Origin of the sequence: Mesorhizobium sp. B4-1-4 (assembly GCF_006439395.2) — a bacterium.
Taxonomy (GTDB): domain Bacteria; phylum Pseudomonadota; class Alphaproteobacteria; order Rhizobiales; family Rhizobiaceae; genus Mesorhizobium.
Genome location: NZ_CP083950.1, coordinates 3,284,703 through 3,400,045, shown reverse-complemented (window position 1 = coordinate 3,400,045; position 115,343 = coordinate 3,284,703). Strand labels below are relative to the sequence as shown.

Here is a 115,343-nt window from a genome sequence, read left to right as displayed (position 1 = left end):
AAGTCCTCTTGATCCCCGGCATCGGTCTCGGATGGCTCGGCCGGTTCTGTATCGGGGGTCGACGCAACCTCGCCTGCCGCCATGGCCGGCGCTTCGGCCTCCGGCTTCGGGACCTCAGCTATTTCGGCCGGGGATTCAGCGGGCGCCTTGGCCGCCGCTTCATCCGTGCCGGGCTTTTCCGCTTGCGGAGGCTCGGCCGGCGAACTGTCCTTCCTCAGCCGTTCGCCGATCTCGCGGAAGGCGCTTCGCTCCAGCGTCGACAATCCCTTGTCGTTGGCTGGCTGCCGGTGTTCGGCCAGCCGGATGACCTTGTCGGCGAAGCGCCGCTCCGGTTTTGGCACGATGGTCAGCGCCGGCACCTCGCCCTTGAACGGATCCGCCGCGTTGGGCTCCTTGGCCTTCGGTTCCTCGGCGACAGGTTCGGCGGCTGGCGGTTCTGGCGCAGCCTGCGTCTCGCCATTGGGCACCAGCGCCATGCCGATCGCTTCCGGATCGACGACCGCGTCGCCGCTACGGGCAACGCCGAAGCCGCGGAAGCCTTCGAAGGCGCGGCTGCGGCCATAGACCGGCAAAGCCGCCAGGTCGACGGGGATCTTCATGTCGGTGCCGACGACCGGCCACAGCACGGAACGGCCCGACCACGTATCGCGCCGCTCCAGGAGGCCGGCGATCTCGCCCGACGCATCGAGGCCGAAAGCCGCCGCGACATCCCTGAAGCGCCGGCCGATCACATCGGCGGCGGGCTTGCCGACAATGTCTGCGAATTCCGGCGACAGCGCGCTGAACCTGCCCTCGGCGTCGGTGCGCCAGACGAAGCGCATCGGCGCCGCCGAACGGCCTATCGTGCGGGCGGCCGGGGTTGCGGTCGAGGCGGAAGGGAAGGTGGCCAGGACGCCGTCCGGCCCGTTCCTTTCCCCGGAAGCTCCGGCGACGGCCTGTCTGGTCTCGGTCTCCGGGGCCGGCGTGGCGTACTCGGGCCGATGATCGTCCTCGCCCGCATGGAAGTACCAATGATCGTGCTGTGGAGACGTGCCGCCGGTCGCCGGCTGATCGCCGTTTGCCGCCACCGGTCCGGCTGGGCCCGCAACGTCGGTCGGCTTCGGGGCGCTCTCGGTGACGGCTTCAGAAGAGGTGGGTTCCTGCCTGGCCGTTTCTGCCTGTGGATCCGCCGCGGGCTCCTTGTCCGGATCTGGCCGGGATTGCACGGCGGGGGCACCCGCCGCGTCGGAAGGCTCGTGCGCCGGCGTTCCGTCTGCGACGTCGGCGTCCTCGAGCCGATCCTCGTCGATCACTACCAGCAGATGCCGCTCCGGCGTCAGCCGGGCGAGGCCGGCCGGGTAGGAGGTCCTGCTGCCCGGAACCAGGCGCTTGACGATGCGGTCGCCCTCGGCAGCCACATCGGCCACCAGGGCCGCCAGCGTCGCGGGCTGGATGCCCAGCGCTGAAAATCCTTCCGAGGCCGCCTCGACATTGCCCTTGGCATCGACGAAGGCGATGAAATGGCCGTCTTCGGTGAAGCCACTGATCGCCCGGCTGGCGATCTCGGCAACACTTCGCGAGCCTGTCTGTCCCGCCGGCACCACCAGCATGATCGCCTTTTCGTCATCGGGCAGCGTCACGGCACTTGCAAGAAAGCCGACAGCGCGGCTGGTCACACCGGTTGCCAGCCGCACCATGATGGCGCGATCGCTGCCGATCTCAGGAAAGCCGCTGGTCGCCATCACCTGGCGGCGGGCGATCAGCGGCAGCCGCGCCGAGGCGCCGATGATCGCCTCGATTTCGGGGTAGCCGAACACGGCTGCGCCCGGGCCATTGGCCCAGATCACCTGCTCCAGGTCGACCGACAGAATAGTGATCGCATCGCCGGCGGCAAACCGCTCGCGGACCGCGTCGAGCACGGCGACGTCGAGGAAGGAGTATTCGGACGGCATGCGCTTGGCGGACCCTCACGGAGCGGCGAATTTGCAGTTAACGCTTTGTTAATAAAAGCCGGTGGCGCGAAGGTCCACAAGCCAGAACGTGCAAAGGCTGGAATTTGGGCTTTTGGTTAACGGCCAAAAGAATCTTTTTGTGCACTGCAACAAAGATATTGCAATGCACAAAAAATGCCTTTATATTGCCATCATAGATGAAGGAGACGGCTTTCTGTCAAAGCCGCTGCCGCTGAAAAAGGATGGAAAATGTCCAGGACCAAGACCGCCGAGACGATCGAAAACGTTGAATTCCCGAGCTTCGACGCTTCCAAGGCCACCGACCAGATGCGCGCTTTCGCCGAAAAGGGCGTTGAGCAGTCGAAAGAGGCCTATGCCAAGCTCAAGACCGGCGCCGAGGAGACCCAGAAGGCCCTGGAGTCGACCTACGAGACCGCCAAGACCGTTTCGAGCGACCTGTCGCTCAAGACCATCGCCGCCCTGCGCGCCAACGCCGAAGCCGGCTTTTCGCACCTCGAAGCCCTAATTGGCGCCAAGTCGCTGTCGGAAGTCGTCGAGCTGCAGACCGCCTTCCTGCGCAAGCGCGTCGAGATGACCGTCGAGCAGACCAAGGACTTCCAGGCCGTCGCCTCCAAGGCGGCCGAGGACGTCTCCAAGCCGATCAAGACCGCCTTCGAGAAGGCCGTGAAGGACATTAAGGCTGCCTGATAGTTGCGCGTGATCGGAAAATGCAACGAAAGGACGCATTTCCCCGGATATGATCAAGCGTATGATGGCAGCCATCAACGAATACCCGGCGGGTGGAACCTCCTCCCTCCACCTCCGGGTGACCAGCCAGCACCTCCTCCCGCTGGCTCGTAACAGGAAAAGGCCGGCACCTCCTCCCGCCGGCCTTTTTCTTTGCCTTGTGCACGTAGTGCCGCTGTGGGGAAGTGGTCTTTGCTTTGCAAAAGCCTTGAATTAAAATCCATAAGCCCGTAAGGACGCATCGCCGAACGACAGAGCGGATCAAGTGGGACGGGATTCCTGCAGGGATTTGCTCAGGCAAGTGTGCCGTTGTAGCTCAGCTGGTTAGAGCGCCGGATTGTGGATCCGGAGGTCGCTGGTTCGATCCCAGCCAACGGTACCATCGGCGCATCTAAGTAACTGATTTCGTTGGATAAATCCTCCGATTTTGACGAGGGCATTGCCCCATTTTGAACTTTTGCGCTACCTATTGTGCTACAAATGGTACGTTCAAGACATGGGAAGACGCCGCGAAGAGCAAGACCCTGACCGCTCTCGGCCTCCATTTCCAACCGACTGGATTCGCGACAAGATATTTGCACCTGGCGCGCTGGCGACGCTCAATGATGAGGCACGCGGTATCGTGCTTGCCTTTGCGGAAACGGGTGCCAGGCCAAGCGAACTCGCCAACCTCCACTTAGGCGTCATCCATCTCGATCATGAAGTGCCGCACATTTCGATCGAGCCACGCGACGACCCTAATGATCCGCGCGAGATCAAGACCGCTTCATCGTGCGCAAGGTGCCCCTGGTGCGGCCAAGTCAGCAAAGCCGGGCCAGCATCAAATTCACCCCACGCGCCCTGCGATCGTATGATGACCTGGGCCACGGTTCAGAGATGCTCGCCTGATCGGCACAGGTTTGATAAGCAATGGCGGCCTTCGGCGGGAATAGGGGGCTTCGGCTAGTGGTGACATTGCTGGTCGCAGTGTCGGCTACCGCCGCCTACGCTTCCTTCAAACGAAAGGTATTGTGGGAGACAGTGCAGACCTGCGCCCTCACAACTGTACGTCTCGGGGCAGCCTTTCCCTGCGAGGAGGTGACCCTGCCCAAGGATGGGACGTTTGGATCGGCCCTCATCAAATCACCGCTGCACCGAACCGAGTTTGTGCTGACCCCAATTTCGGCGGTTGCGGGCTTGGAGAGCCCACTTGCCCAATCCATTGCCGGCGCCCAGCTTTGGAGCGCGGCATGGGAGGCGCGACGGAAAGTTGAAGCGCAACTTGGACGTCGCCTGCCACGATCGGCCATAGGCCTGGCAGTCAATTCTCGGAACGAGCGGTCTCAGGACCAGTTGCACATCCACGTCGATTGCTTGTCGAAATCGGTAGAAACGACGCTCGCTCTGAACGGTCCGAAGACAGGCGCGCCTTGGCAACCGTTTCCTGTGATATTGAAGCGGCGTCCCTATTGGATAATGGCGCTCGACGAGCCTGATCTGCGAACTGCCAACGTAATCGGCCTTGTTGTTGCTGGATTGCCTCACGGGCAACGCGCCATGTCTCACTTAAATGTCATCGTCGCCGGTGCAACGCTCGCTGATGCGAGGCCGGGCTTCTACATTTTGGCGAATTGGGAAAAGGCGGGCGAGCGCCTCCTCGATCACAGATGCACGTCGCGCTAAAATCTGACATCGGCGACGGGAACGGTTGCGCGCTCCTGTTCTCACCCGCGTTTGCTCCGCCACGGCGATCGGCGTACTGGCGATCGAGCATGATAAGAAGTGCATTCGTTTCTGCTCAACAGGCGAATTGGTCCATCCGCGCACGTGCGCGGCTCGAAGCGTTGCGGCGCGCCAGCATTGTCGAGCGCCTCGATGCCGACCATTGGAAGATCCCGAATGACATCGCCGATCGCGGTGCTACCTACGACACCCGCAGCCACGGCAAGGACTTCATTGTCCGTACGCTTTCCTTCCTCGACCTCGACAGCCAGGTGACAAGCGACGGCGCGACTTGGCTTGACCCGGAACTGGCCTCGCCAAACCGGACCTCGCTGGCACAGGCAGGCTTCGGCCGGGAGGTGGCCGCATGCCTCGACGGACGCCGGCAAAGCCTCATCGATATAGGCTACGTCACCCGATCGGCCGAGGGCGGCGTCCGCGCCCCGCGCGACCTGCTTCAACGCCTTGAACAGGCCGAGATCGCCCGCGTCGGCCGTAGGATGGCGGCCGAGCGCGGGCTGAGCTTCATTCAAGCCAAGCCCCGGGGAATATGTCAGCGGCCGGCTTGCCGGCGCCGACCCCGCCTCCGGCCGCTTTGCCATGATCGACGGCGGAGTGGTCTTCCAGCTAGTGCCTTGGCAGCCGACCCTCGACAGGCGCATTGGACAGCACTTAACCGGTATCGCTCGTGATGGAGCGGGGATTGGGATTGTGAGAGCGCACGACAAGACTTGGCGCAGCACACTTTACTTCTGGCGGAAGGAGGAATGAACCGACGCAAGAAGCGGGCTCAGGATATAGTCGAGAGCGGTGCGCTCCTCGGTAACTATCATCACCGAGGCCGGCATCCCCGGATAGAGCGCGATCTGCGGGGCTGCGGCCAGTTCGGCCGGATCGACCACAACATCGGCAACGTAGTAGGGGAATCCGGTTTTGCTGTCGGTGACGCGATCCGCCGAAATACGGGTGACGCGTCCGTGGATGACCGGTATGGAACGCTGCTTGTAAGATGTAAATCGCACTTCCGCCATCATGTCGGATCGCAGGCTTGATATGTCCTCGACGCGAACCTGCGCCTGGACGACCAGCGAGTTCCGCGTCGGCACGATATCGAGGATCGTCTGCCCGGGGGCAACGACTGCGCCGGTTGAAAAGACGCTGAGGTTCATCACCTGGCCGTCATAGGGCGCGCGGACCACGGCGCGATCCACGGCGGCATGACTCGCAAACATTTTGGGCACAAGATCTGTCAATTGCGATTGCGTGTCGATCAGCATTGCCGAGAGCTTGGCGCGCCGTTCGTTGGTAAGCTGTGCGATCTGGCTCTCGAGCTCGGCCTTGTTCTGGCGATTCCCCGCGATCTCGCCGAGAGCCTGGTCGATCAGGCCCTGCAGTTCGGACGCGGAGCGGTCGAGCTCAAGGATGCGCGTGCGCGTCGTCAGCCCGGCCTTCAGCAGCTTATTGAGGTCCACCTTCTCGTCGGCGGTTGATTTGAGCTGCGCGCGATAGGATTCGACGCGCCCCTGCTTGCCGTCGATCTGCTCATCGAGTTCTGCGATCCGCTTCTGCAGAATCTGTCGGGCGCCTGCCATCGAGGCGCGCTGGTTTTCGAGATCGGCGATCTGGCTGGCCATCGCGTCCTGCAGAAACACCTGATGCTCGACCGTGACGTCCTTCGGGAAAGCGACCGCCTCCTTGCCGTCCAGCTCCGCGCGGATGCGGGCATCCGTCGCGCGCAACAAAGCATATTGCTGGGAATAGAGGTTGAACTCGGACCGGTTCTTCGTGTCGTCCAGCACCAGCAATATGTCGCCGGTCTTGACGATGTCGCCGTCCTTGACGTGTATCTCCTTCACCGTGCCGCCATCGAAGTGCTGGACGCTCTTGCGGTTCCCCTCCACCTTGACGACCGCGTCCGCGAGCACCGCGCCGTTCAGCGGCGCAATGGCGGCCCAGCCGCCGAAAATGCCGAAAAAGGCAACTATGATCAAAACGCCTACGAGAGTCGGCGCCTTAATCGAATCCGAGGCGGTGGGGCCGGTTTCGCCAGGCAGGCTGCGATATATGAAGGCGCCATCGCTCAACGATCTCTCCTGACCCGGCTCATTGCGTTGCCACTCCGATCGGAGCCGCGCGCTGGTTGAGCAGCGCCACGATCTCGTTCCGCATGCCGAAGGCTTCGACGGCGCCGTCACGTAACAGAAGGATTTTGTCGACATTCGCGATCGTCGAGGGCCGGTGCGACACGATGATCACTGTGCTGCCGCGGCGCTTGAGCTCAATCGCGCATTCGCTCAGCGCGCGGTCGCCGTCCGCGTCGAGATTGGAGCTCGGCTCGTCGAGAATGATCAGGTTCGGCGTTCCAAACACCGCCCGCGCAAGCGCGATGCGCTGCCGGTAGCCGCCCGACAGAACGGCGCCGCCCTCGCCGATCTGCGTCTCGTAACCCTGTGGGAGGCGGATGATCATGTCATGCACGCCGGCCAAGCGGGCGGCCTCGATCACCTCCTGGTCGACATTGGTCTTGAAGCGCCCGATGTTGGCGGCGACCGTGTCGGAGAAGAGCTCGATGTCCTGCGGCAGGTAGCCGATATGGTCGCCGAGCGCGTCGCGACCCCAGTGCGTCATGTCGGCGCCGTCCAGTCTGACGGTTCCACGACTGGGCTGCATGACGCCAGCCAGGTGTCGTGCGAGGGTGGATTTGCCCGCGCCCGAGGGGCCGATGATTCCGAGCGCCTCGCCGGCCTCGAGCCGGAACGAGATGTCCCGCAGCAGAATCTTCTGCAGGCTAGGCAGCGCGTAGCTCACCTGCTCAACCGAGATCTTGCCTGTTGGCTTCGGCAGATTGAACGAACGGTCGTTGCGCGTATCGCTATCGACCAGCTTGCGAACCCTCGCCAGCGCACCGCGCGCCAGGACAAGGCTGCGCCACACGCCGACGATCTGCTCGACGGGCTGGAGACCCCGGCCCAGAAGAAGGCTTGCCGCGAAAATGGAACCGGCGCTGGTTTGCCGTTCGATGACCAGATAGGCGCCAAGGCCGAGGATGAGCGACTGCATGGTCAGCCGAAGAAACCGGATCAGTCCGGACATCAAGGCGGCGCGGTCGCTGGCGTCCGCCTGACGCCGAAGCGCCAGGTGTCGATCGCGTTCCCAGCGGCGGATGAGGCCGTCGAGCATGCCCATGGCGCGGACGACTTCCGCGTTCCTGAGGCTCATTTCGGTGAAGGCGTAGTTGGCGGTTGCCAGATCGTTGGCCTGCTTCAGCGGCCCGCGCACCAGATATTCGTTGCTCACCGCCATTGCAACAAGCAGCAGCGATGAGCCGAGCGCGAAGAATCCCAGCCAGGGGTGCAGCAAGAAGATGATGGCGATGTAGATGGGCGACCAGGGCAGGTCGAGCAGCGCATGGACACCGCTGCCGGTAATGACCTGCCGGAACGTATCGAAGTCGCGGATCGGCTGGCTCTGCGATGAGCCCGGCGAGGAGGCTTCGAGCGAGTTGGCGACGACCTTCGCAGAAAGCAACCGGTCGAGGCGTACGCTGGCGCGGGTCAGGATCCTGGCGCGGACCAGATCGAGGCCGGCTAGCGCAAGGAAGGCCGCCAGCAGCACGATCGTAAGCATCAGCAGCGTCGTTTCGCTGCCGCTGGTGACCACCCGATCATAGACCTGCAGCATATAGAGCGGCGAGGCCAGGTAGAGCAGGTTGATCGCTAAGCTGAACCCTGCCGCGACCAGGAAATAGTGGCGGCACGCCAGCAGCGCGTCCTTTACGATCTTGCTTTTGCTGTTCAGACTCAATGACCCAGCGGAGAACCGCCCCCTGTCCAATTGCACGCGCAGAACCGATGCTACTCCAGATCCTTCAAACGGCCACCCAGTCGGTTCTTTTTCCTGCCGTAAACCTTAATTCGTAAGCTGAATCTGCGACCGTCCGACCGGAGGTGAGCCGCGTGTGTTTGCGGCTCACCTTCAGGTTCACGCTACGACACCGCTCGCCGTCAGGCCATACTGAACCACCGTCCTGCCGGCCCCGTCGTCGACAAGCGTGAAGTTATGCGCATCGAAGATGCCGAGGAGGTGAAGCGTGGCATTGTGAGCGCCGTCCGTCACGGTCAACGTCCCTCCACTGCCGTTCGAGTCCGCCTGATAGGCCGCGGACGTTCCAGCGCCGAACAGGATGTCGCCGAGGTCGATCTTATCGTCGTTGGTGATGCCGCCAACCCTGCCGCTGAAGTCGAAGGAATCATCGAGTTGCAGCGTGCCAGCGGCATTCTGCGCGAAGGTCACATCCGTCGATGAGGCTGCGCCGAATTCCAGCTTCGACAGGTTGCCAATCGTGGCTTCGCCTGTGCCCGTGACCTGGCCCTCGATCGTGATGTTGCCGCCATTGGCCCAGAGCAGCCCGGAATTGGCGAGCGTGCCGGTGATCATCAGGCCGCCGGAACCCGTCGCTTCCAGCGTTCCCGAGTTGACGGTGGTGTTGGCGCCCGTGTCGATGACCAGCGCGTGGGTGCCGGTGGCGATGATCGTCCCCTGGTTGTTCAGGGACAACAGGCCGCCGCCCAGTTGGCCCGCGCCGGAGATGGTATTGTCGACATTGGTCAGGGTGACGTCCGCGCCAGTGCCGGAGATAATGTTCGAGTCGCTGTCGGACAGGACGATCTGCCCGCCGCCCTGCAGGGTGATGCCGTGCTGAATGAGCTGCAGCAGCGTGTCGCTGCCTGCAGAGTCGAGCGAGATGAGCCCGCTGTTGTTGATCGTGCCGCTCAGCGGCAGCATGGCGCCGTCGCCGATCGTCATGGTGCCGGCGTTATTGACCACCGGCGTCTGGTCGAAGACGAAATTGCCGTCCGTGAGCGCGCTTGAGTGGACGCCGTCCAGCGTGATCGACTGTCCGTCGCCGAGCGTGATCACCGCATTGCCGTTGCCGTCGTCGGCCATGTGGGCCTGGACGTCGGCGAAGCTCTGGAAGCCGGAATAGCCGATCAGGTCGATCTTGTCCGCGGCCGTGTCGAAGCTATGCACCATGTCGTTGCCGATCGGCTGCGAGAAGACGAAAAGATCGTTGCCGTGAGAGCCGGTCAGCACGTCATCACCCGACCAGGCGAAGATGGGGCTTCCAGGAGCATAGGCCTCGACGTTATCCGCCACGATGGCCGTACCTGTTGTACCGTCCGTGTTGGTCCACGTCTCCGTCACATTGAGTACTGCAGCTCCGACGTAGTCGGCGGGCGTGGTGACGCTTAGAGATCCGACATCGATAGTGGCGATTGACCAGGAGCCATCCGCGTTATGAACAGCTCCGTTGAGAGTCCAACCGGCTGGCACCCCCGAAACGGTTACCTCGATTGATCCATAATTTTCTATTGCGTTCGTCAATCCCAAATGGATAGGGTTTCCAGATGTGCCGGCGGGAGCCTGCGGTGTAATGGTGGTTCTATTCCCCGCAGCATCGGTTGCTACGATCGTCAAGTGGTCATTATTCACCAAATTCGAGTTAGTGTAGCTCCAGTTTCCAGCGTTCAGTGTTGCCGTACCATTGGCCGCAGGATGCTCGGTGTCTGAAATAGTAATCGAAGTTACACCGGACCCAGCGTCACTGTAAGTTCCTCCCAAGGTCTTGGTACTGGGGCTATAGCTCGTCTTTGCGACGCTTGGCGCAGTTGTATCCACCTTGTAGCTGGCGTTGTCGGTCACCGAGGTGGCCGTCAAGGTCGCGCTGTTGCCGGCCGCATCCTTGATCGTGCCGCTGTTCAGGCTGAGCGCGTTGGCGTCGACGCTGATGCCGTTGGTATCGGCCTGACCCGACTGGATGGTGTAGGTGAACACCAGCGAGCTGCTGCCGCTGCCCGACGAGTAGTTGGCCTGCACCGTGGTACCACCGATGTTGAGCGCCAGCTGCGGCGTGCCCGTGACCGTCACGCTCTCGCTGAACGCCACCGTCACGCTCACCACGTCGCCGGCGTTCAGATAGCTGTTCTGGACCCCTGTCGCGCTAGCGATCGCTTCGCTGCTGACAGTCGGAGCCAAGGTGTCGATTTTCAAGACGCCGGCCGGATTTGTGACTACTCCTGCAAGATTGGCAGCATTCCCAGCTGTATCGTTTATTGAAGCACCGTTCAGGTTCATCCCCGTGATGCTTAGATCAGACGTGTTCTGACCTGTGGCCACGGTGTAATTGAAGGTCAATGTGTTGGTACCAGACCCGCTTGCATAAGTCGCTGTTCCCCCGTCGTTGAGCGTCAGCATGGGGGCCCCCCCCGAAACCGTAACTACCTCGCTCATGTTGAGAGTCAGCGTGACCACCGTGAACTGAATATCGCCCCCATGATCAAACGAAGTGCCAGCGCCGATGCTTCCGACCACTGAGCTCGTGCCAGTAGCCAGATTTATTTTTTCGTAGCTCGATGGACTTGTGTACGACGTCGCTATCAAGTTACCAGCATTGTCTGCAGCGAGGCCCATGAGGTTGCTGAGCGCAGTTGTGAAGGCAAGAGTGGAAATTCCGGTAGAAAGGTCTATCGAATAGACTTTGTTGTCACTAGGGCCCACAGCGTAGAGATGCCCGGACTGATCGAAAGCGATGTCCATAACATCGTTAGCAGGACCTGAAATCGTGCTTACAAACGTGAATGCGCCAGTCGTCGTATTGACCGAGAAGATTTGGTTTGTATTGACATTTACGGCGTACAGGGTCCCGTCCTTCGCGAAATCTAACGCGTATCCGAAGAACCCTCCGGGGCCGCCAATCGTCGTTGATGATCCGTTGGCGAGATTTACTTTAGCTAGAGTCGCATTGGAGCCGAGCAGCGTGTAAACGGATCCGTCGGGCGCGAATGCAAGGCCGAACGTTCCTGAAGTCGCGAAGTTGCCGACGACTGTGGTCGCTCCGCTATTGATGTCGAATTTGATGAGCTGAGCTCCGTTGTTGCCAGTCGACCAGTATGTTGTAGAGGCACTCAAATTACCGTTGCCCCCGCCGTCAATTCCCAGACCGGAGGCTGTGACCGAGGAAACGGTCGGGACTATAGTATCCGTGGTCGCCGTCACGGCGGCCGTTATAGTGCTGTTGCCTGCGTTATCGGTAGCCTTGGCAGTGAAGCTGTGGCTGCCATCCGCCAGCGCTGCGCTGGTGAAACTCCAGTTGCCATTGCTCACCGTTGCAGCGCCCAGATCGGTCGCTCCATCGAAGATGTGAACTGATCCAATCCCATTGGTGTCGCTCACCGTGCCCGACAGCGCCAGCGTGTTGTCCTTGGTCAGGCCGCCGCTGCTGATCGTCGTCGTCGAGCCAGTATCGGTTCCGATGGTCGAGCTCATGGCCACGATCGGCACTGTAGTGTCGACCTTCACCTCGATGGCGTTGCTGGTCGAGCTGTTGCCCGCCGGGTCGGTCACAACCGCGTGGAACAGATAATCGCCGTCCGCAAGTCCGCTCTGGCTTGCTGTTGTGCTCGTCCAGGTCGTGCCGCCGTTAGTCGACTTCTCATACGCTATCGTGGTGCCGTTGGTGTCGGCATTTCCCGTCAGCGTCAGGTCGAACTTGTTGTCCGTGGTCACCGGCGGTGTGTTCGCTGTGCCGGTGTCGGTCAGGTTGGCAAAGGCCAGCGTGCCGGCGCTCGGCGCCGTGTTGTCGACGGTGACCGTGATCGGGTCGCTGGTCGAGCTGTTGCCCGCCGCGTCGGTGACGATGGCGTGGAAGCTGTAGGTGCCGTCGGCCAGATCGGCCTGGTTCGCCGAGGTCGTGCTCCAGCTGGCGCCGCCGTCGGTGGAAACCGCATAGGCCACGCTGACGGGGTTGGCGTCGCTGGCGCCGCTCAGGCTGAGCTCGAAGGTGCCGTCCTTGGTGATCGGCGTGTTGTCGGTGCTGCCGGTGTCGGTCAGGTTGGCAAAGGCCAGCGTGCCGGCGCTCGGCGCCGTGTTGTCGACGGTGACCGTGATCGGGTCGCTGGTCGAGCTGTTGCCCGCCGCGTCGGTGACGATGGCGTGGAAGCTGTAGGTGCCGTCGGCCAGACCGGCCTGGTTCGCCGAGGTCGTGCTCCAGCTGGCGCCGCCGTCGGTGGAAACCGCATAGGCCACGCTGACGGGGTTGGCGTCGCTGGCGCCGCTCAGGCTGAGCTCGAAGGTGCCGTCCTTGGTGATCGGCGTGCTGTCGGTGCTGCCGGTGTCGGTCAGGTTGGCAAAGGCCAGCGTGCCGGCGCTCGGCGCCGTGTTGTCGACGGTGACCGTGATCGGGTCGCTGGTCGAGCTGTTGCCCGCCGCGTCGGTGACGATGGCGTGGAAGCTGTAGGTGCCGTCGGCCAGACCGGCCTGGTTCGCCGAGGTCGTGCTCCAGCTGGCGCCGCCGTCGGTGGAAACCGCATAGGCCACGCTGACGGGGTTGGCGTCGCTGGCGCCGCTCAGGCTGAGCTCGAAGGTGCCGTCCTTGGTGATCGGCGTGTTGTCGGTGCTGCCGGTGTCGGTCAGGTTGGCAAAGGCCAGCGTGCCGGCGCTCGGCGCCGTGTTGTCGACGGTGACCGTGATCGGGTCGCTGGTCGAGCTGTTGCCCGCCGCGTCGGTGACGATGGCGTGGAAGCTGTAGGTGCCGTCGGCCAGATCGGCCTGGTTCGCCGAGGTCGTGCTCCAGCTGGCGCCGCCGTCGGTGGAAACCGCATAGGCCACGCTGACGGGGTTGGCGTCGCTGGCGCCGCTCAGGCTGAGCTCGAAGGTGCCGTCCTTGGTGATCGGCGTGCTGTCGGTGCTGCCGGTGTCGGTCAGGTTGGCAAAGGCCAGCGTGCCGGCGCTCGGCGCCGTGTTGTCGACGGTGACCGTGATCGGGTCGCTGGTCGAGCTGTTGCCCGCCGCGTCGGTGACGATGGCGTGGAAGCTGTAGGTGCCGTCGGCCAGACCGGCCTGGTTCGCCGAGGTCGTGCTCCAGCTGGCGCCGCCGTCGGTGGAAACCGCATAGGCCACGCTGACGGGGTTGGCGTCGCTGGCGCCGCTCAGGCTGAGCTCGAAGGTGCCGTCCTTGGTGATCGGCGTGTTGTCGGTGCTGCCGGTGTCGGTCAGGTTGGCAAAGGCCAGCGTGCCGGCGCTCGGCGCCGTGTTGTCGACGGTGACCGTGATCGGGTCGCTGGTCGAGCTGTTGCCCGCCGCGTCGGTGACGATGGCGTGGAAGCTGTAGGTGCCGTCGGCCAGATCGGCCTGGTTCGCCGAGGTCGTGCTCCAGCTGGCGCCGCCGTCGGTGGAAACCGCATAGGCCACGCTGACGGGGTTGGCGTCGCTGGCGCCGCTCAGGCTGAGCTCGAAGGTGCCGTCCTTGGTGATCGGCGTGCTGTCGGTGCTGCCGGTGTCGGTCAGGTTGGCAAAGGCCAGCGTGCCGGCGCTCGGCGCCGTGTTGTCGACGGTGACCGTGATCGGGTCGCTGGTCGAGCTGTTGCCCGCCGCGTCGGTGACGATGGCGTGGAAGCTGTAGGTGCCGTCGGCCAGACCGGCCTGGTTCGCCGAGGTCGTGCTCCAGCTGGCGCCGCCGTCGGTGGAAACCGCATAGGCCACGCTGACGGGGTTGGCGTCGCTGGCGCCGCTCAGGCTGAGCTCGAAGGTGCCGTCCTTGGTGATCGGCGTGCTGTCGGTGCTGCCGGTGTCGGTCAGGTTGGCAAAGGCCAGCGTGCCGGCGCTCGGCGCCGTGTTGTCGACGGTGACCGTGATCGGGTCGCTGGTCGAGCTGTTGCCCGCCGCGTCGGTGACGATGGCGTGGAAGCTGTAGGTGCCGTCGGCCAGATCGGCCTGGTTCGCCGAGGTCGTGCTCCAGCTGGCGCCGCCGTCGGTGGAAACCGCATAGGCCACGCTGACGGGGTTGGCGTCGCTGGCGCCGCTCAGGCTGAGCTCGAAGGTGCCGTCCTTGGTGATCGGCGTGCTGTCGGTGCTGCCGGTGTCGGTCAGGTTGGCAAAGGCCAGCGTGCCGGCGCTCGGCGCCGTGTTGTCGACGGTGACCGTGATCGGGTCGCTGGTCGAGCTGTTGCCCGCCGCGTCGGTGACGATGGCGTGGAAGCTGTAGGTGCCGTCGGCCAGATCGGCCTGGTTCGCCGAGGTCGTGCTCCAGCTGGCGCCGCCGTCGGTGGAAACCGCATAGGCCACGCTGACGGGGTTGGCGTCGCTGGCGCCGCTCAGGCTGAGCTCGAAGGTGCCGTCCTTGGTGATCGGCGTGTTGTCGGTGCTGCCGGTGTCGGTCAGGTTGGCAAAGGCCAGCGTGCCGGCGCTCGGCGCCGTGTTGTCGACGGTGACCGTGATCGGGTCGCTGGTCGAGCTGTTGCCCGCCGCGTCGGTGACGATGGCGTGGAAGCTGTAGGTGCCGTCGGCCAGACCGGCCTGGTTCGCCGAGGTCGTGCTCCAGCTGGCGCCGCCGTCGGTGGAAACCGCATAGGCCACGCTGACGGGGTTGGCGTCGCTGGCGCCGCTCAGGCTGAGCTCGAAGGTGCCGTCCTTGGTGATCGGCGTGCTGTCGGTGCTGCCGGTGTCGGTCAGGTTGGCAAAGGCCAGCGTGCCGGCGCTCGGCGCCGTGTTGTCGACGGTGACCGTGATCGGGTCGCTGGTCGAGCTGTTGCCCGCCGCGTCGGTGACGATGGCGTGGAAGCTGTAGGTGCCGTCGGCCAGACCGGCCTGGTTCGCCGAGGTCGTGCTCCAGCTGGCGCCGCCGTCGGTGGAAACCGCATAGGCCACGCTGACGGGGTTGGCGTCGCTGGCGCCGCTCAGGCTGAGCTCGAAGGTGCCGTCCTTGGTGATCGGCGTGCTGTCGGTGCTGCCGGTGTCGGTCAGGTTGGCAAAGGCCAGCGTGCCGGCGCTCGGCGCCGTGTTGTCGACGGTGACCGTGATCGGGTCGCTGGTCGAGCTGTTGCCCGCCGCGTCGGTGACGATGGCGTGGAAGCTGTAGGTGCCGTCGGCCAGATCGGCCTGGTTCGCCGAGGTCGTGCTCCAGCTGGCGCCGCCGTCGGTGGAAACCGCATAGGCCACGCTGACGGGGTTGGCGTCGCTGGCGCCGCTCAGGCTGAGCTCGAAGGTGCCGTCCTTGGTGATCGGCGTGTTGTCGGTGCTGCCGGTGTCGGTCAGGTTGGCAAAGGCCAGCGTGCCGGCGCTCGGCGCCGTGTTGTCGACGGTGACCGTGATCGCGTTGCTGGTCGAGCTGTTGCCCGCCGCGTCGGTGACGATGGCGTGGAAGCTGTAGGTGCCGTCGGCCAGATCGGCCTGGTTCGCCGAGGTCGTGCTCCAGCTGGCGCCGCCGTCGGTGGAAACCGCATAGGCCACGCTGACGGGGTTGGCGTCGCTGGCGCCGCTCAGGCTGAGCTCGAAGGTGCCGTCCTTGGTGATCGGCGTGCTGTCGGTGCTGCCGGTGTCGGTCAGGTTGGCAAAGGCCAGCGTGCCGGCGCTCGGCGCCGTGTTGTCGACGGTGACCGTGATCGGGTCGCTGGTCGAGCTGTTGCCCGCCGCGTCGGTGACGATGGCGTGGAAGCTGTAGGTGCCGTCGGCCAGACCGGCCTGGTTCGCCGAGGTCGTGCTCCAGCTGGCGCCGCCGTCGGTGGAAACCGCATAGGCCACGCTGACGGGGTTGGCGTCGCTGGCGCCGCTCAGGCTGAGCTCGAAGGTGCCGTCCTTGGTGATCGGCGTGCTGTCGGTGCTGCCGGTGTCGGTCAGGTTGGCAAAGGCCAGCGTGCCGGCGCTCGGCGCCGTGTTGTCGACGGTGACCGTGATCGGGTCGCTGGTCGAGCTGTTGCCCGCCGCGTCGGTGACGATGGCGTGGAAGCTGTAGGTGCCGTCGGCCAGACCGGCCTGGTTCGCCGAGGTCGTGCTCCAGCTGGCGCCGCCGTCGGTGGAAACCGCATAGGCCACGCTGACGGGGTTGGCGTCGCTGGCGCCGCTCAGGCTGAGCTCGAAGGTGCCGTCCTTGGTGATCGGCGTGTTGTCGGTGCTGCCGGTGTCGGTCAGGTTGGCAAAGGCCAGCGTGCCGGCGCTCGGCGCCGTGTTGTCGACGGTGACCGTGATCGGGTCGCTGGTCGAGCTGTTGCCCGCCGCGTCGGTGACGATGGCGTGGAAGCTGTAGGTGCCGTCGGCCAGATCGGCCTGGTTCGCCGAGGTCGTGCTCCAGCTGGCGCCGCCGTCGGTGGAAACCGCATAGGCCACGCTGACGGGGTTGGCGTCGCTGGCGCCGCTCAGGCTGAGCTCGAAGGTGCCGTCCTTGGTGATCGGCGTGCTGTCGGTGCTGCCGGTGTCGGTCAGGTTGGCAAAGGCCAGCGTGCCGGCGCTCGGCGCCGTGTTGTCGACGGTGACCGTGATCGGGTCGCTGGTCGAGCTGTTGCCCGCCGCGTCGGTGACGATGGCGTGGAAGCTGTAGGTGCCGTCGGCCAGACCGGCCTGGTTCGCCGAGGTCGTGCTCCAGCTGGCGCCGCCGTCGGTGGAAACCGCATAGGCCACGCTGACGGGGTTGGCGTCGCTGGCGCCGCTCAGGCTGAGCTCGAAGGTGCCGTCCTTGGTGATCGGCGTGCTGTCGGTGCTGCCGGTGTCGGTCAGGTTGGCAAAGGCCAGCGTGCCGGCGCTCGGCGCCGTGTTGTCGACGGTGACCGTGATCGGGTCGCTGGTCGAGCTGTTGCCCGCCGCGTCGGTGACGATGGCGTGGAAGCTGTAGGTGCCGTCGGCCAGATCGGCCTGGTTCGCCGAGGTCGTGCTCCAGCTGGCGCCGCCGTCGGTGGAAACCGCATAGGCCACGCTGACGGGGTTGGCGTCGCTGGCGCCGCTCAGGCTGAGCTCGAAGGTGCCGTCCTTGGTGATCGGCGTGCTGTCGGTGCTGCCGGTGTCGGTCAGGTTGGCAAAGGCCAGCGTGCCGGCGCTCGGCGCCGTGTTGTCGACGGTGACCGTGATCGGGTCGCTGGTCGAGCTGTTGCCCGCCGCGTCGGTGACGATGGCGTGGAAGCTGTAGGTGCCGTCGGCCAGACCGGCCTGGTTCGCCGAGGTCGTGCTCCAGCTGGCGCCGCCGTCGGTGGAAACCGCATAGGCCACGCTGACGGGGTTGGCGTCGCTGGCGCCGCTCAGGCTGAGCTCGAAGGTGCCGTCCTTGGTGATCGGCGTGCTGTCGGTGCTGCCGGTGTCGGTCAGGTTGGCAAAGGCCAGCGTGCCGGCGCTCGGCGCCGTGTTGTCGACGGTGACCGTGATCGGGTCGCTGGTCGAGCTGTTGCCCGCCGCGTCGGTGACGATGGCGTGGAAGCTGTAGGTGCCGTCGGCCAGACCGGCCTGGTTCGCCGAGGTCGTGCTCCAGCTGGCGCCGCCGTCGGTGGAAACCGCATAGGCCACGCTGACGGGGTTGGCGTCGCTGGCGCCGCTCAGGCTGAGCTCGAAGGTGCCGTCCTTGGTGATCGGCGTGCTGTCGGTGCTGCCGGTGTCGGTCAGGTTGGCAAAGGCCAGCGTGCCGGCGCTCGGCGCCGTGTTGTCGACGGTGACCGTGATCGGGTCGCTGGTCGAGCTGTTGCCCGCCGCGTCGGTGACGATGGCGTGGAAGCTGTAGGTGCCGTCGGCCAGACCGGCCTGGTTCGCCGAGGTCGTGCTCCAGCTGGCGCCGCCGTCGGTGGAAACCGCATAGGCCACGCTGACGGGGTTGGCGTCGCTGGCGCCGCTCAGGCTGAGCTCGAAGGTGCCGTCCTTGGTGATCGGCGTGTTGTCGGTGCTGCCGGTGTCGGTCAGGTTGGCAAAGGCCAGCGTGCCGGCGCTCGGCGCCGTGTTGTCGATCGTCGCGCTGATTGCCGCCGTCGTCGTGCTGTTGCCGGCGTTGTCCACCGCCTTGGCCGTGAAGCTGTGCGCTCCTTCCGACAGCGCGGCGGTCGTGAGCGTCCAGCTGTTGCCGGTGATCGTGGCAGCACCCAGGTCCGTGCTACCGTCAAACACGTGCACCGAGGCCACATTGGTGTCGCTCACCGTGCCGGACAGCGCCAGCGTGTTGTCCTTGGTCAGGCCGCCGCTGCTGATCGTCGTGGTCAGCCCGGTATTGGTCCCGATTGTCGAGCTGATGGTCTCGCTCGGCGCCGTGGTGTCGACCGTCGCGCTGATTGCCGCCGTCGTCGTGCTGTTGCCGGCGTTGTCCACCGCCTTGGCCGTGAAGCTGTGCCCGCCGTCCAGCAACGCGGTGGTCGTGAACGTCCAGGTATTGCCGTTCACCGTGGCCGCACCCAGGTCCGTATTGCCGTCAAACACGTGCACCGAGGCCACACCATTGGTGTCGCTCACCGTGCCGGACAGCGCCAGCGTGTTGTCCTTGGTCAGGCCGCCGCTGCTGATCGTCGTGGTCAGCCCGGTGTTGGTCCCGATCGTCGAGCTGATCGTCTCGCTCGGAGGAGTCTCATCGACGGTTACCGAATGGGAATCTGAAGCCGCTGTTGAGCTGCCAACCTTAACTGCAGCGGCAAGAGTATACGTGCCGTCCGGCAGTGAGGCGTGCGCCAGATCGCTTGCCGGAATGACGGCGGACCATGTACCGTTCGAGGCAACCGTGGCCGTATAGTTATGGCCATTTAGGCTGACGATGAGATGTGCGCTCAGCGTAAAGTTCGTGACCGTACCGGTTATCGTGACCCCGGCAGCTGCATCGGCGGAGTTGAGCAGCCAGGGGTTTGACTGGCTAGGCTCGATCGGGTTGATTTTGACCGTGAATGCGGCTGGTGGATCGACTCCGAGAAAATCGTTTGGCGTGATCGTTGAAACGCCAGTGACATTTACTTTCAGATCGGCGATGCCATCCCCGTTGGTATCTGTGTAAACGAACGATCCACCACTACCGTCTGTGGTATACCAGACGGCAAAAGCGCCAGCGGCCCCGAGGTTGGTCGTGTTGGCGGATTGCTGGCCCTTCCAGAAGAATTCCCCCAGCCCCGCACTGGAGGCGGTCTGTCCGCCCTGCGAGCCGACGATCATATTGTCGTTGAGGAGCTTCCTGAAATCGAGCTTGTCGACGCCTTCATTGAAATTGTTGATCACATCCCACTGCGACCCGGTGCCATTGAGGGAATCAGTCGCGCTGGCGTAACTGAAGACGTTGGCGATCTGACCGTTGAGTGTCCCTTGAAAGACGTTCTTGCCAATACTGCTGTTGATGTCGAGAGAAGCGAGTAGAGAGGTGCCGGACAGGCCCGAGCCAGCTAGGCTTGGGTTGCTGGAAAAAGCACTCAGAAAAGCGGATGCGCTGTTGGCGCTGAAGGTGACAGCAGGGGAGCCGGCAAGCAGGTTTCCATAGTGGTCGCTCTGTGCGAACGAAAAGTTGTCGAGCGATGTCGCCCACAGTGTGTAGTATTGGCCGGTGCCCGCAGCTTGAAACGTAAGCGTCAGATTGTCTGTCCAGAACGCGTTATCGATCGTCTGAAGTTGCGTCGCATTCGTAGTGGCGAACAGTGCGTATGCGATATCTTGCAGTTCGATAATCTGGGTTCCGCCGATGTTATCGCTTGCGAGGGTGTCGAGCACATTAAGGTTGTCGACCGTCGCGCCATTGCTTGTTGTCGAGGCCATGACTTGCTTCCTTTTCAGCGGCGGCAGGACCCTGATGCCTGTCGACTGCACATTGAGTTCACTCGATCGCCAGCGACCGACCTTCTGGCCGCGCGCGACATGGAATTGATGAAAGCGCGGCCATTGGCGCCGGTGCCGGCCTCGCAGTTCCACAGCCGGAGTTCGCCGCCTTCGCCGACTGCGGCTGTCTCGCGCGCCTCATCGGCGCGCCAGACAGGCGACCAGGCATCGGATAAGAAGCCGATGCGCCAAGCGCAGTCAGGCGAACGGCGGAGACATTGTCGCGCCCCTTTATTGTCGCGGTCATCTGGGGCGCGTCCGGCCGCTTCGCGCTGGGCACGATCGCGCCCGTCTCGGGCCGCAATTTTTTCAACGACGTTGGAAGATCAGAAACGACGGGGGCGATGAACAGCAGTTCTTCTGGGTCGCGCACGCATTGTGAAGTCGCCTGCGCGGGGGCGCGACCATTCAAACGGACAAAGCCTGCGGCATTCCTGCACTGGCCTCGCGGTGGCGACTCTCTCCGACCTACTCGCACTTACCCCTGCCCCTTCGCCGACACCTCGGCGACCACTCGGTAAGAAAGTTCGGAAAGCGAAAGACAAATGCAGGACACCCCGGAATTACAACATAGGTAAACCCTTGGCACGCCAAGCCGGTCGCACCTTAGGTACATCCTGACAATTCGTCTTACGAACCCCAAACCCCCAACTACTCGCGCGACCGCCCCTGTTTCAGTCGCACGTCTCTTTACATGTCATATTACTAAAGTCGAAAATTAGGATTTTGTAAAGCATGCGGATTGCACCCACTTTGTTTTTGGTTAAAGGGGGAAGGAAACCGCAAACGACCGGCAGGTCGCAAGTACTGTTAGTCGGCGAGCATCTGTGCCTGGCGCTCTCGGCCTTGCTGCCTAGCCGGACATTGCCGCCATTTGCACACGTCCGGGAAGGTCGATCAGGGACATGGCGTCGCGATCGATACGAACTCCTCCATCCGCGGCCCGATGTAGTCAAAGGAGGGACAATGGCTTCTGCACGAAACCTAAAATTCTCCGGTTGTCCTCGTTCGTGGCAGGTGCGTGGGTTGGCGTGCTTGCACATGCAGGTCTCAACCAGAGGCGAACTCCGCAAGTTCGTCGGCCGCCTCACTGATACCGTGTGCGGCCGCGCGCTCGAGCCAAAGGCGAGCGGCAACCGCGTCGCGCTCTCCGGCGAGACCTTGGAGGAGATAACGGCCGAGCATGAGTTGGGCTTGGCCATGTCCACGTCCGGCAGCGGCGGCGTACCATTTCTGCGCTGTCATCTGGTCGACCGGCAAGCCCAGGCCAGCGCTATGCAGCGCTCCAAGCGCAAACATCGCCCCGGCATGACCCTCGTCGGCGGCCTGCTCGAAAAGCTGCATTGCAACTTTAGGCTCACGCCGGCCCCCGCGTCCGTTGAGCAGCATCTCGGCAAGTGCCACTTGCGCGTCGAGCATACCGGCATTGGCTGCGCGGGCAAACCAGACGCGGGCCTGCGATGGATCGGCCGCAACGCCGCGCCCATCCTGGAGGAGGCGGGCATACATGTATTGCCCGTCGGGAACACCTTCGGCCGCGCGCCTTAGCCATTGCGCCGCTTGCCCCTCGTCCTGGCGAACACCGAGTCCGTTGGCGAAGCAGAGCCCAAGATTGAATGCGGCGATCAGATCGCCCGATGAAGCGGCCGCTTCGAACCATCCGGCAACGCTAGCACTGTCATCCGGCTCTCCGGCTCCTGCGAGGACAAGATTGGCAAGATCGATCTGTGCCTCCTGATTGCCGCCATTTGCCGAAGCGCGCAGCCAGCGTGCTCCCTCTTCGACGTCCTGGGCTACGCCGTTTCCCGTCAAATAGAGCGAGGCCAAAGCGCGGGCGGCGGCCTGGTGGCCCGCCTCGGCCGCTCGCCGATACCAGTTTGCGGCTTCTGCAAAATCCGGCCGCTGCGTTTTCGCATAGTGATTGCCCAGGAGATGGGCTGCCTCGATATTGCCGGCCAAGGCGGCACGTCGCATCCACGCCTCTCCGGCAGCGACATCCTGGTCGACGAGTGCACCGTCAATCAGCGCCAATCCCAGCCGGAACTGGGCGGAGGGCAGGCCCTTCTCTGCAGCAGCCTGATAGAGTTGAGCGGCTGCAGCCATGTCGCGTGTCACGCCGAGCCCGTGCTCGGTAAGAACCGCAAGAAGATAGGTTGCGGTCGGCAGCCCAGCGTCGGCTGCGCGCCTTACCTCTTCGGCTATCCTGACCCGGTTTTCGCGTTTGCCGCGGCGCGCCAGCGACAGGGCGAAGCCAAGGCACCCTTCGGCGCAACCCGCAGAAGCCGACTTCTCGTACCAGCGGTGCGCCGCATCGGCATCGCGCATCGATTTGGGGCCGCTGGTAAGGATAAATCCAAGGATCGCCTGTGCCGTAGACGAGCCTGCCTCGGCCCCCTTGGAGGCAAAGTCGAAAGCGGCGGCGAAGTTTGGTTTGCTTGGGCAATCCGGTTTGAACAATTGCTCGGATCCGGCGCTCTGGCCGTCAGCGTCCTCGGCCACCAGTCCGGTCAGATAAAGAGCGGCGAGGAGCGCTTGCGCATCGGCGTTCCCGTGGCTGGCTGCCCGCAGTAGCCACCGCGCGCCTTCTGTACGGCTCGGAGGGACACCCGAGCCTTCGAGATAGCAACGCGCGACCCGGTACTCGGCGTCGACGATCCCCGCCCGCGCCGCGGTCGCCATCAGCGGAAAGGCTTCTGCGGGCTTGCCTCTTTCAGAGAGCTGGATCGCCCGGCGCAAAGCTGCCGCCGGAGAGGCCAGAACAGCCAGACGATTCAGGATTGTCATCGACCGAGCCTCTGTTTCGTCGTGCTCTATGGTTCCCGCATCGCTTCCTGCCCGAGCGGGAGCATCACGCCGAGAATGTATTTAAGCACTGTGCGGCGGCCGACCTTCACGTCGGCGGTCACCGGCATGCCGGGGCTCACGGAGAAACCGGCGGGCACGCCGTGAAGGGCGACCTGGTCGATGGAAATGCGCGTGCGATAGAAGGGCTCGGCGTCCGAAGGCAGCATGGCCAGCGAGCTGTTTGGATCGCGTGCTTGCTCCTGCGCGGAGAAGGAATCGGGGCTAAGCGCCCGCACGGTGCCATGAGCTAGGCCGTATTGCGAATAGGGGAAGGTGTCGAACTTGATGATCACTGGGTCGCCGACATGCACAAAGCCGCTGCTGCGGCCGACGATGTTTGTCTCGATCTCAAGTGGCGCATTGGCTGGCACCAGTGTGATCAAGCGCTCCCCGGACTGTAGCACCGAACCGACGGAAACCTTTGCCACCGACTGAACGATCGCGTCTGCTTCGCTTTTCAACTCGACCAACTGCTTGCGCAGCCTTGCCTTATTGAGAAGCTCGCGGGCGTCGGATATGCGCGAACTCGCCTCGGACAGGCTCTGCGAAACATCTGCTCGCCAACTCTGAATGTAGCCGTCGCGCTCGGCGGCCACAGCCGCCTGCTGGAGCTTTGCGGCTTCCGCAGTCTGCTCGGCATTGCCAAGCGCCCGGGACATCTCAGCCCGATTGTCCTCGGCAAGCAGCGTATTGAGGCGGCTGCCCACCTGCCTTGCTTCAAGCTGCTTGCGCATCTCTTCAATCGAGCCCGCGACAGCGAGCCGCTGGCGGTAGCCATCTGCATCCGATAGCGAACGCGAGATCACGGAATTGAGTTCGTCGCGCTGGCGGTCGAAGTTCTCAACCTTGGCGTCATAGACCGCCTTGCGGCGCTCAAAGATTGATGCCTGCAGGGTCCAGCTTGGGTCGAGACCGTCGTAATTGAAGGCCCGGCCATCTGCTTCCGCCTTCAACCGTGCCACTTCAGCTTCAAGCGTCGAAACCTGCATCGCGAGCGCCGCCAGGTCCGCAGAAGCAAAGGTCGCATCGAGACGAGCAAGCACTTGCCCGGCCTGCACGTGCTGTCCTTCACGAACGTCGATCGAGCGCACGATCGCGGTGTCCAGCGGCTGCACGACGATGTTGGGTGATTTTGACACCACCAGCCCTCTGGCCGTGACAACCTGATCGACCGGTATCAGTCCCGCCAGCGCGATCAGTGCGATGACCAGACTCGCGATGATCCAGACGATGCCGCGCGCGGCCTGCGGAATAGGCGCATTCGCGACAGCGGTCGACGGCCACTGGAACTCGAGTATGGCTGGCATTGTCGGGTCCCGCGTCTCTATCCGCTGGCGCCGAGAGGGGAGGGTGATGAGAGAGGTGCTACTCATGCGTTAACGGACCTGAGGCGCATACGGATCGTGGCATCGTCAAACCAAGCGCGGCGGAATGGCGACCGGGCGACCATGACGCCCATCGAGGTGCCGGTTCTGCTGCGACCACAGCTGGCGATAGAGCGCGCATCGCTCAAGCAGTGTCGCGTGCGGCGCGACATCAAGGACCTTACCCTGATCCATGACCAGGATGTTGTCGCATTCCGTCAGCGAAGACAGACGGTGCGAAACGATAATCATCGTGCGCCCGCTGGCGATGCGCATGAGATTGGCGCTGACCACCGCCTCGCTCTCCGGGTCGAGAGCGCTGGTCGCTTCGTCGAGGATGAGAATGGTCGGATCGTGGATGAGGGCGCGTGCGATCGCCAGCCGCTGCTTTTGACCCCCTGACAAGTTGGGCGAACCTTCCTCGATGTAGGTGTCATAGCCATTGGGCATGCGCTCGATGAATTCCTGAGCGCCAGCCAGGTGCGCGGCACGCATGGCATCGGAAAGGGTCAGGCCTGGGCGCCCGGCGATGATGTTATCGCGGATCGACCCGCGGAACAGAAAGTTGTCTTGGAGGACTACGCCGAGCCCTTGGCGAAGATGGCGAAGGTTGATCTCCTTGAGGTCGACGCCATCGAGCTTAAGGAAACCACTATAGTCGCGATTGATCCCCTGCAGGAGGCGCGCGATTGTTGATTTTCCTGACCCGCTGCGCCCAACAATGCCAAACATGCCGCCTGCAGGAATGTGGAAGCTGACCCGGTCAAGCGCTGGTGTCTTTGTAGCGATGTAGCTGAAGGTCAGGTCGCTGAATGCGACCTCGCCCATGAGCCTGGGTCTCAGGCCAGTGGAATTCGAACTGCTCTCCAGCGGCCGGTTGAGGACCGACGCCGCCTCTCCGAGCGCCGCGCCGACCTCCTCATAGTCCTCAACCAGTCGCGCCAGGCCGACTAGGGGCTGCGCAACGCGCTGGGATATCATCATGAAGGCGAACAAGCTGCCAACCATATAACCCGATCGGTCGTTCATCGCGAGATAGGCGCCGATCAGCATGGTGCCCAGCACCATCACACGTTCGATCGGCGTGACCAGGGTCTGCGGCCAGTTGGCGAACTGGCCGAAGGCGAGACGTGCCTTTCCCGCTTCGGCCACCCGCTCATCCCAGAGCGCCTTGCGCTGCGGCTCTAGGCCGAGCGCCTTCACCGTTTTAATGCCGACAACAGTCTCGCCGAGTGCCGCCGATTTCCAGGTCTCGGCGTCGACCACCCTCTGGTATCTCCGGCGCAGCGGTTTGAGAAAGGCTAGGATGATAAGCAGAATCACGACCGCGCAGGCCACAACGATCCAGGCGAGCGCGGCGTTGATGTAAAACATGACTGGTACCAGCACGCAGAGCGTGATCAGATCCAGGAATGTGCTGAGGAGTTTTCCGGTCAGGAACTCACGGATACGATAGACTTGGGCCAGACGATACATCGTCTCGCCTGCCGGATGCCGCTCGAAATAATCGAGCGGCAGGCGTAGGAGCCGGCTGAAAACATGCAACTGCAGCTTGGTGTCCAGACGGGCGCCAACGACATTAATGATCAGACGCCGCGCATGGCCAAGCAGCGTCTCGTAGACGAAGACCACGGCAATCACCGCCGACAAGAGCAGCAACGTCGAGAGGCTGTTGAACTGCAGAACCTTGTTGACCAACGTCATGACGATGAGCGGTGGCAGGATCGTAAGGACACTCAGCGTGAACGAGGCAATGGCGATGTCGCGCAGGGGCCGGCCTTCCAGCCGCACCAGTTGGGCGAGCCAGTGAAGTGTGAAGGGCGCGTCCGCCGCCACATGGGAGCGTGCCGCGCGCAGGAGCACCGCTTCGCCCGTCCACACCTGCGACAGCCGCAGCTCGTCGATGGCGGTGGCCTCTCCGTCGTCTGGTGCGTCGGCACTTTTGAGGAAAACGACGTTGCGCTCGGCATTTGCCCCGGTGAGGAGGGCCGCGCCGCCATCGTTGAACAACAGCACGACCGGTCCGGTGTCCTGGAAGCGCAAAAGGTGGGACCAGCGGATGCGGATGGCACGTACCCACATGCCGGCATTCTGCGCCCACTGCGAGAGATCGGCAGCGGTCGGAACCGCGTTCGCTGTCCTAAATTCGTTCGGGTCGAGTTCGACGCCGTGGTAGCGGGCGGCCTGCAGTACTGCCTTGAGGCGTAGCCCGATCTGATCGTGCGTGGCGGGACCGCCGGGAGCCCGCGCGGCAGCGTTCTGCGAGCCCGCCTGGGATGCTGCGGCGTCGGCGTCAGAGCCGGCGCGGATCGAGACCGGCCGGTTTTCGGGGTTTGCGGGCACGTTTGCCATGGACTTCTTATCCGGTACGCAGGGCGACCATTCAAAAATGCCCGGGCCGAGGCGTTTCTGCCGGGGTCTCCGGCAATGCACCATTGTACTCCGAACGGATTGGTCGCGCGACTCTCATGCAGATCCCTGTTTGAAAGTGATGAACGCGCGAATTCCGCTCTCCCGCGAGATCCGCGCGTCCGTCTTCCCATCGTGGCCTTCTATACTCACTCGTGTGGCTTCAAGAGATCCTTCAGGGACGTCTTGACGGTGTGGTCGTTGCTGGCGTAGCCGGCGCCAGGCTTGGTCTGGTCCGAGGTGAGATCAGTGCTCGCCCCGAGCGGCTTGTTCTGGTTGTTGCCAGATCCGCTGATCGTCTTAAGGACGTTCAGCAGGTCTGTCGTCATCGAGGTCGCAGCGAGGCCGATCAATTGGCCGAACGACGCCTTATCGGCGGAACCACTACCACCGGCAGTCGAGGGGGACTGCAGGAACTGCGTCGTGTCCTTAAGGCCGAGCGTGCTGGCCGTCACGTTGGCATTCCCGCCGTTTCCGTTGCCTTGGCCACCGGCGGAGTTGCCCTGTCCCTGGTGTCCGCTGTTGTCGGCATTGTTATGGTTTCCGGAATTGCCGGGCGCGGGCTGTTCTCCGTTGCCGTGGCCGTTGTTGCTATGACTACCCGTGTCACCACCAACCGAACCGGTTCCTCCGGTCGGGCCTGTCGGACCTTGGGAGCCTGTCGCACCAGTTGCCCCAGTCGAGCCGGTTGCACCAGTCGAACCGGTGGCACCGGTCGAGCCTGTTGCGCCTGTCGAACCTGTGGCACCAGTCGAGCCAGTCGCTCCGGTCGAACCCGTTGCTCCGGTTGCACCGGTCGAGCCCGTTGCACCGGTCGAGCCTGTTGCGCCAGTCGAGCCAGTCGCTCCGGTTGAGCCGGTAGCTCCGGTTGAGCCTGTTGCGCCAGTCGCTCCGGTCGAGCCTGTTGCGCCGGTCGCGCCAGTCGCTCCGGTCGAGCCTGTTGCACCTGTCGAGCCAGTCGCTCCGGTCGAGCCGGTAGCTCCGGTCGAACCAGTGGCACCGGTCGAGCCAGTCGCTCCGGTTGAGCCTGTTGCGCCGGTCGCGCCAGTCGCTCCGGTCGAGCCGGTAGCTCCGGTCGAACCAGTGGCACCGGTCGCGCCAGTCGCTCCGGTCGAGCCTGTTGCGCCGGTCGCGCCAGTCGCTCCGGTCGAGCCTGTTGCGCCAGTCGCTCCGGTCGAGCCTGTTGCACCTGTCGAGCCAGTCGCTCCGGTCGAGCCGGTAGCTCCGGTCGAACCAGTGGCACCGGTTGAGCCTGTTGCTCCGGTCGAGCCTGTTGCACCTGTCGAGCCGGTAGCACCGGTCGAGCCAGTTGCACCGGTCGAGCCTGTTGCACCTGTCGAGCCAGTCGCTCCGGTCGAGCCGGTAGCTCCAGTTGCGCCGGTCGTTCCGGTAGAGCCCGTTGCGCCGGTCGAGCCCGTTGCACCAGTCGCTCCGGTTGCACCGGTCGAGCCCGTTGCACCAGTCGCTCCGGTTGCACCGGTCGAGCCGGTAGCTCCAGTTGCGCCGGTCGCTCCGGTAGAGCCCGTTGCGCCGGTCGAACCGGTAGCTCCGGTCGAGCCAGTGGCACCGGTCGAGCCAGTCGCTCCGGTCGAGCCGGTAGCTCCAGTTGCGCCGGTCGCTCCGGTAGAGCCCGTTGCGCCGGTCGAGCCCGTAGCACCTGTCGCTCCGGTTGCTCCGGTCGAGCCTGTTGCACCGGTCGAGCCTGTTGCACCGGTCGAGCCAGTCGCTCCGGTCGCTCCGGTAGAGCCCGTTGCGCCGGTCGAGCCCGTAGCACCTGTCGCTCCGGTTGCTCCGGTCGAGCCTGTTGCACCGGTCGAGCCTGTTGCACCGGTCGAGCCTGTTGCACCGGTCGAGCCAGTCGCTCCGGTCGAGCCAGTCGCTCCGGTCGAGCCGGTAGCTCCAGTTGCGCCGGTCGCTCCGGTAGAGCCCGTTGCGCCGGTCGAGCCAGTGGCACCGGTCGAGCCTGTTGCACCAGTTGAGCCTGTTGCGCCGGTCGAGCCAGTCGCTCCGGTTGAGCCTGTTGCACCTGTCGAGCCCGTCGCTCCGGTCGAGCCAGTGGCACCGGTCGAGCCAGTCGCTCCGGTTGAGCCTGTTGCACCTGTCGAGCCCGTCGCTCCGGTCGAGCCAGTCGCTCCGGTCGAGCCGGTAGCTCCAGTTGCGCCGGTCGCTCCGGTAGAGCCCGTTGCGCCGGTCGAGCCAGTGGCACCGGTCGAGCCTGTTGCACCAGTTGAGCCTGTTGCGCCGGTCGAGCCAGTCGCTCCGGTTGAGCCTGTTGCACCTGTCGAGCCTGTCGCTCCGGTCGAGCCAGTGGCACCGGTCGAGCCCGTCGCTCCGGTCGAGCCTGTTGCACCAGTTGAGCCTGTTGCGCCGGTCGAGCCAGTCGCTCCGGTTGAGCCTGTTGCACCTGTCGAGCCAGTCGCTCCGGTCGAACCAGTGGCACCGGTCGAGCCCGTCGCTCCGGTCGAACCTGTTGCACCAGTTGAGCCCGTCGCTCCGGTCGAACCTGTTGCGCCGGTCGAGCCTGTTGCGCCGGTCGAGCCTGTTGCACCAGTTGAGCCTGTTGCGCCGGTCGAGCCTGTTGCACCAGTCGAGCCTGTTGCGCCGGTCGAGCCTGTTGCGCCGGTCGAGCCAGTCGCTCCGGTTGAGCCTGTTGCGCCGGTCGAGCCGGTTGCCCCGGTCGAACCGGTGGCGCCAGTCGAGCCGGTCGCTCCGGTATCACCCGTCGCTCCGGTCGAGCCTATTGCGCCGGTCGCGCCAGTCGCGCCGGTTGAGCCTGTTGCACCTGTCGAGCCAGTCGGTCCGGTCGAGCCGGTCGCTCCGGTATCACCCGTCGCGCCCGTCGAGCCCGTTGCGCCTGTGGCTCCGGTTGCTCCGGTCGAGCCCGTGGCGCCGGTTTCACCCGTTGCCCCAGTCGAGCCTGTGGCTCCGGTCGAGCCTGTTGCTCCAGTCGACCCTATCGAGCCAGTATCGCCGGTCGCGCCTGTAGAACCCGTGGCGCCGGTGGAACCCGTAGCGCCAGTGGAACCCGCGGCGCCGGTAGCCCCCGTGGCACCGATTGCGCCAGTCGGTCCCGTCGAACCGCTCGCACCCGTAGAGCCCGTGGCACCGGTCGAGCCGGTTGCACCAGTCGCGCCTGTTGCGCCAGTCGGACCTGAGGAGCCACTCGCGCCAGTAGAGCCCGTGGCTCCCGTCGCACCCGTTGCGCCGGTCGAGCCTGTTGCGCCGGTAGCACCCGTGGCTCCGGTCGGGCCTGCGGGGCCTGTTGCACCCACGGTGCCAGCACTCGCGACAGTTAGGGTGCCAGCAGCAAAGTGATTGCCATCATTGCCCGGCCCGAATTCGTTGATAGGCGTGGTGACGAAAGAATAACTCGGCGGGTTGGTCAGTTGGAGGCCATTGGCCGGATTTAAGTCGGCGTCGACAGGAGTAAGTGTACCGTACAGGGCAAAGCCACTATCGTAAATTAAATAAGTATGAGTAACGTCTGGAATTGTAATAGTTGCGGAAAAAGTTGGGACTCTTCCGTTGCTTCCAGATGGAAGATTAAAGCTACCGACGACTGTGTCGTCGGTATTAAGGGTCGTACCATTTGTATCGACAAGGTAGTACGTGTTAATATTGTTTCCGTTACCAGTAGCTATAAGTCCAGCAAGTGTCAGATCGCCCGATGTTGCAAGCACGCCGGTGTAACCTGCCACGCCAGCCGGCGTCAGCGGCGGCGTGGGCGTGGATGTGCGTGAGGATAACTCCCAGGCGCCGCCCAGGGCGGCTGCGCCAACCAGCGACTTGGATGCACGAACGCCCGCGCCCACTGCCTTTTCCAGCGCCTGTATAAGGGCTTCGCCCGCATCCCCTGATGCTGTCTCGCAGCTCCACAGCCTCAGCTCGCCGTCCGCGGCAAGTACCCTGCCGATTGCGGCAAGGTCCTCAGCGGTTTCCCTCAATGTCGCAGCCGACCATTCTCCTGCCGTGAAGCTGATCCGGCCAGGCGCGCCATGCGCCATGATGTGCACGGCGTCGAGCCCGTCGTGTTCTGCCAGCGCCGCAGCGATCTGCTGCGCCGCAGGTCGGCGGCCATCGAGCACAATCGCCTGAACCTCCGGACGCATGTTGCCAAGAACTGTCTGGAGGTCGGAGACTGAAGGATCGACAAAGAGAATTTCAGAGGCACGGGCCATGACTGGCTCCTGTTGGCTTCGAATTCAGTTCAAGCGGAAAGCGCCCACCGGCCGGTGGGCGCTGGGGAAAGGCTTGAGAGGCTTCATCTTCCGGCCGGCCCGACAGCACCGTCGGGACGTCCTACGGCCGGGCTCTCTACGCGCAGGAAGCTGGCGACCTGAAAATTCCCACCATCATCAAACGTCCCAATCGCAAGCGAACCAGCGGTGCTCGGGACCTTGACGGTGAGAGCGACAGCAAGGCTTTGCTTCACGGCCTTCGGAAGAATGACCTGGCCGACGACCGCGCTCTCGGCCGTGTTCAGAATAAAATAGACCACGTTTTCGGTCGTGTCGCCGATGGGCAAAACGCCCCTGACGGTGACTTCCATAGCCGAGAATCCTGCTGTGTAGCTCATCTTATCTTATCCTCCTTGGTCAGCGGCGACTGAGCCGGCAATTTCCATTTGCTGCCGCATGCCCGCGGTCCGAAGAGGTCGGCGGCGCCGGCCGGTCGAACTGTGTGCGACACCACATCGATGAAATTCGTTCCGGCGCGCCGGCTCCCGCCGAGCGGCGCCGGGGCATGATCGCCTCGACCTCCGGCCTCAGGTTCCGCAAGATCGTGCCGAGATCGGAAATCGAGGGATAGATGAAAGAGAGTTAGGAAGCGCGGGGCCGGATGCGCGCCGGTCAGATCATTCGGCCGATCGGTTCTGACGACGCCTAGCCGCAACATTCCATGGAGGCCACCCCGAGCGCGGCCTGCACAATCCTTGCGATAAGCAAGCGATACTACTCGATTCACAACCCCACTCCGTTACCGTGACGCCGGCGTCTCGGCGACAACTCTCGGGGGAATGGGAGACCGTCCGGCTCCAAAGGGGAGGGCACAGACACAACATATCGTTGGCGCGCCCCGCGGACGCACTTACAATCTGCGAAACGGCCCTGATATCCCAGACCTCTCTAACTGAACTCCCCGAGCGAGATCTTCGCAGAAATTCGGGCATGCCGCCGTCCAATCCACGGGCGCCTCTCAACACCGTATTTTAGTAAAGTATAAAATTAGCAAGTTGTAAACTACTAATTAAGTAATTTGTAATCGCCATGCGGCAGGGCGGCCACCTGCGAGCTAATGGACGTGGACCATTCGGCGAGAACAATAGAGAAATCACCAACTTAACTAGATCGGATCGTTGTGACCGCGTTCCTCGTCCATGCTGCCTCGCGGCGTCGGCGATACGCTGAGAATACAAGTCAGCCGGGACGCCACGTGCTTTCGTGAGCTGGCAATGTGTTCGCAGATGTGTCTGTCCCAATCTTGACGGCAGTCAACAAATGGCGGCGAAGTATATGGCGTCGACCGTTGAGCTGGACGAAGCATGGCAGCCGGCAGTTGCAGTTCGGACACGTCCGCTGACGATATTGGTTGCGCGGGTACTGCCGGGCGGCTGCCAACCACATGGGTGAGGTTAGCGCGGTTTCCTAGACCTGTAGGATCCGTGAGAAAGAATGATCGAACTTAGGAAGGGAAGCTGTTCCACGGAGCTGGACCAGCAAAAAGGGTAAAGGCAGCGTGGGGAAATGCATGAACGATCGAAGCCTGGCAAATCTGCATCGAAGCGGATCCCGCAAGGCGAGGCGGTGCGCAAATCGTCCCCATAACCAAGGTCGTATCGAGAGCCGGTAGATCACCAATGACAAACGCCAAACGGCTTTGCCTGAACATGATCGTCAAAAACGAGATGGCGAACCTCCAACGCTGTCTCGGGGCGGTTGTCGACCATATCGACTGCTGGGTCATCGGCGATACTGGCTCGACCGATGGGACCCAGGATTTCATCAAAGCGTTCTTCGCTGCCCGCAACCTGCCGGGCGAGCTGCACGAATTTCCCTTCCACAATTTCGAGCAGGCGCGCAACGCAGCACTCGATCACGCCTACGCCTCGCCACTCGGTTATGACTATCTGCTCTTCGACGATGCCGACATGGAACTGGTAGTCGAGGATGCGGGCTTCCGGGAGCAGCTCAACGGCTCGGGCTACCGGCTGCTGCAGCGGTCGGATTCCGGCCTGGCCTACTGGAACACGCGCCTGGTCAGGCGCGACGCCGGCGCGCGCTACCACGGCGTGACCCACGAATATCTCGATGTGCCTGGGGACGTGCACGAACTGCGCAGCGCTTGGTACAAGGATCACGCCAGCGGATCGAACCGCATCGACAAATTCGAACGTGATGCGAAGCTCCTATTGGACGCCCTCGATAAGGATCCGGAAAATCAGCGCTATTGGTTTTATCTGGCGCAATCCTATCGCGACGCCGGGCGGACAGAGGAGGCCGCGGTGGCCTATGCCAAACGCGCCGCCATGGGCGGATGGGACGAGGAGGCGTGGAACGCCCGCCTGCAGGAGGCGCGCTGCCTGCGCCAGCTCGGCGACGAGGCAGGCTTCATCAGCGAGGCGCTTGTAGCCTTCAATCAAAGGCCGCAACGAGCCGAGCCGCTCTATGACCTGGCCCGATTCTACCGCGACAAGGGGATGAATGACGCCAGCGTGCTGTTTTCGGAAGCAGGGCTGGCGATCAAGCGGCCGGAGCAGGACATCCTGTTTATCGAGGACTACGTCTACACCACAGGCCTCATGGAGGAGTTTGCGATCGCGGCAAACTACGCGCGCGATCCGGTGCGCAAGGACCGCGGTTTCGCGGCGTGCAATTGGTTAGCGCTGAACCGGACCATCAGCGACGGCCCGAGGGAGTTGGCGTGGTCTAACCTGTTTTTTTATGTGCGGCCCGCCAAGACACTGATGCCGTCTTTCAGCGCGCGACCGATCGGGTTCGAGGCGCCCGATGGCTATCGGTCGTCAAACCCATCAGTGGCTCGGTTGGGCGACCAGATCGTGCTCTTGCAGCGGACGATTAACTACACCCTGGCCGAAGACAATCTCCAATACGACACGCCGGGCGGAGCTCCAGTTCAGACGCGCAATTTCCTGCTCCGATTGAGTGATGAGCTCGCCATCCAGTCCGCAAGCGAGATTTTGCCGCCGGTTGACATGCCGGGGCCCGCCAACAGCCGGGTGCTCGGTTTCGAGGACATGCGCCTGTTCGCTTGGTCCGATGCGCTTTGGGGCGTCTCGTGCGTGCGCGAGCTGACAGAGGAGGGCTGGTGCGAGCAGGTCGTCGCGCGCATAGAGGAAAGCGACTCTTGCCGCCTGGTTGACTGGCGCGTGCTCCGTCCGGCAGGACACCGGGTACACGAGAAGAATTGGATGCCGCAAGTCAAGCCCGGCACGACTGGGGGACATGGTGAGGCGCTGCAGTTCATCTATCTCTGCGACCCCACCCGAATCGTGGACGAGCAGGGCTCGACGCTTAGCGAGACTTCTCCCGCGATTGCCGCCCAACGGTTCAGGGGCGGAACGCAGCTGATCGCATTCGCCGGCGGGTGGCTCGCCTTGATTCATGAAGTCCAGTGGCGAACCGCGGAGAAGCGGCGTTACTACCTGCACCGGTTCGTCTGGTTCGACGAAGCCAACACCTTGCGAAGAGTAAGCCGTCCGTTCTTCTTCGATAAAAAGGGCGTTGAATTCGCCGCCGGGCTGGCGTGGCACCCGGACGAAAGGCGTTTGCTGATTTCCTACAGCGTCACCGACAGCGAGTCCTGGATCGCGACCGTCGACGAGGCGGAGGTGGGTTCGTTGCTGCAGGGTGTGGATAGTCTTCCATCGGGTGTGGCAGATAAGACGTCCAGCTTGATGCTAGGCTCCGGGCATGGCGCTCCGCCAACGAAAGCAGGGATCAAACCCGACCGTGCTGACGGCGGAGCCATGGGCGACGCGAGCCATGCACCGTCGGAAGGCAAGGACCTCGGCTCCAGCGGCATGAAGTCGACAGACGAAATTTTTCACGAGCTCGCGCCGTTTCTGCGCAACGTCGATTCTCCGCTGGAACGGCGGGAACGATCGCGCCAGTTCGACGCGCGGATTTCCCCCTTCCTTGGCAGCGATGACACCGCACTTCCGAAGATCAACTGCTTTTACCAGGTGATGTCCGACAAGGCCGAGCATCGTACCCTGATTGCGGCCACGACGTCGATGCGGGCAGCGGGCCATCCGGTGCGGGTGTGGAGCTACGCACCTGAGAAGCTTGCGTTCCTCGTCCCGCATAGGATCGAAGTCTGCAATGCCGACGACATCATGCCGCAGGCTCTGTTCGAGCGGATCGTCGCCGGCTCCGAGATCAGGTATTTCAGCGATATCTTCCGCTACGTCCTGCTGTACGAGCATGGCGGGCTATGGATGGATACCGACGTCATCCTGCTGCGGCCCTTCCCCTTCCGGGGCGATCACTTCTTCAACCTGCAATGGCGCGGATCGCACAAGGGCCATTTCATCTGCGGCAACGTCATGCATGCCAAGCCTTACAGCCGACACATGCGAGCCCTCTACGAAATGTCGATCGAGCGTTTCCATTCCGGCCATGGCAAGGATTTCGGCGATGTCGGCCCCAAGCTTCTGTCCGACTACATCGCATCGGACGCCGGCGCCGAATTGCGCGATCAGGTCTTCGGCCCGATGTTCTTCAACGCGATCGACTGGATGGAAATCGACAGGTTTGAAAAGCCGATAACGGAATTGGCCGACTACCTGAATGACGAGCGTGTATTCGGCATTCATCTGTGGACGGCGCGTAATGCAGCCAGCCCCGACGAAAAAGGCGCCCCTTTCATTTCGCAGCTGATCAGCCCACTGGAGGGCTTTCCCACCTTCACGAGCCTTGCCGACCGGTTCAACACCGACAAGAACCGGCATACCGGCAACCGCCATTGCTATGCGAGGATCTATGATCGGCTGCTGTCGGCGCGGCGGCTGTCGATGCGGCGCTTGATGGAGATCGGCCTGTGCCGCAGATTGGAAGGCAAGCAGACCGAGACGCCTTCCGTCTCGCTGTGGCAGAGCTATTTCCCGTTCTGTCAGGTGATCGGCGTCGACCTGACGGATTTTTCGCAGCTCAACAACGACCGCTTCAAATCCTTCGTCTGCGACCAGTCCAAGCTGGAGGATCTCCGCCGGGTCGCGGCGACGATCGAACCGGGCTCGCTCGATGTCATCATCGACGACGGCAGCCACGCATCCTTCGATGAACAACTCACATTGCGGGAGTTCTTTCCGCTGCTGGCCGAGGGCGGCTGGTATTTCATCGAAGATCTCGACTGGCAGCCGCCCGGCGAAGACGGCGCCAAGATCACTCTGACCAAGACATTGCTGCGCCAGATCAAGGACCACGGGGCGGCGCGCTCCGTCGACCCGCTCGGTGTCGGCGAGCTTGCGGGGCAATTCGCCGAAATCCTGTTCTTCGACAGTCACTATGAGCTCAACCGGGCAAAGTTGCTCGGTGGATTGGTGGCCATTCGCAAGCGCGGCAGGAACTGCACCGGCTCGGCAGTAGTCGCAGAGAGAGCCGGCGGCGCGGGATCGGACTAAATGAAATGTTTGAAAACTCGAACAATATTCAGCTGCTGTCAGTTCCACGCCAGCCGAGGCGATATCTCATCCTCATACGCGCCGGATCGAAACCGCGACCGTCGTTTTTCTCCGAGATTCCCGATGAGAGGCGCGAATACGATCTTGCGGTGAATTACTACGCCACACCTCATCCAGATGATATCCTTAGGAACACTGCAGAAATTGTTTTCGCAGGTGGTTTATCAAAGATGCATGGAGCCAAACAGCTATTCGAAACCACTGAGCTTCATAACATCTATGAAGGAGTTTTTTTTCTTGATGACGACATAGAAATTTCTTTCGACCCTGATAAATTCTTTGAATTCTGCAATGAGTATTCACTTGATCTCGCACAGCCCGCCCTTACTCCAGATTGTATTGATGCGATTGGGCTAACCCGCCAGCATCCGGGCCTAAAGCTCCGGACGACGAACTGGGTCGAGGTTATGGCACCCTTCTTCAGGCGCAATTTCTTGAAAGAGATGCTCCATTCATTCGACCTTTCAATCTCGGGATGGGGGCTCGATCTCTATTGGGGGCATCACCTCACGAATCGCTGGACTGCTGGAATTGTCGATGAATTTCTAATGCGGCATACGCAGGTAAGTAATCACGATACCGGCGCTTTCTACTCATATCTTCGATCTATAGGCGTTAACCCCTACGAAGAAATGCGGTCTATTCTGAACATGCTTGGCACAAATCGATACACCGCTAAGCCAATACGCTTTGTCTATCATACCTACTCCTTTGGGGCATAAACCCATAGAAGGTTTTGGGATGAAAATAGCCGTCTACACCATCGCATTGAACGAAGCCGCCAACGCGGAGCGCTGGGCCAGTTCCGCCGCCGATGCCGACTACCGCATCGTGGCTGATACCGGCAGCACGGATGACACGGTGGAACTGCTGACCGCTTCTGGTGTAACCGTGCACCGAATAGCGGTCCGCCCATGGCGTTTCGACGATGCCCGCAACGCTGCCATGGCACTGATCCCGCCCGACGCCGATGTGTGCTGCACAATGGACATGGATCGGTTCCTCGAGCCCGGCTGGCGGCAGAAGCTCGAGGCGGCCTGGACGCCCGAGACGACAGCCCTTTATTGCCAGACCGTCTATAGATCGACTGTTGATGATCCGACGCCGCTACGAAGCTGGCCAGCGAAAAACTTTCATCATCGCTGGGGATATCGCTTCAGGCGCCCAGTCCACGAAGCTCTGGTCTTCACTGCAGAAACGGAAGTCACCGCGAGCAGCAGCGACATCGTCATGTTCGAGGTGCAAGACCTTACCAAGCCAACAAGGAGCAGCTACCTGCCGCTGATGGAGGTGGCACACAAGGAAGATCCCGACGACGCTCAAATCTGCTTTTGGCTCGGGCGGGACTTGATGTGGGCCAACCAACAAGAGCGGGCCGTTCCGTTGCTCCAGCGCTACCTTGAATTGCCGACAAGCAAGTGGGCGGAAGAGCGCTCCGAGGCGATGCGCTACATCGCGCGTATGCTACCGGAGCAGAGATTGTCCTGGCTGGACAAAGCCAGGATGGAAGCGCCTCATCGTCGTGAAATCTGGCTCGACCTGGCCGAGGAGTTCCATGGCAAGGCCGACTGGCTGAATCTCTTCTGGGCCTGCACCAATGGGATCGAGAAGACGCACCGCACCGGCAGCTATCTGGACGACGCGAACTGCTGGGGTTTTCGGCTGTATGATCTCGGTGCGATTGCATCGTGGCGCCTCAATGCCATGGACCGGGCGGTCGAATGGGGGCGAAGTGCGCTGGAATTGGATATGGGCAATCGGCGCCTCAAGGACAATCTTGATTTCTTCATCCGGCGGCGGGACGAGGAGCGGGCATAAAAATGATCGAACTGTCAACATTGCCTCGCGCACGACTGTTCACGGCGTTCGGCACGGTCATGTATGTCGAGCCCTTCACGGGTGAGTTGCGGCATGGTCCCGTCGAGAGTAGCCCGGCGAACGCATTTTTTGAGCTGGGCAATAATTCCGGGGGCACAAATCGGCTGGGTCGTCTGATCTATGCTGTCGGCGGTTCGGCCGAACCGATCGACTGCTATCCTGACACCTGTTTTTCCGTCTCACAGTCGCGACGTGACAATCGGTCAATCGATCCCACGACATTCGAATTGATTCCGCTGGAGCGTGGTTTGCTGACGCTGAAATCGCGGGGGCTTTTTTTGTCGGCAATTCCCGACGGCCACGTGAGGCTCGCGGCGTCTGTATGCAGCACATGGGAATTGGTCATTGCTTCAGAGAACTGGTGCACCGAAACCACCTCCGAAGATAGCGAGGTGTGGCGTGTCACAGCCCCCGGATTCGATACTAAAAAGATAGAAAAATATATAGTTCATCCGACAATTAGAGCGAAGTCTGGTAGAAAACCTGTAGGTCTAAAGGTTTTAATATATGGATATACGAAATGGTCACACGGCCGTGTTTACTATGATCTATCGCGCCGCCTGCACGATAGGGGTTTTATCGTTGACATACTCGATTGGCAAATAAACAATTTCGAATACAAAGAGGAGTTGTCAAAATACTATGACATTTATTTGACGTCTCTTGACGGTGTTTCTACGCTTGTGGATACGTATGGCGTCCCTTACGGCAAGATAGTCGCCATATCACATTCAGAATTCGATATTCGCATGCTAATTGACAAGAAAGGTTTGGAAGTATTCAACAAATTCGCTAGTTATGGCGTGGTTAGTGAGTGCGTTTATTCCGCCTCGGTAACCCGCGGTGTACCGAGAATGCCGAAAGTGGTACCGCTGGGAATTGACTATCAAAGTTTCTTTTCCGGGCTGCCTGAACGTTTAGTAACAGTCGGCTACGCCACGTCAATGTCCCTAAAGATCTATGATGTGGAGTTGAAGCGGGGAGAACTCGCCGAAGCGGCGACGCGGGAAGCTGGCTTGGCATTCAAGGTGGCCGGCTCGACCGCAGACCAGCTTTCATTCCATGATATGCCGAAATTTTATCAGAGCGTCGACGCGATTTTGACAAGCTCGGTCAGCGAGTCTGGTCCGCTATCGGTCATGGAAGGCGCGGCCGCAGGGAGGCTCGTAATCGGCACGCCTGTAGGCCACTTTCCTCAAAAGGCATATCAAGGCGGGGGCATCATCGCGCCCATCGAGCCGGACAAATTCAAGGCTTTCACCGCCGCCACCCTGCGCTATTATAAGGAAAATCCCACTGCCTTTGTCGAGAAGTGTCATGTGACGAGAGAAGCTGCAAGAATGTTCGACTGGCAATACTCGATTGATGAGTGGGTCGATCTGATCGAACGACCAGGGTCGGCAGCCAAATCTTCTCGCTCAGCTGCTCGGACTTATGTCGACCAAGGGTCAACGAGCCTTGCGCCTGTCTGCTCACGATCAGATGGTGAAGCTGGATCCCCTTTGATTCATTTGATAAATCTGGACCGTAGCATTGTTCGGCTCTCAGCTTATAAAGATAACAACCCGCATCTTGTCAGAAATACGGTGAGGATGCCTGGAATTGACGGTGCACTAGTCGACAGAAGTAAAATAATAAATGAAGGGATTATTTCTGAAGACTGTTCTTATCTGCCGGGCTCTTTGGGATGCGCTCTGTCTCACGTCAGTCTATGGAAGTTGGCGGTTTCTGAAAATAAGGTGATTACCATTTTTGAAGATGACGTTCGTTCATCATTTGATTTTCTTACTGAGTCATCCCGAATCATCTCGAGCGCACCGGCAGGCTGGGACATGATAAAGTGGGGGTTCCTCTTTGATCCATTATTCTTGTGGTTAGATTTCAATTTCTCGAAAGCTAAGCTTGAATTTTATGATCATCGATACAGCAAGAAAGGACTTTTGTTCCAATCCGACAAATCTTCTAGATCTCTTGTTAGGATAGCACATTCTTTTGGTTTGCAAGCGTACTCACTTACACCAAGGGGCGCGCAGAAGCTTCTTGGTAAATGCCTGCCTTTGAAAAAAAGAACTATTCCATTTCCAGGAACTGGAGTAGTCCTTGACGATACAGGTATCGACTGCGCGATGTGTGCGGCGTATAGCTCGATGAAGGCGTTCGTCTGCATGCCGCCGCTTGTCATCCCAGACGACGAACTGCCTTCGGATCGGGTGTCAGCAGACCAGAAAATGGGTTCAATCTGACTCCTGAGCCGACTTTGGCAATTTGCAGTGATTTGAACGCTTGACCAGCCAAGCCCCATCGCCTAGTTCAACTTCCTATTTTTCTGGGTACCAGAAAATAATTATTATCAAATGGCAAACTATCACTGACAACATAGCGAAATTCTGTGCACCATTCTTCTAGTCTCTGCTGACCCTGCGGCCATACTTCAATCAATATTTCGGGGCGCCAGAGTTCTATCGTCTTCGATAGGCCTTGCAATATTTCAAATTCCGCGCCTTCTACATCGATTTTGATGAAACCGATAGGCTGCTGCTGGACAAGATCGTCGCCGCGAATGCATTTTATGTCGCCGTGCTCGTCAGTCAGTAATTGAGCTCGGCCCATGTTGTCTGCAACAGGATAGAATACCCGCATTGTGCTATTTTGGGATCCAAGTGCCATGCCGATATAGTCTGTATTTACATTTTTACAATCGTTTAAAGAGAGGTTTATCTTCAGTATTTCGATGGCATCGGGGTTTGCCTCGAAGGCGATAATCTGTCGTGGACTGCAGAATTTTGAGACAAAGATGCAGTGATTTCCAATATTTGCACCTATATCGAGGAATATCTTGTCCGGGTTGTATCGGTCGCGTATAAGATTTAGTGCACTTCTATCGTAGAAATCTCCCCGACACAAAAACGACTGAACATAATCGTTCCTGTCTGTAATAAAGAAGTTAATAAATTTACCGTCCAAAAAGTGACTAACTACAGTTCCGCTGATTTCGAATGGGTGTCGCCGAATGTGGAAACGCTCCCACGTATTGCAGTCAAGTCGAGATAAAGTAATACGACCGTCTGGCTCTGCGCATAGGAACATATTATCTTGACATAGTGCGAACTCATTATTGTCCAAAGCAGATATGGAGAGTGCATCGTTGCGAAACGGGAGATTGTTGCCTGATAACTCCAGCTTGCTAGAGTCTGTAGTTGACGAGAAGGAAACGAGGTATACCAACTGACGTAAAGATGTTTTGTCCGAAAATTTAAGGTGTGCTAATGGGCCTTCGCGTATTAACACAACGTTCGACGGGCAGTGTTCGAAGTGGCCATGTCTGAGCTCACCTGATAAAATATCGACAAAAAGCGTTGTCCCGTGGGACGTGAACACTCGCTCAGGTGAGCCGGTTTGATCGCGCAAAGGGTCCATCTCGATAACGTGTTTGAGTTGAGCCAGACTACGCTAGTTTGAGACCTTTGCCAAAATGCGAACCGTTCTGACGCCTCAATGGGCCGCTGAATTATCTCGCATGGGAAGTTGATGTCGCAGTTGGGCATGCCCCTTAAGAGAGGTGCCTCCTTCGTCGCAAAATCTGAGTTGGAGCCAACGTAGTTCCGGCAATGTGCAGATCCTGATCTTTGGGGGAGTTGGGGTCAAGAAGATAGCGGGTTACTCTATTGTTTTTGAGCATTCGAAATGGAGCGTCGAACATTTATAACAATGTCGCTGGGCCTTGTGGCCGGAGGTCCAACTTTTCCGGCCCCGGTGCGTTGGGCTGGTTTGGAAACAAGCCAAACTCTGGTGCTGAAGGAAATTTCATTGACCGCTCCCTCGGCCTCCCTCCTCTCTGCCCCGATCGAACTCGCAGGCAACTGGGGCCACATGCTGCCCCGCTCGGCCGAACAGGTCATTGAGCACATGCGGCACGCCTGTCTGGATGGCGTGCGCCTGATCTCCGATCGCCAGCCCACGCGGCTTCGGGTCGACGAGCACACTTCCGGCTCGCCTGCCGTCTGGCTGCACCCGGACGGCAGCAGCATGGCGTGGATCATCGTCGATATCGGTGACCGCGACTGGTCGAAGCTCGCCTACCAGTTCGGGCATGAGCTCGGCCACGTCATGGCCAACAGCTGGCAGGCGGACGCCAAGCCGGCGGCGCCGTGCCAATGGCTGGAGGAAGCGATGGTTGAAGCCTTCTCGCTGCGCGGCCTGGGGCGCCTGGCGACGGACTGGAAGCAGAGCCCGCCCTTCGCCGGCGACAATGCCTTCGGCGATGCCATTGCCGAGTATCGCCAAAACATCATCCGAGGCTATACCACGCTTGCCGAGAGCCAAGGGCTCACGGGCGACGCCGCGGCGTGGTTCGCGGACAATCGCAGCGAAATCGAAATACCCGGCCTCAATCCTTTCGCCCAGGCGATGTCCTTGGCCATCCTCGCCGAGTACGAGGCGGCGCCGGACTGTGTCGAGGCGCTGGGCGCACTCAACCGCTGGCCTGGCCGCACCGGTATCCCGATCGCCGAGTATTTCACGCAATGGGAGGCGAGCTGTGCCGAACTGCAAGCCTCGCTCCGACTGCCGATCCGCCTTCGCGCGCTGCTGCGCATCGCGTGATAACTTCGCTCAATGCTGCCCTTGTTGAACGCTCGCTGTGCCGCGACGAGGCACTGTTACTTAAAGATTCTGCTTTTTCCAGGTGGTCGTATAAACGGAAGCCATGCCTCGCCATTGTCGCCACGCACGATGATCTCCGCAACCGCGGTCCAGCGATCCCCGATGCGCTCCACGGTGAGAGAAATACGGCCGGCCGAGTGCTTCACGGCATCCGCTCCGTGCAAACGAACGAATGGGCATCCACTGTAGCCGGATTTGGGTACTGGATAAGCGAGGATCTTTTTCCAAGCGGCAAATTTGTGGCTGCGGTTGATTGATCGCTTTGGGCTGCAAGCAAGAAAAAATCTAGTTAGATCAGCGGCCTAGCTGGGGCTAAGAACAATCGAGTGGGAACTAACCTCTGCAACGAGCAACGCCGTCGTCGTTTTCCAAAGGCCAAATTGAGGAGCTGTAGCGCGGTTGCAGGCGATTTTGGTCGTAGCAAACGGCCGGCTTGCGGGCGCGCGCCCTCGGCCTCGAAGATCAACTTGCGCAGGCGGTAATCTTGACACGTCGGCGCTGGATGGAAGCCGAGCGCCGGTAGTCAGAGCCCGGCTGATGGAGAAACAATCATTGCAGCTAAAATTAAGGAACAGATCCAGCGGACTACCTCGTTTAGTTGCCTGAAAAAATGTGGCACCGGATTTGCATCGGTCTGTTGGTCAGCGGCAACAATTCGGGATCGGATAAATGCGGATAGACACTCAACCAAGCCGAAGAACAGGCGCGCCGAAATGCATATTTTTGGGGCCACTTCAGACAGATGACATGCGAGCCGACGAAAACGGAAATGTTACAATCGTTATGATTGCAGATGATATCTACTCAAAAAATTCCAAACAGCGCTATCAGATAACGCTCACCAGAGATGAGGTCAAAATGCTTGGCGCAGCACCGTCACTAACGTCTGTCCCAAAATAGTTCAAGCGTCTGGACGCTTTGAACCGTGGCGCCTCAAAACAGGACACGTAGCGTCGGCCGGCGCCGGTTGTCCGTTGGGGGAAACAATCGGCGCCGGCCCCGGGCGGCGAATTTCGGCGCACGTTCAACTTAGCTATTATGCGTCCTGACCAAAAAGAGGTCCGATCGGCGTAGGGCCAAGCGCTACCCCGGAGAAAGCGAGTTTTACAGGTTGCCGTTTTGGGGCAACGGAATCAGCGCTCGAATCTGAAGACCAACGGCCACTGGTTCGTTTGCGTCATATGTGCGGCGACATGCCTCCGACGGCTAAACGGATCGAGAAGGTCCGAGCCGTCACTGAAGCATAGCGAATATTTTAGTTCGGAATTGCTGATATTACCACTCGTTATCGGCCGGCAGCCTACCCCATGTAGCCGATTGGGCCCGACGGTCATGCAAAGGTCATGCAAACTGTATCCCAACAGGCTGTTGGGCCGCTCAGGCAGCCTCGCGCAACATTTCCGTCTGCCCGCGTGGCCCGGCGCCTTGGGGTAGGGGGCTTGTGGCGCCGGGCCTGACCGGCAGGATCCTATAGTTATGCGCGCCGGTGGAACCGACATATATGCCATTGATTATATAAGATAAATTCATCCAAACGTATGAAGGGGGGAGTAGAAGGTGGACCATTACGCTGATTTCGAAACAGCGCTTCAGTTCGTTCAAAACGCTGCGGATACGGGCTCCGCGACAGGACAAGCAATATTCGGCTACATACTGAGCAAAAGGCCCCATACTCATGCGTGATCTCGATGCAGCGCATAATAGGTACGAGAAATCGGCGGCGCCCGGCTGCCGGACGGACGCAAGAAACTGGAGCAGAGGCCCAGGATTGCATAACGAGTTGCGGCACGCCGGCGATGCCGTCTGCTGACAGCGATCTATTTTCTTGCGGTCCTCACTGAGCACGGAATGGGCGTGCCGTCCATCTCGAGCCCGCCCTCCAGCTGTATCAGCTTGCAGCGGAGAAGGGGCCCGTCTCGGACCGGTTGCGGCTGCAACTTTCTCTCATCGATGGCAGCTTGTCGCGTCAGTATTCGAAGACTGGCGAAGCATGGCTGCGCCGCGTCGCCCCGGCCCGAAATCTCAAAGCCGCCTGTCGTATTGGCGAACCGGCAAGTGAAGTGTCCCCAGCCGGACTATGCGAAAGCCAACGTGGAAACGGCGCGCGTTATCAAGTGGCCGCCCGTGCCCTGGCTTCGCTTTATCTCTGTGGGAACGGAGTCGCCCATGACGCCGACGAAGGAATGCACTGGCTGCTCGCCCCGAGTGGCGGCAATCGCGAATCCCAGGTTGATCTTGCGAACTTTGTTCTCGACGACGCAGGGATGAACCGATCAATTCTTGCTCGGCCGCTATTTTGCCAAAGGTATCGCTGGTGAGCGCGATCCAGTTGCTGGGTTGCTGGCCTTAGCTGGCTCGAGCGAGCCGCCGCTCAGGGTCTAGGGTGAAGCCGCCGATGAGCAGCCGATATTCGAACCAGGTCGAGGGAAGCACAGCGGGTGCATCCGAGAAATGCTTTTGCGTCCTTCTCCCAGAAGCTGAGTTGAGGGTTCAGGTGGCTCCGAAGTCGGGAGCCTGCAACGAATCGCTGGCGCCGAGGCGCCTAGCACTCAACTCTTGAGGTATTCGCCGTCGAATCCGGCGAACTTCCTCAGGCCCGCAGAATCGAGCAGGCGGACATGGCCCTGGCGGAATTCAAGAAATTTGCGCTCGCGCAGTTCCCGCAACATTCGATTGACATGGATCGGAGTAAGGCCAAGGGCGTCCGCAAGATCGTACTGGGTAAGCGGGCATTCAAAGCCGTTCCGGTTAACCGCACCAACTCGTTGCAAACGTGCTGTCAGTTCGAGCAGCAAATGCGCCGTTCGCTCCAAGGCGTTGCGTCGCCCCACGTTGGCAAGATGCTGGGCCATCACAGTACCGTTGCGTGTGAGGGCCTCGACAATGAATGAGAACAGATAAGGCGATTTCATAGCAGCAAGCGTCAATGTCTTGGTAGGTGCCACCAGCAAAGAAAGCTCAGTTTGAGCTACGAACGTTTCAACTGCGCCGCCCCCATATGACTGAGGCAGAACGACGTCCCCCGTCAGCGCAAAATCGAGGATTTGTCGCTGCCCCCCCGGAAGCTCGTGGTAAATGGAGCCCCAACCGGACTCGACGATGTATACACGGTCGTTGCTATCGCCTTGACTGAAGACAACCGCGTCGGCTGGATATCGTTTCGTGGTGAAACCGAGAGTCTTTACAAACGCGGCGTCATCATCGTTAAGTCCAACGTATGACGGACGGTGCTCATCTCCGTTAAAAAAAGAACCTGAAGCATACGTCATCCGCACCCCTCCGACCCAATCCCGTATATACCCTCCTGCCATCACGTACACAAAATTTGTCGTGAGGAGAAACCTTGATACAGCGAGGTAACGCGACATCAACATCGGCCCGAACCACGTCCCATAGCGAGCCATGGTTCGATTGCACCGATAGATCTCGTGCCATCTATGATTTACTTCCCTTAAAATTCTCCCGGATTGACTCTACTATCTCGCTGGCAGCGAGACAACTCCGGTTGTCCGCCTGGTCGGCCGCGTTACGCAACGTCAGTGACGCGTCCTTCAGCAATCCTCTGATTTCTGCTGGCGATAACAATTCCGATGCCTCTAGTTCCAAGAGGACCGATTCACTCACGTGCAGAGCGGCAAGGGCAATCGCCCGGGGCCTTGTAGCCAGCAGCTTCAAGAGATCACCGCTGCGCCTGTCTCGCGATTTCCGTTTTGCCATAGCCGCGTCTCACTGCCCGAATAAGCGTTTCAATTTCAACGTCGTGAGGAGTTTGTGCAGTTAAAAAAACCAGCCGCACCTCTTTAGGGTGTACCTGATGCGTGACGGTATCCCAGTTTTTAGCGGTGACACATAGGCGAGGGCGTACTGAATTAGCGGTAGCTAATACCTTGTCCCATCAAGCGTGAAGGGTAGGCACCCCTTGGAAAAAGACTGCACTCGTTGCTGTCTTATCCAGCCGAAGCTCTGTTCCGGAATAGGGTATCCTCTTTCGGAGATGGCAGCGGGAACGGTTCGACCTGTCCTTCGGTCTTATCGAGATACTGCATCAACGCCGTCACCAAGTGATAGAAGATGCTGGCAGGAACCTCAGTCGCCAGTGACCGCCCGCGCTCATCAATCCTATCCACCCACAAGCCAAGCGGCGCGGGATCGATATGCCATCTGAATAGGCGCGCTACTCGAGCTTCGATCTCAGGTTTCAGATCGGGTCCACCAATCTCGTCCAACGCGATCGCTGCCTTGATAGCCTCGCATTGCGGCCAGCTGCGTGAGAGCCTATCGAGGGGCATTCCTCGTCGCGACACGGCTGCATAAGCCAGTCCTGTGGCCCGATTCAATCCAGCGGCGACGGCCGACGAATACAGCTTCCTTGCGTACTCAGCCAGGTCCTTTTGCCCGCTGGCCCGCGCGAAATCGACGAGCAGGGAAGCCCATTCGAAATGGTGCCCTGGTTCGGTCCATTGTCCCCTGTCTCCGGCCACCGGCACCCAGTCGGCGTCGAAATATTCACCAAGCGTCCAACTCTCCTGGTCGAAAAAATGGCACCGGAAGAGATCGATTACGCGGGCTGCGCGACGAAGATACGCGCGATCGCCGGTTGCGGCATGCCAGGCAAGGAAAGATTCAAGCATATGCATATGCGGGTTTGAGGACCGCACTCCGCTCCAGCCGGGAGTCTCGAGGAAGCCATTTAGGCTGCCATCCTCGAGATGGGAGTCGATGAAAAGGAATGTCTCCTGAGCAAGCTGAAGCGCGCCCTGGTGACCGCATCGAAAGGCATGAGCAAGCGCCAGTAGCACACAGGAATGGTCGTAAGCATCCTCCACCGGATCGGCCACGCTCCCGTTGGAATTTAGGGTGCGTACCCAGCCGCCTCGATCTGTGCGGCCGTATTTTGCAATGAAGTCGATACCGTGGTCGATGAGCTTGTCGGCAGAGCCGGTCCAGCCGAGTTCCTTGGCCACCGCAAAAGCATAGATCTGGCGAGCCATCGTTCGCATGCGCTTGGGTTTGCTTAATGGTCGCGCATCGAAACCCAAAGCTTCGTGGAAGCCGCCATGCAGATTGTCGACCCCTGCGGTAGACCACAGGGGCAGCGTTTCGTTGAAGAGCCAGTGCTCGACGCGCTTGCGCCATGATCCGCTGATTATGACCCGGTCTTCTAACGCCGTGAACTTCGTCTCGAGGCGGCCGCTTTTCTCCAGCTGTTCGACAACTTTCTTCACGTTCTGGCTGTGGCTGACCGGGGCGACGAATATCGCGTCAGGCGTCGCGACCACCGCCACATCCTTCATTCCGATCACAGCGAGCAGCCTGCCTTGGCTTCTGAGGTAGGAACTGTCGCAATCCATGGCAACGACATCACCCATTACCACGTTGCCATCGCAATCCGCGGGGCCGGCCTCCAGCAACGATTGCCACGACCCAAGGTCGTTCCAGCGGAAGGAAGCCGTCACCATCTCGATGCCCTGCGCATGTTCCATCACTGCATAGTCGATCGACGTCGAGGGGACCGCCGAGTAAAAGCGTTGGGGCAGGTAAAGACCCGCGACATCGGCTCTCATCGTCCTGAAGGCTCGTTGGGCCGTGTCCCATATCTCAGGCTGAAACTCGAGCAAAGCTTTCCGCATTGTGTCGGCACGGAACAGGAAGATGCCTGCGTTCCAATAGAACCTTCCCGACGACAAATATCCTTGTGCCGTCTCGATGTTTGGCTTTTCGACAAACCGCGAAACCGCGGCCACACCGTCGCCAGTGGCAGCAACCTCGATATACCCATATCCGGTTTCTGGATGAGTTGGCTTGATGCCAAACACGACAATGCTGCCTGAGTCCGCGGCAGGCATGCCGGCCTCTACAGTTTGCCAGAACTGGGTCTCGGTCGAAATCTCGTGATCGGATGGGACCACCAGCACAAGCGCATCGCTGCCATATTCAGAAATTGTCTGCAGAGTTGCGATGGCGACCGCTGCGGCCGTATTGCGACCCAGGGGTTCGAAAATCGGCTTTCCGCCATTCAGGCCGAGGGGACTTATGTCCGAGATGACGCGTTCAGCATGTCGTTCGGACGCTATCAGATAGATCGGCGTTTCGCTGTGAGGCCACGCCTTGAGGCGCCGAACCGTCTTCGCCAGCATGGAGCCATCCCCCGAAAGATCGTGGAATTGCTTGGGGTTGTCTTCGCGCGAGAGTGGCCACAGCCGGGATCCGACACCCCCGCTCATGACAAAACTTACGACCCGGTGTGCCATGCTTCAGTTCCTCTCAGAATGTCTGGTTGTAGGCTCCGACCTCTGGATTGCGGCGCAGGACGGCATCGATCGCCTCGAACATTTGTCGACGTCTCTCCGACGAAACGGGGCTTTCGACCACGACGACAATTTCGGGCTTGTTCGACGAAGCTCTGACCAGACCCCAAGTGCCGTCTTGAGCCACGACACGCACCCCATTCACGGTAAGCAGATCAGCCAGTGGCTGACCTGCAAACACGCTTCCGTCTCTCTTCATTTTCATGAAGTCGCCGACGACCTTGTCGACCACACAGTATTTGACTTCGTCGGGGCAGTGGGGGGACATCGTTGGGGTCCCAAAGGTTGTGGGAAGAGCACGGTAGAGCTCGGCCAGCGTCTTTCCCGGATTCCGATCGAGCATCTCGCAAACGGCGATCGCGGTGACGAGGCCGTCGTCATACCCACGACCGATCGGTGGATTAAAGAAGAAGTGCCCTGACTTCTCGAAGCCGGCTATTGCGTTAAGCTCGGCGACCCGACGTTTGATGTATGAATGCCCGGTTTTCCAGTAGTCCGTTCGTGCACCATTCTGCGCGAGAACAGGATCCGTCATGAAAAGTCCGGTTGATTTCACGTCCACTACAAATGCGGATTGTGGATGCAGGCTTGAGATGTCCCGCGCCAGCATGACGCCGACCTTGTCCGCGAAAATCTCGGTGCCCTCATTGTCCACCACGCCGCAGCGATCGCCGTCGCCGTCGAAGCCCAGCCCCAAATCGGCAGTGGTCTCCAGAACCTTGTCCCGGATCGCGTGCAGCATCTGCATGTCTTCAGGATTAGGATTGTAGTGCGGAAACGTATGGTCGAGCTCTGCGTCCAAGGGGATCACGTCACAGCCGATGTTCTCCAGCACCTGCGGCGCAAAAGCGCCGGCTGTGCCGTTGCCGCACGCAACGACCACCCGCGGCTTTCTGCGAATGCTCTTTCCGGCAGTCAAGTCTTCGATGTATCGCTGACGAAAGTCGGACACGAATTCGTAGCTTCCGCCACCCACCAGATCGAAGTCGCCGTTCAGAACAAGCGCTTTCAGCGCCGTCATCTGGTCAGGGCCAAAAGTAAGAGGTCTTTGCGCGCCCATCTTCACGCCGGTCCAGCCGTTCTCGTTGTGAGAGGCAGTTACCATGGCAACAGAAGGGGCGTTGAGCGCGAACTGGGCGAAATAGGCCGTGGGGGAAAGCGCCAGGCCGATGTCCTTGACACGTGCGCCAGCTGCCATCAGTCCGCAGACCAGCGCCATCTTTATGGACATGGAATAGCTGCGAAAGTCGTGACCGGTGATCATGTCCGGGCCTACGCCCATTCGCCGGATCAAGGTGCCGAGCCCCATGCCCAGCGCTTGGACGCCCACCAAATTGAGCTCGGGCTCTTTCTCCGAGCCCGGGTGGCCAAACCACCAGCGCGCATCATATTCTCGGAAGCCAGTGGCTTTGATGAGAGCATTGTTCTCGAACGCGAATGTGTTCGGCTTGGCTTGGCTCACTACTTTTAGGGTCACGGATACCGCTCCGAATTTGCGCCAACATTCCTAACACGCTGGCGAGCCCCAGCCGCTTCATGAATTCGGGTAGCCCTACGTCCCGGTCCGCGCCTCCTCATCCAATAGGAGATACCGATCGATGACCGAAAGTATGTCTCGTCCGGGCATGGCGACCAAGTATCGTGGAAAGCAGGTCCGCGTCGGGCGCTGATCTCAATTGTGGGACGCATGATGCCGCTGACATCAATCGGGTTCCCCTTCCAAAGGAAGGTCGATGACAGGCACTTCAGGCGCTTGGCACGTATGCTCGATAGCATTCTGCCACAAATCGAAAGAGAATCGGAGCAACTCCACCGAGCTCGGAAACGGATGACGGACTGTGCTGCATTTTCCCTCGAGGCGAGTGAAAACGGCGAGAACAACGAAAGCATGTCGGCGAAGCTCGAAATTCTCACGCAGGCGCTGGAGGCCAACCGGGCACGACACTTGCTGCTGGAACAGAAAATGTCATTTTTGACGAGGATGAGGGCCGGTCTGCCGTGATTCTTCGGTCCCATAGGGCGTAGGTCCATACGCCAATTGGCGGCGTTTACCTTCGCTCACGCCGGCGTAGTCTTTTTTAAGCTTGGGATCGTGGGACCTCGGCTCAAACGTATCATCGGTCGGACGCCATGAAGCTCCTGTATCAGGGCGGCGTGTAAGGAGGATATTCCTCCCCGCCCGCGGGAGACATTGAATGAACCGATTGTTCGCCAACCAATGGCCTTTGGCAACCAATCAACAAGCTAATGCCGAGCAGGAATTTATCGGCCTCTCGGACATAACCGGGTTTCTGAGACATTATGTCGGAACTGTTACGGCCTGTCTTGCTGCGGCTCTCTTAGTCGCATGGTTTTACAATGCGACGACCGACCCGGTTTTTACCGCCAGTACGCAGATCCTGATCGAGCCAAAGCTGCCACAACATCTGCAAGAGGGAGGCGAAGTCAATCTTTCGTTGGATACTGCGCAAGTGGAAAGTCAGATCGCAGTAATGCAATCTGAAAAAATTGCTTCCATGGTCATCGATCAGTTGAAACTGATTGAAGACGCGAATTTCAATCGCCCTCAGGCCCCGGTGCTGGTGGAGAGATTCAGGAAAATAAAGGATGTCACAGTCGAGGCTCTAGGGCTCCAGAAAAATGCCTCGCTGATCGCGCTCTGGGGACATCTCGGTTTAGGCGATCCCCAGTCGTCGGCGAAGCTGACCGACTACCAGAAGTCTCGTCTCAGCATGTTGATCTTTCGTAATGGCCTCGACGTGCGAAGGGTCGGTGTCTCCTACGCGATAGACATATCCTTCACCTCCGCCGATCCCGAGGGCGCCGCCAAGATTGCGAATGCAACGGCTGATGCCTTCGTGCACGAGCAGATCGATACCAAGGCCGAGGCTGCAAAGGAAGGCGGGGCGTGGCTAGAAAAGCGGCTTCAGCAGCTGCGCACCCAGATGAACGCGGCGATGGCGAGAGCACAAGAATTCCGTTCTCGACACGATTACAGCGTGGGTAATGGTCCCGGTGACGGCGACGGAATCAATCCCGAGCCTACCCTCGAAGAACTTGAGGTTACTGCAGACACCTATCGGAAAATGTACGAAAGCTTCCTGCAGGCGTATACGAATTCGGTAAGCCAACAATCATACCCAGTTGCCGATGCAAGAGTGATCACGGCCGCGACAGCACCGCTTTCTCCAAGCGCTCCGAAGCCGAAGCTGGTGCTGGCCTTCGCCGGTGTTGCAGGCCTCATTGTCGGCATTGGTCTCTCTTTCGCGCGGCATTCGTTCGATTGGACCATACGGTCGCCACGTCACATTCGCGACAATCTAGGAATAGAGTGCATCGGAGAATTGCCGCCCGCGGGCAAGTACAGGGAATTCGGGAACGTCGACGAGGTGACCAGATATCCCTGGTCGCGATACAGCCAGAGCCTTAGGAAGCTGCGGACCGAAATCAGCCTTGCAGAAACGAGCCACCCGGTCAGGTTCCTCGGGCTGACCGCTGTTTCGAACAGCAGTCAGAAGAGTTCCGTCGCCAGCAATCTTGCCACGCTTTACTCGATGTCCGGTTTGAAGACGTTGCTGATTGACGCCGACGTTCGGAGCTCGACGATCACTACACGGCTGCTTGGCCGTTTGAGTATCCAAGCCACAGAGTGCCAGGATCATGTCCAGTTCAACATCATGCGTGCTCCGGGGCGGCCATTCGACGTGCTTCCAAGTTCGGTGGTGGATGCCAAGAACCTGCTCGTACCCAGAAACATGCAGGCCGTCCTCTCGGACCTTAGCGCCAGCGACCCGGCAGCCTATCAACCTGCAGCTTACGACATCGTCATCGTCGATCTGCCGACGCTTGTATCTGGGGCGGATGACCTGATCGTGGGATCGGTCCTCGACGGCGTCGTGCTTGTCGCGGAGTGGGGAAAGACGCACGTCGACACGCTAGGGGAACTTGTCAGAATACTGCAAGCCACCAGGACGCAGATACTTGGCGCGCTTCTCACGAAAGCTCGGGCAATGACGTCCAAGCATCGACGCGTGGCGGCCGCACATGGCTCGTTTGGAAGCCGGCAAAACGTGTGGGGCGATCATACCTGAGTACTAGGGGGTAGAGTATCCGCTACCTCCTTTGCATTTCTTGCCGACAAGTCCCGTCCTTGGAAGAGTGTCGAAGTGGAGCAACTAGAAACAGCGACCGCCACATGACAAACGCCTTCGAAAAGCAGTCGCGACAGGGAGCCCCGATTTGGGGCCAGCCAACTGTTCAGGCGGCGGTCGAGAGCAGGGCGGTGATCTTGCATGTTGTTTCCACGCGTGACCGCGCCAGTGCAGTGTTTAATGACCTGTCGAATGTCATCGCTACAGGGACGACGAACCCTCCGACTGGGGGCCCCCTGAAACGAATCATGGATCTGATTATAGCGAGCACAGCGCTCGTTCTGGCCGCGCCGGTCATGATCCTCGTTGGCCTGTTGATCAAGGTCACGGGCGGCGGTCCGGCAATATTCTCGCACACCCGTGTCGGCTTCGGTGGGAAGCCATTCAAATGCTATAAATTCCGCTCGATGGTCGCCAACTCAGAGGAAGTTCTGCGGGCCTATCTCGAGGCCAACCCTCACGCCCGCAAGGAGTGGGAGGAGAAGCACAAGATCAGGAATGACCCCCGTGTTACATTCTTCGGGCGACTGCTGCGCAAGTCCAGCCTCGACGAGCTTCCCCAGCTCATCAACATCCTGCATGGTGACATGAGTTGCGTAGGCCCCAGGCCGATCGTCGCCGATGAGCTCAAGCGTTATGGCGAGCACCAGGAAGAATATCTTGGAACGAGGCCGGGCCTAACAGGCCTTTGGCAGGTGAGTGGAAGAAGCAGTATGGACTACGACAACCGCGTCGCGCTGGACAGTCAGTATGTGCGGCACTGGTCGGTCTGGCTCGATATCGTGATCCTGCTCAGGACTATAGTCGCGGTGATGCGCGTCGACCAGGCTTCCTAAAGGGTCGACTGATCACCCTTTGTTTCGATTCCGGTAGACCGGTAGAGACAATCCGACGAGGTAGGCGGAAGCCAATACAAATACCAGGATCAGAAATTTGCCCACGGTCACATGGCCTGGCCACCCCAGGTAATTCCAGGCAACAATTCCGATCAGAAGCAGGGCAGTCGCCGCAAGCAGCGCTGGGGCCTTGAAGCGCAACCCCAGTAGTATGCCTGCCACCGATACGGCGAATATGCTCGTGAGCACCGATATCTCCAGTGGCACCCGCAGAACCAGTTGGCTTGCCGCGGCAGGGAGTTCCGCCAGGGGCCAAGAGCCCATCGTGCGCAACTGATATGCGGCCTCGGAGCACAAGGCAAGTGTTAGAAACGGTGCTTGGAGATCCTGCTCGAAATATCGAAATCGGCCTGGATTGAGCCTAATGTTTCCTGATCATCGCCAGCGGGTCAAGTCGCGACGATTGACTGTGCCCGTCAGGCAGCTATGCAGACACATGTGGCGATCGAAGGCGGTAGCGAGTGCCGCCTATGGTTGGCGCCAACGCCGAGCCGGTCAGTTGGTACTGGGAGTAGTGGTTGTTTCCGCCTGAATGGACGCATCCGCTGCAGGTAAGCTATCCAAGCCCGACTGCGGCAGCGGGATCTCGACTTTCACGGTATCGGCTGGCTCGACAAGGGTTGTCTCTTGGGCCGCAAGCTCTTCCGTGCCACCTTCTTTCGGCCTCACAATCGTGAAGACCGGCTTGGCCCTTTTGGCGCGCTGCCTGAGGGCCAGCAGAGCGGGGGCCGCAACTTGTGTTTCGTGCAGCAACTGCACCGCGGTGTCGGATTTGCTGGTGACTTCGTTGAGCTGCTGCTGTGTCTCGCGCAAGCTCTCTGCGACTTCACTAGAATGCTGGTTGCTGAGGTTGAGGATTTCGATGTCGGTCTTGCTCATCTCTTGCCTGACCCGCAGCAATGAGGTTTCGGCCGCCAACCTGTCACTCTGCATCTGGGCGACGGTCCCCTCCAGAGAAAGTTCCCGCGGTGCCACCGCAAGGCCTTTCTGCACGAGGTTCGAGACACCCGCGAGTTCCTTTTGAATTAGCTCGATCTGTTTGTCATGGAAAGTCAGCTGCTGCTCGAGCGAGGCCAGTTCCTGTTGCAGGAACTCCTTGAGTTCGTGCAGTGAACGGAGTTGGGTTGCCAACGCATCCTTACGGATAGCGAAAATCTTGCGCTCCTGGTCCATTGCCAGCGCGATTGTCTCGTTCGAAGCCCTGTCCTTCAGTTCCGTGGGGAAGAAGACCTCCTCGCTGCCAGCCAATTCCGACTGCAGCCGCGCCTTGCGCGCGAGCAGGCTGACACTGTTCAGCGCCAGCACCCCCACATCGCCTTGGCCAGAGATGACTTCTCGTTCAAGCCGAGACACATCATCCTCGCGTATCGGCAACCCCCCGGCGATACCCAGCGCCTGCAGCACCGTCAGGCCGGGTCGATAGGGAAATTCGCCGGGTTGCTTGACATTGCCGACGATATAGAACGGTCTGTATTGGGCAATCTCCACGGCCACGTCTGGCGGACGGCCGAGACCCATGCGCTGCATCAGCCGATCGCCAATGGCGCGGGCGAGATCTCCGGGAGCGGTGCCCTCCGCCCGTATCTGCCCGACAAAAGGCAAGAAAAGCGTGCCGTCTGCACCGACAACGAAGCTGTCGTTGAGAGCTGTCCACTCGAAGATCACGTCACGCGATGCGCGCCATTCGTAGACCTTGAGCCTAACCTTGTCCTGCGGCCCAAGGAGGTACTCCGCAGCTGATACGGGCAGGGGGCAGGCAGCGACTATCGCCAATGAAATCCCTGCCGCTGTCGAAAGCAATCTCCACATTGTCTATCCCGTCCTCAGATCTTCAGGATGTATTCGGGTTCGATCCGCCCCGTGGCGATGTGCAGGATCGCGAGCGCATTGCCCCTGAGGCGGCCCCTCCGGTCGACATATGGCTCGGGCCAAAAGCTCTTTGCGAGGTTGGCGGCTATGTTCCTGAACATAAGGGGAAGCGCGAAGGAGGCTGGCACCGTCCCCTTCCGTATCAGGTAGACGGCATTGGCAACCTGGGAGTAGCCGAACCGCTTCCCGCTGACGCGCCCTGTCTTTATCCCGAGATGAACACCCAAGATTGACGTCACGCATACAACGCGACCTCTGGATCGCATTTGACTGGTGAAGTCAATGTCTTCCTGCCAGCCGTAGAGGACGAGGCGTTCGTCGAAGCGTAAATCGCCAACCAGCGAAGAACGCAACGACATGTTGCATCCGTATGCACCGACGTGATCGACCACTGACGGTCCATCTGGTTTTTGGCCATTTGATTCTCTTAGCGCAGCTTCTGCATCGTCCCAGGTGAGACCGGCATTCGCAGCCCCGTCCCTAACAACCCTGCCCATCACAACCGCCCATCCGTCATTTTCAACAAAAGCCTTTTCGACCTGCTCCAGGTATCGGCCGGATGGAACGAAATCGTCATCGAAGAATGTGATGATGTCGAAGCGCCCTAGAGAGGGCGCAAGAGCCGTGTTGCGCTGCGCGGCCAACCCTTTCGGCCCGAATACATTCGACACTGGAAAAGGACAACTTTGCGGAAGTTCTACATGGCTGGCGTCGGGTGCCGACAGTATGACCTCGTCGGGAAGTCTTGTCTGGCCGCCCAAATACCCCAGCAGGCGAGCAACCTGCTCGCTGCGGCCGAGGGTTGGGATAATCACCGCAAGTTTCATTTCTCATCCGGGCGTCGCTTCCGCCGACCGTATGACGACGCGAGGGCTCAAACAGCCTGCATAAAAGTAGGCCTGAAGAACTCGGTCTACCCCCGCGCGCCTGCTTTTGAAGTATTACCTAAAGACGGCTCACAGCCATAAGCAGTAGGCAGATATTCTACCGGAGCAATCTGTGACCGATCGGCCAACTTGCCACGTTTGTCTGGCGAAACGGAAACTGTGGCCTCAAGGTGGAAGGGGAAAATCATGCTCCATGAACGCTCTTCCGACTTGGCTATCGCGGCCAAGATCGAAACGCCCATCGAACAGTTTCCGGCTGCCCCGGCGACCGACGTCGACAGATATGCCAGGATTGCGCTCGTTCACGACTGGTGCCCAAATTTCCGGGGTGGCGAGCGGGTTCTGGCGCAAATCTGCAAGCAGTTTCCCAATGCTGAGGTGTTCACGCTTTTCGATTTCCTCCCGGCCGAGGTGAAGGAGCAGTATTTCCGCGACGTGGAGTTTCATACTTCCGCAGCCAACCGCATCCCGATGGTGCAGAAATTCTATCGGTCCCTCTTCTTCTTTTGCCCCTTCCTGATCGAACAGTTCGACGTGACCGGCTATGACGCGGTGATCTCATCCTCGGCTGCATTTTCCAGGGGGGTGATCACAAGACCTGATCAGCCGCATCTGTGTTACGTACACAGCCCCGTCCGCTATGCCTGGGACGAGCAGTTTTCCTATCTTCAGCAGGGCAAGCTCGGCTTTGGCCCAAAGGGAATACTCTACCGATATATGCTGCACCGTCTGAGGACGTGGGATACCCGAACTGCTCACGGTCCCGACTTGATGCTGGCCAATTCGAACTACGTCCGCTCCCGAATCAAGCACATCTATGGGCGTGACGCGCGCGTCGTTTTCCCCCCGGTCTCTTTAAAGGAACTGCCCTGTGTGGAGGACAAGGACGACTACTACGTATCGGCGTCCTTCCTCGCCCCCTACAAGCGCACCGACCTCATTATCAAGGCCTTCAACGAGATGCCGTCGCGGCGGCTGATCATAGTCGGCGAAGGACAGCAATCGGCCAGTCTTCGATCGCTGGCGGGTCCGAATGTCACATTTTCGGGTTTCCTTCCACGCAAGGAATACGTGGATACGATTGCCCGGGCCAAGGCGATGGTGTTTGCCGGTTGTGAGGACTTCGGCATAGCGCTCGCGGAGGCACAGGCGTGTGGGACGCCGCTGATCGCGTTCGGGCGGGGCGGCGCGGTCGATATCGCGCGGCGCCTGGGGGCAGATTCCGAGCCAACGGGGGTGCTGTTCAAGGCTCAAACCGTTGAGCACCTCAAGGAGGCGGTCAAACGGTTCGAAGAACACAGCCGCCTAATCACGCCCCAAGCCTGCGCCAAGAACGCGCAGCGCTTCTCAGAAGAGAATTTCGACCGGGCTATCCTGGAATCGACCGGGGCCGTCCAGGCACTTCACGGAATCATGTGAGTTCGCGTGCCCGGAAGAAGTTAGCTTCTGTATCGATGCCGTCAGCTGCGGCCATCGCGTCGAGGTAGCGCAGAGCGCTCGCCCTCCAGCTGTAGGCGGACGCTCTGGTTTTTCCCTTCGCTGCCATCTGCAGGCGCAGCGCCTTGGAATTGCGGAGCCCCATAAATCGATCGAACCATGCCTGCGGATTGTCGGCAGCAGCATAAATAGCCGCATTTCCGCAGACCTCTGGCAGGCTGGCGCGATCGGACACCACTACCGGACAGCCGAGGGCCATCGCCTCGACAACCGGGAGACCAAAGCCTTCCGTCAGGGAAGGAAAGGCCAGGCAAAGCGAGTCCATCAGCAGCGCAGCCAACTCGCTGTCGGAAATGCGTCCGAGCCAACGGATGTTTGAGGCTTCAGGCTTGGCGGATCCGGTCTTGAAAATATGAGAATCCGACATGCCTACAACCGCGATCTTCAGTCCAGCTTTACCAAGGCGGTCAGCCATTGCGAGAATGAGGCCTACATTCTTGTGGGGCGCGGCGCTGCCTATCATGACGATAGTTTCGGGCGAAGCGGCCAAACGCGTCGCTGCCGAATGTTCGGCCTTCCACTGAAAAACATGTTCATGGCCATTTGGAGCAACGAAGGCCTTTTGCGCTGGAACGATGTCGCGGCGAACCAGTTCGCCCAGCGAAAAATTGGAAACCGTCGAAATGTTGCATGCCGTCTTGCCGAGGCAGGGTAGCAGCGCTTTATAGGAACTTCTGAAGCCAAATGAATAGCTCTGCGGGGCATTCCAGACATTTGCATCATGAATGCAGACGATATGCTTCCGGTACAGCAGCGGCCCTGTATTGCACAGGCTGAGCAGCCCGCCACCGTGCAAGGAGATGGCTAGCTGAGTCTGCTCCCACAGATGCCCACCCGTGCTGCCGATCTCGCAAGGTTGGATAGAATTGAGCGAGATGTCCGCGCTGCCCGGCGGATAGTGGAGCCGGAGCTCAAGTCCACGGGTGAGGGGTGCCCGCTCGGAGATCAAAGCATCCAGCGATCGGACGATCTCTCTCGCATAACGCTGGACCCCGGTTGTCGGTTGGGAAAGGAAACGTCCGTTGATCGTCCAGTGCCGTGCCATGTCACCCTCTCAATGTCCTTAGTTTGGAACCGCGATCGCGTGCGGTCACTACGGCCGTTGGGTCATCCGGACGCGCCGAGGATCATCCAGCTAGGCTAGGGCAGACGATGGAACTACCTCAAACGTTTGAGGGCCCTCGCGTTTGCGGGAGTGTTAGTCTCGCTGGTGGTCCGGTTGAGCGGAGAAGGTGATGGGCAAATTTGAATTTGATGCGGCGCCGGCGCGCGGGCCTAGCAACTTGAACGGGCACAGCGCTGCCGCAGTGGTGGCAAGGTCACTTCCCGAAGGCCCGCAGAACCTGATTGGCCACCCCGGTCGGAAGATGGCCGATTTCGAGCCGCCAAGGCGGCGCTGGACAATAAACGGGGACTTCACCATCCTTAGACGCAATGGGGTAGCGCGTTATGCCCGTGAGGTGACGATGGCGCTCGACGCCCTCATTTCAGAAGGGCATCCCCTCGGCAGAGACCTGGAAATCGATCTGGTGGTGCCGCGCCCGCTTGCCGAACCTCTTCATCTGAAAGCTATATCCGTGCGGGTTGTTCCTGAGTTCAACAGGCCCAGATTACCCCAGTTCTGGGTTCAGGCACAGTTGCCTTGGCATGTGCCTGGAGGACTACTTAGCTTTTGCAATCTCGCACCGGTCGTGCTGAGACGTCAGATTGCATGCATCCATGACATGCATACAAGGCTGATGCCGTCGAGCTATGGGCGAGGATTCCGTTGGGCACACCGCTTGATCCTTCCGCTGCTCGGCAGGCGGGCTGCACGGATCACCACGGTTTCGCAGCTCTCGCGCAGTTACCTGGTCAAGTTCGGGATCGCACGGGAGGAAAACATCGTCGTTACCTACAATGGAAGCGACCATGCAAAGAAGTGGGATCCAACAAGATCGTCCCTGACTGTCAATCGGGGCAGGCAATATGTTGTTTGCCTCGGCAGAGGCGATCAAGAATACAAGAACATGGGGCTTCTTGCCAAACTTGCCTCTTTCCTGGATGAGATGGGTCTCGACCTCTGGATGCCAGGCGATATCGACGAGACTACCGTCTTGCGGCACGTCCCAGAAATGCCGGAAAATCTCATCCTTCTTGGACGCATAACCGATCACGACTTCAAGAAGGCGCTCGAAGGCGCTGTTTGCTTCCTGTTTCCATCACGCATCGAAGGTTTTGGGCTGCCTGCCATCGAGGCGATGGCGTCGGGTTGCCCAGTAGTAGCCTCGACTTCGCCGTGTCTGCCTGAAATCTGCGGAGATTCCGCGCTCTATGCGGATCCTGACGACGTCCAGTCATGGGCCGAGAACGTTCGCCAGCTATCGGTCGATCCAGATTTGCGCAAGCGAATGGTTGGCAAGGGGCATGCCAGGGCGAGCAGCTATTCCTGGCGGTGGATCGCGTGGAAATATCTCGAGCTTATGATCCAGGTCGACGCGGATTTCGAGGAAGCCTACGGGTAAATCACAACCCGTTGCAGTTACCCGATCGGATGTTGCGCCAAGTACATGTCAATTCCATCGATATTCCGCTGTCATCACTTTTCCGGTCCCTGAACCTTCGGTGCGGCAAACAAAAAGTTATGCCCGCCTGATGGCCAGGTTGAGGTCTCCAAAAGAGGTAAATCGAAGCTTCCCATACCCGTATAGGCAAATTGCTTCCGGCTGCCACAGTTCCGAGTATCCCAATATTGAAAGTCGTGAAAGGAGGCATGATCGCCATGTCGGTTCGTCTCGCAGCAGCTGCTGCTCTATGGCTGATAACAGCCGCGCCCGCATCCGCCGATTTGATCTGGGGCGTGAACGGCCATCCGGTAGTTTCCTATCCGGACGTCCCGATCGGGAAACAACTCGATTTCATCAAAGATCTTGGCCTCAAATCATATCGGGTCAACGTCACTGCTGAAGATGAAATGGATACTCTTGCTCAACTCGTTAAGGCCGGGAAAGCAAGAGGCATCGAAATCCTGCCGGTCATCACACCTGGACTGGACTTGGACAAGGACGGGCCGGACGAACTCTACAGTGAGGCCCGGAAATTGGCGGTCACCCTTGGCACCAGGTTCAAGAACGATATCCGCGCTTGGGAACTCGGCAACGAGATGGAGATCTATGCCATCATAAAGCCCTGCGAGAAACGTGATGACGGATCGCAGTATCCATGCGGGTGGGGGCCTGCCGGCGGAACAGGAGTGCTCGACTACTACGGTCCGCGCTGGGCCAAGGTTAGCTCAGTCCTAAAGGGCCTGTCCGATGGCATGACGGCAGTCGACCCGAGCATAAGAAAGGCAATGGGTACGGCTGGATGGGGCCATACCGGCGCCTTCGCGCGAATGAAGCAGGACGGGATCGCCTGGGACATCTCGGTCTGGCACATGTATGGGGAAGATCCCGAATGGGCTTTCCGCGAGATTTCCACCTACGGCAAGCCAATCTGGGTCACCGAATTTAACAATCCCTACGGGAGCCAGCGCAGCGAGCGGCAGCAAGCTGACGGTGTCAAGCAGGCGATGACGCGGTTTCGCGAGCTCCAGGACAAGTACAAAGTCGAAGCAGCATATATCTACGAGCTGCTGGATGAGACCTATTGGGCTCCAAGCTTCGAAGCCAATATGGGGCTGGTCAGACTCGCCCCCACCAAGAATGGCAAATGGGCAGCTGGAGAACCGAAACCTGCCTACAAGGCGGTTCGTGACATCACTCGCGGGCCGCTGCCGCTGCCCAGACCGAACCGGGATTGCGACGCGGACGCCACGTTTGCCGATGGATTCAACTATGTCCGCCAGGCAAGTTTTGCCTATTGCCTCGTCCTGGGCCATGACGGCGATGCCGCAAGCTTGAACCGTTGGTCAGCAGCGCTCAAGAACGGAGATGCCAGGCTTATCGATGTGGTCATGGAAATGATCCGCACCGAAGAATTCGAGGACAAATATGCCACGATTGGCCTGACGGACCGTGCCTATATCGCTTTCCTCTATCTGCTGCTGTTGGATCGCCCTGCGGACAGTTACGGGATGGAAACTTATGCCCGTCAGTTGCGGGTAGGATCAATGACGCGCGATGCCGTTGCATTGGGTATAGTCACTTCGAGCGAGTTCAAATCCCGGCATGCTGCCATGCGCGACGCCTCGGATTTGCCAGCACCCGGCTGATCAAGGCAACACCGCTGGTTTACGGCGGGCGGGATCATCGCAAGTCGCTTGCCTTCTGCCAGTTGCCACGAACTTGGGGCCCGCGCCGCCAGATCACCATCGAAAGGCTGAGCCTGGACCTCCACGAAAGAAGTAGCAAACGGTTACGCCTCCTCCAACAGGGCATTCTGACCGCCTATTGGCGTTCTCGCGCAGCCTTTTGCGCCCGGTTAGCCTCCGGGCAATCAATCCAAATTTAGAGGGGTGCACGATGAAAGTCATGGTGACCGGCCATCAAGGCTATATCGGCTCGGTGATGGTGCCGATGCTGCTTCGCGCGGGGCATTCGGTGACGGGCTATGACGCTGATTTGTACCGGCGCTGCACCTTTGCCGCGGGAGGGGAACGGGCATCCGTCCCCTCGATCCAAAGGGACGTGAGGGACGTGCACCCGAGCGATCTCGAAGGTTTCGACGCTGTCATCCATCTGGCGGCTCTTTCGAATGATCCGCTTTCCAATCTCGATCCGGACGTTACTTACGAGATCAACCACAAGGGCAGTGTTCGTTTCGCCAAGGCGGCCAAAGAAGCGGGCGTGTCACGCTTTCTCTTCGCCTCGTCGTGCAGCAACTACGGCCAGGCGGGTGACGACATGGTGGACGAAACCGGGGAGCTGAATCCGATCACTCCCTATGGGTGGTCCAAGGTGCTTTCGGAGCGGGATATTTCCGAACTGGCCGACAGCAACTTCTCGCCTGTCTATTTCCGGCCTGCCACTGCCTACGGCCTGTCGCCCCGGCTCCGCTTTGACATCGTGCTGAACAATCTGGTCGCCTGGGCGGTGACCAAAGGCGTGATCCTCCTGAAATCCGATGGGACGCCGTGGCGGCCGATCGTCCATATCGAGGATATTTCCAGAGCGTTTATCGCCGGGCTCGGGGCTAGGCGGGATGTGATCCACAACGAAGCCTTCAATGTGGGGCAGACGGAGCACAATTACAGGATTCGCGACATAGCCGAGATAGTCGCCGACGTGGTGCCCGGCTGCCGCCTGGAGTACGCGTCGGATGCCGGGCCGGACAAACGTTCCTACCGCGTAAGCTTCGAGAAAATTGCACGCGCCCTTCCCAGCTGCAAGCCGCAGTGGGACGCCCGCAAGGGCGCGGAGCAGCTCTACCGGGCTTATAGACAATCGAATGTCACGCCGGAGGAATTCGAAGGGCCGCGCTTCCAGCGTATCGGTCACATCAGGTACCTTTTGACCAACGGACTTCTGGACGAGCGCATGCGTGTCGCCAATGCCTCAAGGAGGCTGGAGGTTGTGACGGGCTAGTTCAGATGGAACATGTGGATCCTGCCGGGGTGGGCTCATCGCCGACGGCTGTCGGCTTCGGTCAGGAAATCTACGACCTGGCCGGACGGCTCTTTCCGATTTGCAGAAGCATTACGGGCGATGGGGTCCGAGAAACCTTGGACGTGCTGTCCGGGCATATTGACTTGCAACAGCATGAGGTCCCCACGGGCACTCAGGTGTTCGACTGGACTGTTCCCAAGGAATGGAACATCCGCTCGGCCAGGATCACTGCCCCCGATGGGCGGACCGTCGTCGATTTCGCCGATTCCAATCTCCACGTTGTCAATTACAGCTTGCCCTTCAAAGGCATCCTGCCGCTCAACGAGTTGAGGCCACATATCTACACGTTGCCCGAGCAGCCCGAAGCGATCCCATACCGCACCAGCTACTATTCCCCGACATGGGGTTTCTGCATGGCGCACAATCATCTGATGGAGATGTCCGACGAATTCTACCAGGTGGAGATCGATGCTGAGCTCAAAGAGGGCAGTTTGACATATGGCGAATACCTGCATCGCGGACAGACAGAGCGGGAGTTCCTCCTTTCGGCCCACATATGCCATCCGTCACTTGCCAACGATAACTGTTCGGGCCTCGCTCTGCTTGCAATCCTCGCGAGGACGCTCAGGACTAGGAGGACCAAATACAGCTATCGTTTCCTCTTTGCTCCGGGCACGATCGGCGCGCTGACATGGCTGTCCCGCAACGAGACCCGCGCACAACTCATCGACCACGGTCTTGTGCTTTCATGCGTCGGCGACGCCGGTTGCGTGACATACAAGCGCAGCCGCAGAGGCGACGCCTTCATTGACCGCGCCATGGCAAATGTGCTCCGACACGAGCCCGGGGCTAAATTGATGGATTTCTCTCCCTACGGCTATGATGAAAGGCAATATTGTTCGCCGGGCTTCAACCTTCCCGTCGGCATGTTCCAGCGTAGCGTGCACGGAACTTTCCCCGAGTACCATACTTCGGCTGACAACCTCGACTTCCTCAGGCCGGACTGCTTGCAGAATTCATTTCGCATCCTCAATGACGTGATCGACGTCGTCGAGGAGGACTGGACGCCGTTGAATCTCTTCCCCAAGGGCGAACCGCAACTCGGCCGGCGCGGTCTTTATGCCGCCTTGGGAGGGCACAAATCGTCGGGCATAACCTCGATGTCCCTGCTCTGGGTGCTCAATCTTGCGGACGGGCAGCACTCGCTTTTGGCGATGGCTGAGCGCTCCGGCCTGTCGTTCAAAGAGTTGGCCGCGGCTGCGACCTTGCTTTCGGAGCACGGGCTCCTGGACGCGCCCCTATAGTGCCCCGCCGGCGGTTCGCTGCTTGAGCAGCGGCCACGTCCTGTCCCTTTCCGACATCGCTGTCGGCATCAAAGGCCAGCTTATTGAGAAGACGGGATCGTTGTAGCGGAGGCCTGTCGACGCGTGCGGCGTATAGAACTGCGATATCAGATACGAGACCTCGGTATCATCCGTGAGCGTCTGGAGACCATGCGCGCATCCGGCGGGAATATAGATCTGCCTCATGTTCGCGGGCGTCAACTCGCAGCTCAACCACTGGTAACGTGTCGGCGAGTTCGGACGCATGTCCACCACGACATCGAAAATTACGCCGCGTACGCAGGAGACGAGCTTTACCTCGGCATAGGGTTCCTCCTGGAAATGTAATCCCCGCAGCGTTCCTTTTTTTACCGAATGTGCCCTGCTGTGCTGGACAAAGCGCGTAGCCAATCCGAAATCGGCCATCTCCTTTTCGCAGAACAGACGAGTGAAGGATCCGCGGTCGTCGATTACAGACGTCGGCTCGATCAACCAAACACCTTTCAACTCCGTCTCGGTAAACTGCATGTCACCACCAAGCCCCTTCGGTCGGCAAATACCGACAGGAATTCTGGCATCGCAAGCACCAGCCGGAAGAGCTACCTAAGCCTTAGGCGGCTTCGTCGATAGCGGTATGCGGGATCGACGATCTTACCCGTTCGGCTGCGTAATGGCGCCGTAGCCTCATCTGCTTGCCCTTTAAGGATTAAGGCAGCCGACACATTGGCAAATCGAACGCCAAAGCGCTCCGCCTTAGCCTTCAGTTACACGCTCGGGAGCGCGCAGGGGCGGCAGGCTCATCGTCAGACCACAGCGTCTCCGTTTTCTTCCATGTAGGCGGACAAGGAGCAGACAATGAACATTCAGGCCGTCGAAGTCGTTCGCGATCACAATACGATACATAGCAATGTCGGCTGCAGGCTTTGCGGATCGCGCCTGCGGCACAAGCTGGTCGATCTCGGCATGTCGCCGCCTTGCGAGAGCTTTCTGCGGGCTGACCAACTGGACGAGATGGAACGCTACTACCCATTGAACGTCCTGGTTTGCGATACGTGCTACCTGGTGCAGCTCAAGGAATATATGAGCCCCGACTCCATCTTCAGCGAATATGCCTATTTTTCCTCTTTCTCGACAAGCTGGGTAGCTCATGCGAAGGCCTATTGCGAGGGGATCACAAAACGCCTTGGCCTTGGTTCCAACAGCCTGGCGGTGGAGCTCGCCAGCAATGATGGCTACCTGCTTCAGCATTTCTTGCCCCTAGGCGTTCCCGTTCTTGGTGTCGAACCAGCCGCCAATGTTGCGCGCTCAGCGATCGAGAAGGGCGTGCCAACCAGGGTCGATTTCTTCGGGGTCCGCCTGGCACTTCAACTGGTGACCGAAGGGCTTCGCGCCGACCTCATCATCGGCAACAACGTCCTAGCCCAGGTGCCGGACCTCAACGACTTCGTGGCCGGAATGAAGATCCTCCTCAAGCCGGAAGGCGTCATCACCCTTGAGTTCCCCCATATTGAACGGCTGATGGCCGAAAACCAGTTCGACACCATCTATCACGAGCATTTTTCATATTTCTCATTGCTGACCATCGAGGTGATGGCCGCTCGCCACCGGATGCGAGTCATCGACGTCGAGGAACTGCCTACGCATGGCGGCTCGCTTCGTGTCTACCTCGCCAACGAGGACAGCGGTCGCAGTGTAAATGAACGTGTTGCCCAAGTCCTTGATCGAGAAAAGCGGCACGGATTGACGGAAATGGCCACCTACGCCTCGTTCGGCCAAAAGGCACAGCGCGCCAAGCGAGATCTTTTGGCGTTCCTGATTTCGGCCAAGAACGAAGGCAGGAAGATCTGCGGCTATGGCGCGCCTGGTAAGGGCAACACGTTACTCAACTACTGCGCAATCGGCCCCGATTTCCTCGACTTTACAGTCGACCGAAATCCCTACAAGCACGGCCGCTTCACGCCAGGCATGCACATTCCCATCAAGCCGATCGACGCGATCGATCACGCGAAGCCGGACTACATATTGATCCTGCCATGGAACTTGAAGGACGAGATTATCCGGCAGATGCATCACACCGCCGGCTGGGGCGCGAAATTCGTTGTGCCGATTCCTTTCGTGACAGTGATCGATCCATCGGAGTTACCGAAATGAAAGTCGTGCTTTTCTGTGGTGGCCGCGGGACACGGATACGCGACTATTCCGACAGCATACCGAAACCGATGATCCCGCTAGGCCATCAGCCCATCCTGCGCCACGTCATGCAGTGGTACAGCGATTACGGGCATGACGAATTTATCCTGTGTCTGGGCTACAAGGCCAACATCATCAAGGACTTCTTCCTGAACACGAAGCCACAGACCTTTTCTGACTGCGTGGTCACGCAGGGCGGCCGGGACGTCAAGCTGCTCGGCGACATCGTCAGGGACTGGAGCATTACCCTGCTCGACACAGGCATCTGGCGCAACATTGGAGAGCGCCTTTGGGCCGCCAGGGACCATGTCAGGAACGAGAATATGTTCATGGCCAACTATTCAGATGGGCTGACCAATGTCGACCTCGGCGACATGATCGCTAAATTCGAGTCGAGCGGCAAAATCGGATGCTTTCTCGCTGTACGGGCGCCGCTGACATATCATTTGGCCGACATAGCTGAAGACGGCCGTGTGCGGGAGTTCCGCACAACGGAGACGTCTGAGATCTGGATCAATGGTGGCTATTTCGTGTTCCGGCCTGAGATCTTCGATTACATGCGTGACGGCGAGGAACTCGTCCTCGAGCCGTTCAAGCGATTGATCGATGACAACATGCTCATGGCCTACAAACACGAGGGGTTCTGGCGTTCGATGGATACGCTGCGCGATTGGCAGTCGCTCGAGGACATGGTCGAAAAAGGCGACATGCCCTGGAATCGCAAGATCACCGACGAGAAACTTAGACGCAGCATGGTGATGGCTGCATCATGAAGGGGCTTGGCCTCGCGCGCCGAGGGGAGGAACTTTCGGTCCTCTGCCTTGGAGCCCACTCCGACGACATCGAAATAGGCGCTGGAGGCACAATTCTCAGCCTGATTGCTTCGGGAGTGAAACTCCACGTCCATTGGTGCGTGTTGAGCGGCGGCGGTCAGCGATCGGCCGAAGCCAGGGCGTCGGCCAAGGCTTTCCTTCAAGGCTCCAACTCGTCCCATGTCGACGTCGCGGATTTTGAGGACAGCTACTTCCCAGTTCAAAGTCGACAGATCAAACACTGGTTGATTGATGTAAGGTCAAGGATCGATCCCGACGTCGTGTTCACACACGCCAGGCTCGATGCCCACCAGGACCATCGGGAGGTCAACCAGCTGACTTGGAATGTCTTTCGTGACCAACTCGTGCTCGAATATGAGATCCCGAAGTGGGACGGCGACCTTGGCCAGCCCAATGCATACGTGCCGCTTGCGGCCGACGTCCTGGAACACAAGATCGAGCTTCTCCATGAGCACTTCGGGACGCAGCGTTCCAAGGACTGGTTCGACCGTGATACCTTCGTTGGGCTTGCGAGATTGCGCGGAATGGAATGCAGGGCGCCGGAGCATTTCGCTGAGGCGTTCACTGTCAGAAAGGCGAGAATTTTCTAGCAGTGGCCGATGTTTATCGGGGAGGTGGGGCTTCCCAGGCAAAACCAGGCGCCAACCCGCTGCACAGGGCTGGGGGTGGGGCCACAGTGGGGAACTCCCGTCGCTAGTTATTTGGGCGAGCCGATGCGAGACCGAGGACAGCCCCGAGACGAAGAGACGGCAGGCCGGTACCCAACCCGCGGATGAGAGGCTGATCAACCGTCATCTCTGAGCTCCACCCCAGCTCTGTGCAGCTTCAGTCGATCCGACCGCATGGCAAACCTGCCAAGTAGGCGAGCCTTGTTGCCTTCAACCTTAGCAGGCAATATGAGAGACTAGCTCGCCGCCGCTGAAATTCGCACATCGTTGCCTTCGTTAAATCGACGGAAGACCACCTGGGACGGGCGCCCGATCAAGAGCCGGTCCGTTCCCGATTCCAGGGCCTGCGCATACACCGCCAATGCGCTGTCGACGGCTTCTATGGTCTTCATGATCGCCGCATTGTCGTGAGTATAGCTGACGACCAATGACGGCATGAGCACTCCGCGTTTGATCGTTTCTTGAAGGAAAAGGGAGCGATATGCCTGCGACGGCTTGCCATCGCGATCGAGCGTGGCAAACGCCAAGCAGCAGGGGCGGCCGACGACCTTGAAGTGGCCATCCACGCCGTGACGTCTGGCAGCTTCCGTGATCCCATCCCTAAGCTTTGTGCCCTGAAGGTGCAGGTGCTCGATGACAGGCTCGGTCTGGTACGTTCGCATGGTCGCGATAGCCGCCGCAAGCGCATGGGTTTCCGCGCCGTGCGTGGTCGACAGCAGAAACACCCTTGGTCGGTCGGTATGCTCCAAGCCACCAAGCCGCATGTATTCACGCTTGCCTGCCAGGGCAGAGACCGAGAAGCCATTCCCAAGCGCTTTGCCGAACGTCATAAGGTCCGGTTCGATGCCATAGAGTTTCTGAGCTCCGGCTGCATGCCACCGAAATCCGGTAATCATTTCGTCGAAGATGAGCAGCGCGCCTTTTTCCCTGCAAAGACGCTGGACTTCATGCAGGAAGCCGTCTGCTGGATCGTCTCCGCGGGACGGCTCGAGGATAAAGGCGGCCAGCTTGCCCGGGTATGTGTCGAACAGATCTTTTACGCTAGCGATATCGTTGTAGCGGAAGGTGACGGTAAGATTTCGCACCACCTCCGGAATGCCCGCGTCCATCGGTGTGGTTCCAATGAACCAGTCGTCGGTCGAAAAGAATGGATGGTCGGCGCAACAGGCGACAAGATCGCGGCCCGTGTAGGCGCGAGCAAGGCGCACGGCGCCGGAAGTGGCATGCGAGCCATCTTTGCAGAATTTGACCATCTGCGCGCCGATATGTTCCACAAACGTCTCAGCGCAGTCGACTTCGATCCTTGCGGGTCGCGTGAAATTTGAACCCCCGGGTAGCGCCGCCTCCACGGCTCTCAACACTGTCGGGTAGGCATGCCCCAACCCGACGGAACGGTTGCCCATGCCATATTCAATGTACTCGTTGCCGTCGACGTCCCAGACATGGCATCCAAGACCACGCTCAATGAAGCCCGGTGCGAGAATGGGATACTGATCATCGCCCTTCGCGTAGGTGTGGCAGCCACCCGGGATCAGTTGGCGCGCGCGATCTTGCAACCGGACGGACTTGCGAAAAAAAAGGCTCTGTTCAGACATGTGTGACACTCCAGCAGCGCGTAAAGTGTACATGTCTGGTTCAGAATTTCGCGATCACCAAAAGGCTGGAGGTTAGCACTTATGGCGGATATCAGAAGCTAATCCTAGCATTCATCTCGAACGCGAGACCAACCACAAAAAAGGTAAATGGTGAAGAAGCCACGAAAAATACGGTCCGCCGAGGTGAACCCCAGGGCGGGCCGTCTGAACCAGGATCACTCTGCCGCGGAAGCGCTTTCCCCGAAAAGGTCGTTGACCTTGTAAGCGACCTCTGTCCTGTTGGTCGCCTTCAGCTTCTTCATGATATTTCGGATGTGAACCTTCACAGTGCTTTCGCGCAAGTTCAGTTCGAAGGCTATGATTTTATTCGCCTTGCCGCGCCGAAGCGCCTGAGCCACTTCAGCTTGTCGGTGCGTGAACATAGTGGTCAATGGACGGGTGTCGCGGCTGCCTGAATCGATCAGATGCCGCATGGACAGCACACTGCTGGCCGGTACGAAGATGCCGCCAGCCGCTGCAAGGTTGACAGCTTCGACGCAGACATCAATGCCGACAGAGGTTGGGATGTATCCGCGAGCACCGCATTCAAGTGCTGTCAGTATCTGTGCGAGTTCTTCCGAGTCAGCTAGTAGTATTACCGGAACATACTTGAATTCTGATGAGATCAACCTGATCTCATCTCCGATGTTTCTATCGGTAACTTTGCGTCCGCCAACATTAAATAAAATGGCAGTTAAAGGAGGGTGTGCATCCTTCTTTATGCGCCATTCCTCGATGGTGCCCATGGCGGCAACGGCCATGCCAAGATCGTGATCCTCAAGGGCTGATGCCAGACATTCCCGGTCCAAGGCCCTTCCGTCCAGAATAAGGAGGCATTGTCTATCTGCCTGTTGGTTTTCTCTTCTAGTACTGCTCGACAAAATTTCTGGTTGATTTGTCGAAGCAGCATTATGCAGTCCAACTGTGGTGCCCATTGTAGTTACCCCAACCCTTTTGCCACACAAGACCGCCGATGCGGCCGACACGACTCCCTCAATTTTCTAATTTCTTGAAAGCTTTCCGCCCAGCCCATCGCGAAGGCCCAATCAGGGTGTCTCCTGTCTTGAGCGTTCGCGTTTTCCCCTACGCCAACTCAGAATTGAGTAGTTTATGCTTTACAAGCGGTCGCTAATCTAAGTTAATTTTTTGGTAATTATTTAATTCTGCAGCAGAAGCCGCGCTGATTGGCTCGGGCTGGGATCACGCGTCCGGCAGGCGAATGACGATGGTCGGAGCCGTCATGTTCATCCGACAGGCGATATCTGGGCCCAAGAGTCCTTCTGTGGCGTCTTACCCCAAAGGCTTCATCGACACGCACGTCACTCAAGACAAACATTTGGTTTGTCTGACGTCTGCCCAGGGCGTACTCGGCCTGTCTGCCGAAAGCAGCAGGGTAGGGGGAACCGCTCGCCCCGGCGGCTCCCCCTAGTGGTTTGTGAGCGCAGTCAGGATAACAAACAAAAGCCGCCTTCCAGCATGGCTGATAGGCGAACGGACGCTGACAAACCCCAAATGGATTGCGCTTGAACCTCAGGCGTTTCCGTGGGGGGCAGTCTCGTTTAGCCACTGCCCGTCGCTCTCACCGCTATGCATCACAGTTTCGAAGGCGTCGAGCAACTTCTTGGCAGCTTTGTTGGCAACGTGGGTTTCGGGGTACTGGGCCGTCACTGCCCGCGCACGCTCGTAAATTTCCTTCAGCTGCTTGACCTGCTTGGGTCCAAATGCGCCTACAACCTGGCTGGTCATACCGCTTCTCCTCCTCATGCTGAAACTCTGGAGAACCCGCCCGTTGCCCAGAGCCCCCGCCAGTCCACAATTAACACGCCGTTTCGCGATTGAAAGCCGAGACACCCCGCGATCTGTGTATAAGAGTGACATTTCTCGCGGTCGAGGCGTTCTTTGGTGGGCCCTCGCGAAATAAGGGCTAGCCGTTTGCAGGAAGGGGTAGGCCGGAATGCGAAAAGGCCCACATATCGAAGCATCTGGGATGTGTCAGACATAGTGTGGAATGCGGGACTACGTCGTTTGGGCCTCTTGCCCGGATATCCGTCTGTCGAAATATTCATCTTGAGAAGCGTGTTTCGTAATCGTCACCGGACCAACCGAGCGAAAGGCTCGATCCGCAATGCAGGTGTCCGTGCCGGGTCTGCTGGTGTGCGTGGCTGTTCTGGCCATTGCATACTATTCTCGTGGGGTGCTGATAGTCGGACTGATCGCTTCCCAGGCGTTCGGAGCGACGGCCGTCTTGACCCTAACCTTTCTGGGCGGGTCCTCGCCATTGATCTACACAATGTTCGAGGCTCTGCTGGTGGCAGCTGTCGCCGCGAGACGCCGTATCTGGTTTGACCTTGGAAGCGTGTTCGGGAGCATCCGCCCGGTCTGGATTCTCGCAAGTCTGATGTTTTATGCCATCATCGGAGCATGGCTTTTCCCAAGATTCTTCGCGGGGCAGACTGCGGTCTTTGTCCAGTCGAAAATCCGCGGGACCGTTGTTGAGGCTTCGCTGGCCCCAGTTTCGGGCAACATTTCCCAAACTGGCTATTTCATTCTCGGCGGGCTCACCACCATCGCGCTTTGCACCCTGCTGTTGCATGCTGACCGGCTGGACCAGATACGCCGGGGATTCTTCTTGTGGTGCGGCCTGCACGCCGCCATGGGAATAGTCGATTTTGTCGGCAAGAATGCAGGCGTGGGCGACGTGCTCGCCCCGATCAGAACCGCCAATTATGCGATAATAAGCGATGCTTACGAGGCCGGTTTCGCGCGCATTACAGGACCTTTCTCCGAGGCCTCGTCGTTCGCGGCCGCCTCCCTGGCTTGCCTGGCTTTTTGCTATACGTACTGGAGGAGGACCAAGTCGCCTCTTGCTCAGTGGCTGTCAGGAATCCTGCTTTTTCTGACCATTCTGTCGACTTCTTCGACCGCCTATGTTGGCCTCACCCTGCTGTGTATTCCGGTCGCCCTCTCGATGTCGGCATCAGTCCTTCGGGGAAAGGTCGAGCGGGCGGAGATTTTGATAGCCGTCCTCATGGCTATTGGCGCGGCCGCCATTATGGGCTTCTGCCTCTATCGAGCCGACGCGCTAGATCCCTTCGTCAGGCTTATTAACAGCACCATCATCAACAAAGCTGATTCCGCCTCGGGACATGAGCGCACTTATTGGAACCTCAAAAGCCTGCAGTCCTTTATCGACACCAGCGGCCTTGGGGTTGGTTTCGGCAGTTCGAGGGCCTCAAGCTGGCCGATCGCGGTTCTGTCCCAGCTTGGCTTCGCCGGATCGCTGACGATGGCGATGCTGCTCGGTGTCCTGGCCAGGGGGTTGGGCGGTGTGCAACAAAGGGTAGCGCCTGAGACAGCTGCTGTCGTGATGAGCATCAGGAACGCCGCCTTCGCCGGCATAATTGCCAACTCGGTGTCAGGTGGTAGCGCCGACCCTGGTATCCTATTCTTCGTCGCACTCGCCGTTGTCTCCGCGACAAGAGCCAGTGCCTTACGCACGGCGGCGGGTTTCGAGCGACACAGTCGGTATCACGCGGCGAAGGCCATGCCCGCCATCGACGTCGCCTAGGCCGCCGGCGCGCCCGATGATGTCGTGCCGAGAATGTTTGCCTCGTCCGTGCGCCAACGATCGCGAAAAATTGAACTACTGCTTTCGCAGGCGATCTGGAGGATATCGCAGCCTTTTTGGGAAGTTTGCACGCCACCCCCGCACCCGTACTTTAGAGCGGGTAGCTACGGAGAGTGGTATGAATCAGGCGCAATTCGAAGCGACAGGAAGCGCGCCGATACCTCAGCCGCGTCATGTGGCGGGCACAGGGCTGCAAGTGACTTGGTTCGGCCAATGGAACGTACGGCTGGACGATGCGCTCTCACGGCTGCCCGCGTCCGATGCCTGCCCGCACGGGCTGTTCCGGTTGCTTGCCAGCAATACGATCGGTCACAGGAAACGCATCGCGCTTGTCCATGAGGAAAACACGCCTGTCGCGATCGCGGCGCTCCGCCGGACTCCGGACGAGCGCTGGGTGCCGGTCACGCACTACATCGTTCCCGGTTTTGTCCTGCCGTCGCAGCCAGGCCGGGTTCTGGACGCGGTCGCGAGCTTGGGCGTTACGGTCGACCTCGGATTCTGGCGTTCGGAGCAAGGGCCGCAGAGCCATGGCGCCGTGCGCCGATTCTGGTCCGAGCCGAGTTTCGGGATGGATACGGCAGACGATTTCGAGGCCTATTGGCGAAAGACGGGGGAATTATACTCCATTCGGGCGGCGCGTAGAAAATGCGGTGGTTTTTCTGTCGGCCTTAATCAGCCAGGCGCGGCCGAGTTGATCATCGAGGAGTGGGGCGAGGCCTGGGGGGTTGACCGAGATGAGATTGCGGATCGCGTGGCAGCGGCGGAGTATATGGAAAATGACGGCCGCCTTGTTTCTATTCTTTTGATGGATGAAGATAGAAAAGTTGGTGGAATTACCTGCATAATACATGACGATGAGCTCGTTCATGGCGTGCCATTTAGAAATCACCACTATGACAAATTTGGAGTAGGAAAATATATATTTTATCTTGTATTCGAAGTGGCTCGAAAACTCAATCTCAAGGCAGTCGATTTGGGTGGCGGACACGCGTACAAAAGGCGCTTTGCTCCGACCAAGGGGAGTAAGTACGAGATGCGGGTGTGTGGCAACGTTGTGAGATATCAGTTCGACAGAGCAATGCGGAGGCTGCACCGGGCGACACATGCGGGCCGCCCTGCCGGACACATGGAGCAGCCCGGCCGGGAAATGGGGAGCGTTTAGCCCGCTCGTAGGTGGCTATTCTTTTGTCCGACATTCCAACTCCGTGAAACAATGAACTCTGTCAGAAAAGCCCTCGTTTACACCACCGCCGACCGATATTTCGGCCTCGCCGTCAATTTCGGCCTGACCATGGTCGTGTCGAGGCTTCTGACGCCGACCGAGATAGGCATTTCTGTGACCGGGTCGGCTATTGCCGGCCTTGCGTTGTCCCTGCGGGAGTTTTCCAGCACTGCGTTTATCGTTCAAAGGCCCACCCTCTCGAGAGAGGACGTGCGGGCGGCATTTACGGTGATGATGGCGCTGACGGTGCTGATCTCGGCAGGGTTGCTCCTGTTTGCCCCGTCGATCGCCCATGTCTACGGAGAGGGCGGCCTTGTGCCCTATCTACGGTTGATCTCCGCAGCAATCCTTGTCGAGGTGGTTGCCGCCCCGATATTGGCGCTCATGCGGCGTGATATGGCGTTCGGGCGGGTTGCCTTGGTGAACATAGCGATTGCGGTCTCTAGCGCAATCATCGTCGTCGTGCTCATTGCGCTCGGGTTCAGCTATATGAGCTTCGCGATCGCCTGGCTTGTCTCGGCCACTGTCGGCGGCATCTTGGCGCTTTCGCTCCGCAGAGAGTTCTGGGCTCTCAAGCCGCTGTTCAGCAATTGGGGCGTGGTGATCGCCTTCGGGTCATACAACGGGCTTATGGCTATACTGGCCCGAATGTACGATCAGGTCCCGTATCTGGTTCTGGGGCGGTTTCTCTCGTTCGATGCCGCAGGGCTTTTCAATCGGACGCTGACAGTCGCCCAACTGCCCGACAAGATTTTTCTTGCGAGTTCGGTCTCCGTTGCCTTTTCCGGATTTTCATCGGAAGCACGGAATGGCGGCGATCTCAAAACCCACTATCTGACCGCATTGGCCTATGCGACAGGGGTTCACTGGCCGGCGCTCGGCGTGCTTGCTATCTTGGCTCATCCGATCGTGACCTTTCTCTATGGGGACCAGTGGCTCGAGATCGTGCCGCTCGTGCGGATCGCGGCTATCGCGGCCTTTTTCTCGTTTAGCTATTCATTGAACTATTGCATCCTCATGGCGGTAGGCGCCATCCGCGACGCTTTTCTGCGTTCGCTCATCATCTGGCCGGTTTGCGCCCTTGCGCTTTTGATAGCGGCCCCCTTCGGTTTGGTTGGGATGGTGCTCACCCTGATCGCAACGGTTCCATTCCAGGCACTGGTGTCGCTGCTTTTCGTCCGACGCCACATAAGCATGACCTGGGCAGAGTTCGCGCTCGCCCTCTGGAAGAGCGCGGCGGTGACGATAGGCAGTGCCGCCGGCCCCGCGGTGATCGCTATAGCCTGCTACCCCTCGCGGATCGGTCTGGCCGCCGCGGTCGCCGCCGTCGTCCTATCGTGCGCCGGCTGGGTATTTTCAATCTGGCTATTCAGGCACCCAGCGATGCATGAACTCGGTCATGTGGCCACATTCTTCAAGAGGATTGTGCGGGCCCGTCGGCGGCGCGGTTTGACGCTCCTCACCGCAGCGGAAAGCGGGACAGCCGCCATCTTTCCGAGCGAGGTGAAATGAATCCGCAGCCTCCGGAAGTGTCGATCATTCTGCCCACATACAACCGGGCCGATACGATCATGCGGGCCGTAGGCAGCGTACTGAACCAGACGTTCAGCGACTGGGAACTCATCGTAGTCGACGATGGATCCACGGATGCCACGCCGCGGGTCGATTTCACGATAGACTCGCGTATCCGTTTGATCAGACAAAAAAATCAGGGTGTGGCCGCTGCACGAAACACCGGGCTTGCTGCCGCCAAGGGCCGTTTTATCGCCTTCCTGGATTCCGATGACGAATGGCTTCCCCACTTCCTCGGCCTGGCTATCAGTTTCCTGAAAGCGCATCCGGACGAACACTATGTGATCTTCGAGTTTCTTGACGATACGGACCTCAAGATGGTCAAGGACCGCATCGTCCACCATCATTTGTCCAAGGCACGAATGATTGGCTCCAACGCCCTGGATCTCCCGCCAGGAGAAACCGACGATTATATGCGTGTCTATCAATCGAGGCGCGAACTTGGACCTTGGGCAACGGAACACCTGCCCGATCGGGACGCCTCCGAGGCCCGACTGTATCAGGGACATATTTTCCATCAGACGCGATGGGGGTATTTCGCCTGGCTCCCGGCCACGGTCCTGACGCGCCACGCCTTGGAGGTTGTCGGCAGTTTCGATACGTCCCGGCGCAGTGCGGAGGATTACCCCTTCCAGGCATTGCTCTGTCGCCACTTTCAGACGAATTTCATATCCGTTCCTCCCGCGAGGAAGCACGAACTCGGCCTCGATGGTCGTGCGCCCAAGGAAGATCACCTCGCGACCGGGCCAAATTTCCAGGCCATGCGCGTGAACTTTTTGCATTATTTCGATCAACTGCACTGGAGCGCCAATCGTGGCGACCGGGAGCTCTCCCTGTTGCGCCGGTACTATGCGTATGAAATTGCATGCGCTTCATTGCGGTCAGGTTTGCGTCGCGAGGCAGTTTCCTATTTCAAACAGGCAGCCTGTTTGCACCGTCGTTTCTGGCGTGCATATGTTCTAGGGGCGCTGGCGTTCTTTTCTTTTTCAGACAGGGCCGCATCAGCCTCCTTTGGTATTCTCCAGAACATATGGCGCGTGTGGTAGGCGTCGAATCCCGTGGAGGAGGCGTTTCGCCAGAACCGGCGAGCGTTACGCGAAGGCCCGTGAAACCACGGCCACAATACGCTTGAAGGCGCCCCGCTTCCTGAACAGATATCCGACAGGCGGCACAAGCATGGAGATCCTGTTCAGGCGATATCCGTATTCGAACAGGCTGGCGGCTTCGGTCCGCCGTCGCCTGAATAGGTGCGACACCGCTGACCAGTATGCCACTTCGGCCAGCTTTCGGCGGAGAATCCAGTGGAGACGCTTGGCGTCCGGAATATTGGATCCCTCGTTACTAAAAAAAGACCTGAACGCAGCCTCCCGCTCTTTCAAAAGAGCCAACTTTTGATCCCACAGCGATTGCGAGAGGCTACTGGAAGAATGTATCCGCCGAATAGCCAACGGACAGTCCATTTCGGCAACCATTCCCGTGGTCGCCATTCGAAGCACCATCTCCAGGTCGTCCATATAGGGCAATGAAGGGCGGTAGTGACCTATGTTCTTCTGTTTCGAGGTTCTAACCAGTATGGCGTGCGCAGGCACAGGCTCGAAGCCGGCGCAGCATCTCTCGATAAAGTTGTTGCCATGGGACAGGCGGTAGCCGGCAGCTCGAGAATGGGGTTCCGGCAACGTCTCGTCTGAAGAAAACTCTACGTAAGTCCCCAATACGAAAGAGGCCTTGGGAAAGCGCTCCAGCAGTTGAATGCCCGATGAAATGGCGTGTGCAGACGCAAGGTCGTCCGCGCAAAGGATCATGAAGTAATCCGCCTGCGCCAGATCGATCGCCTTATTGAAGGAGGCGTGCGGGCCCAGGTTTCTCTCGTGGCAGAGGATCTGGATTCTCGGATCGCTTTCGGCGAGCTTTCTCGCGACCTCGACACTATTGTCGGTAGAGGCATTGTCTATGATGACAATCCTCAGGTCGTCCAAATGTCGAACGAGGATATCTTGGGCGAGTATGCTGCCAACGCATTGCGGGAGGAGGTTCGCATAATTGTAGCAGGGAATGACGACGTCGAGGCTAGGCATTGCGACCTCCAGCAGCGGGTTCCGCGAACCGGGACGTTACATCAGCCGCCGGCGGCAGGACCTCGGACAGCAGGCGTTCGTATTGCATGTCCAAAAGTTTGCTGAATGCGAGGTTGCGCGCGCGAATGAGACCTTTGATTTCCTGGTTGGCGGCGACGGCGCGTTCGAAGTGAGCCGTCAGCAGATCAACATCAAAAGCATTCACGTGCTGGCAATACTCGCCCAAGCCCATTTCCGCCAACAGCGCATCGTTCTTTTCCGAGTATCCAAGCGAGATGACCGGCTTTTCCATCTTGAGCGCGCAAACGATGTTGTGAAAGCGTGTGGCGACGACGATATCGGTTTCGGAAATCTGCTCCATCAGGCTGTGAAGCGAGTCTGACAATCCTGTGCCAACGCGTTCCGGCAAGCGGTCTGCGGCAGACGAACGCAGCCTTAAAAGGAGCGCATCCACTGCCTCCATGTCAGTGGTTTCCCCCGTGAGCAGCTTGACCCGATGACCTCTTTCCAGGAGATAAATGACAAACTGCGCCAACTTGTCGAGATAGGTATCGAATATGGCTTGGCCGCCCTTGGCAAAGCCGTACCAGCCCTTGTACTTCATCACCCCGACGCCAACGGTGAGGGCTCCGGTTTCCGAGGTCCTACGAGCAAACACCGCCGGTGTGGCGAGTTTGAAGACGATATCGGGATACACGGCGTCGTTCGCCGTATTCAACCCGGCATTCTGCATAAACACCCTCGACGGAGTGTCGCGGTACGACCGATAGTGCGCCAGCTTGGCGGCCAAGACCAGTAGCCATCGGCTGACCGGATGGTCAATCGGACCGGCTCCGACGCTCGCGAACGCCACTTTCGTCCCCGAGATTCGGGCGGCCAAACACCACATCAGGACATCAAGCGGCATGCCCTGCGGTGGATCGCCGAAGTCGTCTAGAATTCCGGTACCGGGAACGATCATGACGTCAGCTTGCCGGATTTCGCGGAATGCTCGTGCAAGGTCTCGAATCTTTCCGATCAATCTGACGGGAATCCTGACAGCTTTGTTCGAAATTTCGGAGTAGCGGCTGGTGCGCCGGATCGAGATGGCAGGTATCCCAAGCGTGCTCCGCACCACGGACGGATGGGCGCACACACAAAAAAGGCGGGCCTCAGGGCGCGCGCGGCGGAGGAAGTCCACCATTGTCAGCAGCGACCCTTCGTTCCCCGAGTTGTTGCTTCCAAAATTGCCAAAGAGGGCGACGGTCGGCGCCTTGGCTGACCAAGCTATATTCCGAGCCCGCTGGTTTCCGGAGGGAGTTAAGGGCGGCGCGTTCGAGTTGTTGCTGCGGATATCAATGACCGTTTTCATCTACAGTTCCGTTGGTGAGAAAGACTTTAAAGCCTTCAGGGTGTTCATGGGGTCCGACCACTCGTAAACCAGCATCGAGACCCCTGGGATCGGCCGCCAAATTCATCGCGGAGGCAACCGCGCAATCCGTGCTTGAAGCGCCAGCCCGACAATTTGCCAGCTGCGGTATGGCGGGCGTCTGCCCGATAGACATTACATGCTCCCTGGCTAGGTAGCTCTTGCGAAGGTCGTCCCATAATGGAGGCTTGGCTCGGTAGCGGGCAATTTGCCCATTCTGATATCGCGCAGCCTACCCCTTTTGGCCGCTGCCCTATCTGCGGGTATGCAAATGCGGCAACCAGGCGTCGCGGACGCGCTTCTATCGTCCCAGCAGCAGGCTTCTCCAGCCCTGCAGAAAGCGTTCCTTCGAGGCGCGTAAAGCGACTTCGCGCAGCTCTTGGCTGGTCCGCGCCTTTTCGGCTGAACTCCGTGAGAGAGCAAGCCGCATCGCTTGTCCGATCGCAACGGGGTCTTTTGGTGGCACCTCCGCGCAGACACCCTCGACGGCTTCCACCAACGCGCTTTCTTGGGATACGATTGATAGCAGGCCCATGTAGGCCGCCTCCAAGGCGGGCATCCCGAACCCTTCCAGGAGGCTCGGTAGAACGAATGCCTCGGCATGGGCGTAAAGCCAGCGCAACTGGCTGTCCGGCACATATCCCGGCATCACCACCCCTGGTACCGATTTCGCGAAACCAATGATCTTTTCGCGGCCCTCGCCGCGCGGACCGCAGAGCACATACTTGATACCCTGTTCCCAGAACCGGCCGTCCCGATATGCCTCAAGCGCGGCGATCTGGTTCTTGCGCGTTTCGAGGGCACCAACCGTCAAAAAGAATGGGCCGTCGACAGCGTCAAGGGCTTCCTGGGAGCCGTCAAACAGCCCTGTGCGAACGTACAATGGAATCGTTGTTAGGAACCTGAAGTCCAGTCCGTAGATTGAAACGAAGTTGTCCTTCGACCAATCGCTGACGAAAACAATCCCAGGCCTATGCCTACGGATTTTTTCATACGCAACGCGATAATTCTCGACAGTCACAGCATCATAGAGGAAGCTGTGACTCAAAGGGCCGACATCATGGCAAAGGACAATATCCTTTTCGGCCAACTCTGATCTCAGCACAAAGAGCGGATCGAGAAAGACCCGAGTGTTGCGGTCGGCGGCTTTGCCACCGATCAAGCAGTGTCGGCTGTCCTTTAGCCAGCTGATTTCCAGCATCATCAGCCTGGCCGCGATTTTGCGGGCCAAGCCTTCGGGAGCTCTCGCACCAAATCGCCAATATTGGACCTGTGCGTGTTCCGGAACGAACTCCTGGCAAAGGTCCTTGGCAATGTGCCAAGCTCCAGTCCGGTTCAATATTGATAGAGAGTTTTCAAAAAGTGGACGGCCAATGGCTGCAGCCGCGAGCGGCTCTGAACGAGCCGATCCCCCACTTGCCGGCCCCCCAAGGCCTTGCCGCTTCTCGATATGCAGCAAAAAAACGTCCCCATTTTGGTGTGCCAACCGTCCGCGGCTTCCATCCAGTATGAGTGCAGGATCGGAAATCACCCTGCAAAAAGCCTATCGTCCGGTTGCCCTTTGTCAACGGAACGCGTGGGGTAGAGTGGCTCGGCAAAAAGGGCAGGAGGGCTATAAGCATATCGGATGTTTCAATTGCCCCAGGTGGTCAGACTTGAGCATCCTTGTCACAATTCTCTCGCAGCAAGAATGCTGCTTCTCGCCTGATTTAGGCGGGGCTGTATCAGTCGCGTCAGCCGGGCTCCGCCTGGATGCCCAAGCCGTCAGGACAGCGACGGCTGCAACGTCGGGACGGACCGAACCCCTCGACCGGCGTCTCCGTCAGGTCTTCTACGAGGCGTTCGACCGGATCGGAGGGATCGCCCGTGCCGGCACGCAGCATTGATTTGGAGTGGACGCCCCGCTCGCGGAATTTGCGGAGCTCGAGCCGGCTTGAGTTCATGTCGAGCGCATCGGAAAACTGTTCTTTTGCAGATCGATGAGTTCATTGTTCCGTATATGAACCGAGTCCGGCATTTATTGAACTCGACCAATAGAAAACCTGCTAGCCATGTCTGTTTAGAATGCCGCAACGCGAGCTGCGCCGGCTAAGGCTTGTTGAGAATCGTCGCGAGTTAATGACGGCGGCGGCGGGATGGATGATGGCGGCGAACCTCTGGTCGGTTTTGTCGGCGCGCATGGCAATGCGGTTGAACTCTTTGAGTTTGCAAAGAAGTTCTCGATCTGATGGCGCCATTTGTACATCTCGGTGTCGACTGGAAGAGGAGACCTGCCGGTCGGCCTTGGAGATTGGTTTGCTAGGTCCCGAAAGCGGACAGAATCGACGTCAAGCGGGTGTCCGGACTCCTGGGTGCCTTGAGGCTTTGCAAGGCCCCTAAGCATCCTCTCACGCCTGCATGCATCGAGTTCACGCTTGGGAACCGCCTGCGCAGTCCGACAACGCAGGCGGCCCGTACCACTCGCCCAAAGGTCGAGCCGGTATTAAATGTTGTTAGTTGCCCATGCCGCCGCCGCCGCCCGAAGGCGCGGCATCCTTGGCCGGGATGTCGGTGATCATCGCTTCGGCGGTGATCAGCAGCGCCGCGATCGAGCCGGCGTCCTGCAACGCAGTGCGCACCACCTTGGCCGGGTCGACATAGGTCTCGTTCTGGGCATCAAAACCCTGATTGGGGTCCTTGCTGTCGGTCAGCTGGCCGACGACAATCCCGTAACGCTTGGCCAGCGCTCTCAGGCTCTCTTGACTATGTTGTATCGCTCGACGGATCGCCTCTGTCGTCGTGGCGCTCCCATGCAGAACCTGGCCCATAGCGCATCCTTTGATTCGGAAGACAAGGATGCCCCATCAAAGCCTGGGATCAAACATCTAACCTGATAGGCCGGTCGACCGCGAAATTCTTGGAAGAATCTTGGCGAAATAGAATGCATCGTTGAGATCGGAACCGTTGTTGAAGTGCCACGTTCAACCGACGGGGGACGGCCTTCAACAGGAGAAGTTCATGCGTAACATTCTGATCGCTCTGGCTGCAGTGTCCGCACTGGCGACACCGAACCTCGCGCAATCGGCGACCGCTACGACGACTGGAACGTATGTCACCGCAAAGCCTACCGATATTCTGAGCTACAACCTGATCGGGCTTAATATCGTAAATGGCGCTAACGAGACCGTCGGGGAAATCAAGGATCTCCTCATCTCCGATGGCACGCTTGCCGGCTACATCGTTTCGGTGGGCGGCTTCCTCGGCATTGGAGAGCACTACGTGATCGTTTCGCCGGCTGCTGTGAAGGTCAATTACTCCGAGAACGACAAAAAGTGGGCGGCCACCATGGACGCCACCAAGGACCAGCTAAAGGCTGCGCCGGAGTTCAAGTACGAAGGCCGTTGGAGCAAGTAGGCTTTTCCTGCGGCACCGGACGCACATTCCGGACCCTGCGGCTCGATCAGAAAATCCGCATTATGGTTCTCAGTCCAACCTGTCTTTGCGCGGCCGCTCACAGTCATTCCCGGTTGCGAACGAGACACATCGACAAGGAGACCTTTTATGACAACGGCCAAGAAGAAATCATCTGAAAAGAAAAGCGAAGCAATGCGCTTGGCGGAGACGACCGACGTATCGCCGAAGCAGGCTGACGATCTCATTCGCAAGCACGGCGGTGACAAGAAGAAGGTTGAAAAGGAAGCCAAGAATTTCAAGGCCGAAGGATAGGCTCTAGCGCGCACCTTGGCCCACTGCAGCGTCACCTGCGAATGACCGCCTTGATCGCGGCCGCGTGGTTCTCTTCATTTCCACCTGGGCCTCGAACGCGTTCTTGGCCTGATGGCTGCCTGCAGGAATCCGATCCGAGCCGTGCTTTCCGCTCGCCGGCCTAGTTACACCGGAACACGAAGCACCCAAGCGCGTTTCTGTTCAGCGGCCGGTTGGGCTGTACTGGAGAACTATCACATGAGCTTGGGCACAATCCTTATCATCATCTTGATCCTCGCATTGCTGGGCGGATTCAGCGGCCTGGGAGGCGGTCCGTTCTACGGGACCGGCTATTATGGCGGAGGCGGTCTTGGGCTGTTGCTGATTATCATAATTATTCTCGTGGTCCTGGGCCGCATCTGACCGGCAACGCCCAGCGGGCGGCATAGGTGGCGAGTGGAAACGCACCCGGGCGCCCGTTTGGCCCGGGGAACAAAGCAGACCACAGAAACTTCTAGCCACAACGGGACGCTGGCGGGCCACAAGCGCAAGCCTGGCGGGACGAGGAGAAGTGATGAACAATGAGCTTGTAGAGGCGCCAGTCCCCCGCAAGGGCATGCCAAGTCCCCGGCTCGACGAGGCCGAATTCAAGAGCCGGTACAAAGAGCAATTTTTCGATCCGGCGTTTCAACCGCATGAGGCGGCAATCGATGCACTCGCCGAAGTCGCCTGGCAGGCCTACAGGGAGTCCAGGAAGAGTCCGGTCACCTGCAAGGCAGGCGCGGAATTTGCTGATCCTGATTACGACCTGTCGGTCGAATGGCTTTCCGCGCGTGATGCCATTCGCGATGCCGAGAAAAGATATGAGGACAGGGCGCGAACGCCGACCATCCTCATCGTCAACGGATCGTCGCGCAGTGAGCATACCTGTCCGGGCGAAATGTCGAAAAGCTTCCGGTTGGCCGAAATCGCAAGGTCAACCATCCAAAACGAAGCCCGGCTGGACGCCGAGATTTTGGATTTGTCTCGTCTCGCTTCAGAATATGGCCGCAACATTCACCCGTGCAAGGCATGTTTCTCGACCGCGGCGGCGCTGTGCCATTGGCCTTGTTCATGCTATCCCAATCACTCTCTCGGCCAGACCCAGGACTGGATGAACGACATCTATCCGCTTTGGGTCGCCGCGCACGGTGTCATGGTCATCACGCCAGTGAATTGGTACCAGGTTTCCTCGCCCGTGAAGCTCATGATGGACCGGCTTGTGTGTGCGGACGGAGGCAACCCCGACCCAACGCTCACGCACGGCAAGGATGCTACCGAGGCAAAGAAGGTCGAAATGAGCGGCTGGGACTACCCGCGCCATCTTGCGGGCCGGCTGTTTTCCGTCGTGGTCCACGGCGATGTCGAAGGCGTGGAAAATGTGCGACGGTCATTGTCCGATTGGCTCTGCTTCATGAAACTTTCGCCGGCGGGAGCCTATGCCGAACTTGATCGCTATATCGGCTATTGGAAGCCGTACGCGACCAGCCATCAGGAACTCGATGCCAACGAGGCTGTGCAAGAAGAGGTGCGCAATGCCGCGCGAGCCCTCGCCGAGGCCGTCGCGGAGCGCAGGGCGGGCCGACTGAAGCCGATCGGCTCGAACCTCAAAAATCCGCACCCTAAATGACTTGCGGACGTCCATGGCATATTGAGGCGCCCTTCTTCCGGTATCCTGCTGCCGCCAGTGCCTTGGGGCGCGGTTCTCAGGCGAACAGACCGGTGGCCGCACCCCTGCACGAAAACAGGCCATTGAGCCACGCGGACCGCTATCTTGGCTCGTTATTCATGCTCAGATAGGTGGGATCGAATTCGGCGATCCCTGCCAGCCGGTCCCAGTCCGAAATCGTCACCGTGTGATTTGACCAGGCGACGACTTCTAGCCGCTTTAGGGAAGCGATCACCCGGTTCATGTGCACAACAGACAGGCCCAACACATCGGCCATCTCGGCTTGCGAGAGAGGCAGGCTGAAGCTCATGCCCTCAGTACGATTGACCACGCGCAGCCGCACGAAGAGCTCGCAGATCAGATGAGCGAGGTGCGAAGTCTTGGATCGTCGTCCCATCGCCACGATCCACTCGCGATGGATCGCGCCATCAATGAGCGTGTCCAGCCACAAAAGGCGCGTCAGGTGAGGAGCCCGTTCGGTAAGCATCTTCAGCTTGCTGTGGTCGGCAAAGGCCACGCGGCAAGGCGAAAGGGCGACAATGCCGTGGTCCATGGTTTTTAGGAGAAATGCATGAAGATCGACAAAGTCACCGGTCACCTGCAATGAAGTGAACTGACGTCCGCCGTTCTCCAGCACTTTATAGCGCGCGGCAAAGCCATCCAATATCAAGGTGCTGTAGGCGGGGCGGGATCCGGCCGCAACGATATCCTGGCCGACGGCGAAGTCCCGACCCGTGGACATGATGCCGGCCAGGAGGGTCTTTTCCTCATTGGAAAGGTCGTCATGTTGGCCGAGCTGCAGATAAAGGGGGTCAAGCATCATCTTAGCCTCGATCGAACGCATAGGCCGCTGATGCGGATCGGGCACAACGGATGGGCGGGAGCTGCAAGGCGCCCCTCAGTTAGAGATACTACATAGAGATACCACATTCTTCGAAGCTGCGCGTCTTCAAATGCTTGTCCCAGACGGCGCAGGACGGAGCACGCTCGGTTCGGCTTACGGGAACTTTTCGGGATGTTCGACGTTCGCGGCACCATGACAATTTTCTATTTCGACGTGGAAGAGAATGGCAACCTGGCGCGAGACCGGCACGGCATCGATTGCGCTGACTTCGATCATGCCAAGAAAGAAGCCATCCAAGCGATTGTGGACATGACGCGCGATGCCTTACCGGATGGGGATCATCACGAACTGCGAGTGACGGTCCGTGACGGATCCGGAGCCGTAGTGGTTGGAGTTACGCTTAATTTCGATGCACGGGGCGCTGATCGGCAGTGATGCGGGAGCAATGTTACGAGACGAAGTGCATGCGCCGACGCTGGCGCCGGCGAAGGGCCGCGGCTCCGGAGAGCGAAGGCGGAAGTTCAAGCAACTCAACTTAACCGATGGTGCCGGAACGGTGCCGTAGTTGTGTCCTCGCTATTTATCGCCCTTCGTTTTCAGCGCGTCGCCCAAATCCCGCTTGTCGGGATCCTGCAGGTTTTCGCCGCTGGCATCGCGATCGATATCGGGGTCATCCTTTGCCGGGCGATATCCGCGAGGGCGGTTTTCCGGAGGGCCTTCCCAGCGCGATTTCTCATTCGTGGTGCCTTGTGCAGCGTTACGCGAGCCTGCCATGACCAAGCCTCCTTCGTCGTGGTGTTCGGGCATGTCCTTGAGCTGATCCTTCGTCCATGTCGTGACGGCGTGCACTTCTCCGTCTTCGTCACGCATGAAGTCCAGCTGGCTGGCAGGAACAGCGACAGGTTTGGCGCCGATGCCCAGAAAGCCGCCGACATCGATGACGATTTCGGTTGCCGGGCCGGTACCATGGACGTGCGAGACGGAACCGATTTTCTCGTCGTTGGGACCGTAAATGGCGGCGTCTTCGAGAATTGTCGGCGTCAATTCGCTGGCGGTGAGCCGGACGTGATTGGTGTGATCCATCGTCATGCCTCCTCACGGGTTTATTTTTCGTAATCCCGTGAATGGTCATCCGTTCCATCCGAAATGCAGGAAACGTTCATCGGTCACCGAGGCCGTTATGAACCAGATGACGTCACGCGCCACACCGTATTGCCGACATCGTCCGCTATGAGCAGTGCGCCGGACTTGTCGATCGCCACACCAACCGGCCGCCCTCTCGCTTCGCCCTTCTCGTTCAGAAAACCCGTGACGACGTCCTGCGCCACTCCATTTGGGTGACCGCCGCTGAACGGCACGAAGACAACCTTGTAGCCATTGAAGCGAGCGCGGTCCCAACTGCCGTGCTCGCCGATGAAGGCGCCCCCGCGATAGGATTGCGGCAGGCTGGTCCCGGTGTAGAAAGCCAGTCCAAGCGGCGCGACATGGGAACTCAACGCGTAGTCGGGCGGAATTGCCTTTGCAACCAGATCCGGCCGCTGCGGCATGACGCGCGGGTCGACATGTTGTCCGTAATAGCTGTAGGGCCAGCCATAGAACGCACCATCCTTCACCGATGTCAGGTAATCCGGAACCAGATTCGGGCCGAGTTCGTCCCGTTCGTTGATGACCGCCCAGAGCGCTCCGCTCTCAGGCTCAAGCGACAGACCATTGGGATTGCGCAGTCCGCTGGCGAAGATACGCGAACGTCCCGTCGCCCGGTCGACTTCCCAGATCGCGGCGCGATCCTTCTCGGCCTGGATGCCGTTTTCGGTGATGTTGCTGTTCGAACCGACGCCGACATAAAGCAGCGAGCCGTCGTGGCTGGCGACCAGGCTTTTCGTCCAATGGTGATCGATCGGTCCGCCCGGCAACTCCGTCACTACCGTCCCCGGCGCTGTGATCTTGGTGTCGCCCGGCTGATAGGGATAACGCAAGATCGCGTCGGTGTCGGCGACGTAGAGATCGTTGCCCACCAGCGCCACGCCGAATGGCGAGTTCAGATGGTCGAGGAATACGCCCTGATACTCCGGCACGCCGTCGCCATTGGCGTCGCGCAATAAGGTGATGCGATTGCTCGGACCGCTGTCGCCGCCCGAGGTCGTTATCGATTCGATCCAGCCCATCACCAGATCCTTTGGCCGTTTGATCGATGGCGCGGGCGGCGCCTTGGATTCCACGACCAGAATGTCGCCATTGGGCAGCACATAAAGCGAGCGCGGGTGCTGAAGCCCCTTGGCCAGCGCCTTGATCTGCAAGCCTTGGGCTACGGTTGGTTTCTCGTCGTTCTTCCATCCCACCACGGAGGCAAGATGCATCGGCGGGAACAGATACTGGTTTATGTCAGGCAGTTTCGGGTTCGCACCGATCTGCGTGCTCGGGTCGGTGTTGTCGTCGCTGCAGCCGGCGACACCGAAGGCAGTGGCGCACAGAAGCGCCACCGTCGTCAATCTGAAGGTTCGATCAAAGTGTCTCATCGGCCACTCCTACGTGATGGCGATAGACCAGGGCCCAGCCGAGCCAGCCTGTAACAATCAGGATAAGTACGACCAGTGTCGACAGGATCAGCCCTGTTGGCACGACCGAGGTCCAGGCGTCGCGCGTGTGCACGAGCATGTTGAAGAACGCCAGGATGAGTGCGACGAGATTGCCGGCCATGTGCAGCCAGGCGACCGGTTGTGCCCGTATCTCGCCCTCGCCGATGAAATCGACGAGGCCTGCAATGCCCGCCAGAATGCCGACAATGACACCGACGGTGACAAGCCAGGCCGAGAAGTCGGCCCACATCATCTCTGCCGTCCGCCAGTAGGTTATGTCCGTGAGAAAGGTTCCGACGAAGCAGGCTATCGGAATCGTGACCAGCATTGGATGAATTGGATGGCCGGAAATTCTGGCCGTCGATCTCGGGTTTTCCCTGTCCATTTTGGAATTCCTTCCCACCAGCTGGTGCTCGGAAAACAACCAGACGATTGTGAGAAAGTTCCCCTGGGATTTGCCCAGTCACTGGAAGGTGAATGAGGCCACTGGAAGGTGAAAAGAGGCCTTGCCGGATCAACGGCTAGGCTCCTACCCAGTTGGTGGCCTCTTTGAATCGCGCCTGCGTCTGGCTACATATTGCTCGCCGGTCGGGATGGTGGCCGTGGGCGGTAGGATGGCACTTGGCGTGGCTTTACCGGGACATCGGAGAGCGAGTTTCGGATCGGTCTGACAGGTTTTGGTGAAGCAGCAACACGCCGGCGCAACATAGCGGCCGACAATCTCTCAAGCAGTTCTCTAACTTCCATCGGACTCATCTCCTCCCGAGAGAGCCGCCCGCCAGATGTTACTTATCACTTGAAACCGACGCCCGCATTTAATTTTGACATATCGGGCCGTCGGCCGCGTCGCCGGCGTTTCGTCGCTTGCGACAGGGCGAGCGCATCCGTTTCCCGGGCACGCCGCTGCGTTGCGACCATTTGACTTGTTGGAGACTGATGGGGTCAAAAACTTGTGACAGCCAGCGTCGCGCCGGAACCATCCCTATGACGCGCCGTTAGCTCACACGCGCGTTTCAGCAAATTCGGCGAGGGGATGCCGCAGGTCTTTTCCAAGAGCGCCAATGGTGTCGCCCGCTTCGTGATTTGGGCCATATGCGCAGCGTTGCTTCTAGCCATCGTGATCGGCATCGCCATGCCGCGCTCAGGTTTCGTGACCGGTGTGGGCCAGGCCGTGGCTCAACCCATCCCGTTCAGCCACAAGCATCATGTCGGCCAACTCGGACTCGACTGCCGGTACTGTCACAATGACGTCGAGACCTCGTCATCGGCCGGGCTGCCGGCCACCGAAGTCTGCATGACGTGCCATTCGCAGCTGTTCACCAACGCCGATATGCTGGCGCCGGTGCGGGCGAGCCTGGCATCAGGGCATCCGCTCGAATGGAAGCGCGTCAACAGCGTTCCCGACTTCGTTTACTTCAATCATTCGATTCACATCGCCAAGGGCGTCGCCTGCGAGACATGCCATGGCGAGGTCGACGATATGCCGCTGACCGCGCGGGCGCATTCGCTGAGCATGGGCTGGTGCCTCGATTGCCATCGCGATCCCCAGCCTAATCTGCGGCCACCGCAGGACGTGTTCCTGATGCATTGGAAACCGCCTGACGACATCGCGCAGATCAGGCGCTCACTGATCAGCGTGCTCGACATCCACCCCGAAACGATGACGGATTGCTATGTCTGCCATCGCTGATATCAGGCCAATTCCGATCGCCGGGATCGCCGCCTTGCGCGAGCAACTTTCGAACGGCCATGACGTGTGGCGGAGCCTCGACGAGATTGCCCGCACAGCTGAATTCCTGCGCTTCGTCGAAGCCGAATTCCCGGCATTGGCCGACCGCCCCCCAAGCCGCATCGACCGGCGCACGATGCTGAAAGTGATGGGCGCTTCGCTGTCGCTTGCCGGGCTTACCGCCTGCAGCGAGGCGCGGAGCATCGTTCCCTATGTGCGTCAGCCTGAAAATGTCGTTCCCGGCAAGCCACGCTATTATGCAACGACGCTTTCAAGCGACGGCTTCGGCATCGGCGCCGTCGTGGAAAGCCATGAGGGACGCCCGACCAAGGTCGAGGGAAATCCCGACCACCCAGCCTCGCGCGGTGCCACCGATGCCATCATGCAGGCGGCTGTGCTCACCCTGTTTGATCCCGACCGCTCCCGCACGCCGCTGAAAGATGGCGAGCCGGCGGCCTACGGCGACTTCCTCAGGGATATGGCGGCGCTCGCTTCCAGGCTGGCTGGGTCGGGCGGCCTGGGCGCGGCCCTGCTGATGGAAGCAACGACATCGCCGACAGCGAAGGTCCAGGTCGAAGCCCTGCGGGCACAATATCCGCGGTTGAAGATCTTCCGTCACGATCCACTTGCAACGACTGCTGGCGCGCAGGCATCGATGGCACTGTTCGGTAAAGCGTTGATGCCCGTCTACCGTTTCGACCGCGCGGAGACGATCTTCAGCCTCGACGCGGATTTCCTCGGGGAGGGGCCTGGCCGGCTTGCCTATGCGCGCGATTTCGCCGCGCGGCGGCGGGTGCGCGCGCCAAACGACAGCATGAGCCGGCTCTATGCGGTGGAATCGACGCCGACCATCACAGGAGCGGTCGCCGACCATCGTCTCGCAATGCGGCCGAGCGAAATCGAGGCTGTTGCAGCTGCACTGGATGCTGTGCTGGGCGATCAAGCGAATTCGACGCCTTCTATTGTCGATCCTGCATGGATGGCGGCGCTGACGCAGGATTTGCAGGGGGCGGGCGCCAAGGCGCTGGTCGTGCCCGGCGCGCATCAAAGCGCCTTCGCGCATGCCTGCGCTCTTGCAGCCAATGCAAAGCTTGGCTCCCTCGGCAACACGGTGGAATTCATCGAGTCGCCGGATGAGGTTCGCTCCGACGGCGATCTGGCAGCACTCCGCAGCGCGATCGCCGACCACTCGATCGATACGGTGGTGGTGCTCGGCGCAAACCCGTTGCACACCGCGCCGTCCGATCTCGACGTCCATCAATTGTTCTCCGAATTGAAGCTGCTCATCCACTTCGGCCTTTACAGGGACGAAACGGCACTTCATGCCCACTGGCATGTGCCGGCCGCGCATGAGCTGGAAAGCTGGAGCGACAGTCGTGCCTATGATGGCGTCGCCTCGATCGTGCAGCCGCTTATCGAGCCGCTTTTCGGCGGCAAGACCATTCACGAGATTCTCGCTGCTCTCAGTGGCCGCTTCGATGCCGATGCGCTGGCGCTGGTCCGCCAGACCTGGAAAGCCCTCGACGACACCGCCTGGCGCAAGGCCCTGCGCGACGGCCTTGTGCCGGACAGCGCGTTCAAGCCAGTGCCGGTCACAATGGCGCCGGATCTGGGCGGGTTGCAGCACCACCCGGTGACCGCGAACGGCTTCGATATCCGTTTCGTTGCCGATCCATGGCTTCGCGACGGGCGTTACGCCAATGCCTCATGGCTGCAGGAACTACCGCGCCCGCTGACCAAGCTCGTCTGGGGCAATGCCGCCTTGATCTCGCCTGCGAGCGCCGAACGGCTGAAGCTCGAGAACGGTGGGATCATAAACATCGCACGAGGTAGCGCGAACATCGATGCGCCGATCTGGATCACGCCGGGGCATCCGGATGACACGGTGACGCTTTCCCTGGGCTTCGGCCGCAAGGTCGGTTCGGTGGCAGCGCTGGCTCACGGCTACGATGCATTTCAGTTGCGCACGAGCTTTGCGGAATGGGTCGCCACCGGCGCCACGGTAACTCCGCGCGAGAGCAAGGCGGAGCTTATCACCACACAGCACCACCAGGCGATGGAAGGCCGCGCCATCGTCCGGCACGCTTCGCTCGACGGTTTCCGCGAGAACCCGGGCTTTGTCCGTGACGGCGTTCCGCGCGCGCCGACGGAGTCGCTCTACCCCGACTGGAACTATGACGAAGAAGCCTGGGCCATGGCGATCGACCTGTCGGCCTGCATCGGCTGCATGGCCTGCGTATCCGCCTGCCAGTCCGAGAACAACATCGCGACTGTTGGTCCTGACGAATGCGCGCGCGGCCACGAGATGCACTGGCTGCGGATCGATCGTTACTATTCCGGCCCGGTCGATGCGCCTGATGTGTTCTTCCAGCCGGTGCCCTGTATGCATTGCGAGAAAGCGCCGTGCGAGGTGGTCTGTCCAGTCAACGCGACCGTGCACACCCATGACGGCTTGAACGCGCAGATCTACAACAGGTGCATCGGCACGCGCTATTGTTCGCAGAATTGTCCGTACAAGGTGCGGCGCTTCAACTTCCTCGATCATCAATCCTTCGACAAGGACGAGGCCGGCCCCGAGCAGGCCGTGCACAATCCGAATGTCAGCGTGCGCTCGCGCGGCGTGATGGAAAAATGCACCTATTGCGTCCAGCGGATCAGCGCCAGGCGCATCCAGGCACAGATCGAAAACCGCGACATTGCCGATGGCGAGGTCGTGACGGCCTGCCAGCAGGCCTGCCCGACACGAGCCATAACCTTCGGCGACCAGAACAAGAAGGCCTCCAAGGTCGTCCAGGAGAAGAGCGCGCCGCATAATTATGCGCTGCTCGAAGAGCTCAACACCAGACCGCGCACCACCTATCTCGGCAAGATCAGGAACAGCAACCCCAAGCTTGTTCAGCCGGGCGAGAAGGCCGATGGCTGAGGTGGCCGCCAGGAGCACGGCCGTGCTGCGCGGCCGTCATGATTTTCCCGAAATCAGCGGGCGCATCGGCGCGATCGTGCTGGATGGCCGGCTGCCGCGCCATTTCTGGACAGCGTTCTTCTTCTGCTTTCTCCTGGTGCTCGTCTTCCTTTACTCCATCACCTACCTGATCTCGGTCGGCGTCGGCGCCTATGGCATCGACATCCCTGTCGCCTGGGGCACGATGATCTCGAATTTCGTCTGGTGGATCGGCATCGGTCATGCCGGCACATTGATTTCGGCCGTGCTGCTGTTGCTGCGCCAGCCATGGCGTGCCTCGATCAACCGCTTCGCCGAGGCAATGACGCTGTTTGCGGTCGCCATGGCCGGTCTTTTTCCGATCCTGCATCTGGGACGGCCTTGGTTCTTCTACTGGCTGCTGCCTTTGCCCAACACGCATATGCATTGGCCGCAGTGGCGAAGTCCGCTGGTGTGGGATTTCGCGGCCATCTCTACCTACGCCATCGTCTCTCTGCTCTTCTGGTACATGGGGCTGCTGCCCGACCTTGCCGTGCTGCGCGACAGGGCGAAGTCGCGCGCCGGGCAGCTCTTCTACGGCATACTGGCGCTTGGCTGGCGCGGCTCCGCCTTCCACTGGGCGCGCTATCAGACGGTCTATTTCCTGATGGCGGCATTGGCCACGCCCCTGGTCGTTTCGGTGCATTCGATCGTCGCGCTTGATTTCACCTTCGCCATCACGCCCGGCTATCACTCGACGATCTTCCCGCCCTATTTCGTCGCCGGCGCCTTGCTGTCCGGTTTCGCCATGGTGCTCACCATCGCCATTCCGCTGCGCTGGGCTTTTTCGGTCGAGGACCTTATCACGCTCAAGCACATGAACAATGCCGGCAAGCTGATGATCGCCGCGGGCATGATCGTCATCTACGGCTACGCGTCGGAAGCCTTCTTCGCCTGGTATTCGGGCGAGCCTTACGAGCGCGCGATGATGTGGCAGCGCGCCTTCGGCCCCTACGCGCCGCTGTTCTGGGTGATGTTGGCCTGCAATTGCGGCGCGCTGCAATTGCTCTGGTTCCGGCGCGTGCGCCTCAACATGCCGCTGCTGTTCGCGATCGCGCTGGTCATCAACATCGGCATGTGGCTCGAGCGCTACATCATCGTCGTCACTGGGCCGAGCCGTGATTATCTACCATCGTCATGGGGCGAGCAGTCGTTGACCTGGCTCGATTTCGGCATCCTGTTCGGTTCGGTCGGCACCTTCTTCGCGCTCGTCTTCCTGTTCATCCGCATTCTCCCTGCCATCACCATCTTCGAGGTCGAGGAACTGGCCGAGGAAAAGGGACAGGCGACATGAGCCTGCACGGCATCATCGGGGTGTTCGCCGATCCCGAAGCGCTGATCGAAGCGGCACGCACGATGCGCGCGCGTGGCTACCGGCGCATGGATGCCTTCTCGCCCTTCCCGGTGCGCGGGCTGGCCGAAATACTCGGCATGCCGAAATCGCGCCTGCCCTGGGTCGTTCTTGGCGGCGGGATTCTGGGCGCGGTTTTGGTCTACGCACTGATCCTCTACTCGGTCGAGATCGACTATCCCGTCAATGTCGGCGGCCGGCCGTTGCATTCCTGGCCGGCCTTCACCGTCATCGCCTTCGAGGCTGCGATACTGGGAGCGGCCCTGGCCGGTTTTGTCGGCATGCTGAGCGCCAACCGGCTGCCGCGATACTACCATCCAGTGTTCAACGCCGGCAGCTTCAGCTATGCGCGCGGTGGCAAGTTCTACCTCTTCATCGAGGTCGCCGACCCGAAATTCCGCAAGGGGGTGACCAAAGGCCAACTGACGCGGCTGGGCGCGCAAAGCGTCGAGGAGGTGGAAGCGTGAAGGCGCGGTTCGCCCTGCTTCTGGCTGCCATGCTCATCGCCGGCTGCCGCCAGGATATGGAAGACCAGCCGCGCTACAATCCGCTCGCGAAAAGTGACCAATTCGCCGACGGCATGTCGGCGCGAATGCCGGCCAAGGGGACGGTCGCGCGCGACGCCGATCTCTCGCCGGTGCCCGATACTTTCCCCTATCCGATCACGATGGCGCTGCTGCAACGCGGGCGGCAGCGTTTCGACATCTTCTGTTCGCCTTGCCATGGCCGCACCGGCGACGGCCACGGCATGATCGTCCAGCGCGGTTTTCCGGCGCCGCCTTCCTATCATCAGGACGCCCTGCGCAAAGCGACCGACAGACACATCTACGATGTCATCACGGACGGCTATGGCGCGATGTATTCTTATGCCGCGCGTGTGGCGCCTGCCGATCGCTGGGCGATCGTCGCCTATGTCAGGGCCTTGCAGTATTCGCGGGACGCGCCCGTTGCCGGGCTTCCCGAAAGCCTGCGCGCCCGGCTCGAGGCGGAGGCGGCGCGATGATGCGGCTTGCCGTCGATCGTTACACAGGGTTCGCGCTGGCCGCCGCGGCAGCAGGATTGCTGTCCTGCGTGGCAGAAGGGGTTGCCGATGTCCGGGCGATGCTGGCTGCCTGGCTCACCACGGCACTTTTCCTGATCGGCTTGCCGCTTGGCGCGCTGACCATATTGATGGTGCACGGGCTGACCGGCGGGCGATGGGGCGAGGCGGTCCGCCAGCCGCTGCGCGCGCTGGTGGCGACACTGCCGCTGGGCCTGCTTTTTCTCCTGCCGGTGCTGTTCCGGCTCGACCTCGTCTTTCCCTGGGCAAGCACCGATGGGGCAGCGCTGTCCGAGACGGTGCGCGAGAAACTGGCCTATCTGAACGTCCCGTTTTTCCTGCTGCGTTTCGTGGTCTGTGCCGCGATCTGGCTTTCGTTGGCGTGGCTCGTGCTCGGCTGGACGGCGGAGGACGAAAGCAGCGATCGTCGGGATGCGGGCAAAGGTTGCGCCGTCGGGCTGATTGTCCATGGTGTGGCGGTTACGGTCTTCGCCATCGACTGGATGCTGTCGCTCGAGCCGGAGTTCACCTCGACCATCTATGCCTTCCTGGAAGCAGCCTCGGAAGTCGTGGGCGCCTTCACCCTTGCCATGATCATGCTTGCGGCAAAGCGCGCCATAGAGATCCTGCCTGGCGGCGAGGAGGACGTTGCACTGAGCGAAGACGTTGCCAACATGGCGTTCGGCTTCATGCTGATGTGGGCCTATCTCGCCTTCATGCAGTGGCTGGTGATCTGGGGCGGCGACCTGCCGGAGGAGATCCACTGGTATGTCATCCGCAGCAGCCATGGCTGGCAGTATCTGCTCTGGCTTCTGATCGCGGGTCAGTTCGCCCTGCCGCTGGCCGCTTTCCTTAGCCGGGATGTAAAGCGCAGCCATGCAGGTCTGCTCAGGCTCGCCGGCATCGTGCTTGCCGGCCACTTCATCGATATTTTCTGGCGGATCCGGCCGGCGCTTTTCAATGGCGGTGCGCAGGAGCTTTGGTGCGATCTGGCAGCGATGGCGGGTGCCGGCGGACTCTGGCTGGCGCTGTTGTTCTTCTTGGCTAAGCGACCCGACGTGATCGCTCTCTGGCGGCTGAGGCCTGCACATGGCTAAGGTCGCCCGCCATCCCGAAAACCGCGATGTCTGGCCGCGCGCGCTGCTCGGCTTTGGTGCCGGGCTGCTGTTGTTTTTGGCCGTAGCTGCAATCGCCATCAGGCTCGTCTTCGACACATCGCCATTTTGGCCGTCGCCTGGCGCTGCGACATTGTCCAATCAGGCAAGTCCGGCTTTGCAGCCGGCGCCGGAAAGCGACCTCGCCGGTTTCCGAGCGCAAGAGGATCGGGAATTGCAGGAACTTGGCTGGGTCGATCGCGCCGCCGGCATTGCCCGCATTCCGATCGACGAGGCGATGTCGGCGCTCGTCAGCCATGGCCTGCCCGATTGGGGTCAGCAGGCGGCAACGACCGGCGGCGGCAATTGCCCATTGCTTGCAGAGGGCGTGCCGCGCACGCCGCAGGCGGATCGCTGCCGTGGATCGGCATCGCACAATGGCGGGGCGGTTCCATGAAGGGTTGGCTCGTCGCGCTGGGTCTGCTCATCGCCATGCCGGCCATCGCGGCCGAGCGCCCGAGCTTTGATCCGCAAATCGGCGCGCAACTCGATCTTGGCCGGACGCTTCGCGATGTGGCCGGGAAACAGCGAACGCTCGGCGAAACGCTCGGCGGGCGCCCCGCGCTGCTTATCTTCGGCTATGACAAATGCCCCAATCTTTGCGGCGTCACCCAACAAGCGGTTGCCTCGGACCTGAAGAAGATATCGCTCAGTCCGGCTAGCTACCGAGCGCTGTTCGTCTCCATCGATGCTGCCGAAACAACCGGCGATGCCGCCGACGTGCAGGCCGCGATCGCGCCTGTAGCTGGCGATGGACTGTCTTCGTGGCGGTTCCTCACCAGTGCTGACGGCGCCGGCGCGGCTCTTGCCGCGCAAGCCGGCATTGCCTTCGACCGACGCGCCGGCATCGACCAGTTCGTCCATCCGATCGCCATCATTGCGTTGACGCCGGCAGGCCGCATAGCGCAGGTGCTGCCGGCGCTGACCTTCACGCCCCGCGATCTCGAACTGGCACTGGTCGAGGCGTCCGCGGGCAAGCTTGGCTCGATCGCCGACCATGTCTTTTTGCTTTGTGCCGGCTTCGACGCGTCGAAAGGTCAATACACGCCGGCGATCTGGGCTGCCCTGAAGGTGGCGGGCATCGCGACGGTTCTTGGGCTCGCAATGACGATCCTGCTGCTGATGCGCGGGAGGCGCGCATGAGCTTCGGCATCCCGTTTTTTCCGCAGCAAGCGTCGTCCGCCGCGGGCAGCGTCGATGTGCTGTTCTATACGTTGCTCGCCTTTGCCATCGCGCTTGGTCTCTCGCTCACCTTTCTCGTGGTCGGCTATGCCGTCAAATACCGCGTCGGTTCGCCTGCCGATCGTACCGGGGAGCGAGCGCGCAGCCTGCCACTGGAATTGACCTGGACCGTCGCCAGCCTGGTCATCGCCTTCATCTTTTTCGGCTGGGGCGCCGTGCTGTTTGTCCGCCGCGACCATCCGCCGCCGAATGCCATCGAGATCGCCGGTCTCGGCAAGCAATGGATGTGGGAGTTTCGCCATCCTGGCGGCCAGCGCGAGATCAACGAATTGCACGTGCCGGTCGGCAGAGCCGTGGTGGTGTCCCTGGCATCGCAGGATGTCATCCACTCGTTTTTTGTTCCCGCCTTCAGGGTCAAGCAGGACGCCGTGCCGGGGCGCACCACCCATGTCTGGTTCATCGCCACGGAACTAGGCCGTTACCATCTGTTCTGCGCCCAATATTGCGGCACGCAGCACTCCGAGATGGGCGGCTGGGTGACCGCGATGGCGCCGGAGCAGTATGCCTCCTGGCTGGAGAACCAAGGCGAGGGGGAAACGCTGGCAGCGAGCGGCGAAAAGCTGTTCCGGGCGCTTGGCTGTTCGGGCTGCCACGGCAATTCGAGCAAGGTCAGGGCGCCTTCGCTAGCGGGTATTTTCGGCCGGCCCGTGGCGTTGGCCAACCAGCAGACGGTGATCGCCGACGAACGCTATCTGCGCGATTCCATCCTTGTCCCCAACAAGGAGATCGCCGCCGGCTATGAACCGGTGATGCCGAGTTTCGACGGGTTGGTCGACGAAGGGGAACTGCAGATGCTGCTCGCCTATCTCAAGTCGCTTTCACCTCGGGAGCGGGTAAAAAACGAGGCAGTACGATGAGCGTTTCCGCAGCGGCCGCAAGCTATCTGGGCGAAGGCAGTGGCCCGCGCGCCTGGTTGCTGACGACGGACCACAAGCGGGTGGCCTGGCTCTACTTCGTTTCGCTGACCGCTTTCTTCTTCCTTGGCGGCGCCTTCGCCGTCCTGATCCGCATCGAACTTGCGACGCCGGCCGGCGATCTCGTCTCCGATGATGTCTACAACAGGCTGTTTTCGTTGCACGGCATCATCATGGTCTGGTTCTTCCTGGTGCCGTCGATCCCGGCGACGCTCGGCAATTTCCTGCTGCCGCTGATGATCGGCGCGCGCGATCTTGCCTTCCCGCGCCTCAACCTTGCCAGCTGGTATGTGTTCATTTTTGGCAGCTTCTTCGCCCTGTTCTCCGTCGTTGCCGGCGGCGTCGACACTGGCTGGACCTTCTACACGCCGCTGTCGACGCTCTATGCCAACGGGTTCGTCTCGTCCGCCGCCCTTGGCGTCTTCATCGTCGGGTTTTCGACGATCATGACCGGCATCAATTTCATCGTCACCGTGCACACACTGCGCGCGCCGGGCCTCACCTGGTTCCGGCTGCCGATCTTCGTCTGGACGATGTATGCGACGGCCCTGGTGATGGTGCTGGCGACGCCGGTCCTTGCCGCGTCGCTGATCCTGATCGTTCTGGAGCGCGTCTTCGGCATCGGCATCTTCAACCCCAGGCTTGGTGGCGATCCGCTGCTGTTTCAGCACCTGTTCTGGTTCTACTCGCATCCGGCGGTCTACATCATGATCCTGCCCGGCATGGGTGTCGTGTCGGAAGTGTTGCCCTGCTTCAGCCGCCGGCCGCTGTTCGGCTACAAGGCGGTCGCCCTGTCCTCGATGGCGATTGCCGTCTTCGGCTTCCTGGTCTGGGGCCATCATATGTTCGTCAGCGGGCAATCGGCCTATGCCGGCGTGGTGTTTTCGTTCCTGTCCTTCTGCGTCGCCATCCCTTCCGCGATCAAGGTTTTCAACTGGAGCCTGACATTGCGCAAGGGTGAGATCAGCTTCGAGACCTCGATGCTCTATGCGCTGTTTTTCCTGGCGCTGTTCACTTTCGGCGGCCTGGCCGGCCTGTTTCTGGCGGCTCTCGCCATCGATGTGCACGTGCACGACACCTACTTCGTCGTCGCCCATTTCCACTACATCATGGTCGGCGGCATGGTGACCGCCTATATGGCCGGCCTGCATTTCTGGTGGCCGAAGCTCACTGGCCGCATGTATTCAGAGACCTGGGGACGCATCGCGGCGACAGTCACGTTTCTCGGCTTCAACCTCACCTTCTTCCCGCAATACATGCTGGGTTTCCTCGGCATGCCGCGGCGCTACCACATCTACCCGCCGGAGTTCCAATTCTGGCACGTGCTGTCGTCGGCGGGCGCCGTAGTGCTGGCTATCGGCTATCTCTTGCCTCTGTTCTATCTCACCTGGTCGCTGTTCCGCGGCGCGCGGGCCCCGGACAATCCATGGCAGGCGACCGGCTTGGAGTGGCAGACGAGTTCGCCGCCGCCGCCGCACAATTTCGAGACGATGCCGGTGGTGACGCGGCCGGCTTACGCCTACGACATGAAGGGGCTGGAGCACGAACGCTTCAGCCCGCATCTGGAGGCGGGCCAGTGAGTAGTCAGACGCAGAGCATCGCCTTCGACAATGCATCTCGCGAGAAGGCAGCCGACACCTTGGCCATGTGGCTGTTCATCGGCTCCGAGGCGATGCTCTTCGGTGCCATTTTCCTGGTTTTTCTCATCGCGCATATAAATTATGGCGCCCCCTTCGCTGCGGCGTCCAAACGTCTGTCATTGCCGCTTGGCACGTTGAACACAGCCATATTGATCACCAGCAGCTTTACCATGGCGTTGGCGCATATGTATTCGGCGGGCGGTCGCTGGCGTGCGGCAATCTGGTCGCTGGCGGCGACCTCTCTGCTCGGACTTGGTTTCCTGGCCGTCAAGGCGGTCGAATACAGCAAGGAGTTCAGCGAGGGGCTGGCGCCCGTTCTCGGCGCGCCGTTCAGCTATAACGGACCGGATCCCGTTCACGCCGAATTCTTCTTCGGCCTCTATTTTGCGATGACCTTCCTGCATGCCCTGCATCTGATTGCGGGCATTCTCGCTATCGCCGGGGTGCTTGCGTTGTGGTCTCATGCCAATCCAGCCGGCAGGGCTCGCCGGATCCAAGCCGTCGGTCTTTACTGGCATTTCGTCGACATCGTCTGGGTCTTCCTGTTTCCGATCCTCTATCTGATCAACCGGGGATGACGGAACGATGGGCGAACTACGAAAACTTTCCTTCGCTTATGGCGGACTTCTGACCCTGCTGGGACTGACCGTCGGTTCGTCCTTTCTCGATCTCGGCGGGTTCAATTCTGCTATCAACCTCGCGATAGCAGCCGCCAAGACAGCGGTGATCGCGCTGCTGTTCATGCATTTGACAAGCAAAGGTCTTCCGAGGCTCGTCGTCGCGGCTGTCGGGCTGTGGCTGGTAATTCTGTTCGGGCTGACTTTGGTCGGGCAATAGGCGCGAGTATGAGCCGGGACCATATCGGCGGCAACTTCACGCCATCCCGTGCGTTGGGGCTGGAAACGCAGGGATTTGCCCGATGTCACTTACCGCCTTTGCTCTCAACTGCACTTTGAAAAACTCTGGCGACACCGAGAAATCATCGACCGACCGGTTACTGGGGGATTTGCTGGCGGCGATGGTACCGCACGGCGTGGAGGGCGAGATCGTCCGCGCGCTCGATCATGACATCAAGCCGGGTGTGCTGTCGGACATGGGCAAGGATGACGACTGGCCAAAACTACGCAAGAAGATCATCGACGCCGATATCTTCATTCTTGGCCTGCCGATTTGGCTCGGCCAGCCGTCGAGCGTCGCCAAGCGCGTTCTCGAACGCATGGACGCATTTCTGTCCGAGACCGACAACAGAAGCCGGATGCCGGCAGCCGGCAAGGTGGCGCTGGTTGCGATCGTCGGCAACGAGGATGGCGCACATGCTTGCCATGCTGTTTGTTTCCAGGCGCTGAACGATGTCGGTTTCACGGTCCCCGCCAATGGCGGCATCTATTGGGTTGGTGAAGCGATGGGCGACATCAACTATGTCGACCTGCCGGGCACGCCGGAGGCCGTCGTCGAGATGATCGAGATGGCCGCGTCGAACGCGGCCCATCTGGCCAAGCTGCTCAAGGCCGAAAATTATCCGGGAGTGGCGGGCTGAACTCGCCCCGCTCGCGGCGAAAGCCGTCCGCAGCGGAAATGGCGGCGCGGCCAGACAAACAGCTCTGGCCGGCCTTGCCCTTCATTCCTCGTCGAACCGCCCTTCCTGGTCACGTCCGATCGCGCGTTCCTCGTCGTCGTCCGGCAAGGCTTCATCGCTGTTCTGGTAGGCGTTGTCGTCGTCTTCCTCCGGCAACTCGCCGTCCTTCTCGATGTCGGACGGCTCGTCATCATCGTCCGACACGCTGTCGGGAAGAATCTTTGCGCCTTTAATGGCATCCCAGTCCTGTTGCGCGATTGACGGAGCGTCGGTCTGGTCCGTTTCGGCTCGTTTGTCGCGAGGGGCCATCTTCATCCTCCAATCCTGCGCCTTTCGGTGCTTGCCCCGGCGCCTTGCGCCGGGGCAAAATCAGGCATCACGCGGCTTGCTGCAACGCACGCTCATTGACGCCGCCCTCGCCAAGTTCGGTCAAGGCTTCGTCGGTCGCCACCTCCTCTTCCAACGTCTGGTTGAGGAGCTGGACGATATCCTTCTTGCCGAGCTGCTCGGCCCAGGCGATCAGCGTGCCATAGCGGGCGATCTCATAGTGCTCCACGGCCTGTGCGGCGCCCACGAGGCCGGCGTCAAGCGCCGGAGCGCCGCCATAATCCTCGAGGATCTCCGCCCCCTCCTCGAGAATGCCGTCAATGGCCGGGCATGTCTTGCCCCGCGCCGGCTTGTCGAGGAGGTCGAATATCTGCTCGAGACGATCGACCTGGCCCTCGGTTTCCGTCCGGTGCTTTTCGAACGCGGCCGCCACCTCTTCGGCCTCGGCGCCCTTGGCCATTTTCGGCAGCGCTTTCAGTATTTTCTTTTCGGCGTAGTAGATGTCCTTGAGGCCATCGAGGAACAGTGTCTCAAGCCCTTTCGTTTCCGCTTTCGTCGCTCTCTTGGCAGTCGCCATGATTGGTCTCCCATGGATTGTGTTGAGGCCTTCACCTGGCGGGTGAAGTCCTTCGTTAACCTGCGACTGTGCGGGTTGTTCCGGCTCAAATCACAAAGAGACGCAACGGCTGTTAGTCTTCGACGAGAACGCGAGAAGGTCGGGCTGTTTGCTTTCAAACGCCGGGTCGCGTGGCGAATTCTTCGGAGAGAATGCGCAGACCTTCCTCGTATTTGGCGGTCGAGCCGCCCGTTTGGCGGACCTGCCATAGATTGTCGTTGAGGTCCGCCCGTTTGACCGGCAATGCCAATCTGTTCGACGCGGCCCTGCGCACGAAAGCGGCGTCGTCCTCGCCATCCCGTTTCGTCAATGCGTCGACGGCCGAAACAATCGCAGGACTAAAGCCTGCCTCCTCCAGGTGGTGCGGTGTCCAGCCTTCGCCCTTTTCCAGGACATCGTGTAGGTACGCGATGATCTTCTGATCGAGCGTTTCGACCGCATCCGCAACGCGCCTGCAATGTTCGATATACGGCCGCCCGGTCTTGTCGGTCTGCGCCTTGTGCGCTTCCTCGGCGATTTTCGCCGCTCGAAAAAGCATGCTCATCTCTGCCTCCATCAATCGATCTGTTCGAACGTGCACTGCCGCGGGGATTTGTCCGGCCGCCACCGCAACAGCTTGGTTCCATGCCGGAACCGATTGCCGGTGACATGGTCGAACCGGACCTCGACGACAAGTTCCGGCCGCAGCGCCTCCCACTCGCCGCTGCGCTCCGTACTCCAGCGGCTCGGGCCGCCCGGCGCTTTCCCGGTAAAGCCAGGACCGCCGCGCAGCTTTTCGAGCTTTCTGGTGAGCCCGGCCCGGTCGTCCCTGGCGATCGTCGATGTGAAGCCGACATGGTCGAGCTCGCCTTGGTCATTGTAAAGGCCGAGCAGAAGTGAGCCGACCTCGCTGCTGTTGGTCAGATAGCGGAACCCGCCGACCACGCAGTCGGCCGTGCGCAGCCGTTTCACCTTGACCATTGCGCGTTCGCCCGGTCGGTAGGGCTCAGCGCGCGGTTTTGCGACGACGCCGTCAGTCGAGCCCTGGTTGGTTTCTTGCAGCCAACGCGCGGCGACTGTTGCATCGGTGGTGCAGGGCGACAGCCGCAATGCGGCGCGCGCCGCCCCGGCTATGAAGTCTTGGAGGACAGCGCGTCGCTCTGTCAGCGGATGGTCGAGCAAGATCTTGGCGCCCGGCGCGACCAGAATGTCGAACACGATGAACCGGGCAGGGGTTTCCACGCTCAGTTTGCGGATTCGGCTCTCGGCCGGATGCAAGCGCATTTGCAGCGCGTCGAAGGAAGGACGTCCGTCGATTTCGATCGTGATTTCACCATCGACAACGAAATCGTGGGCTTCGATCTCGCCGAGCATCGCCACCAGCTCCGGAAAATACCGGCCAAGCGGCTTTCCCGATTTCGCGCGCAGATCGACGGTCTCCGCGTTTTTAAAAGCAAGGCAGCGAAAGCCATCCCATTTCGGCTCGTATTGCCAAGCGCCGTTATCGCGTGGAAGCGTGTCGGCAGCCTTGGCCTCCATTGGAGGCGTATCCTGAGGCAGGGCAAACAGGTTTTTGACGGCTACTACCATCGCTCTTCCGTGTCGTGGTGCGGCAGATCGATCCCGCAGCAGATCCATCCTAGCCGTTGGCCCGATCCGTAATTGTAATGTGGTGTGAGATCCGAGGGATCATCGAACGTTCCGACATGCAGGGCAATTTCACTCGGCGACGCGTCATAAGCCAATGTGATGGGAGACCCGCAATCGCGGCAAAAACCTCTTTGCGCGATCGGCGATGACCGGCGGTGGAATGGCTTGTCCTTGAGCCACCAAAGGCTGGCCGAGGGCACCCAGCCCAGCACCGCGAAGGCGCTGCCGGTCGCGCGGCGGCACATATCGCAATGGCAGTAATGGACGCGTGGCTGGGATGTGACGCGGTAACGAATGTTGCCGCATAGACATCCCCCACTTCGTTCCGCACCTGTCATTTGGATCCTGCCGTTCCGAGCGTCACTGCAGCTGAACGTCCGACGCAGGATGTGGTTTCGACGAGAGGAACGAGTTCGAACGCATAGCGTTGTCCGGCACCAACCCAAGCTGGAGCGCCGGATTTGAACAGGGTTTTGCTATCGCGCGCAGAGCGACCTGCCGCCAATTTCGTATTGCGCAGGTGGATTGCGGATTTTTTCGAAATCAGTGTGCCTTGATGTCGGCGCCGGGCTTGGCATACGGCCCCTTGGGCGACCGATGTGTCCATCTCTGTGTCGACATGCAGCGGCTGTTCGCGGAACCCTCGCAATGGGCAACGCCGTGGATTTCCCGCGTCCTTCCTCGCATCGTCGAGCTTGTTGAAAGACGAGCTGCCGAGACGATCTTCACCCGTTTCCTGCCGGCCCAAAAACCGGGGCATGGTGTCGGTTCATGGAAACGCTACTATGAACGGTGGGCGTCAATGACGATCGACCACGTCGGCCCCGAAATGATCAAGCTCCTGCCCGAACTGGCGATCCATTCTCCGCCAGCGGTCGTCGTCGACAAGCACGTCTATTCGCCATGGCCGGAGGGCAATCTTCAAGCGCTGCTTTCAAAGCGCCGGATCGATACGCTCGTCGTAACCGGCGGCGAGACGGATGTCTGCGTCCTGGCCACAGTCCTTGGCGCGATCGACATCGGCTATCGCGTCGTGCTGGTAACAGATGCGCTGTGCAGCTCTTCCGATGCGACGCACGATGCGCTCATGACAGTCTATCACCAGAGGTTCGCACAGCAGGTTGAAACCGTCGAGATGGAAACGGTCTTGTCGAGTTGGAGTTGAAACTCCAGGGCCTATGCCGACGCGTCCAGATCGGTCAGGCGATGCCGAGTTGATATTCCCCGTTTTGAATTGCCGGTGACGTCGCTGTCAGGACGACGCCGCGATCTCGGAGGCGAAGTCGCGGTAAGACCGCAGGGAGCGTCCCAGGAGCTTGGTGAGGCGTTCGACGTCGCCCGCATTGGGCACCATGCCTTCGGTGATGAAGCGCTCGGCCATCAGGCGCATATCCAGCGCCATCCAACTCGGCATGAACTGGCGAAAGTTCTGCTCGAAGCCGGCGGTATCGTTACCGGGGAAGGCGATCGTGCGGCCTAGCACTTCGGTCCAGATGGCAGCGACGTCTTCGCCGGTTAGCGTGTCGGGACCGACGACGTTGATACGATCGAGTGGGAGCGGCATGGAGGCCTTTTCCCGGCGGACCAGCTCGATCGCCGCAATCTCGCCGACGTCACGTATATCGACCATCGCCAGGCCCTTGCTGCCGATCGGCATTGGGTAAATGCCGTGGCCGGTGATCACGTCCTTGATGGCGACGTCGTTGTTGATGAAGTAGGCCGGGCGCAGGATCGTGGCGTTGAGGCCCATCTGCTCGATCATCCGCTCAACGCCGAACTTACCCGCGAAGTGGGGCACGTTCGCATAGAGGTCACTATGGATCACCGAGAGGTAGACGATCCGCTCGATGCCGGCTTCACGAGCCACGTTGAGGGCAACCAGCGCCTGTGTGAACTCGTCGGCAACCACGCCGTTGACCAGGAACAGCGTCGAGACGCCGGATATCGCACTGCGCAGCGAATCGACGTCGAGCAGATCGCCCCGCACGACGGTGACGCCCGCTGGGACCTTGGCCTTTGCGGGATCGCGGACAAGTGCTCGCACGTCGGCACCGCGCCCGACGAGTTGTGCGACGACTTGGCTGCCGACATTGCCGGTGGCGCCGATGACGAGGATGGTCATGAGACTTCTCCGTGTTGGGTTTGATTGACGTTCTGAATATGAGTGCTCCACCGCTTGCTGTGCTGGAAGGCCTACTGACTGATGCGGTCACACGTTCCCCGGCGCAGGCAATGTTGCTTCCCGGCCGGGGGCGCCCCTCAAGGTAAGAGAATCGGATTTGGACCAATCCGGCGAGTGCTGTAGTCCGCGTGCGCCTGCGCCGCCTCCGCCAGCCGGTAGCGATGAAGCTCGATTTCCCCGAAGATGCCGTCCCTCCACTGATCAAAGACTTCGGTGGCCGCCTGGGCCAGCATTGAGCCTTTCACGATGGCGGCGGCGCTCGCCTGGCCGAGTTTGACGTCGCGCACGGCGAGTGCCTGCTGATCGATGTCCGGAGGGCCTGAAGAAGCGCCGATGGTGAAAATCGCTCCGCCATTCCGAACCGCGCCAGCCGAGGCCGCAAACGTTGCCCTGCCCACGAATTCGTAGACGACGTCGACGCCTTTGGGTGCGATGGCGCGAATGCGGTCAGGAAGGTTGGCTTGATCGGACGCGAGGGCATGATCCGCGTCGGCCGAAATGCGCCCAAGTTTGGCGCTTGAGCCAACGGCGATGACGGTCGCGCCCAACGCTTTGGCCCAGCGCGCAACCAACGAGCCGACGCCACCCGTTGCGCCCTGAACCAGGATCGTGTCGCCCGGCCGCACTTCATGCAGCCTTTTGACGGCCAGCCAGGCCGTTATGCCTTTCGTCAGTAATCCCGCCGCGATTTCGGCAGGCACGTCGTCCGGCAGATGCACAAGAGGCGCGACGTCGATAAGCCGCTCGCTGGCATAGGCACCGGGAGCAAAGAAATAGGCAATTCGATCGCCGACCTTGAAGCCCTCCGTCTCTGGGCCCGTCTGCGCGACAACGCCGGCGGCCTCGACTCCGGGTACGAAGGGTAACTCCGTTCGAAAGGCTCCCGAACGGAACATCGTGTCGATGAAATTCACGCCGATCGCGTCCTGGCGAAGCTTGACCTGACCTCGACCGGGGGCACCGACCGCATCCTCCTCAAGAACGAGAACCGACGGGTCTCCAGTGCGGCGTATACGGATGACAGCAGACATGGCGTTTGTCCTTGTGATCTCGATTTCCTATCGAGGCAGGTGGCCCAGTTGCCGCAGACCGGTCATCCAGTCCTCGGTGTGCCAGGTGCGAACGATCTTGCCGTTCTCGATTTCGTGGATGTCGACAGCCTGGATCTTCATCGATCGGCCGGTTGCGGGCAGACCGGCAAAAGTCTGGCGCTGCGTTCCAGTGATGGTCGATCGCACGACGACTTTGTTTCCTTCTTGAATAACGTCATCGATCTTGATGTCGAAATCGGGGAATGCTCCCACAAGCATCGTCATAGCCGCTTTCGCGGCTTCGGGACCGTGTGGAGTGCCCGGTGGCGAGGGGATGTCGACCCAGCTCGACGCCAATATGCTCTCAAGCAGTTTTGCATCATGACGTGCAAACGCTTGGTACCATTGTGATGCGATGTGTTTCGGCTCGTTGGACAGGGGCGCCGCGCTCGCCTGAGCAGTGAGCAACGACCCTGCGATCAATGCGACAAGAGACTTCATGCCTTCCCCCTCAGGCTCGCGGGAGCGGAGCGATCGCGCCCAACTGCTGCATGGCGGAGTAGAGGTTGGCGACGCCCCAGTGCTCGGTAATCTTGCCATTGACGACGCGCATCGCATCGACGGTCTCGAAGCTGACCTTCTTGCCGGTGCCGGCGACGCCGAGGAAGTTTCCCCGATGCGTGCCATGATATGTCTTGAAGGTGGTGACCACGTCACCGTCGATGCGCTGCCAATGGATTTCTGGCGTGAAATCCGGGAACGCCTCGCGCAAGCGCTTGTAGAGGACGAGGACGCCGGCCTTGTCGCGGGTGCCGCCGGGCTGAGGTGTATGATCGAAGAAGTCGTCCGAAAAAAGTTTATTGAACAGAGCCCAATTCCCTCCGCCTTGCACCTCTTCGGTGTTACGGCGAACGATGTCCTTGGCGCTGTGGTTGAGATTATCGGTCACTGGAATCTCCTTTTAGTTCAGAGCTGTCACGGGCCACGACGTTTGCGCTGCTGCATGCAACATGCCGGGTCCGCCGATTTTCCGTAATTCGAATAATATCGAGCGATGACTTCGATCCGCTCGATAAGCTGAGCGCTACGAAGCGGTCACGCCGCCTGCCGCTTCAGGGGCTCAGGCCGCTCTGCCACGGCGCCAAAATAAGACGCTGAGGTCTCCCTGTGGACGTGAGATTCGAGGCCGAAGCACGTCACATGCCGGCGGCATCAATCACCAAACAGCTTTCAGCCTATAGGCGCTATTCCGCGGGCGGGGATCGAAGCAAAGCGATCAGAGCGAGGCAGCCGACCGTGGAAAATCCGATCACGACAAAGCCGTCGATATAAGACAGCAGGTTGGATTGCGTTTGCACGACGCGTGCAAGAAGAGCCGCGGCCCGCGAATTGGCTTCAGCCGGCCCCACCGACCGGGCGGTGACCGCGGCCCTGTATTGGTCGAGCCGTTGGTCGGTGAGGTAGGAGCCAGCGGCTACGTGGAGGCCAATCAGGTTCGAATGGAACTGCTCGCGCACCCTGAGGAACGTTCCAATGAAGGCAACGCCGAGCTCCCCACCGAAGAGCCGGAACGTTTGCAGGAAAGCGCCGAAAGTAAAGGCGTCGCCGCGATAAATGTGTCTGGTGGCGAACCAGATCAGGGATATGAAACCAAGCGACTGGCCAATTGCCTGCACGATCTGGGACGGGAGGAAGTCGTCGCTTGCCCAATCCTGCGTGAGGCCAGTGGCCATGAAACACGCCACGCCGATCAGCACGAAACCCGCCGCGAGGGGAAGCCGGGCGTCGACATGCTTAAGCAGTTTGCCGACCAAGGGGGCAAGCACAAGCTGAGGGGCCGCGATCCATAACAGCACGTCGCCCGTCTGAAGCGATTTGAAGCCCTGCACCGTCGCCAGATATTGCGGAATGATCAGCGCCGTCGAAAGCAGGACAAACCTGAACGCGATCAAAAGCGCGGCCAGGATCGGAATGTTCCCGGATATGACGAAGCGCAGATTGATCAGCGGCTGATCATGGCGAAGCTCATGGATGACGAAGGCGATGACCAGCAGAAATCCGGCCAGGAGGAGCCCGCAAATCAGTCCCGAGTTCAGCCAATCGAGCCGGTTGCCTTGATCGAGCGCGGCATAGAGCAAGCTGAATCCGACACTGCAATAGCCAAGGCCGAACCAGTCGGCTCCGCGCAGGTAGTCGCGATTGATCGGCTCCCGTGGAATGCCAAACCAGACGCATAGCATCATCAGCGGCGTGGCTATGGCGTTCTGCCAGAATATCCACCGCCATGACAGATTCTCGATAAACCAGCCCTCGATCGAGGCTGAAATGTTCAGCGATAATTCGGTGTTCATCGCATAGGCGGCAATGCCGTAGACCGCCAGGTGCGCCGGCAGATTGCGCAGAACGAAGCTGAGCGTCAGTGGAATGAATGTTCCCGAAGCCAGTCCACCCAGAAAATAGAACGTGAGGAAGATGGGCAGGTTCGTGGCGTAAGGAATGAACACCGACAGGAGGGTAAAGACCGCGGTGGCCCCGAGAAGGACGCGCCGCACCCCGAAAGTGCCGCCGAGCCATACCGCGACCGGTCCCATCATCATCTGGCCGACGGTCAGCGCGGTGCTGATCCACGCGCCTTCGTCAACACCGGCGTGGAGGGCACCGCGAATGTCGGCAAGCCCGAAGGTTGTGATACGCCCGGCAAGCGTGGAAATAATCGAGCCGATCAGCACAGCGAGGATACCGATATAAGGCCGGGTGCAAACAGCCGGAGTGGACGATGCATTCCCGTGGGGTGCGAGAGACGGTGAGGTCGAGACCGATCGTGACAAGCCGAAGCTGACGTCCGTCATGGCAGGCCGTCCGCCGCTGCCCGGCCGCCTTCGCTTGCGCCGCCCGTGTCGACAGTCGCGGTCACCGACATCCCCGGACGCAGGAGTTCGAGCTGCGAACTGTCGTGATCGAGGACAATTTTCACCGGAATGCGCTGCACCACCTTGGTGAAATTGCCTGTCGCGTTGTCGGGTGGCAGCAGGCTGAATCTCGATCCGGTGGCGGGTGACCAGCTGTCGACACGGCCCTTTAGAACGACGCCGGGCACGCTGTCGATTGTCACCATTGCCAGCTGCCCGGCGCGGACACGCGTCAATTGCGTCTCCTTGTAGTTCGCCACTACCCACAGGTCGGGAAGTGGCACTATCGAGATCACCTGGGTGCCGATACCGACATATTGTCCAGGCCTCACCTGGCGCAGGCCCACCATTCCGTCGACGGGTGCGAGTATCCTGGTATGACTAAGATTGAAGCGCGCCAGCGCCAAAGCGGCCTGCTGGGCTTTCAGGGTCGCCTCGGCCTGCTGTTGCTGCGTATCGAGCACCTTCAACTGCTGGCGCTGTTGATCGAACTGCGCGTGGTTGAGATCAAGCGTCGCTGTGGCCCGGCTGTAGCTGTTCATCGCCTGCTCCGCGGCTTGATGCGAGACGGCGTCCGTGGTGAGAAGAGACTGATAGCGCTTCGAATCCCGCTCGTAGCGCCACACATCCGATTCTGTTGCGGCGATGGTGGCTTCCGCCTGACGAATGAAGGCCTGTTGCAGGATCTTCTGATTTTCGATGTTGGCGATCGCCGCCTTGCCGGCCTCGACATTCGCTTCGGACTGATCCACCAGCGCGCTGTAGTCATCGTCTTCGATCTGGACGAGAAGGTCGCCCGCCTTCACGCGCTGGAAATCCTTGACCGCAACCGAGCGCACATAGCCGCTCACCCTGGCCGCAAGCGGCGTTATGTCCGATTCAAGATACGCGTCGTCGGTGCTCTGTGTCCTGGCGGAGCCGGTCCAGGCGTTCCAATTCATGGTGAAAAGGAACACCAGGCCTGCGGCCAGCAAGAGGACGGCAATGCGAAGGGGCAGAGTTTTGCTGCTGACAGGCATTGGCAAGTGGACCATCACTACATTTTCAGGATGATGAACTGATCATTGGTCGAGTCGGTCTTCTCGTGCAGTTTGGCGACTTGCGCGGCAGTGACCGCCGGCACGTGATTGCCCCAGCCATTGCGGACGAAGGCAAGCACGTCTGTTGACCCCGGGGAAATGCCTCTCCACTCGGGTCGAGGCGGCATGGAGTGGAAATGAGAGGACGGCCTCAGAGTACCGAAAGAAGCCCTCCGTCCACGAAAAGCGCAATGCCGGTGATGTAGCTCGACAGATCCGAGCCCAGGAAGGCGACAGCATCACCGATCTCGGAGGGTTGACCAAGGCGGCGCAGCGGGGTGCGTTTGCGAAAGCCTTCGGCCGCTTCTGCAATGCCAGGGCTCGTTCGCAGCAGCACCGTGTCGATGGTCCCCGGCGCCACAGCGTTCACGCGGATACCATCGGGGCCGAGCGCATCCGCCAGGGATTTCGCCATCAGGACGACACCACCCTTGCTGGTGGAATACGCGACGGTGATCCCGGCCCCGTTGATTCCGCCCATGCTGGCCATCAGCACGATGCTACCGCGCTTGCCCTTGGCCTTCATCTGACGCGCTGCTGCTTGCGATCCAAACAGCACGCCGTCGAGATTCACCGACATCAGCCGTCGGTAGTCATCCTCCGCCACGTCGGGTCCGTCTGCCTTCAGCGTGATTCCCGCGTTGGCGACCATGACGTCAACGCCGCCGAACGTACCGGCCGCGTCAAGCAACGCATCATTGTCTGCCCGCTTGCTGACGTCGGCTTTCACGAAAAGACTGGACACGCCCAGCTTTTCGATCTCGACCGCGGTTGGCGCGCCACCCTCGCGTGGTGTCTCGGTTACATCGGAGACAATCACGGCCTTTGCGCCGTGTTCTGCCGCCTTGAGGGCAATTGCTCGGCCAATGCCGCTTGAGGCGCCGGTGACGACAACCACCTTGCCCTTCAATATGTCGCTCATACAATTCTCCTGGGTTCCTTGCTTGATAGCCGTTGACTTGCCTTGGAATGCCTTGAAGGCATTGGCTTCCGGATTGGCGGTGAGCTGCTCCTGGAATTTCGCAAATCCGCAACTTCCCAGTGCTCGGCGAGCTTGCCGTCTGCGATTTGGTAGAATTGAAACGCCGCGAAATCGAAGCGGTTACCCGTCGCTCTATACTCGCCGAAATCGTTCACTTGAGTGCCGCTGACCCAGTTCATCACCGCCGCCCGATGAACTTCAGATGAGATACCGAGGATGACGCTCGGATGTCTCCAGGATTGTCACAGTCGTCGCTCGCGAACAGCCAGATGAGGTCGCGAGCGACGTTCGACGCCGCATGGCTGCTTGCCGAGCGTGGCGCTCATGTCGCGGTGGGTGTGGATTCATCGCAAGGCACAAATCCGAAGTTCACCCACCCATCGACCCAGATGCTCCCGCCAATTTCTGCAGCTCGGACCCATACCACGCAGAGATGGCGCGGTACTCAGTTCCCTGAGGGGTCTTCCAATCGCGAAACCACTCATCAATCATTGCCCGCGAGGTGTTAGGTATAGCGCCGGCCTGAATTAGACGTCTTATGGCAGTCTCATGAGCTACCTGGGAAAGGCCGCCCACGGCGTCGACGATGAACATCGCCTCATAGCCATCGCGGAGGGCATCGATGATTTGATATGCGAGACAGATTTCCGTCCAGAGTGCTGCGAAGACCAAGCGCTTCCGGCTTGTTTTTTCGACGGCGGAGCGAATATTGACGTCTTCCCACGCGTCCATAGTCGAACGATCGATAGCAGTTGTTCCGGGTAACTCGTCCGCGATGGCCTGAACCGTGGGGCTGTTTACTTTGCCGCCAACTCCCACAGTACTTAGAATTACCGGTACGCCAAATGCCTTCGCGGCCCTGATCAGGAATCTGACATTCAGTTCGATAAGCGCCGAACTCGTTTCAGATCGGACAGCTCTGAGCATTTCGGGTTGGTAGTCAACCAGCAACAGGGCACATTCAGCAAACTTCCATACTCCTTTTGAAGGAGGTTCCTGTGCCTGAGCAAAGGAGGCGGAACTGAGTGATGCTCCAACTGTGACCAGCGATGCTCCAGCCATGGCCCCAGCGCCGCGGAGGATTTCTCGCCTGCTCGTCGACTTGGACATGACGTCATTTTCGTTCATCGATGCGCTCCACAGGGGGATCGGATCATGACCTTGCTCCGGTGTTGGTTGCATCTCTAGGATTTGCCGCAGTTATCGCTCGCGTACAGCCAGATAAGGTCGCGAGCGACGTTCGACGTAATCGACAAGCCATCCGCTCAGGCGATCGATGCTTCCGCCCGCCACCACGATGCGGCGTCCGCTACGCGAACTATTCGAGTTGATCGAACTCGCACGTCAAAACTATGCGGCTGTTCCAGAGCGCCGACTGCTGACATTCATTCACCATCTGGCGCGCCATCCTGGCTGCGACCGTCAGGAGGAGGATGGCTCATGGTCGACCCCGCAACGCCCGCGATACCAATGCGCGTCGGCAAATCCGAACGAAATGGGATGACCGACATCGCAGCGCTGATTGGCCGGATTTTTATCAGCGGCGTTTTCATCATCTCGGGCATCGCCAAGATTGGCGCGCCGACTGCAACCATGGCCTTCATCAGTTCCGTCGGTCTGCCGTTTCCGCAGTTGGGGCTGG

Annotated in this window: 87 protein-coding genes, 1 tRNA gene and 7 pseudogenes (2 of these 95 cut by a window edge); 47 read left to right on the top strand and 48 right to left on the bottom strand. The window is 60.1% G+C overall.

The genetic code is table 11. The features are described 5' to 3' along the window. Positions 1-1,931, bottom strand: partial view of a PAS domain S-box protein gene (locus FJW03_RS16175; RefSeq protein ID WP_140766442.1) — the 5' end (the start) only. Its footprint begins 1,954 nt before the window's first position; only the first 1,931 of its 3,885 coding nucleotides appear in the window; the start codon lies at positions 1,929-1,931; its stop codon lies beyond the left edge, outside the window. 249 nt (positions 1,932-2,180) lie between these two features. On the opposite strand from FJW03_RS16175, the gene FJW03_RS16170 reads away from it, so the two are divergent. From FJW03_RS16170 to FJW03_RS30065, 5 genes and pseudogenes are all read left to right on the top strand, one after another. Next, complete coding sequence (locus FJW03_RS16170) at positions 2,181-2,639, top strand: phasin (protein WP_140696623.1); 459 nt, start codon at positions 2,181-2,183, stop codon at positions 2,637-2,639. A gap of 344 nt (positions 2,640-2,983) precedes the next feature. Next, positions 2,984-3,060, top strand: a tRNA-His gene (locus FJW03_RS16165). Positions 3,061-3,587: 527 nt separating this feature from the next. Continuing rightward, entirely contained in the window at positions 3,588-4,340 is a 753-nt protein-coding gene (locus FJW03_RS16155) for a CDP-diacylglycerol diphosphatase (protein ID WP_140766441.1), read from the top strand. Next, positions 4,325-4,858: pseudogene (locus tag FJW03_RS30070) on the top strand (DUF3363 domain-containing protein); the annotation flags it as partial. The gene FJW03_RS16155 and the pseudogene FJW03_RS30070, both read left to right, overlap by 16 nt. A 121-nt stretch (positions 4,859-4,979) precedes the next feature. Further along, entirely contained in the window at positions 4,980-5,150 is a 171-nt protein-coding gene (locus FJW03_RS30065) for a hypothetical protein (RefSeq protein ID WP_413466388.1), read from the top strand. Here FJW03_RS30065 and FJW03_RS16145 read toward each other — a convergent pair. The 9 genes and pseudogenes from FJW03_RS16145 to FJW03_RS16105 form a co-directional block, all read right to left on the bottom strand. After that, positions 5,126-6,463, bottom strand: a complete 1,338-nt coding sequence (locus FJW03_RS16145) for an HlyD family type I secretion periplasmic adaptor subunit (protein WP_140696618.1) — start codon at positions 6,461-6,463, stop codon at positions 5,126-5,128. The genes FJW03_RS30065 and FJW03_RS16145 overlap by 25 nt on opposite strands. 19 nt (positions 6,464-6,482) lie before the next feature. Beyond that, positions 6,483-8,177 carry a type I secretion system permease/ATPase gene (locus FJW03_RS16140; protein WP_140766471.1) on the bottom strand — a complete coding sequence of 565 codons (1,695 nt, stop codon included), beginning with the start codon at positions 8,175-8,177 and terminating at the stop codon, positions 6,483-6,485. Between the two features lie 183 nt (positions 8,178-8,360). After that, on the bottom strand, positions 8,361-19,904 hold the full coding sequence (locus FJW03_RS16135; RefSeq protein ID WP_226890374.1) for an Ig-like domain-containing protein: 11,544 nt from the start codon (positions 19,902-19,904) through the stop codon (positions 8,361-8,363). Positions 19,905-21,014: 1,110 nt separating this feature from the next. Further along, a complete protein-coding gene (locus FJW03_RS16130; protein WP_226890373.1) occupies positions 21,015-22,700 on the bottom strand; it encodes a tetratricopeptide repeat protein in 1,686 nt (561 codons plus the stop codon). A 74-nt stretch (positions 22,701-22,774) separates the two neighbouring features. Further along, complete coding sequence (locus FJW03_RS16125) at positions 22,775-24,115, bottom strand: HlyD family type I secretion periplasmic adaptor subunit (RefSeq protein ID WP_226890372.1); 1,341 nt, start codon at positions 24,113-24,115, stop codon at positions 22,775-22,777. Between the two features lie 105 nt (positions 24,116-24,220). Continuing rightward, on the bottom strand, positions 24,221-26,524 hold the full coding sequence (locus FJW03_RS16120; RefSeq protein WP_181173404.1) for a peptidase domain-containing ABC transporter: 2,304 nt from the start codon (positions 26,522-26,524) through the stop codon (positions 24,221-24,223). A 206-nt stretch (positions 26,525-26,730) separates the two neighbouring features. Then, positions 26,731-27,036, bottom strand: coding sequence for a hypothetical protein (locus tag FJW03_RS16115; RefSeq protein ID WP_226890744.1), 306 nt, complete (start codon positions 27,034-27,036; stop codon positions 26,731-26,733). Positions 27,037-30,315: 3,279 nt separating this feature from the next. Next, positions 30,316-30,690: pseudogene (locus tag FJW03_RS16110) on the bottom strand (DUF4347 domain-containing protein); the annotation flags it as partial. A 152-nt stretch (positions 30,691-30,842) separates the two neighbouring features. Next, a complete protein-coding gene (locus FJW03_RS16105; RefSeq protein WP_140764248.1) occupies positions 30,843-31,157 on the bottom strand; it encodes a hypothetical protein in 315 nt (104 codons plus the stop codon). 1,281 nt (positions 31,158-32,438) lie between these two features. On the opposite strand from FJW03_RS16105, the pseudogene FJW03_RS30395 reads away from it, so the two are divergent. The 5 genes and pseudogenes from FJW03_RS30395 to FJW03_RS16080 all read left to right on the top strand — a co-directional run. After that, a pseudogene (locus tag FJW03_RS30395) lies at positions 32,439-32,675 on the top strand (glycosyl transferase); the annotation flags it as partial. A 228-nt stretch (positions 32,676-32,903) separates the two neighbouring features. After that, positions 32,904-36,224 (top strand): glycosyltransferase, encoded by a 3,321-nt coding sequence (locus tag FJW03_RS16095; RefSeq protein WP_226890371.1) that lies wholly within the window; start codon positions 32,904-32,906, stop codon positions 36,222-36,224. Between the two features lie 5 nt (positions 36,225-36,229). Then, a complete protein-coding gene (locus FJW03_RS16090) occupies positions 36,230-37,006 on the top strand; it encodes a hypothetical protein (RefSeq protein WP_140764239.1) in 777 nt (258 codons plus the stop codon). Positions 37,007-37,025: 19 nt separating this feature from the next. After that, a complete protein-coding gene (locus tag FJW03_RS16085) occupies positions 37,026-38,102 on the top strand; it encodes a glycosyltransferase (protein ID WP_140764237.1) in 1,077 nt (358 codons plus the stop codon). A gap of 2 nt (positions 38,103-38,104) precedes the next feature. Further along, entirely contained in the window at positions 38,105-40,405 is a 2,301-nt protein-coding gene (locus FJW03_RS16080) for a glycosyltransferase family 25 protein (RefSeq protein WP_140764234.1), read from the top strand. 67 nt (positions 40,406-40,472) lie between these two features. On the opposite strand, the gene FJW03_RS16075 is transcribed toward FJW03_RS16080, so the two are convergent. Then, complete coding sequence (locus FJW03_RS16075) at positions 40,473-41,579, bottom strand: FkbM family methyltransferase (RefSeq protein ID WP_140764231.1); 1,107 nt, start codon at positions 41,577-41,579, stop codon at positions 40,473-40,475. 372 nt (positions 41,580-41,951) lie between these two features. Here FJW03_RS16075 and FJW03_RS16070 point away from each other — a divergent pair, with 372 nt between their 5' ends. Together FJW03_RS16070 and FJW03_RS16065 are read left to right on the top strand one after the other, a co-directional pair. Then, complete coding sequence (locus FJW03_RS16070; RefSeq protein ID WP_226890370.1) at positions 41,952-42,764, top strand: hypothetical protein; 813 nt, start codon at positions 41,952-41,954, stop codon at positions 42,762-42,764. Positions 42,765-44,749: 1,985 nt separating this feature from the next. Then, the gene (locus FJW03_RS16065) at positions 44,750-45,142 is read left to right on the top strand and encodes a hypothetical protein (protein WP_140764228.1); all 393 of its coding nucleotides are present in this window, start codon (positions 44,750-44,752) and stop codon (positions 45,140-45,142) included. 231 nt (positions 45,143-45,373) lie between these two features. Here FJW03_RS16065 and FJW03_RS16060 read toward each other — a convergent pair whose 3' ends face one another. The 3 genes from FJW03_RS16060 to FJW03_RS16050 form a co-directional block, all read right to left on the bottom strand. After that, the gene (locus tag FJW03_RS16060) at positions 45,374-46,093 is read right to left on the bottom strand and encodes a Crp/Fnr family transcriptional regulator (protein WP_140764225.1); all 720 of its coding nucleotides are present in this window, start codon (positions 46,091-46,093) and stop codon (positions 45,374-45,376) included. Between the two features lie 678 nt (positions 46,094-46,771). Continuing rightward, a complete protein-coding gene (locus FJW03_RS16055) occupies positions 46,772-49,075 on the bottom strand; it encodes a mannose-1-phosphate guanylyltransferase/mannose-6-phosphate isomerase (protein WP_140764222.1) in 2,304 nt (767 codons plus the stop codon). A gap of 13 nt (positions 49,076-49,088) precedes the next feature. After that, positions 49,089-50,609, bottom strand: a complete 1,521-nt coding sequence (locus tag FJW03_RS16050; protein ID WP_140764219.1) for a phosphomannomutase/phosphoglucomutase — start codon at positions 50,607-50,609, stop codon at positions 49,089-49,091. Between the two features lie 210 nt (positions 50,610-50,819). Here FJW03_RS16050 and FJW03_RS16045 point away from each other — a divergent pair, with 210 nt between their 5' ends. The 3 genes from FJW03_RS16045 to FJW03_RS16035 all read left to right on the top strand — a co-directional run bounded on the left by FJW03_RS16045 (position 50,820) and on the right by FJW03_RS16035 (position 54,119). Next, entirely contained in the window at positions 50,820-51,134 is a 315-nt protein-coding gene (locus FJW03_RS16045) for a hypothetical protein (protein WP_140764216.1), read from the top strand. A 193-nt stretch (positions 51,135-51,327) separates the two neighbouring features. Continuing rightward, the gene (locus FJW03_RS16040; RefSeq protein ID WP_140764213.1) at positions 51,328-53,223 is read left to right on the top strand and encodes a GumC family protein; all 1,896 of its coding nucleotides are present in this window, start codon (positions 51,328-51,330) and stop codon (positions 53,221-53,223) included. Between the two features lie 308 nt (positions 53,224-53,531). After that, complete coding sequence (locus FJW03_RS16035; RefSeq protein WP_140764210.1) at positions 53,532-54,119, top strand: sugar transferase; 588 nt, start codon at positions 53,532-53,534, stop codon at positions 54,117-54,119. Between the two features lie 12 nt (positions 54,120-54,131). On the opposite strand, the gene FJW03_RS16030 is transcribed toward FJW03_RS16035, so the two are convergent. The 3 genes from FJW03_RS16030 to FJW03_RS16020 all read right to left on the bottom strand — a co-directional run bounded on the left by FJW03_RS16030 (position 54,132) and on the right by FJW03_RS16020 (position 56,875). Continuing rightward, on the bottom strand, positions 54,132-54,368 hold the full coding sequence (locus tag FJW03_RS16030) for a hypothetical protein (protein WP_140764207.1): 237 nt from the start codon (positions 54,366-54,368) through the stop codon (positions 54,132-54,134). Positions 54,369-54,674: 306 nt separating this feature from the next. Next, complete coding sequence (locus tag FJW03_RS16025; RefSeq protein ID WP_140764204.1) at positions 54,675-55,988, bottom strand: polysaccharide biosynthesis/export family protein; 1,314 nt, start codon at positions 55,986-55,988, stop codon at positions 54,675-54,677. A gap of 14 nt (positions 55,989-56,002) precedes the next feature. Further along, the gene (locus tag FJW03_RS16020; RefSeq protein WP_140764201.1) at positions 56,003-56,875 is read right to left on the bottom strand and encodes a glycosyltransferase family 2 protein; all 873 of its coding nucleotides are present in this window, start codon (positions 56,873-56,875) and stop codon (positions 56,003-56,005) included. Between the two features lie 246 nt (positions 56,876-57,121). Here FJW03_RS16020 and FJW03_RS16015 point away from each other — a divergent pair, with 246 nt between their 5' ends. Beyond that, the gene (locus FJW03_RS16015) at positions 57,122-58,354 is read left to right on the top strand and encodes a glycosyltransferase (protein WP_140764198.1); all 1,233 of its coding nucleotides are present in this window, start codon (positions 57,122-57,124) and stop codon (positions 58,352-58,354) included. Here the strand turns inward: FJW03_RS16015 and FJW03_RS16010 are convergent. Further along, positions 58,347-59,477 carry a glycosyltransferase family 4 protein gene (locus FJW03_RS16010; protein WP_140764195.1) on the bottom strand — a complete coding sequence of 377 codons (1,131 nt, stop codon included), beginning with the start codon at positions 59,475-59,477 and terminating at the stop codon, positions 58,347-58,349. The two genes, FJW03_RS16015 and FJW03_RS16010, sit on opposite strands and share 8 nt — an antisense overlap. A gap of 190 nt (positions 59,478-59,667) precedes the next feature. Between FJW03_RS16010 and FJW03_RS16005 the strand changes: the two genes are divergently transcribed. From FJW03_RS16005 to FJW03_RS15990, 4 genes are all read left to right on the top strand, one after another. Then, the gene (locus FJW03_RS16005) at positions 59,668-60,936 is read left to right on the top strand and encodes a glycosyltransferase family 4 protein (RefSeq protein ID WP_140764192.1); all 1,269 of its coding nucleotides are present in this window, start codon (positions 59,668-59,670) and stop codon (positions 60,934-60,936) included. A 257-nt stretch (positions 60,937-61,193) separates the two neighbouring features. Next, positions 61,194-62,624, top strand: coding sequence for a DUF4214 domain-containing protein (locus tag FJW03_RS16000; RefSeq protein ID WP_140764289.1), 1,431 nt, complete (start codon positions 61,194-61,196; stop codon positions 62,622-62,624). Between the two features lie 250 nt (positions 62,625-62,874). After that, on the top strand, positions 62,875-63,936 hold the full coding sequence (locus tag FJW03_RS15995; protein ID WP_140764189.1) for an NAD-dependent epimerase/dehydratase family protein: 1,062 nt from the start codon (positions 62,875-62,877) through the stop codon (positions 63,934-63,936). A gap of 5 nt (positions 63,937-63,941) precedes the next feature. Then, complete coding sequence (locus tag FJW03_RS15990) at positions 63,942-65,261, top strand: DUF4910 domain-containing protein (RefSeq protein WP_140764186.1); 1,320 nt, start codon at positions 63,942-63,944, stop codon at positions 65,259-65,261. On the opposite strand, the gene rfbC is transcribed toward FJW03_RS15990, so the two are convergent. Continuing rightward, positions 65,256-65,807, bottom strand: a complete 552-nt coding sequence (gene rfbC, locus FJW03_RS15985; RefSeq protein WP_140764183.1) for a dTDP-4-dehydrorhamnose 3,5-epimerase — start codon at positions 65,805-65,807, stop codon at positions 65,256-65,258. The genes FJW03_RS15990 and rfbC overlap by 6 nt on opposite strands. A gap of 327 nt (positions 65,808-66,134) precedes the next feature. On the opposite strand from rfbC, the gene FJW03_RS15980 reads away from it, so the two are divergent. From FJW03_RS15980 to FJW03_RS15970, 3 genes are read left to right on the top strand one after another with little or no spacing between them, the layout of a single operon-like run. Continuing rightward, complete coding sequence (locus tag FJW03_RS15980; RefSeq protein WP_140764180.1) at positions 66,135-67,430, top strand: class I SAM-dependent methyltransferase; 1,296 nt, start codon at positions 66,135-66,137, stop codon at positions 67,428-67,430. After that, entirely contained in the window at positions 67,427-68,242 is an 816-nt protein-coding gene (locus tag FJW03_RS15975) for a sugar phosphate nucleotidyltransferase (RefSeq protein ID WP_140764286.1), read from the top strand. The genes FJW03_RS15980 and FJW03_RS15975 overlap by 4 nt, the downstream gene beginning before the upstream one ends. After that, positions 68,239-68,892 carry a PIG-L deacetylase family protein gene (locus FJW03_RS15970; RefSeq protein ID WP_140764178.1) on the top strand — a complete coding sequence of 218 codons (654 nt, stop codon included), beginning with the start codon at positions 68,239-68,241 and terminating at the stop codon, positions 68,890-68,892. The genes FJW03_RS15975 and FJW03_RS15970 overlap by 4 nt, the downstream gene beginning before the upstream one ends. A 314-nt stretch (positions 68,893-69,206) precedes the next feature. On the opposite strand, the gene FJW03_RS15965 is transcribed toward FJW03_RS15970, so the two are convergent. From FJW03_RS15965 to FJW03_RS15955, 3 genes are all read right to left on the bottom strand, one after another. Then, positions 69,207-70,565: a glutamate-1-semialdehyde 2,1-aminomutase gene (locus FJW03_RS15965; protein WP_140764176.1), complete on the bottom strand. Its 1,359-nt coding sequence runs from the start codon at positions 70,563-70,565 to the stop codon at positions 69,207-69,209. Positions 70,566-70,780: 215 nt separating this feature from the next. Continuing rightward, entirely contained in the window at positions 70,781-71,539 is a 759-nt protein-coding gene (locus tag FJW03_RS15960) for a response regulator transcription factor (protein WP_140764173.1), read from the bottom strand. 595 nt (positions 71,540-72,134) lie between these two features. After that, a complete protein-coding gene (locus FJW03_RS15955) occupies positions 72,135-72,350 on the bottom strand; it encodes a hypothetical protein (RefSeq protein ID WP_140764170.1) in 216 nt (71 codons plus the stop codon). 379 nt (positions 72,351-72,729) lie between these two features. Here FJW03_RS15955 and FJW03_RS15950 point away from each other — a divergent pair, with 379 nt between their 5' ends. From FJW03_RS15950 to FJW03_RS15935, 4 genes are all read left to right on the top strand, one after another. Next, positions 72,730-74,172, top strand: coding sequence for a hypothetical protein (locus FJW03_RS15950; RefSeq protein WP_140764168.1), 1,443 nt, complete (start codon positions 72,730-72,732; stop codon positions 74,170-74,172). A gap of 178 nt (positions 74,173-74,350) precedes the next feature. Further along, the gene (locus FJW03_RS15945; protein ID WP_140764165.1) at positions 74,351-75,394 is read left to right on the top strand and encodes a GNAT family N-acetyltransferase; all 1,044 of its coding nucleotides are present in this window, start codon (positions 74,351-74,353) and stop codon (positions 75,392-75,394) included. Positions 75,395-75,445: 51 nt separating this feature from the next. After that, positions 75,446-76,966: an oligosaccharide flippase family protein gene (locus tag FJW03_RS15940; RefSeq protein ID WP_140764162.1), complete on the top strand. Its 1,521-nt coding sequence runs from the start codon at positions 75,446-75,448 to the stop codon at positions 76,964-76,966. Continuing rightward, a complete protein-coding gene (locus tag FJW03_RS15935; RefSeq protein ID WP_140764159.1) occupies positions 76,963-78,072 on the top strand; it encodes a glycosyltransferase family 2 protein in 1,110 nt (369 codons plus the stop codon). The genes FJW03_RS15940 and FJW03_RS15935 overlap by 4 nt, the downstream gene beginning before the upstream one ends. Before the next feature lie 45 nt (positions 78,073-78,117). Here the strand turns inward: FJW03_RS15935 and FJW03_RS15930 are convergent, their stop codons facing one another. The 6 genes and pseudogenes from FJW03_RS15930 to FJW03_RS15905 all read right to left on the bottom strand — a co-directional run. Further along, a complete protein-coding gene (locus FJW03_RS15930; protein WP_140764156.1) occupies positions 78,118-79,101 on the bottom strand; it encodes a glycosyltransferase family 2 protein in 984 nt (327 codons plus the stop codon). Further along, positions 79,094-80,452, bottom strand: coding sequence for a polysaccharide pyruvyl transferase family protein (locus tag FJW03_RS15925; RefSeq protein ID WP_140764153.1), 1,359 nt, complete (start codon positions 80,450-80,452; stop codon positions 79,094-79,096). Before FJW03_RS15925 ends, FJW03_RS15930 begins: the two co-directional genes overlap by 8 nt. A 358-nt stretch (positions 80,453-80,810) precedes the next feature. Further along, entirely contained in the window at positions 80,811-81,968 is a 1,158-nt protein-coding gene (locus tag FJW03_RS15920) for a glycosyltransferase (RefSeq protein WP_226890368.1), read from the bottom strand. Between the two features lie 649 nt (positions 81,969-82,617). After that, positions 82,618-82,808, bottom strand: a pseudogene (locus FJW03_RS15915) (transposase); the annotation flags it as partial. A gap of 193 nt (positions 82,809-83,001) precedes the next feature. Then, a pseudogene (gene groEL / locus FJW03_RS15910) lies at positions 83,002-83,217 on the bottom strand (chaperonin GroEL); the annotation flags it as partial. Then, a pseudogene (locus FJW03_RS15905) lies at positions 83,212-83,316 on the bottom strand (IS481 family transposase); the annotation flags it as partial. The pseudogenes groEL and FJW03_RS15905, both read right to left, overlap by 6 nt. A 190-nt stretch (positions 83,317-83,506) precedes the next feature. Between FJW03_RS15905 and FJW03_RS15900 the strand changes: the two are divergent. The 4 genes from FJW03_RS15900 to FJW03_RS15885 all read left to right on the top strand — a co-directional run bounded on the left by FJW03_RS15900 (position 83,507) and on the right by FJW03_RS15885 (position 85,862). Next, positions 83,507-83,902 (top strand): PRC-barrel domain-containing protein, encoded by a 396-nt coding sequence (locus tag FJW03_RS15900; RefSeq protein WP_140764148.1) that lies wholly within the window; start codon positions 83,507-83,509, stop codon positions 83,900-83,902. Between the two features lie 147 nt (positions 83,903-84,049). Continuing rightward, the gene (locus FJW03_RS15895; protein WP_181165629.1) at positions 84,050-84,214 is read left to right on the top strand and encodes a hypothetical protein; all 165 of its coding nucleotides are present in this window, start codon (positions 84,050-84,052) and stop codon (positions 84,212-84,214) included. 237 nt (positions 84,215-84,451) lie between these two features. Further along, a complete protein-coding gene (locus tag FJW03_RS15890) occupies positions 84,452-84,616 on the top strand; it encodes a DUF3309 family protein (protein WP_140610360.1) in 165 nt (54 codons plus the stop codon). Positions 84,617-84,767: 151 nt separating this feature from the next. Then, positions 84,768-85,862, top strand: coding sequence for a flavodoxin family protein (locus FJW03_RS15885; protein WP_226890367.1), 1,095 nt, complete (start codon positions 84,768-84,770; stop codon positions 85,860-85,862). A 139-nt stretch (positions 85,863-86,001) separates the two neighbouring features. Here FJW03_RS15885 and FJW03_RS15880 read toward each other — a convergent pair whose 3' ends face one another. Next, positions 86,002-86,721 carry a Crp/Fnr family transcriptional regulator gene (locus FJW03_RS15880; RefSeq protein ID WP_140610425.1) on the bottom strand — a complete coding sequence of 240 codons (720 nt, stop codon included), beginning with the start codon at positions 86,719-86,721 and terminating at the stop codon, positions 86,002-86,004. Between the two features lie 195 nt (positions 86,722-86,916). On the opposite strand from FJW03_RS15880, the gene FJW03_RS15875 reads away from it, so the two are divergent. Then, a complete protein-coding gene (locus tag FJW03_RS15875; protein ID WP_140764145.1) occupies positions 86,917-87,180 on the top strand; it encodes a DUF6894 family protein in 264 nt (87 codons plus the stop codon). 141 nt (positions 87,181-87,321) lie between these two features. Here FJW03_RS15875 and FJW03_RS15870 read toward each other — a convergent pair whose 3' ends face one another. From FJW03_RS15870 to FJW03_RS15855, 4 genes and pseudogenes are all read right to left on the bottom strand, one after another. Next, positions 87,322-87,519, bottom strand: coding sequence for a hypothetical protein (locus tag FJW03_RS15870; protein ID WP_140764277.1), 198 nt, complete (start codon positions 87,517-87,519; stop codon positions 87,322-87,324). Positions 87,520-87,534: 15 nt separating this feature from the next. Continuing rightward, positions 87,535-87,828: pseudogene (locus FJW03_RS15865) on the bottom strand (PRC-barrel domain-containing protein); the annotation flags it as partial. Positions 87,829-87,923: 95 nt separating this feature from the next. Then, the gene (locus FJW03_RS15860; protein WP_140764142.1) at positions 87,924-89,261 is read right to left on the bottom strand and encodes a PQQ-dependent sugar dehydrogenase; all 1,338 of its coding nucleotides are present in this window, start codon (positions 89,259-89,261) and stop codon (positions 87,924-87,926) included. Next, a complete protein-coding gene (locus tag FJW03_RS15855; protein ID WP_140610362.1) occupies positions 89,248-89,706 on the bottom strand; it encodes a DUF2231 domain-containing protein in 459 nt (152 codons plus the stop codon). Before FJW03_RS15855 ends, FJW03_RS15860 begins: the two co-directional genes overlap by 14 nt. Positions 89,707-90,354: 648 nt before the next feature. Here FJW03_RS15855 and FJW03_RS15850 point away from each other — a divergent pair. From FJW03_RS15850 to FJW03_RS15790, 13 genes are all read left to right on the top strand, one after another. Continuing rightward, a complete protein-coding gene (locus FJW03_RS15850; RefSeq protein WP_140693683.1) occupies positions 90,355-91,011 on the top strand; it encodes a cytochrome c3 family protein in 657 nt (218 codons plus the stop codon). After that, positions 90,995-93,973 carry a TAT-variant-translocated molybdopterin oxidoreductase gene (locus FJW03_RS15845; RefSeq protein WP_140764140.1) on the top strand — a complete coding sequence of 993 codons (2,979 nt, stop codon included), beginning with the start codon at positions 90,995-90,997 and terminating at the stop codon, positions 93,971-93,973. Before FJW03_RS15850 ends, FJW03_RS15845 begins: the two co-directional genes overlap by 17 nt. Beyond that, the gene (gene nrfD, locus FJW03_RS15840) at positions 93,966-95,324 is read left to right on the top strand and encodes an NrfD/PsrC family molybdoenzyme membrane anchor subunit (RefSeq protein ID WP_140764137.1); all 1,359 of its coding nucleotides are present in this window, start codon (positions 93,966-93,968) and stop codon (positions 95,322-95,324) included. Before FJW03_RS15845 ends, nrfD begins: the two co-directional genes overlap by 8 nt. Next, positions 95,321-95,848 (top strand): DUF3341 domain-containing protein, encoded by a 528-nt coding sequence (locus FJW03_RS15835; RefSeq protein ID WP_140610366.1) that lies wholly within the window; start codon positions 95,321-95,323, stop codon positions 95,846-95,848. The genes nrfD and FJW03_RS15835 overlap by 4 nt, the downstream gene beginning before the upstream one ends. Before the next feature lie 29 nt (positions 95,849-95,877). After that, positions 95,878-96,384, top strand: coding sequence for a c-type cytochrome (locus FJW03_RS15830; protein ID WP_140610427.1), 507 nt, complete (start codon positions 95,878-95,880; stop codon positions 96,382-96,384). Next, the gene (locus FJW03_RS15825) at positions 96,381-97,517 is read left to right on the top strand and encodes a hypothetical protein (protein WP_140610367.1); all 1,137 of its coding nucleotides are present in this window, start codon (positions 96,381-96,383) and stop codon (positions 97,515-97,517) included. The genes FJW03_RS15830 and FJW03_RS15825 overlap by 4 nt, the downstream gene beginning before the upstream one ends. Further along, the gene (locus tag FJW03_RS15820; protein ID WP_140764134.1) at positions 97,510-97,971 is read left to right on the top strand and encodes a hypothetical protein; all 462 of its coding nucleotides are present in this window, start codon (positions 97,510-97,512) and stop codon (positions 97,969-97,971) included. Before FJW03_RS15825 ends, FJW03_RS15820 begins: the two co-directional genes overlap by 8 nt. Continuing rightward, positions 97,968-98,717 (top strand): SCO family protein, encoded by a 750-nt coding sequence (locus FJW03_RS15815; RefSeq protein ID WP_140610369.1) that lies wholly within the window; start codon positions 97,968-97,970, stop codon positions 98,715-98,717. Before FJW03_RS15820 ends, FJW03_RS15815 begins: the two co-directional genes overlap by 4 nt. After that, positions 98,714-99,673: a cytochrome c oxidase subunit II gene (gene coxB, locus FJW03_RS15810; RefSeq protein WP_140764131.1), complete on the top strand. Its 960-nt coding sequence runs from the start codon at positions 98,714-98,716 to the stop codon at positions 99,671-99,673. Before FJW03_RS15815 ends, coxB begins: the two co-directional genes overlap by 4 nt. Beyond that, entirely contained in the window at positions 99,670-101,310 is a 1,641-nt protein-coding gene (gene ctaD, locus FJW03_RS15805) for a cytochrome c oxidase subunit I (protein ID WP_140764129.1), read from the top strand. Before coxB ends, ctaD begins: the two co-directional genes overlap by 4 nt. Beyond that, on the top strand, positions 101,307-101,948 hold the full coding sequence (locus FJW03_RS15800; RefSeq protein WP_140764126.1) for a cytochrome c oxidase subunit 3: 642 nt from the start codon (positions 101,307-101,309) through the stop codon (positions 101,946-101,948). The genes ctaD and FJW03_RS15800 overlap by 4 nt, the downstream gene beginning before the upstream one ends. A 7-nt stretch (positions 101,949-101,955) precedes the next feature. Next, entirely contained in the window at positions 101,956-102,207 is a 252-nt protein-coding gene (locus tag FJW03_RS15795) for a cytochrome C oxidase subunit IV family protein (RefSeq protein WP_140610373.1), read from the top strand. A gap of 82 nt (positions 102,208-102,289) precedes the next feature. Beyond that, the gene (locus tag FJW03_RS15790; RefSeq protein ID WP_140764124.1) at positions 102,290-102,907 is read left to right on the top strand and encodes a flavodoxin family protein; all 618 of its coding nucleotides are present in this window, start codon (positions 102,290-102,292) and stop codon (positions 102,905-102,907) included. 81 nt (positions 102,908-102,988) lie between these two features. Here FJW03_RS15790 and FJW03_RS15785 read toward each other — a convergent pair whose 3' ends face one another. The 5 genes from FJW03_RS15785 to FJW03_RS30390 form a co-directional block, all read right to left on the bottom strand. Beyond that, positions 102,989-103,255 (bottom strand): hypothetical protein, encoded by a 267-nt coding sequence (locus tag FJW03_RS15785; protein ID WP_226890365.1) that lies wholly within the window; start codon positions 103,253-103,255, stop codon positions 102,989-102,991. 67 nt (positions 103,256-103,322) lie between these two features. After that, positions 103,323-103,850, bottom strand: a complete 528-nt coding sequence (locus tag FJW03_RS15780) for a ferritin-like domain-containing protein (RefSeq protein WP_140693710.1) — start codon at positions 103,848-103,850, stop codon at positions 103,323-103,325. 154 nt (positions 103,851-104,004) lie between these two features. Further along, positions 104,005-104,433, bottom strand: coding sequence for an HD domain-containing protein (locus FJW03_RS15775; protein WP_140610429.1), 429 nt, complete (start codon positions 104,431-104,433; stop codon positions 104,005-104,007). 11 nt (positions 104,434-104,444) lie between these two features. Continuing rightward, entirely contained in the window at positions 104,445-105,458 is a 1,014-nt protein-coding gene (locus FJW03_RS15770; protein ID WP_140764274.1) for an ATP-dependent DNA ligase, read from the bottom strand. After that, positions 105,452-105,856 carry a GFA family protein gene (locus FJW03_RS30390; protein ID WP_140610376.1) on the bottom strand — a complete coding sequence of 135 codons (405 nt, stop codon included), beginning with the start codon at positions 105,854-105,856 and terminating at the stop codon, positions 105,452-105,454. The genes FJW03_RS15770 and FJW03_RS30390 overlap by 7 nt, the downstream gene beginning before the upstream one ends. A 218-nt stretch (positions 105,857-106,074) precedes the next feature. Between FJW03_RS30390 and FJW03_RS15760 the strand changes: the two genes are divergently transcribed. After that, positions 106,075-106,683, top strand: a complete 609-nt coding sequence (locus FJW03_RS15760) for a cysteine hydrolase family protein (RefSeq protein ID WP_140764271.1) — start codon at positions 106,075-106,077, stop codon at positions 106,681-106,683. Between the two features lie 87 nt (positions 106,684-106,770). Here FJW03_RS15760 and FJW03_RS15755 read toward each other — a convergent pair whose 3' ends face one another. The 10 genes from FJW03_RS15755 to FJW03_RS15715 form a co-directional block, all read right to left on the bottom strand. Next, on the bottom strand, positions 106,771-107,640 hold the full coding sequence (locus tag FJW03_RS15755; RefSeq protein ID WP_140610377.1) for an SDR family oxidoreductase: 870 nt from the start codon (positions 107,638-107,640) through the stop codon (positions 106,771-106,773). Positions 107,641-107,777: 137 nt separating this feature from the next. After that, positions 107,778-108,731: a zinc-binding dehydrogenase gene (locus tag FJW03_RS15750; protein WP_140610378.1), complete on the bottom strand. Its 954-nt coding sequence runs from the start codon at positions 108,729-108,731 to the stop codon at positions 107,778-107,780. Between the two features lie 27 nt (positions 108,732-108,758). Further along, positions 108,759-109,232 carry an ester cyclase gene (locus tag FJW03_RS15745; protein ID WP_140764121.1) on the bottom strand — a complete coding sequence of 158 codons (474 nt, stop codon included), beginning with the start codon at positions 109,230-109,232 and terminating at the stop codon, positions 108,759-108,761. 10 nt (positions 109,233-109,242) lie between these two features. Beyond that, the gene (locus FJW03_RS15740) at positions 109,243-109,680 is read right to left on the bottom strand and encodes an ester cyclase (RefSeq protein ID WP_140764119.1); all 438 of its coding nucleotides are present in this window, start codon (positions 109,678-109,680) and stop codon (positions 109,243-109,245) included. A gap of 295 nt (positions 109,681-109,975) precedes the next feature. Beyond that, positions 109,976-111,580, bottom strand: a complete 1,605-nt coding sequence (locus FJW03_RS15735) for an MFS transporter (RefSeq protein ID WP_140764116.1) — start codon at positions 111,578-111,580, stop codon at positions 109,976-109,978. Next, positions 111,577-112,596, bottom strand: coding sequence for an HlyD family secretion protein (locus tag FJW03_RS15730; protein ID WP_226890364.1), 1,020 nt, complete (start codon positions 112,594-112,596; stop codon positions 111,577-111,579). Before FJW03_RS15730 ends, FJW03_RS15735 begins: the two co-directional genes overlap by 4 nt. An 80-nt stretch (positions 112,597-112,676) precedes the next feature. Then, the gene (locus FJW03_RS30060; protein WP_264296473.1) at positions 112,677-112,799 is read right to left on the bottom strand and encodes a hypothetical protein; all 123 of its coding nucleotides are present in this window, start codon (positions 112,797-112,799) and stop codon (positions 112,677-112,679) included. Positions 112,800-112,870: 71 nt separating this feature from the next. Then, entirely contained in the window at positions 112,871-113,641 is a 771-nt protein-coding gene (locus tag FJW03_RS15725; protein ID WP_140610383.1) for an SDR family NAD(P)-dependent oxidoreductase, read from the bottom strand. Further along, positions 113,638-113,880 carry an ester cyclase gene (locus FJW03_RS30385; RefSeq protein WP_140764111.1) on the bottom strand — a complete coding sequence of 81 codons (243 nt, stop codon included), beginning with the start codon at positions 113,878-113,880 and terminating at the stop codon, positions 113,638-113,640. Before FJW03_RS30385 ends, FJW03_RS15725 begins: the two co-directional genes overlap by 4 nt. A gap of 190 nt (positions 113,881-114,070) precedes the next feature. After that, a complete protein-coding gene (locus FJW03_RS15715) occupies positions 114,071-114,829 on the bottom strand; it encodes an isochorismatase family protein (RefSeq protein WP_181173251.1) in 759 nt (252 codons plus the stop codon). Positions 114,830-115,141: 312 nt separating this feature from the next. Between FJW03_RS15715 and FJW03_RS15710 the strand changes: the two genes are divergently transcribed. Continuing rightward, positions 115,142-115,343, top strand: the 5' portion of a protein-coding gene (locus FJW03_RS15710) for a DoxX family protein (RefSeq protein ID WP_210240598.1). The gene runs 239 nt beyond the window's last position; the window shows 202 of its 441 coding nt (coding positions 1-202); the start codon lies at positions 115,142-115,144; the stop codon falls past the right edge of the window.

Excerpts from the sequence above, each read along its gene's own strand:
- FJW03_RS15775 (WP_140610429.1), bottom strand. The coding sequence starts at position 104,433 with ATGAGCATGCTTTTTCGAGCGGCGAAAATCGCCGAGGAAGCGCACAAG.
- FJW03_RS16170 (WP_140696623.1), top strand. The coding sequence starts at position 2,181 with ATGTCCAGGACCAAGACCGCCGAGACGATCGAAAACGTTGAATTCCCG.
- rfbC (WP_140764183.1), bottom strand. The coding sequence starts at position 65,807 with ATGCAGTTTACCGAGACGGAGTTGAAAGGTGTTTGGTTGATCGAGCCG.
- nrfD (WP_140764137.1), top strand. The coding sequence starts at position 93,966 with ATGGCTGAGGTGGCCGCCAGGAGCACGGCCGTGCTGCGCGGCCGTCAT.
- FJW03_RS15995 (WP_140764189.1), top strand. The coding sequence starts at position 62,875 with ATGAAAGTCATGGTGACCGGCCATCAAGGCTATATCGGCTCGGTGATG.
- FJW03_RS15930 (WP_140764156.1), bottom strand. The coding sequence starts at position 79,101 with ATGCCTAGCCTCGACGTCGTCATTCCCTGCTACAATTATGCGAACCTC.
- FJW03_RS15820 (WP_140764134.1), top strand. The coding sequence starts at position 97,510 with ATGGCTAAGGTCGCCCGCCATCCCGAAAACCGCGATGTCTGGCCGCGC.
- FJW03_RS15735 (WP_140764116.1), bottom strand. The coding sequence starts at position 111,580 with ATGACGGACGTCAGCTTCGGCTTGTCACGATCGGTCTCGACCTCACCG.
- coxB (WP_140764131.1), top strand. The coding sequence starts at position 98,714 with ATGAGCTTCGGCATCCCGTTTTTTCCGCAGCAAGCGTCGTCCGCCGCG.
- FJW03_RS15850 (WP_140693683.1), top strand. The coding sequence starts at position 90,355 with ATGCCGCAGGTCTTTTCCAAGAGCGCCAATGGTGTCGCCCGCTTCGTG.
- FJW03_RS15790 (WP_140764124.1), top strand. The coding sequence starts at position 102,290 with ATGTCACTTACCGCCTTTGCTCTCAACTGCACTTTGAAAAACTCTGGC.
- FJW03_RS15895 (WP_181165629.1), top strand. The coding sequence starts at position 84,050 with ATGACAACGGCCAAGAAGAAATCATCTGAAAAGAAAAGCGAAGCAATG.
- FJW03_RS15990 (WP_140764186.1), top strand. The coding sequence starts at position 63,942 with ATGGAACATGTGGATCCTGCCGGGGTGGGCTCATCGCCGACGGCTGTC.
- FJW03_RS15970 (WP_140764178.1), top strand. The coding sequence starts at position 68,239 with ATGAAGGGGCTTGGCCTCGCGCGCCGAGGGGAGGAACTTTCGGTCCTC.
- FJW03_RS16000 (WP_140764289.1), top strand. The coding sequence starts at position 61,194 with ATGTCGGTTCGTCTCGCAGCAGCTGCTGCTCTATGGCTGATAACAGCC.
- FJW03_RS16135 (WP_226890374.1), bottom strand. The coding sequence starts at position 19,904 with ATGGCCTCGACAACAAGCAATGGCGCGACGGTCGACAACCTTAATGTG.
- FJW03_RS15875 (WP_140764145.1), top strand. The coding sequence starts at position 86,917 with ATGTTCGACGTTCGCGGCACCATGACAATTTTCTATTTCGACGTGGAA.
- FJW03_RS15980 (WP_140764180.1), top strand. The coding sequence starts at position 66,135 with ATGAACATTCAGGCCGTCGAAGTCGTTCGCGATCACAATACGATACAT.
- FJW03_RS30385 (WP_140764111.1), bottom strand. The coding sequence starts at position 113,880 with ATGAACTGGGTCAGCGGCACTCAAGTGAACGATTTCGGCGAGTATAGA.
- FJW03_RS15745 (WP_140764121.1), bottom strand. The coding sequence starts at position 109,232 with ATGAAGTCTCTTGTCGCATTGATCGCAGGGTCGTTGCTCACTGCTCAG.
- FJW03_RS15755 (WP_140610377.1), bottom strand. The coding sequence starts at position 107,640 with ATGACCATCCTCGTCATCGGCGCCACCGGCAATGTCGGCAGCCAAGTC.
- FJW03_RS16060 (WP_140764225.1), bottom strand. The coding sequence starts at position 46,093 with ATGACGTATGCTTCAGGTTCTTTTTTTAACGGAGATGAGCACCGTCCG.
- FJW03_RS15900 (WP_140764148.1), top strand. The coding sequence starts at position 83,507 with ATGCGTAACATTCTGATCGCTCTGGCTGCAGTGTCCGCACTGGCGACA.
- FJW03_RS30065 (WP_413466388.1), top strand. The coding sequence starts at position 4,980 with ATGATCGACGGCGGAGTGGTCTTCCAGCTAGTGCCTTGGCAGCCGACC.
- FJW03_RS16020 (WP_140764201.1), bottom strand. The coding sequence starts at position 56,875 with ATGAAACTTGCGGTGATTATCCCAACCCTCGGCCGCAGCGAGCAGGTT.
- FJW03_RS16105 (WP_140764248.1), bottom strand. The coding sequence starts at position 31,157 with ATGAGCTACACAGCAGGATTCTCGGCTATGGAAGTCACCGTCAGGGGC.
- FJW03_RS15830 (WP_140610427.1), top strand. The coding sequence starts at position 95,878 with ATGCTCATCGCCGGCTGCCGCCAGGATATGGAAGACCAGCCGCGCTAC.
- FJW03_RS16045 (WP_140764216.1), top strand. The coding sequence starts at position 50,820 with ATGATGCCGCTGACATCAATCGGGTTCCCCTTCCAAAGGAAGGTCGAT.
- FJW03_RS16075 (WP_140764231.1), bottom strand. The coding sequence starts at position 41,579 with ATGGACCCTTTGCGCGATCAAACCGGCTCACCTGAGCGAGTGTTCACG.
- FJW03_RS15975 (WP_140764286.1), top strand. The coding sequence starts at position 67,427 with ATGAAAGTCGTGCTTTTCTGTGGTGGCCGCGGGACACGGATACGCGAC.
- FJW03_RS16090 (WP_140764239.1), top strand. The coding sequence starts at position 36,230 with ATGTTTGAAAACTCGAACAATATTCAGCTGCTGTCAGTTCCACGCCAG.
- FJW03_RS16155 (WP_140766441.1), top strand. The coding sequence starts at position 3,588 with ATGGCGGCCTTCGGCGGGAATAGGGGGCTTCGGCTAGTGGTGACATTG.
- FJW03_RS15950 (WP_140764168.1), top strand. The coding sequence starts at position 72,730 with ATGCAGGTGTCCGTGCCGGGTCTGCTGGTGTGCGTGGCTGTTCTGGCC.
- FJW03_RS15965 (WP_140764176.1), bottom strand. The coding sequence starts at position 70,565 with ATGTCTGAACAGAGCCTTTTTTTTCGCAAGTCCGTCCGGTTGCAAGAT.
- FJW03_RS15815 (WP_140610369.1), top strand. The coding sequence starts at position 97,968 with ATGAAGGGTTGGCTCGTCGCGCTGGGTCTGCTCATCGCCATGCCGGCC.
- FJW03_RS15855 (WP_140610362.1), bottom strand. The coding sequence starts at position 89,706 with ATGGACAGGGAAAACCCGAGATCGACGGCCAGAATTTCCGGCCATCCA.
- FJW03_RS16005 (WP_140764192.1), top strand. The coding sequence starts at position 59,668 with ATGGGCAAATTTGAATTTGATGCGGCGCCGGCGCGCGGGCCTAGCAAC.
- FJW03_RS15770 (WP_140764274.1), bottom strand. The coding sequence starts at position 105,458 with ATGGTAGTAGCCGTCAAAAACCTGTTTGCCCTGCCTCAGGATACGCCT.
- FJW03_RS15750 (WP_140610378.1), bottom strand. The coding sequence starts at position 108,731 with ATGTCTGCTGTCATCCGTATACGCCGCACTGGAGACCCGTCGGTTCTC.
- FJW03_RS15925 (WP_140764153.1), bottom strand. The coding sequence starts at position 80,452 with ATGAAAACGGTCATTGATATCCGCAGCAACAACTCGAACGCGCCGCCC.
- FJW03_RS16055 (WP_140764222.1), bottom strand. The coding sequence starts at position 49,075 with ATGGCACACCGGGTCGTAAGTTTTGTCATGAGCGGGGGTGTCGGATCC.
- FJW03_RS15955 (WP_140764170.1), bottom strand. The coding sequence starts at position 72,350 with ATGACCAGCCAGGTTGTAGGCGCATTTGGACCCAAGCAGGTCAAGCAG.
- FJW03_RS30390 (WP_140610376.1), bottom strand. The coding sequence starts at position 105,856 with ATGACAGGTGCGGAACGAAGTGGGGGATGTCTATGCGGCAACATTCGT.
- FJW03_RS16085 (WP_140764237.1), top strand. The coding sequence starts at position 37,026 with ATGAAAATAGCCGTCTACACCATCGCATTGAACGAAGCCGCCAACGCG.
- FJW03_RS15835 (WP_140610366.1), top strand. The coding sequence starts at position 95,321 with ATGAGCCTGCACGGCATCATCGGGGTGTTCGCCGATCCCGAAGCGCTG.
- FJW03_RS15825 (WP_140610367.1), top strand. The coding sequence starts at position 96,381 with ATGATGCGGCTTGCCGTCGATCGTTACACAGGGTTCGCGCTGGCCGCC.
- FJW03_RS16080 (WP_140764234.1), top strand. The coding sequence starts at position 38,105 with ATGATCGAACTGTCAACATTGCCTCGCGCACGACTGTTCACGGCGTTC.
- FJW03_RS15760 (WP_140764271.1), top strand. The coding sequence starts at position 106,075 with ATGTCGGCGCCGGGCTTGGCATACGGCCCCTTGGGCGACCGATGTGTC.
- FJW03_RS15785 (WP_226890365.1), bottom strand. The coding sequence starts at position 103,255 with ATGGCCCCTCGCGACAAACGAGCCGAAACGGACCAGACCGACGCTCCG.
- FJW03_RS15780 (WP_140693710.1), bottom strand. The coding sequence starts at position 103,850 with ATGGCGACTGCCAAGAGAGCGACGAAAGCGGAAACGAAAGGGCTTGAG.
- FJW03_RS15795 (WP_140610373.1), top strand. The coding sequence starts at position 101,956 with ATGGGCGAACTACGAAAACTTTCCTTCGCTTATGGCGGACTTCTGACC.
- FJW03_RS16120 (WP_181173404.1), bottom strand. The coding sequence starts at position 26,524 with ATGGCAAACGTGCCCGCAAACCCCGAAAACCGGCCGGTCTCGATCCGC.
- FJW03_RS16035 (WP_140764210.1), top strand. The coding sequence starts at position 53,532 with ATGGATCTGATTATAGCGAGCACAGCGCTCGTTCTGGCCGCGCCGGTC.
- FJW03_RS15715 (WP_181173251.1), bottom strand. The coding sequence starts at position 114,829 with ATGAACGAAAATGACGTCATGTCCAAGTCGACGAGCAGGCGAGAAATC.
- FJW03_RS15945 (WP_140764165.1), top strand. The coding sequence starts at position 74,351 with ATGAATCAGGCGCAATTCGAAGCGACAGGAAGCGCGCCGATACCTCAG.
- FJW03_RS15860 (WP_140764142.1), bottom strand. The coding sequence starts at position 89,261 with ATGAGACACTTTGATCGAACCTTCAGATTGACGACGGTGGCGCTTCTG.
- FJW03_RS15880 (WP_140610425.1), bottom strand. The coding sequence starts at position 86,721 with ATGCTTGACCCCCTTTATCTGCAGCTCGGCCAACATGACGACCTTTCC.
- ctaD (WP_140764129.1), top strand. The coding sequence starts at position 99,670 with ATGAGCGTTTCCGCAGCGGCCGCAAGCTATCTGGGCGAAGGCAGTGGC.
- FJW03_RS16025 (WP_140764204.1), bottom strand. The coding sequence starts at position 55,988 with ATGTGGAGATTGCTTTCGACAGCGGCAGGGATTTCATTGGCGATAGTC.
- FJW03_RS15940 (WP_140764162.1), top strand. The coding sequence starts at position 75,446 with ATGAACTCTGTCAGAAAAGCCCTCGTTTACACCACCGCCGACCGATAT.
- FJW03_RS16010 (WP_140764195.1), bottom strand. The coding sequence starts at position 59,477 with ATGGCACGGCACTGGACGATCAACGGACGTTTCCTTTCCCAACCGACA.
- FJW03_RS16015 (WP_140764198.1), top strand. The coding sequence starts at position 57,122 with ATGCTCCATGAACGCTCTTCCGACTTGGCTATCGCGGCCAAGATCGAA.
- FJW03_RS16040 (WP_140764213.1), top strand. The coding sequence starts at position 51,328 with ATGAACCGATTGTTCGCCAACCAATGGCCTTTGGCAACCAATCAACAA.
- FJW03_RS15845 (WP_140764140.1), top strand. The coding sequence starts at position 90,995 with ATGTCTGCCATCGCTGATATCAGGCCAATTCCGATCGCCGGGATCGCC.
- FJW03_RS15890 (WP_140610360.1), top strand. The coding sequence starts at position 84,452 with ATGAGCTTGGGCACAATCCTTATCATCATCTTGATCCTCGCATTGCTG.
- FJW03_RS15935 (WP_140764159.1), top strand. The coding sequence starts at position 76,963 with ATGAATCCGCAGCCTCCGGAAGTGTCGATCATTCTGCCCACATACAAC.
- FJW03_RS15960 (WP_140764173.1), bottom strand. The coding sequence starts at position 71,539 with ATGGGCACCACAGTTGGACTGCATAATGCTGCTTCGACAAATCAACCA.
- FJW03_RS15870 (WP_140764277.1), bottom strand. The coding sequence starts at position 87,519 with ATGGCAGGCTCGCGTAACGCTGCACAAGGCACCACGAATGAGAAATCG.
- FJW03_RS15725 (WP_140610383.1), bottom strand. The coding sequence starts at position 113,641 with ATGAGCGACATATTGAAGGGCAAGGTGGTTGTCGTCACCGGCGCCTCA.
- FJW03_RS16125 (WP_226890372.1), bottom strand. The coding sequence starts at position 24,115 with ATGCCAGCCATACTCGAGTTCCAGTGGCCGTCGACCGCTGTCGCGAAT.
- FJW03_RS15885 (WP_226890367.1), top strand. The coding sequence starts at position 84,768 with ATGAACAATGAGCTTGTAGAGGCGCCAGTCCCCCGCAAGGGCATGCCA.